Here is a 115,343-nt window from a genome sequence, read left to right on the forward strand (position 1 = left end):
TGGTTGACCTTAGCAACCTTTATTCCACCAGTATTATTTTCGTTATTCTATCCAAATGGATTTATCGGCGCGTTAGGTTATGCAGGTTTACTCTTTGCCTTCTATGGTATGTTATTACCAATCGGTTTAGCTTGGAAAGCACGTCAGCAAGATCCAAATTTAGCTTATCGAGTGATTGGGGGGAATGCTTGCACTCGTGATTGCATTAATTGCTGGTATTATCATTATGATTATTCCATTCTTTATTCAGTTAGGATATTTACCACAAGTTGCTGGCTAACATATAAAATACAAGCGGTTAGAAATTGTGAGAAATTTGCAGATTCTAACCGCTTTTTTATATAAGAATACTTTGAGAATTTTTTCGTCAGGAAGAAAAGATGGATATTGCAATAAAATCACGGCTTATTGAATTTAATACGAAACAACGTCACGCTTTTTCTCAAGGTGATGTTTTTGAGCTGATTTATCAGCGTAGTGATTTTTACGATGAATTATTATTAACCCTATGGCAATCTTTTGGCTTTGATAGACGTACGGATATGGCATTGATTGCCGTGGGCGGTTATGGTCGAAGAGAGATGTTTCCGCTGTCTGATGTGGATATATTAGTTCTCACAGAGCAGAGCATTGATGAGAAAAGTACGCAACAGCTTAACGCATTATTTAATATTTTGTGGGATTGTAAATTACAAGTCGGTGCAAGTATTAGAACATTAGAAGAATCCTTAGAGATTGGACGTAAAGAGATTTCTGTTGCAACAAATATTTATGAAGGACGTTTTTTAACTGGTAATAAACAGCTATGGACAGCATTAGTTGAGCAAATATATCAAGCAGATTATTGGCCGATAGAAGCGTTCTTTCTAGCGAAGATAGAGGAAAAGAATGATCGTTATGCGCGTTACCATAACACCAGTTATAACCTTGAACCGGATCTTAAGCATAGCCCGGGCGGATTGCGAGATCTGCATTTGATTTCTTGGATCTTCTTGCGGCAATTTGGGACTTATTCGTTTGAAAGTTTATTGAATAAGGGAATCTTATTTCCTGAAGAGTTTCAAGAGCTGAATAAAGCACAAACGATCTTGTTCCGTATGCGTTTTGCGTTGCATTTACAGCTTAAACGTTATGATAATCGCCTACGTTTCGATCGCCAGCTACAATTAAGTGAATTATTGGGCTATAAAGGAGAAGGCAATCAAGCGGTAGAAGCGATGATGAAGACCTTTTTTCAAGCAACACAAACGATCTCCCAGCTCAGCCAATTATTGTTAAATAGTTTTGAGCAACAGGTATTGAGATCGCAAAATAATTTGGAAAAAAGACCGCTGGATCAATATTTTTATTTGCAAGGATCAGAAATTCATTGCCAAGATCGCAGGTGCTTTATCCATACACCGAGTTCGATCCTTGATTTATTCTATTATTTAACCGTATATCCTGAGGTAAGTGCCAGTGCCACGATGTTAAGGCATTTACGTTTAGCACTATATAAGCTGAATCAGCCTTTAAGTGCATTGCCTGAAGCCAGAGCACGTTTTATTCGATTATTTGAACAGCCGAATGTTGTTAAAAAAGCGATTATTCCAATGCACCAATTAGGCGTATTAACGGCTTATTTACCACAATGGCAAAATATTGTTGGTTTAATGCAATTTGATTTATTTCATATTTATACGGTAGATGAACATACTATCCGAGTGATGCTGAAATTGGAAAGTTTTTTAGATAAACAAACGGCAGAACAGCATCCACTTTGTTGTCAGCATTTTATGCATTGTCAGCATAAACCGTTACTTTATTTAGCGACATTGTTTCACGACATTGCAAAAGGACGAGAAGATGATCACGCAGAAGTCGGTGCATTGGATATGGAACAATTTGCATTGCAGCATAATTTTGACGCGGATCAGATAGCTAAAATGGTTTGGTTAGTACGTGAACATTTAACGATGTCAATTACGGCACAAAGACGGGATATCCACGACCCATTTGTAATAAAAGCCTTTGCAGAAAAAGTAGAAAATCAAACCGCTTTAGCCGATTTAATGTGTTTAACGATTGCTGATATTTGTGCGACGAATGAAACACTTTGGAATGATTGGAAGCGGTCGCTTTTTGCCCAACTTTTCCAATTTACCAGTCAACAATTGGTTAAAACGCTCGATTATCAAAAAGAAGCAGAGATGAATAGATTACAAGCGTTAGAGTTAATTAAATTTACGTTAAAACCGGATGAACGGATAACGTTACAAACATTTTGGCAATCGTGCCCAAGTAGCTATTTCCTACGTCATAAACCAAAGCAATTAGTTTGGCACGCTTTATCTTATCTTAAGCGACAAACAATGCCGTTAGTGCTAGTCAGCAATGAATATGCACGAGGTGCGACTGAAATTTTTGTATATTGTGAAGATCAGCCTCAACTATTTTTACGTATTGCCCAAATACTCAGTCAAAAGAAAATCAGTATTCATGATGCACAGATTATTACAAGCCAAAATGGTTTGGTTTTAGATAGCTTTATTGTCACGGAATTGAATGGAAATCCGTTAGATTCAATGCGTTGCGAGCAAGTTAGGCAATCACTTGAAGTAGTATTAACGACAAAAGATGCGAAAATTCATAAACCAATGCGTAAGCCGGTAAAACATCAATCTTTTAAACGTCAAACAAATGTGAGATTTTTAGCCAATTCTCAACAAAATCAGACCGCTTTTGAACTATTTACACTGGATAGAGAGGGATTATTAGCACAAATCAGTGATGTGCTAAATCAGTTGGATTTAAATTTAATCAACGCCAAAATCACTACGATTGGTGAAAGAGTCGAAGATTTTTTTGTTGTTACGACACGACAAAATCAGGCATTAGATGATAATACTCAAAAAGCATTGAAATCAGCGTTAGTAGAGGAACTGGCAGACTCCTAATGAGAATAAAAAAGGGCTTTATAGCCCTTTTACATTAAACATCAAGATTGTGTTTTTAGTAAACCTGATGAACCTTCCGAATAATCACGGGGCTGATCGTCACTCACGTTTTTCGCATTATCAGTTAGTTGTGGTTGTTTAAAAAACTCAACTTGTTTAGCTTCCGGAACAAGCATTTCCGAACCTTTTGCCAAATGCGTATACAGCTTTTTATAGTCTTCTGCTAATGTGGAAAGCAATGCGGCAGATTGCTCAAAATGTTGTTCAAGTTGCTGTTTTTGAGCTTCAACTTGTTCTTTGGTCGCTTTAAGTTCCGTTTCAAGTTGAATATGTTGTTTTACGTTGCCTTTTAAAGCACGAACAACCGCACATCCAACGATAATACCGACAAAAAAAGCCGCACAAATCGCAAACCATACATTAGGTGTCCATTGTTCCATCTTAGAATCCTCTAGGTTATAAAGATAACTATTTTTTATCACGTTACATTAGGTATGAGAAGACTTTCAAAGGGTTAATTTTTAAAAATTTGAGCCTCCCGACAAATTTTATATTTTATGCAAAAAAATTTAGCTTTTTAGGGAAAAAATCTGTATAATCCTCGCACCCTGTTTTGTTTGGACTTTCCCGCCGAACAAGTTTGGTCAGATTTTGACTCGAAGGGGTCGGATTCTACCGTCATATAGGTAATTCGCTTATTTATAATAAGTGAATTGGGTTATAACTAAAAATATTGGTATTTAATTAATGAAAACTTTTGTAGCAAAACCAGAAACAGTAAAACGTGACTGGTACGTAGTAGATGCGACAGGTAAAACTTTAGGTCGTTTAGCTACTGAATTAGCACGCCGTTTACGCGGTAAACATAAAGCTGAATATACTCCACACGTAGATACAGGTGATTACATCATCGTTATCAACGCAGAGAAAGTAGCAGTAACTGGCAAAAAAGAAACTGACAAAATCTACTACTGGCACACTGGCTACGTAGGTGGCATCAAAGATGCAACTTTCAAAGAAATGATTGCACGTCGTCCAGAAGCAGTGATCGAGATCGCAGTTAAAGGTATGTTACCAAAAGGTCCTTTAGGCCGTGAAATGTTCCGTAAATTAAAAGTTTACGCAGGTAACGAACACAACCACGCCGCACAACAACCACAAGTTTTAGACATCTAATCACGGAGCATCGAAAATGACAGCAAAAAATCAAAACTACGGCACAGGTCGCCGCAAAAGCTCTTCAGCTCGTGTATTTATCAAACCGGGCAGTGGTAACATTACCATCAACCAACGTTCTTTAGACGTTTACTTCGGTCGTGAAACTTCACGCATGGTAGTTCGTCAACCATTAGAATTAGTTGAGTTATTAGATAAATTAGATTTATACATCACTGTTAAAGGTGGTGGTATTTCTGGTCAAGCAGGTGCGATCCGTCACGGTATCACACGTGCATTAATGGAATACGACGAAACTTTACGCCCTGCATTACGTGCGACTGGCTTCGTTACTCGTGACGCACGTCGCGTTGAACGTAAAAAAGTGGGTTTACACAAAGCACGTCGTCGTCCACAATACTCAAAACGTTAATTTCGAGTATTACCGATATACGAAAGTATTATCAGCAGAAGGCAGGATTATTCCTGCCTTTTCTGTTTTTATCGCCTGACAAGTGCTAAAATAAGTCAGATTTTTAACCAAGGATTTTTTATGTTAGCCATTATTTCTCCTGCCAAAACATTAGATTTTGAAACCCCCGCACCTAATTTCTCATTTGCAAATTCTCAACCGATATTAACCGCTTATAGTCAACAACTGATTGATATCTGTAAACAGTTTTCACCGGCAGAACTAGGTTCTTTAATGTCGATCAGCGATAAACTTGCTAGTCTGAATGTAGCCCGTTTTGCAGAATGGCAACTGGAACATAACGAACAAAATGCTAAAGCGGCCTTATTTGCGTTTAAAGGTGATGTTTATACCGGACTGGATGCAGAAACGCTTACTCAGGCGCAAGTAGAATATGCACAGATGCATTTACGTATACTGTCCGGCTTATACGGTTTACTAAAACCGCTTGATTTAATGCGACCGTATCGCTTAGAAATGGGAACGAAATTAGTTAATCCGAAAGGCAAAGATCTTTATGCGTTTTGGGACGATATTATTACTCAACATTTACAGGCGACGATTGATGAACAAGGCGATAACATCTTAGTGAACCTTGCTTCGGACGAATATTATGGTGCAGTAAAAGCAAAACAGTTACAAGCGACCGTTATTAAACCGGCATTCTTAGATGAAAAGAACGGCAAGTTTAAGCAAATCAGTTTCTATGCGAAAAAAGCGCGCGGTATGATGGTACGTTTTATTTTAGAAAATCAACCGACTAACGTGGATCAGTTAAAAGCCTTTAATTACGGTGGCTATTGGTTTGATGAAGAGGCATCTAGCGCAACGGAACTCGTCTTTAAACGTGAGGAGCAGGCATAATGCGTTGGCTTTTTCTTGCAGGATTTTCATTATTTTTGACCGCTTGTAGCCTCACCCAAAAGCAATTTGAGTTACCGGAAAAAGTGGATTTCCAAGGTAAATCTTATGTGAAGGTAACGGATAATCGTATTGATGAAATGCGACAGTTGCTTTATTTACTGGCTGATGGAAAGCAAGATCCTGAACATTGGAATAATGGGATTTTATTTTTCTTAGATCAAAATTCTCAAGGGAAAACTTTGCAACAGCGAGTAGTGCTTCGCCAGGCGGCATTTGCGCAACAAAATAATACGCAATCTAAAGTCCGTATTGAGAATCAAGAGTTGCGTAGCGAAGTAATCTATCCGCCAACTGAGCGTTTTAATGATGTTTTACTTGAAGTTTCTCGAGGGCGAGATTTGCAATGTGGTTACGGGCAAATTCAATATTCGGATAAGCGACCTGTTTCTGTGAAAAAATGGCAAAATCCGACTGCTTATCAGGCTTCATTAGTCCAATTGGCACAACAACTGGCAACAATGCCATGGTTGATTATGTGCAAATAAATATAGTGGTATACATACTAGGGGAAGTGTATGGAGCAACAATATATTAAATTGGTAAAAAGAGCGGCAAATCTTGCAATTATTGTAGCTTGTTTACTGATTTTAATTAAGGCGGTTGCGTGGTGGAAAACCGGCTCTATTTCGATTTTAGCGGCGGTGACGGATTCAGTTGTCGATTTATTAGCATCGATTACTAATATTATCGTGTTGCGTTTTGCCTTACTGCCGGCAGATGAAAAGCATACTTTCGGACATGGGAAAGCAGAATCACTCGCGCAATCGCACAAAGTGCTTTTATTGGCGGGTCAGCAGTTTTCTTAGTGTTACAAGGTGTTCATAAACTCACCTATCCGAATTTTATTGAAGGATCTGAACTTGGGGTTATTGTCAGTATAATTTCTATCATCGTAACAGGTGGTTTAGTATGGTATCAAAAGAGAGTTGTAGCCCTAACTAAAAGTCCTGCGATTGCAACTGACTCCCTACATTATCAAACCGATTTATTTATGAATGGGGCCATTTTAGTAGCGATGTTGCTGAATTTATATGGTTTTGTATATGCAGATGCACTTTTTGCGATAGGCATTGCACTTTATATCGGTATTAATGCGTTTAAAATGTTTTGGGATGCAGTACAAGTATTATTAGATCGTGCATTACCTCAAGAAGAAATTGATCAAATTATTGAGCTAGCTACCAAACACGAACAGATTATTGGTTTTCATGACTTATTAACCCGTCAAGTTGGTGCGGTACGCTTTATTCAACTCCATTTAGAATTAGCTGATAATCTAACGCTATTAGAGGCTCACGATATTACGGATTCACTGGAGCGGAAAATTCTTGATGTGTTTCCTCATTCAGAAATTATTATTCATCAAGAGCCGACTTCAATTGTTCAGCAAGAGCTTAAATTAGGACAAGTAAAAGATTATGTACCAAGTTATCGCTAATTTTAGTTATCAAAATTTTGAAAGCGATCCTGTCACGCTTATTAATCAAATTGTTAATCAATGGCGTTTTAACGGACAGATTATCGGGCGAGAATTTGCGGTAACTTATCACCAAAATCCGCAAGCACACTTCCAAGTACGAGTATCAACTCCGGAGCAAACCAGTTTAATGCCGGAATGGAATAGTGAGGAAGTCAATGAGGCATTATTACAGGCAGAAGAAAGTGGCGTAGAATTTGAATCGTTTGAAATTGTCGGCAGAGATTATCAAGCGGAACAAACTAGCGAACTTGAACAGCAATCATTCCAAATTCTTTATACTACTCATTTAGACAGTTGCTCGCCGGTTTATGGCGGCGAGGATTTTTGTGCGATTCCGCTCTATCAGGCTACAAAACAGCAAGCAACAGCTTGGTGAACAGCTGATTAAATGGCAAGAAAATTGGCAATCTTGCGATCAGTTGCAAATGAATGGCGGAGTGCTAGAGCAACGGGCTTTAGCACAAATTAGTGAGGTCAATAGCGAACTTTCACAAATGGGAATAACCTTATGTCGTCAACTTGAAACGCTAAGTGGTGTGCCGACTTTCTATTATTTATATCGTTTAGGTAATGATTTAACTGCAGAACATCAGCGTAAGTGTCCTAAGTGTCAAGGAGAATGGAAATTAGCACATCCGTTGCATCAAGTGTTCCACTTTAAGTGCGACAAATGTCGTTTAATCTCTAATTTAAGCTGGGAAGTACAATAATATAACTTTCTGATCTATAAAATGAGAAAGTTGAATTGAAAATATGAGGTGAGGATTATATCCTCGCCTTCATTTTTTATTGTTTGGAGATTCGGATGATTATCCTTAATTTAGCTGTATTTACAGCATTACTTTTCCTACTATTTTTACTGTATAAGAACACGCAAAAATTAGGACAAACTGTTTTTGTCGGCTTATTACTTGGGGTAGTAAGCGGTGCAATTTTGCAAAATTTTTACCAAAAAGCTGAAATTGATGCGAGCTTAGAATGGATAAATTTAGTTGGTAATGGTTATGTACGCTTGTTGCAAATGATCGTAATGCCATTAGTATTTATTTCAATTTTATCGGCGATTACTCGTCTAAAACAAGCAGGATCATTGGGTAAAATCAGTTTTAGTGTGTTATCGGTTTTATTGGTTACTACAGCGATTGGTACGCAATCGGTATTGCAATGGTCTATTTATTTGATTTATCGGCGGAAGGATTGGTTGCTGGTGAGGAGAGAATTGGCGGCACAAGGCAAAGTCGCTGGGCGAGTAGAGCAAGTGTCAAACTTATCTGTCCCGGCAATGCTAGTGTCCTTCATTCCGAAAAACCCGTTCTTAGAATTAACCGGTGCAAACCCGACCTCAATTATTAGCACGGTAATTTTTTCTGCATTTTTAGGCATAGCAACATTAAGCCTTGCCAAAGAAGATGAAGCGTTAGGCGAACGTATTGCAACTGGTGTAGATACGTTAAATAAATTAGTGATGCGTTTAGTCCGCTTTGTGATTCGTTTAACCCCTTACGGCGTATTTGCTTTAATGCTGAAAATGGCGGCGACATCAAAATGGGAAGATATTGTGAATCTAGGTAGCTTTATCGTTGCTTCCTACTTAGCAATCGGCTTAATGTTTTTAGTGCATGGTATTTTGCTTTTCGTGGCAAAAGTGAATCCGTTTGATTATTATAAAAAAGTGTTACCAACACTCAGTTTTGCTTTTACTTCTCGTTCAAGTGCGGCGACTTTACCGTTAAATATCGAAACGCAAACCGATAAATTAGGTAATCAGAATGTTATCGCGAATTTCTCAGCGACTTTTGGTGCAACCATTGGGCAAAACGGCTGTGCGGGGATTTATCCGGCAATGTTAGCGGTAATGGTCGCACCAACGGTAGGTATTGATCCATTTAGTATTAGCTACGTTGTCACGTTAATTCTAGTGGTAGCAATTTCTTCATTCGGAATCGCAGGCGTTGGCGGCGGTGCGACCTTTGCGGCAATCGTGGTGCTTTCCACCTTAAATTTACCGATTGAATTAGTCGGCTTATTGATTTCGGTTGAACCGCTAATTGATATGGGACGTACCGCATTAAACGTAAACGGTTCAATGGTGGCAGGTACATTAAGCAATAAGTGGCTTAACCGAGCATAACAAGCGGTGTTTTTGGGCAAAAATTTTACGAAATTTGACCGCTTATTATCGAAAATAGAAAAGGGGCGTAAGCCCCTTTGTCTTTTCAAACAGTTTGAAGTGCTTTTAGAATTTGTTCAATTTCATTCCAGACTTGTTTTACCGGAATCGTTGAATTTCGCTCAAAGTAATATTGCATCGTCTTTAAAATTATCGTGGCGACTAACTCACCTTGATAATCTAAATTGTGATGGGGGAGTTTAGCTTGCTGGGTAGCAATATAATTGTTTTTTATCATCAAAAACATATCGTCCCACAGATGATGGCGTTTTGTTTTGATTTTCCATAACATCAAAATTACTTCTCGTTTTTGATAGAATTGAGGCAAAATGTCATCAATAAATTTATTCAAATCAAGAGTCTGCTTTCTTTTATCAATTAAATTGGCGTATTCAGCTTTAAATTCGTTAATCATTACACCTGCCAAATCGCTTTTACCTGAATAATATTTATAAAAGGTATTTCTATTAACTAATGCTCGCTCAAGAATTTCTTGTATTGCAATGTTTTCAAAGGGTTTTTCTTTCAATAATTCCATAAAAGCGGTGCGAATAACTTTATGTGTTTTTTGCACTCGCAAATCTTGTTTTTCAGATGACATAACAATTTTTCTCTAAATTATCCAGTTATTAGTACATTTCTAAAAATTTGTATGCTTATTATAGCGGTTTTACTCTGTTTTGACTGTATTTATCGGCAGAACAATCACTTAAAATAGTTTTATCTTTATTCAGCAATATTTTAAGAGAGAAATAAAATATGACACAAAAACAATACACTAATTTAAATATCGGAAGGTGGTTATTGATAGGAATAATGTTCGTCCTAACGGCGTACTTGTTATTTGCCCCCGAAATGTTGGCTCCGCTCGGTCCACTTTTTGCAATATTGATCGCAGTATTTGCTTTTTGGCATGGTTATCAAAGATTTGGTGCTAAAAATATGATTATTTTCTTCTTAATCACTTGGATCATTAGTCATTTCTTTGAATCATTGAGTGTTTCTACCGGATTTCCTTTCGGGCATTATCATTATAAAGCTCTACCTGGCCCAAGAATTGCTAATGTGCCATTGATTATTATGCCAGCCTATTTTGCAATGGGTTATACGTCCTACATTTTAGGACAAGTGCTAACTGGTCAATATGGCAAGAAACTACAAGATATCCATATTTTTATTACACCATTTGTGGCAACATTCATTATGGTAATGTGGGACGTTCTAATGGATCCTTTGGCGACAACGATTAACCAATCTTGGGTTTGGAGAGATAGCGGTGCTTATTTTGGCGTACCCCTTTCTAATTTTGTAGGTTGGTTTTTTGTGGTTTATCTGTTTATGCAATTATTCTTACTCTATCTTGCAAAATACGATAAAATGCCCCCAAAAAACTATGACAATGCTTTTTGGCTAGAAGCAGTAGCGGTTTACGCTATTAAAGGTTTATCTTTTATTATTCCAGCCTTTGTGTTGAAGAGTAATGTTGAAATGAATGGTTCGATTGCTTTAATTTCTGTTTTTACTATGATGTTTGTTGCTTTGCTTTCAGTAATTAACATCTTTACTATGCAAGTTCGTACCTCATAATGAAAAGATGCCGTCTGAATTTCAGTCGGCATCTTTATTATAGTTCGGTTTTATGTATAGGCTATGTATATGGAATTACAGATCTTAAGTAGTGAAAAAATCCTTGCTATAAATCTGGTTCCTTACTAGGTAATTAAAAACCGTACGTTTTACGTATGGTATATATAGATTACTATTCCACCCAACTAATCACATCTTCAGCTGGTTTGCGGTATTTTTTTGTAATCGGTTTCGCACGATAACCGAAGGTCACCATGCAAGAAACACCGTATTCGTTAGCGTCAAATAAACCTTCTTTCGCTAAGATTTCGTTTACCGCATCATAGTTAAAGCCTTCAATCGGACAAGAGTCAATGCCAATCATTGCCGCACCGGTCATCATATTGCCAAGCGCAATATACGTCTGTTTTGAACACCAATCGAATAAGGTGCGTTCACTTTCTAATACTTTAATATCATCGGTTTGAAATGATTTATAACGGGCAATAGTGGCATCCATTTGTTCCGGTGTTAAGCCACGTTTAGATAAGCCTTGACGGAAGAAATCCGAATCATAACGTGCATTTTTCTTGGCAAGAATGACAACTAAATGGCTCATTTCGTTCATCGGGTGTTTAATCCCCCAAGAAACCGGTGCAATTTTTTCACGGATAGTCGCATTTTGTAGCACAATAAATTTCCAAGGCTCGGAACCGACCGAACTTGGCGATAATCTACCAAGTTCTAAAATATATTCCATGTCCTCACGGCTGATTTTCTTAGCCGGATCATAAGTGCGGCAAGCTGAACGGAAGCTGAATGCGTCTAAAACATCTTGTTTGCTAATATGTGACATAATTTCCTCGTATTGTATGTAAGAAATGCGGTGATAATACGCTTTTCTTGTAAGTTAAGCCAATGATTCCTTATAACAAATAGTGAAACTTGATTTTTGTAAAAGAACGCCAAAAACAGACTGCTGATTTTAAGTGAGTTATTCAAATAGAATATTTTTATGAAACCTTAAAAATCAACACTTTAGCTTAACTTTACATTTACTTTCTTTAGGCAAAGTATTATTATCACCATAATTTTTCAGCAATATATTAAGAGGATAGGTAATGCAACACCTAAAAGAATTAACAGAAAAAGCAAGAAGTGCTTTAGATGCCTTGGATCAAGGTTTAGATGCGTTAGAAGAGTTCCGTGTCGAATATTTCGGTAAAAAAGGCCATTTTACGGCGTTAATGCAAGAATTACGCAATGTTTCAGCGGAAGAGCGTCCGGCAATCGGTGCCAAAATCAATGAAGCGAAGCAAACGATTCTTGATATTCTAAATGCAAAAAAAGAAGCATGGGAACAAGAAGCATTAAATGCAAAATTAGCGGCAGAAAGTATTGACGTATCATTACCGGGTCGTAAAACCGAATTAGGTGGTTTACACCCAGTCTCAATTACGATTGAACGTGTCGTAAAATTCTTCTCTGAATTAGGTTTTACCGTAGCGAGCGGTCCGGAAATCGAAACGGATTACTATAACTTTGATGCGTTAAATATTCCGGCTCACCACCCGGCACGCGCGGATCACGATACGTTCTGGTTTGATGCGCAACGTTTATTACGTACACAAACATCAGGCGTACAAATTCGTACCATGGAAAATATGCATCGCCAATCCGTATCGTGGCACCAGGTCGTGTATATCGTAATGACTACGACCAAACACACACACCGATGTTCCACCAAATCGAATTGCTTTATGTGGACAAAAAAGCCAACTTTACCGAGTTAAAAGGTTTGATTCACGATTTCCTAAAAGCGTTTTTCGAAGAAGATTTACAAGTGCGTTTCCGTCCGTCATTCTTCCCATTCACAGAGCCTTCGGCTGAAGTGGACGTAATGCGTCAAAACGGTAAATGGTTAGAAGTGTTAGGTCGCGGTATGGTGCATCCTAACGTATTACGCAACGTAGGTATCGATCCGGAAGAATATAGTGGTTTTGCGGTAGGTATGGGAGTTGAGCGTTTAACGATGTTACGATACAACGTAACGGATTTACGTTCGTTCTTTGAAAATGACTTACGTTTCTTAAAACAATTTAAGTAATAGGGTAGGGACGCAATGCTTTGCGTCCGAATGTTAAATTTGCCGTAGTATAAGCGGTAGAATTTCCCAAGAATTTTACAAAATAGGACAGAAATAAATGAAATTTAATGAATCTTGGTTGCGTGAGTGGGTAAATCCTGCAGTATCGACAGAGCAATTATGCGACCAAATTACCATGTTAGGTTTAGAAGTCGATGATGTTGAGCCGGTTGCTGGTGCATTTAGCGGTGTCGTTGTGGGTGAAGTGGTTGAATGTGCTCAACACCCGGATGCGGATAAATTACGTGTAACTAAAGTGAATGTAGGCGGTGATCGCTTATTAGATATCGTATGCGGTGCACCAAACTGCCGTCAGGGCTTAAAAGTGGCATGTGCAACGGAAGGCGCTGTATTACCGGGCGATTTTAAAATTAAGAAAACCAAATTACGCGGTCAGCCGTCTGAAGGTATGCTTTGTTCATATTCTGAATTAGGCATCAAAGAAGATCATAGCGGTATTATCGAATTACCGGCGGATGCGCCAATTGGTAAAGATTTCCGTGAATATTTAGATTTAAATGATGTGGCAATCGAGATCAGCTTAACGCCAAACCGTGCAGACTGTTTAAGCATTGCCGGTATCGCACGTGAAGTGGGTGTAATTAACCGAGCGGAAGTAAAAGCACCGGTGATTTCAGCCGTACCTGCAACGATTGCGGACAAAGTTGCTGTAGAATTACAAGCACCGGAAGCTTGCCCGCGTTACCTTGCTCGTGTTGTGAAAAATGTAAACGTAAAAGCGGCTTCACCATTGTGGCTACAAGAGAAATTACGCCGTTGTGGTATTCGTTCAATCGACCCGATTGTCGATATTACTAACTTAAGCCTGTTAGAACTTGGTCAACCGATGCACGCTTTTGATGCGTCTAAAATTGATGGTGCTATCCAAGTCCGTATGGCAAAAGAGGGTGAAGAATTAGTTTTATTAGACGGTACAACCGCAAAATTACAACCAAATACTTTAGTGATTGCTGATAGCAAAGGTGCATTAGCGATGGCAGGTATCTTTGGTGGTGAAGCAAGCGGCGTAAATGAAAATACGACTGACGTAGTATTAGAATCTGCATTCTTTGCACCATTAGCGATTACCGGTCGCGCACGTCAATATGGCTTACACACTGATGCATCACACCGTTTCGAACGTGGTGTTGACCCGCAATTAGCACGTGATGCGATGGAGCGTGCAACCGCATTATTACTTGAAATTTGTGGCGGTGAAGCGGGTGAAATTGTTGAAGCAGTAAGCGAACAGCACTTACCGAAACGTAATACGGTTACCTTACGTCGTAGCAAATTAGATGCAGTTATCGGTCACCACATTGAAGATGAAATTGTAACGGATATTTTAACTCGCTTAGGTTTAAACGTAACCTTTGCAAATGATAGTTGGACAGCGGTAGCACCAAGCTGGCGTTTCGATATTGAGATCGAGGAAGATCTTATCGAAGAGGTTGCACGTATCTACGGTTATAACAGTATTCCGAATAATTCTCCACTTGCACATTTAACGATGAAAGGTACACCGGAGAAATTATTAGAAGCTAGTCGTATTCGTACTGCATTAGTGGATAGCGATTATCAAGAAGTGGTGACATATAGCTTCGTTGATCCGAAAAAACAATCATTATTGCATCCGAATCAAGAAGCGTTAATTCTACCTAACCCGATTTCAAGCGAAATGTCAGCAATGCGTTTATCGCTTTTAACCGGTTTATTAGATACCATCGTTTACAACCAAAGTCGCCAGCAAACACGTGTTCGTATTTTTGAAGGCGGTTTACGCTTTGTTCCGGATGCAACGGCTGAATCTGGCGTGCGTCAAGAGTTCGTATTCGGTGCGGCAATTGTCGGTGATAAACGCCCGGTACATTGGGAAAGTAAAGGCGAAGTGGTAGATTTCTTCGACTTAAAAGGCGATATGGAACGAGTATTATCGTTAACCTCGGCACGTCATGATTTACAATTTGTGGCAAAACAGTTCCCTGCATTACACCCGGGACAATCTGCGGCAATTATGTTAGATGGCAAAGAAATCGGTTTTATTGGTTCGGTTCACCCATCTATCGTGCAAAAACTCGGTATCAAAGGTAAACCTGTTGTATTTGAGATTCTAGGTGATGCAATTGCAAATCGCCCGGTTCCAACGGCAAAAGAGATTTCTAAATTCCCTGCGAATAACCGTGATATTGCAGTTGTGGTTGATGAAAACGTGGCGACTGGTGATGTATTGGCGGCTTGTCGCAATGCCGGCGGTGCAAAATTAGTTGCGGTAAACTTATTTGATGTGTACCGTGGTGCAAATTTAGAAGCTGGTAAGAAAAGTTTAGCAATTAGCTTAACGGTTCAAGATACTGAAAAAACGCTTGAAGAAGAGGAAATCTCAGCGGTTACTCAAGCCGTATTAGCGGAATTAGCACAACGTTTCCAAGCATATCTAAGAGATTAGCGTTAAGGACTATTTATGGCACTCACTAAAATTGAACTTGCTGAAAGCCTTGTTGAAAATTGTGGCTTTGATAAACGAATTGCAAAACTATTTGTAGAACAGTTTTTCGAGGAAATTAGAAGCTCGCTTGAACGGGGCGAAGAGGTTAAATTATCCGGTTTCGGTAATTTCTCATTACGTGAAAAAAATGCACGTCCGGGAAGAAATCCTAAAACGGGTGAAACGGTTGCGGTAACTGCTCGCCGAGTTGTTGTTTTTAAACCCGGTCAGAAGCTCAGAGATCGAGTAGAAAACGTAAAAGTGAAGGCATAAACATTCAACATTCCATAGGTCGACTGACTTGTGGAATGTTTTTTATAGGTAAAATATGACTAAATTGAATAAAAAGTGTTTATCATTGTTTGCAGTTGCATCTTTTGCGATGATTTTAACCGCTTGTTCTAGTAATGATGACTATAGTACGGGTCCGATTAAGGCAAAATCAGGCATTTTTAGAACGCATCACAGTAGCTTATCTGACCCGATTATGGCGATCAGTAGTTTAAGTGAACATCAATATGAATGGAAAGGTACTCGTTATCGCTTAGGTGGTAATAGTAAGGCTGGAATTGATTGTTCTGGTTTTATGCAAGTCACTTTCCGTGATTTATTCGGGATTGAGTTGCCAAGAACGACTTCAGAGCAAGCTAAAGAAGGAACGAGAATCGATCGTGATGAGATTCAAACCGGTGATCTTGTGTTTTTTAAAACGGGTCGTGGTCCTAATGGCAAGCACGTAGGCGTTTATGTAAAAAATGGACAATTCTTACATGCATCGACAAAGGGCGGTGTAATCTATTCGGATATGAATTCGCCTTATTGGTCTAAAACATTTTGGCAAGCTCGCCGTTTATAACTAAAAATATGATATAGATCACATATTTTTGAAAAAGACACGTACTTTACAAAATAAAACTTGAAAAGTTTAAAAAGTTGACATACTCTATACAAACTTAATAACAAGTGTTGTGTTCAGCAACCGATTTCATAAATTTGCTTTCCGAGTAGCCCCTAGTTGAGGGGCTTTTTTTATGACGTTTTTGAGCCAAGATTTTGTTTACAAGCGGTCTAATTTTTGACTTATTTTAGCATTTGGGATTAAGTCCTCTATGAGAGCTTAATGTTATTCGGTAAAGTAATGTAATAAAGGCTCGGGATTTTGAATATAAGGAGATAAATCTTTCTTATACGGATGACCTATATATGGAATCTGCCCGAGTAATGGTGCGTCAATTTTCTGACCTAACAACTCAATAAGTTCCGCATAATGACGTAATCCGGGATTGACTCGGTTTGCAATCCAGCCGATTAATTTTACGCCTAGTTTTTGGATTGCTTGAACGGTCAACATAGTGTGATTTACACAGCCTTCTTTAATACCCACCACAAGCACAACAGGCATTTCATTATATTTTACCCAATCGGCAAAACTTAAATCTTTATTGATAGGCGTGAGCCAACCGTGTGTACCTTCTACGATGACATTACGGTAAGTTTGTTGTAAACGAGTTAAATCATTATTCAACTTATCTTCTTGAATATGATGAACCGCATCTAATGCCGCAAAGACCGGTGTACTGGAGTGAATAAATGTATAACTATTGATATCGCGATATTTGATTGGTATCGAACAACTATCAAGGATTGTTAATACGTCAGGATTATCTTCACTCGCATAATCTACTTGATTTTGACCGCTAGGCAGAGAATCATCGCCACCACAGGCAATTGGTTTATATCCTACAGCTGGGATATTATGTAAAGTTAAAGTTTGTAAAATGGCACGGGTGACGGTTGTTTTCCCTACATTGGTATCCGTGCCTGTAATAAATAATGAAGGCATATTCTGTTTCTCTAACAAAAAAGTTACAAAACTGCCTCTATATTAACGAAATTTTTAAGGTTGAATGATGTTCTTGATCAAATTACCTTCATAAATCCCTTGTTTTATTGCAGAACAGGCGATCAATGGGCTATTCCATTCGAATTGGCTGGTTACAAGATCAATCTGTAAATGACTTAATAAGAGATCTTTTTGCAATCTTGTCTGAATTTGTTCAAACAGTTTATGTTTAATTCGTAGTAGTGGAGAATTAAGCATAATTTTTTCTGTAGAGAAAATATTAATGAGGTTCATTAAGACATACGCCAAATTATTACTAATATGCGATAATATTTTTAATGCTTCAGAGTTTTCTTGTTCAACCTGTTCACAAAGCCAGTCAATTTTATCCTTTTGAGTATGGCACTGATTCGGCAAATATTTGTCGACCAAACGCGTGATTGCGGTAAATGTAATTTGATTTTTTAGTTGATAGCGTTGAATTTCGTCTTTTTCTGATGTTGTTTCATTACTTAATGGTCCAAAATTAGGCATAAGCATTTTATCTACATTCATTTTAGACTGCTGATGAAGTAATGACCCTCTAAGTAATACGCTTAAATTAACAGAGTCGTCCAGTTGTAGAAAAATGACATTATCATTATTAATTAGACTACCTAACGTTGATTCGGTAAATAGCCATAATTGGAAATGTTCATTAAGTAAAATAGGTTGTTCAAATTGCTGTTTCAGAGCCTCAACAATAGTGCAGTCTAACTCGGTTTGTCCTAATTGAGTAATATGGGTTTTAGTTTGATCAATTTTTCCTACTACGCTTACCGAAACTGCCAGTATACGATGTTGATCTAACGGAGAATGCCAAAAGAAATCTTTTAAGCAGAGCAGGGTATATTCGGATAAATCGGTATAGTGTTGCTCAGTTAAAGGATATGCTTTAGATTGAATAGCTTTGCCATTTAATTCACAAAGTGAAATTTCGATTCTTTCAGGTGAAATCGTAAAACATAATAATTGCCAAAAAAAGTTAGAAACCGCTAAACCTACAGCAGGACGACCTCTTGAACTGCTATTTTGAACAGAACGTTCCAAAATGAATTTGTTATCGATGAGGGATTTTGTGAGGTTTGTGATAGAAGCTGGTGCGAGTCCCGAAAGTTTTGCCAAATCTGTACGGGAAATAAGCTCAAATTGTTCCACAAGACGATAAATTGTACCAAGGTGTAGGGTCTTATTATCTGAAATCATAGTATAATCCTTATAATAAAGAAAAGGTCAACAGTCCCTATAAATAAAATAGTAGGTATTCTCACCGCCTGATATTGGTGAGAAAGTTTTACATTAAACACTCCATACGATAATTATTTTGCTTCAATATTGGGGAATCACAACTACTTTATGTTAATTATGTGAGTTAGCTCACAGAATTACTTTAGTATCTGAAGAAATTAGCGGAAAAGAGGATAAAAATGAACCAAGTTATTCACTATCACTGGATTGATTCAAATGAACAGCTATTGGAAGTTTGTGAAAAAGCGACTAAGAAAACAGCTGTTGCATTGGATACCGAATTTATTCGCACCCGTTCATATTATCCTAAATTAGGGTTGATTCAATTATTTGACGGAGAGCAAGTCAGTTTGATCGATCCGAACACGATCTCAGATTTTGATCCTTTCATAAAATTATTAGCAAATCAGCAGGTTGTAAAAGTATTGCACGCTTGTAGCGAAGATCTCGAAGTCTTTCAACACAGATTCAAGCAATTGCCAACACCACTCGTTGATACGCAAATTATGGCTGGGTTTGCTGGATTAGGCGTATCAATAGGCTTCGCCAAATTAGTTTCGCATTATCTTAATATTGAACTAGATAAAGGTGCTTCGAGAACAGATTGGTTGGCAAGACCTTTAACACCGGAACAATTACAATATCTTTGCGGCGGATGTATGGTATTTGTTACCGGCTTTTCGTGATTTAGTGGCGACCTTAGATGCGACCCCGTGGCAAAATGCGGTGGAACAAGAATGTCAGATGCTATTGGATAAACGACTGCGACAAACTGATCCGAATAAGGCATATAAAGAGATTGCAAATGCTTGGCGTTTAACACCACCGCAGTTAGCCATCTTACAAGTGTTGGCGAAATGGCGTATCGAAGAGGCTGAAAAGCGTGATTTGGCATTAAATTTTGTGGTAAAAGAGCAAAATTTATTTGAGATTGCGAAATTACAGCCTAAACATACTTCTCAATTACTTGAGTTTATGCACCCTAATGAAGTAAGGATTCACGGTAAGAAATTATTATTATTGGTAGAGCAAGGCAAGGCGGTATTAGCTGAAAATTATCCGCCTGTGATTGTTCGATTAGTAGATGAAGTTGGTTATAAGCATAAACTTAAAGCAATGCGACAAAAATTAAGTGAAATTCAACCGCCTAATCTTGCTCCGGAATTACTTGCTAGCAAACGACAACTTAATCAATTATTTAGTTGGTTTCAAAAAGGACAGAATAGTGAAAGATTGCCGGAATTATTAATTGGTTGGCGTAGAGAGTTCGGTTTGCAACTGATGAAAGTATTATCGTAAGCGGTCAAAATTTCTGATTATTTGCAAGTGAGATAGACCAATAAGATTAAACATTGTACAATTATGCCATAGAACAAAATACTGGAAAGACTAGAAAATGGAACATAAAAAACTACCTAAAGCTCTCGATGCCATCGATTTAAAAATCTTAAATGAGCTACAACGTAACGGGAAAATCTCTAATATTGAGTTATCTAAGCGAGTTGGATTATCGCCGACACCATGTTTAGAACGTGTGAAACGTTTGGAAAAGCAAAATGTCATTATGGGTTATCGTGCCTTGCTTAACCCGGAATTATTAGAAGCACCATTATTAGTGATTGTGGAAATTACCTTAGTAAGAGGTAAACCGGACGTATTTGAGGAATTTAACCGAGCGGTACAACAACTGGATGAGATTTAAGAGTGCCATTTAGTATCGGGTGATTTTGATTATTTGTTGAAAACACGTGTGGCGGATATGGTCGCCTATCGTAAATTATTAGGCACAACATTGTTACGTTTACCGGGTGTAAACGATACACGTACCTATGTAGTTATGGAAGAAGTCAAACAAACTAACTATCTTTTACTAAAATAAGGAGTTATGGGTGATCGAAAGATTTAAACCACGATTAAAAGGTAAAGAAAATCTGATTAACCTTGCATTTATATTAGTAGGGTTATTCGGATTATATTTGATCGTGGCGTGGGCAAGTTATAGCCCATTAGATAATGCGTGGAGTGTCGGTAGTAGTGTGACTGAACTTGAGGTCTTAAATAAAACCGGTGCGTTCGGTGCTTGGTTTGTTGATTTACTTTACGCATTTCTAGGGAAAGTTGCCTTTATTATCCCCTTTGCATTGCTTGGGGTATCGGCATATACATTGATATTTAGTACAGCAAACGATTGGACATTAAAACGATTTCTTTTACGTATTGCCAGCTTTAGTTTATTCGTTATCGGATTAGCTGGGCTTTCTAGTGTTGTTTTCTCAAATAACGCCTATTATTTATCCGGTGGATTTATTGGTGGCTTATTTCAAACAATTTTAGGGGAAACTCTCGGTCAGTTTGGTGCGTTATTAATTGCAATGCTTTGTATTGCAGTCGGCTTTTATTTCTGTTCAGGTCAGTCTTTATTACCGTTATTCGCACAATTCTATGATTGGATTGTGGCAAAAGATGAGAAGTCTGTGGAGGTAGAAACGACGGAATTGCAAGAAAATAGAGAAAATATACCGCCTGTAAATACAAGTCATTTAGAGCATTCCTCGGTCTTTACGACTCATAATACAATGACAGCAGATGCAGAAGGGTTTACTGATCCATCTAACTTTAGTAAACCGAATATTAGTGGTTTAAGAAGCCATAACGAAAATCAAGATACATCGGAATCGCTTACTAACCCGGCAATGTTTAAAGTAGAGAAGGAATTGGATTTACCTAAAATTAATATTCAGGGACTTGATACGACACCGACATTAGAGCCTCAGTTTGAAGCACCTATCTCAGTGGCTAATGTGGAATTACCTAAGATTCGTTTGCACTCGGAGCAAGCTGAAAGTAAGTTAGAACCGCTGGAGCAAGAGGATACAGAGAAAGAACTTATTTCGGAAACGCTTGAACAAGAAGATGAAGCAACGGTTATGGAATTTCAACCAACTCTTGTTGAAATGCCGGATTTTATCAAAGAAGTTAAACCTACCGTACGTCTTCAACCGATTGAGGAAATCAATCAATTGCACATGGAGCCGGAAAGTGATATTGAAATCGATTCCGATACGGACTATGAAGCAGAATTGGCAAGAGAGTTTGAATTAGCGGAACAAGCTCGTTTGGCAGAAATGGAACGTCGGGCTAAATCACAAGGTTTAGAGCAAACATTTGAACAAATTGTTAATCATCAGCCAGAGTCAAAAGTTGTTCAGGATATTGTCGTACCGAATGTAGTAACAGACACGGTTACGCAAAAAACGGAAACGGTAGCAACACCGAATTATCCAAAAGGCTATGGTGATACATTAATACACCCGTTATTACAACGTAACCACGTGATAGAGAAGCCAACCACGCCGTTACCGACGTTAGATTTATTGGATGAATCACCTCGTCAAACGCAACAAATTACCGAACAGGAAATTGTTGATACTTCTCATCGTTTGGAAAGTGCATTAGCAAACTATGGCGTGAAAGCAACGGTTGAAGATGTATTAGTCGGTCCGGTTGTGACTCGTTATGAAATTAAGCCGGTCGCCGGTGTTAAAGCGACGAAAGTCGTTGGTTTAGCCAGCGATCTTGCTCGTGAATTAATGTTTAAGGCGATTCGTATTACAGAAGTTGTACCGGGTAAGCCTTATATGGGTATCGAAACGCCAAATAAACATCGAGAAACGGTATGGTTACGTGATGTTTTGAATAGTGACGCGTTTCGCAATAGTAAAGCAACCTTGCCAATGGCTCTCGGTAAGGATATTAGTGGTGAACCGATTGTAGTCGATATGGCCAAAATGCCTCATTTACTTGTTGCCGGTCAAACCGGTGGTGGTAAATCAGTGGGTGTTAATACCATGATTTTGAGTTTGTTATTCAAACTTTCTCCGGAACAAGTACGTTTTATTATGATCGACCCGAAAGTGGTTGAGCTTTCTATTTATAATGATATTCCACATTTATTAACGCCGGTTGTCACCGATATGAAAAAAGCGACAAATGCTTTACGTTGGGCGGTAGAAGAAATGGAACGCCGTTATTTATTAGTCAGCCATTTAAGTGTGCGTAATATTGAAGGTTACAATGATAAAATTGACCAAGCAAATGCAATGAATTTCCCTATTCCTGATCCAACTTGGCGTCCGGGCGATTCAATGGATCAACTGCCTCCTGCATTAGAAAAACTAAGCTATATTGTACTGATTGTAGATGAGTTTGCAGATTTAATGATGTCTGCCGGCAAGGAAGTTGAAGAATATATTATGCGTATTGCTCAGAAAGCACGAGCAGTCGGAATCCATTTAATTCTTGCAACACAACGTCCTTCTACGGATGTCATTACTGGGGTGATTAAAGCGAATATTCCAAGCCGTATTGCCTTTACCGTCGCAAGCCAAATTGACTCGCGTACGATTTTAGATGCAGGCGGCGCTGAAGCATTATTAGGTCGTGGCGATATGCTATATTCGGGTGCAGGCAGTCCAGATATTATTCGTGTTCACGGTGCATTTATGAGCGATGAAGACGTACAACGTGTGGCGGATAACTGGCGTGCAAGAGGTAAACCGCAATATTTAGAAAGTATTGTTGCCTCGGTTGAAGACTCGGAAGGTTCGGATCGTATGAGCGGATCGAGCGATTTAGATCCGTTATTTGATGAAATTGTCGAATTTGTAGTTGAAAGCGGAGTCACTTCGATTAGTGGTATCCAACGTCGTTTCTCACTAGGTTTTAACCGTGCGGCACGTATTGTAGACCAAATGGAAGCACAAGGGATTCTTTCGGAACAAGGAAAAAATGGGAAACGTGAAATTTTAGCAAGATAAATAGCGACAATGTAACGTTTTGCTTTAAACAAGCGGTTGAATTTCCTGAAAACTTTACAAGTTTTGGAGGAAATTTAACCGCTTTTTCGCTTTATACGGATGTTATAAATTACTTGTAGGATAGATGGCGATATTCATATAAAATTAATATTGTATTTTTACTCTAGTAAGGAAAATGGAATGCGTTTAGATAATGAAAGAGAAAGCTCGAATGTGGAAGATAGACGTGGGCAGTCAGGTTATGGTCGCCGTGCTTCGGGCGGACGAGCGAAAGGCGGTATTTTAGGGTTTATTATCGTATTAGTCGGAGCCTATTATGGTGTTGATTTAACCGGTTTAATGGGGTATGGCGATTCATCGTCTTATCAGCAACAGCAAACCACACAGGTGAAAACCTCCTCAGAAGAAACCGAATTAAATACAATTGCCCGCAAAGTGTTATATACAACAGAACGTATATGGGGAGATTATTTTAAACAAAATGGTTTAACTTATCGAGAGCCTAAATTAGTGCTGTATCGTGGTGTGACACATACGGCTTGTGGTACGGGACAATCAGCAATGGGCCCGTTTTACTGTCCGGCGGATCAAAAAGTTTATCTGGATTTATCATTTTATGATGATATGAAATCACAACTAAAAGCATCTGGTGATTTTGCGTTTGCTTATGTGATCGCACACGAAGTTGGGCATCACGTGCAAAATTTATTAGGCATTAGTGAACAAACTCAAAAGGCACAACGTAACGCTCGTAATCAGGTCATGCTAATAAAATCTCTGTGAATGTTGAGTTACAAGCCGACTGTTTTGCCGGTGTTTGGGGCTACCAAATTCAGAAAGAAGGAAAATTGGAAGCTGGTGATGTGGAAGAAGCATTTATTGCTTCACAGGCGGTTGGCGATGATCGTCTGCAAAAACAAGCACAAGGTTATGTTGTGCCGGATAGCTTTACTCACGGCTCATCTGCTGAACGTCTAGCTTGGTTCCGTAAAGGCTTACAATCAGGTAATCCTGCGGTTTGTAATACATTTTCAGTGCGTTAATTTTTATAAGTGTGAATCTTTGTACTAGTAAAATAGTTCAAAAATCATTTGACTTCATTTTATAATTCCATTACTTTAGATTCAATTAACTACATAAAATAATAAGAGAGCACACAATGTCTTACAAAAATGATGATTTACGTATTACCAATATCGAACAACTTTTACCGCCGGTTGCATTATTAGAACGTTTTCCTGCAAGTGAAGTAGCGGCTGAAACTGTGGAAAAAGCTCGTCAAGCGATTCATAAAATTATTCACGGGGCAGATGATCGCCTGTTAGTTGTGATTGGACCTTGTTCTATTCATGATCCTAAAGCGGCATTAGAATATGCACAACGTATCAAAGCCCTTCGAGCTAATCCCCAAATTAACCAAAATCTTGAAGTTGTGATGCGAGTATATTTTGAAAAACCGCGTACTACGGTTGGTTGGAAAGGTTTAATCAATGATCCGTATTTAAACGAAACTTATGCGTTAAATGACGGTTTGCGTATCGCCCGTAAAGTCTTATCGGATATTAATGATTTAACTGTACCAGCGACCAGTGAGTTTTTAGATATGATCACGCCGCAATATATGGCAGACTTTATGAGTTGGGGAGCGATTGGAGCAAGAACGACCGAATCGCAAGTACATCGTGAATTGGCTTCCGGTTTATCTTGTGCGGTGGGTTTTAAAAATGCAACGAACGGTGGTGTAAAAATTGCATTGGATGCGATTGGTGCGGCAGAAGCGCCACACCATTTCTTATCCGTAACGAAATTTGGCCATTCTGCGATTGTTTCGACCGCCGGTAATCCGGATTGCCATATTATTTTACGTGGTGGAGATAATGGTACGAATTATGATGCGGAATCTGTAGCGAAAGTTTGTGCAGATATTGAGAAATCCGGTCGCCGTCCGCACGTGATGATCGATTTTAGTCACGCAAATAGTCAAAAACAATTTAAACGCCAAATGGATGTGTGTGCTGATGTATGCCAACAAATTGCGAATGGATCAGAATTTATTTCAGGCGTAATGATTGAAAGTCATTTAGTTGAAGGTCGTCAAGATTTAGGCGATGGTAATTTAGCTAATTTAGTATATGGTCAGAGCGTTACGGATGCGTGTATTGGCTGGGAAGATAGTGAAAAAGCGTTATTCGCCTTAGCCGATGCCGTTGAACAACGCCGTGCTAAACGTGCATAATCACTAAATAAGCAATATCAGAAACACGGAAATAATAGGCTTTGCAAATGTTTTGTAAAATAGACCGCTTATTTCCGTGTTTTCTCTCGTTTTAAGGTAATAAACTAATGAATAAAACAATTCTTGCTATTGATACGGCGACTGAGGCTTGTTCCGTAGCATTATTACATAATGGGGAAATGACTTCGTTAGATGAATTAAGCCCGAGAACACATACGCAAAGAATTTTGCCAATGATTGATGAGTTATTAACCAAAGCAGATATTTCGCTTAAACAAGTCGATAAATTGGCATTTGGGAGAGGTCCGGGTAGTTTTACCGGCGTACGTGTCGGTATCGGTGTCGCTCAAGGATTAGCAATGGGGGCTGAGTTACCTGTTGTACCTATTTCAAATTTAGTTGCAATGGCACAGGCGACTTATCGGGAAATAGGGGCAGATAAAGTTGTTGCACTCATTGATGCTCGTATGAATGAGGTTTATTTCGCTCAATATGAAAAAGCTGAAACAGGTTGGAAAATGGTTGTTACAGAACAAGTTTGTTCACCTGAAAAGGCGATTGCTCAAATACAATTAGCAGAAGGATTAGTTGTGGTGGGGACCGGCTGGCAGGCATATCCACAGTTTGCAGAAGCTGATTTAGCAATTTTCGTGACCGATATTCATCTCCCTTCGGCTAAATATATGTTGGAGCTTGCACAAGAAACAACGCAAACCTTCTCAGCTTTAGAGATTGAGCCGGTCTATTTGCGTAATGAAGTGACTTGGGAAAAATTGCCTCATAAACGCTAATAAAATAAGCGGTTAAATTTGCAGGAAATTTTGCAAATTTAACCGCTTATCACTTATATACGACCTAACTTTTGTTTATAGTGGTAGCGACATACTGAAAGATATTTATCATTTCCGCCAATCTGAATTTGATCACCATCCGATACTGCTTCACCGTTTTCATTCATTCGAATAACGAAATTGGCCTTCTTACCGCAATCACAGATTGTTTTGAGTTCTTGCAACTCATCAGCCCAAGCCAATAGATATTGGCTACCTTCAAAAAGTTCTGCTTGGAAATCGGTACGCAAACCATAGCAGAGTACCGGCACTCTGAGTTTATCCACGACATCAGTTAATTGATAAACTTGCTCTCTCGTTAGAAATTGGGCTTCATCAATTAAGATACAATGCAATTTTTGCTGTTGATAAGCTAATGCTATCTCCTCAAACAAATTTGTATTCGGTTGGAATAATTGTGCTTCTTGCGAAATACCGATGCGTGAACTGACTTTACCTATGCCATAGCGGTCATCAATCGTCGCCGTATAGACTAAGGTATTCATACCTCGCTCTTGATAATTATAAGAGGATTGGAGCAGAGTGGTTGATTTCCCTGCATTCATTGAAGAGTAATAAAAGTAGAGTTTTGCCATAATCTTACACAAATAAAAAACGGCTAATACGCATTAGCCGTTCTGCAAAGAAGGAAAGTTATACGTTGTCGATTTGACCTAAAAGTGAACGTAAACGGTCTTGGAAACTTTGTTGTTCAGACTTTAATTGTTCGTATTCTTGGCGTAATGTTTCTTTTTCTTGTGCTACAGTATTATTTTTTTCTTTTAATTCTTCAACTTCTAATTGAAGTAATTGAATAGTTTCTACTGCTTGTTTAATTTTTTCTTCAAGTTGGTCAAGAACTGATAATGACATAATGGAATTTCCTCTTAAAAATAAATAAGTAAAGTGTAAGAATTATAACTCAGTTAGGCATTGATTTCATTGAAAAGTTCACGCATTTTGGCATTTTTCTTCATTTGGCGATTTTTTAGTAACGAAACCGATTGCGAGCTGATAAAATGTAAATAATTTTAGTCATTATAAGGAAGATAAGATGAAACGTGCTATCTCTTTTGAGTTTTCTCGAGTTACGGAAGCGTACGCTTTAGTCGCCTATGATTGGATTGGGCGAGGCGATAAAAATGCGGCGGACGATGCGGCGGTAAAGGCAATGCGTTTAGTATTGAATAAAATGGAGATCCGCGGAGAAATCGTGATTGGCGAGGGGGAAATTGACGAAGCTCCTATGCTGTATATTGGGGAAAAAGTTGGGCGTTCTGATCCACAAGATATAGAAGTAGCGATTGCGGTTGACCCGATTGACGGTACTCGTATGACGGCAATGGGGCAGTCCGGTGCATTAGCGGTATTGGCGGCAGGCAGTAAAGACAGCTTTTTACAAGCTCCGGATATGTATATGGAAAAACTGGTTGTAGATAGTGAGGCGAAAGGTATGATTGATCTCACTTTACCGCTTGAACAAAATATTCGCCGTGTTGCTTCTAAAAAGGGTAAATTATTAACACAAATGACAGTTGCAATTTTAGCGAAACCACGTCACGATGACATTATTAAAACAGTACAGAAATTAGGAGTAAAAGTGATGGCAATTCCTGACGGCGATGTGGCAACCGCCGTGCAATGCTGTCTGCCTGATAGTGACTTGGATTTAGTTTATGGGATTGGTGGTGCACCGGAAGGTGTTGTAGCGGCAGCTGCATGGTACGTGCTTTAGGTGGCGATATGCAAGGACGTTTAATTCCACGCAATCAGGTCAAAGGAAATTCGCCGGAAAATCTTTCCGTCGCTGAAAAAGAAATCTCTCGTTGTACAGAAATGAATGTGCCAGTTAATAAAGTATTGAAGCTGGAAGATTTGGTACATGATGATCATGTGTTATTTGTCGCAACTGGTATTACTACTGGCGATTTATTAAAAGGTGTACAACGTAAGGGCAGTATGATGTTTACTGAAACATTGTTAATTCGTGGTCGCTCCCGTACGATTCGTAAATTAGCCTCTTATCACGATATTTCTCGTTTATCAGAAGATTAATCATAAAAAAGTCGTATCATTTCTGATACGACTTTTCATTTATGAGCTGATTAAGCAGGATTATCGATATCAATAAATTCCACATCCAAGCCATATTCTTGTGCGAGCCATTCACCTAATGCTTTTACCCCATCTCGTTCCGTTGCGTGATGTCCGCAAGCATAGTAATAAATGCCTTGCTCTCGAGCCGAGTGGGTGGTCTGTTCCGAAATTTCGCCGGAAATAAACGCATCACAACCTTTGCTTGCCGCTAAGTCAATATAACCCTGTCCGCCACCGGTACAGATCCCAATTTTTCGAATTAATTTATGCGGATAGTCAACAATAAATTCATCACATAAAATGGGTTTACGGTTAAGCACTTGTTCAATACGATTCGCTAAATCTTTAGCCGAAATCGGGGTCTCCAGTTCTCCATAAACCGGTATAGAGTTTGGTTTATCCTCTAACCCTTGTAAATTAATCACGCCTAATTTTGCCGCAAGTTGGGCGTTATTGCCTAATTCAGGATGGATATCGAGTGGTAGATGATAGCCGAACAGATTAATATCATTGACCAGTAATTGTTTAATGCGTTTACCTTTCATACCTCGGATACAAGGTGATTCGCTTTTCCAAAAATAACCGTGATGTACCAAAATCGCATCCGCTTTCTTTTCAATCGCTTGTTCAATCAGTGGTAGAGAGGCAGTTACACCGGTTACAATCCGTTGAATCTGCGATTTTCCTTCCACTTGTAAGCCGTTTGGTGCGTAATCATTAATCGCTTTGCTATTTAATTTTTGATCGATAATGTGTTCAAGTTCGAGATTAGATAGTCTCATTTTTTATTCCTTTTGTAAGCCAAAACAAGCGGTGAAATACTCTAAAATTTTGCAAATTTATCGATAAATTTAGCCGCTTATCGAGAAAGAATTTATTCTTGTGCCAATGCGGTAATCGGATTGAGCTTGGAAGCATTTTTGGCTGGCATATAACCGAATACGATCCCAATTAGCGTGGAGCAGAATACCGCTAATACTACGGATTCAGGCGAGAGAATCATCTTAAAATTAGTGCCTAGCGTATTAAATGAGAAAATAATCGCTATAGCGAGCAGAATACCAATCACACCACCTAATAAGCAAATTAAGATCGCTTCAATTAAGAATTGTTGCAAAATATTGCCTTGTTTAGCACCGATTGCCATACGAACACCGATTTCTTTGGTTCGTTCCGTTACCGATACTAACATAATATTCATAACCCCGATGCCACCGACAATCAGTGAAATCATAGCAATAGAGGAAATTAATAATTTCATGGTATTGGTGGTGCTAGTAATCGTTTGTTTAATCGTGTCACTATTCATTACAAAGAAATCTTTCTTACCGTGTTTGGCGGTAAGTAACTCATTAATGCTTTTTTCTGCTGTTTGGCTCTCGACATTGTCTTTTACTTTTACGGTTAAGGAATCAATAAATTTCTCACCGGAAATTCGTTGCATTAACGTTGTGTAAGGCATCCAGATTTTTAAACTAGTTTGATTCATATTATTCGACTCTTGTGCCAAACCAATAATTCTCAGTGGTTTTTTACCGACTAAAATCACTTTTCCTTCTACCGGATCTGTTAAACCGAGATCTTTTTTAGTATTTGCATCAATGACGACAACTTGTGACGATAATTTGACTTCATCAGCATCAAAAAAACGTCCTGAAACCATTTTTAAACCTTTCACATTGATAAACTGTTCGCCAACCCCATTAACTGAAGCGGTAACATCCATATTTCCATAAATCAGCGTGCTACTAAAACTGCTAGATGGTGTCGTACTATCAACAAATTGTTGCTTGTTAAGCATAGTCGCATCGCTGATTGTCAAATTTTTCGTTAAATTTGCCCGCCTGTCGCCAAAACCAGTACCATTCATAATGGTCATCGTATTTGTGCCTAAGCTATTAATATTCGAGAGAATTTGTTGTTGCGAGCCTTGACCGAGTGCCACGACGGAAATTACTGATGTAATCCCGATAACGATACCTAACATTGTGAGTAAAGCACGTAATTTATGAGCCATAATTGCATTAGTTGCCATTTTGAAAGACTCGATTAATTGGTCAAAGAAACGAGGAGATTTATGTTCTCGTTTAGTGAGTTTCAATTCTTCAGAATAAGGTTGTTGACGTTGATCCCGAATAATAGCACCGTCTTTAATTTCGATCACACGACTGGCGGTAGTCGCGATATTAGGATCGTGTGTCACCATAATGATCGTGTGACCTTCTTTATGCAGATCTTGCAAGATCTCCAATACGGTTTCACCGCTTTTTGAATCTAAAGCACCGGTCGGTTCATCGGCTAAAATAATTTCACCACCATTCATTAATGCTCGTGCAATACTGACTCGCTGTTGTTGTCCTCCAGAGAGTTGGTTTGGTTTATTCGTGGTTTTATCGGATAAGCCTAATTTCTCAAGTAATTGATTCGCTCTAGCTCTGCGAGATGAACTATCCATACCGGCATAAATTGCCGGTAATGCAACATTTTCGTTGGCGGTTAAAGCGGAGAGCAGATTATAACGTTGGAAAATAAAGCCAAATTTACGTTGGCGTAAATCAGATAATTCATCGGCGGTCATATTTAATGTTTCTTTGCCATCAATGCGACATACACCGGAACTGGCGGTATCCAAACAACCGATAATGTTCATTAATGTTGATTTACCTGAGCCAGAAGCCCCAATAATTGCAACAAAATCGCCTTGCTCAATAGAAACATTAATATCTTTTAAAATATGAGCTTTATTTTCACCCGAACCGAAATATTTATTTAGTTTTTCAATTTCAATAAGTTTCATTTATTTAAATAATTCCAAGCCAATATATGAATACTAGACCCATCACGTCGTGATAGGTTCGCTATTTTTGTATAACTAGACAACGATTAAAAGCGGTCTTTTTTTGCAAGATTATTTACAAAAAAGACCGCTTATATCGGGTTATTATTCAATCCAAAGCGGTAGTTTGATTTCAATTCTCAAACCGCCTAACTGGCTCTTCATTGCTTGTACATGACCTTTATGCTGTTGCACTGCATTTGCTACAATCGCAAGCCCAAGTCCCGTGCCACCGGTTTGTCTAGCCCTCGCTTCATCAACCCGATAAAACGGACGAAAGATCTGTTGATATTCGGTTTCAGGAATACCTTCGCCATCATCATCTATCGCCAGGATTAATTCGGTATTATCAATATAAATGAGTACTTTAATACTTTTACTCGCATATTTTTGAGCATTGCGGATTACATTTTCCAATGCACTGGCAAGAATATTCGGATTACCATTGATAAAGAATCTCTCTGGGTTAGCGATACGCTGACTAATAAATAAATCTAAGTTATTTTGTTCCGCCTCAAATTTTGCATCCTCTAAAATGTCATCCCAAATTTTGTTCACGGAGAAGATCTCTCGAGTCATATGCTGATTAACCTGTTGGCGAGAAAGCATCAGGAGATCGTGTACCATGGTATCAAGTTTAATCACTTGGTTTTCAATTCTTGCTAATTCCGGCGATTCTCCATTACGGCGACGAATCAATGCGGTAGCTAAATGTAAACGAGCTAGTGGCGTTTTCAGCTCATGTGAAATATCTGATAACAATCGCTGTTGGTGTAATGTTAAATCTTGCAGAGAAGTAATCATCTGATTAAAACTTTTACCTACTTCACGTAATTCATTGATTCCTTCCGTTTCGAGTGCTGGATTTATCGCAAAATTACCGGTTGCTACCGCATTGGCAGATAGGCGTAAGGCTTTTACCGGTTGGGAAATTTTCCATGATAGCCAAAGTAGAATAGGAATACTGACGCCTAACACGATTAGTAACATCAGCCATGGCGAGTCAAAAATACGGTTAAAAAATTCCTCTTGCGGATCAACGACTTGAGCAAAGTATTGATAATATTCTCGCTTATTGGATTTTACTAAAAAAGGGCCATAAATTTCCAAATTTCCAAAGCGACGTTGTAACGGCTCTTCAGGACTATCTGCTCGATATAAGAATACTTGGAAAGATTTTATTTGGTGTTGATTTACCCCGACAAAGATACCAGTTTTTCTATCTAGTAAAATGACATCGAATCCATTTTGGGTTGCAACGGATAGTTCTCTCTCAAAAATCTCATCCAAGTTATATTGCAATTCAGTGCTATGACTCTCTTGTTTAAAAAATTCTTTCTCATTCGTTTCAATCGGTAAAAATGAACGGGCATCAAAATTAGGAATAGCCAATGTAATTGCAAGCATAATTGCAAAAACTAATCCGAAATAGGCAAATAATTGGTACGCTAAATAGTGGCGTACGGCTCTTATTTTTTTGAAGATATTTTTAATATGTTTAGCCATTTTTGCTTAAATTTAAAAGAAAATCCCTCGAAAATTCGAGGGATTAAATGAGAGTATTTATTTTTCTGTTACAAGTAAATAACCTCGACCACGTAGCGTTTTAAACCATGGAAGATTATCATTACGTTCAGGTAGTTTTTTACGCAAATTAGATATGTGCATATCAATCGCACGGTCGTAAGGTGTTAGCCGTTTACCCAAAATTTCTAAACTGAGTAATTCACGAGAAAGAATTTGACCGGGATTACGCATTAACATCTGTAATAATGCAAATTCCGTACCAGTTAAGTCTAAGTCACGACCTTCGAAAATAGCTTGTTGACGACCCGGATGTAACTCAACGCCGCCAAATGATAGTTGCTTGCTGTTTTCTTCTAAAGATTGATTAGATGACATAATAATATCGGAGTGAGATAAACCGATAGGCACAGTTCGACGTAAAATCGCTTTAATACGAGCAACTAGCTCACGATCATTAAACGGTTTTGGTAAATAGTCGTCTGCACCTAATTCTAATCCAAGTACACGGTCAATTTCATCGTCTCTAGCACTCAACATTAATACTGGAGTTGAATGTCTTTGACGTAATTGTTTTAGTGTTTCAATACCGTTTAATACAGGCATCATAACATCTAACAGAATCAGATCATAATTTTGTAACTCTAATTCTGTGAGAGCATCTTGACCGTTATGAACGCAGTGAATATCAAAACCTTCTAGCGAAAGTAATTCCGCTAGTAATTCTGTCAGTTCAATATCATCATCAACGAGTAAAATTTTAGGCATAACTAATTCCCATGTTTCTTTAATTATATTTCTTACTTGTAATTAAATTTACAACTTTATCAAGGTTTGTCAATTCATTATAGTGATTTTATTTGATCCCAAATAAAATCAAGTTCTTGTAGAGAGCAGTCTTGTATAGATTTATCCGATTTTTTAACCACCTTTTCCACCTTCCTGAAACGTTGTTCGAATTTGATATTCGCATTACGTAAACTGGTTTCCGCATCCATTTTATAGTGACGACATAAATTTACTGTGGCAAACAGAAAATCGCCCAATTCTTCCTCTAACTTATCCGCATTTTGAGGATATTGCATCATCTCATCTTTAACTTCTTGTAATTCTTCTTCCACTTTAGCTAGTACATCTTGAGGATTATCCCAATCAAAACCAACTTTTGCGCGCGTTTTTGTAACTTATTGGCCCGCGTTAATGCCGGTAAAGCAAAAGGTATATCGTCTAAAATAGATTCGTGCTGCTGACGTTTAGCTTCGGTCGCTTTCTGAGTTTCCCAATTCTTAAGTGCTTCTTCACTATTTGCGGAGATTTATCGCCAAAAACGTGAGGATGTCTGTAAATCAATTTGTCATGAATGTCGCTTAGTACGTCATCAAATGTAAAAGTTCCTTCCTCTTTTGCTAATTGGCTAAGAAATACCACCTGAAGTAATAAATCGCCTAATTCTTCGCGTAATGCGGCACGGTCTTTTGTATGAATCGCTTCTGCAACTTCGTAAGTTTCCTCAAGTAAACAGGGTAACATTGAATCAAAGTTTTGCTTAATATCCCAAGGACAGCCTGTTTCAGGATGTCTTAATTGTGCTACCACATCAAGTAATTGTTCGATAGAGGTCATTTTATTTCTCCCAATAAACTATTATAAAAAGTAAACGCGATATTATTGTGTTAGGTTATACGCTAGATCAACTAAAAATTCACCATTCCAAAATAAATCTTGTTACAATAAAGCCATATGAAATTAATACGAGAAATATATGGCGGCGGAAAAACTTACTAAAAAGCGATTAATTCAAATTGTTCTTATGTTAATTATTTTAATTGGTGCTTTTCTTTATCGTACATATACATATAGCTGATATTTCAGCTGATCAGAGCAGATTATATGATTAAAGCATATCCAAAAGATTGAAATTATGCTTTAATACCGATAATTTTTTGTCAGAATAATAAGGTTAAAAAATGAGCTGGATTGAAAGAATTTTAGGTAGAACCTCTTCATCATCAAGCAGTAGCAAATCCAAAGTGCCAGAAGGTGTTTGGACGAAATGCACGAGTCGCGAACAGGTCCTGTACAGCGAAGAACTTAAACGTAATATGAATGTTTGCCCAAAATGTAATCATCATATGCGTTTTGATGCACGTACTCGTTTATTATCGTTATTAGATCAAGATAGTGCACAAGAGATTGCCGCAGAGTTAGAACCGCAGGACATCTTAAAATTTAAAGATTTGAAAAAATATAAAGATCGTTTAACTGCGCGCAAAAACAGACCGGAGAGAAAGACTCTTTTATTACGATGTGCGGTACATTACATAATATGCCGGTAGTAGTCGCTTCATTTAACTTTGAATTTATGGGCGGTTCAATGGGCTCGGTTGTCGGTGCTAAGTTCGTGCGTGCGACGGAGCGTGCATTAGCGGAAAATATTCCGTTTATCTGTTTCTCCGCATCTGGCGGTGCTCGTATGCAAGAAGCATTATTCTCTTTAATGCAGATGGCGAAAACGAGTGCGATCTTAGCGAAAATGCGTGAAAAAGGTGTGCCGTTTATTTCTGTTTTAACAGATCCGACACTAGGCGGTGTTTCAGCAAGTTTAGCAATGTTAGGTGATATCAATATCGCAGAACCTAAAGCGTTAATCGGTTTCGCAGGCCCACGAGTTATTGAACAAACTGTGCGTGAAAAATTACCAGAAGGCTTCCAACGTGCAGAGTTCTTATTAGAACACGGTGCAATTGATATGATTGTACAACGTAAAGATATGCGTGATACGCTTGCTCGTTTATGTGCAAAAATGACCAATAAACCAACGCCGTTTAAAACAGCGGAACTTATTGTTGAAGAAGCGTAATTTTATTTAGCATGACTAAGCCACGTTATACGTGGCTTTCTTTTTTGGAAAAGATATAATGAATACTTTAATTGTTCCAACTATTAATGATAGCCTCGCCACATGGTTGGATTACTTAGAAAAATCGCATTTTAAGCCGATTGATATGGGCTTAGAACGTATTAAAAGCGTAGCGGAAGCGCTCGAATTACTTCAGCCGGCACCTTATGTTATCACCGTTGCCGGTACTAACGGGAAAGGGTCAACTTGTCGTTTATTGGAAGTAGCCTTGCTTAAAGCCGGTTATCGAGTCGGTGTCTATTCATCTCCTCACCTAATTCGTTATAACGAACGAGTGAGAATTCAAGGCGAATTACTCAATGACGAAGCCCATGTGCAATCATTTGCAAAAATCCAACAAAAAAAGACCGCTTCTTTAACCTATTTTGAGTTTAGTACGCTTTCGGCACTGCGGCTTTTTAAAGAGGCAAATTTAGATATTGTCATTTTAGAAGTTGGGCTTGGCGGACGTTTAGATGCAACCAATATTGTTGATCCGCATTTAGCGATAATTACTTCAATCGATATCGATCACGTGGATTTTCTCGGCGATAACCGAGAAGATATCGGGCGAGAGAAAGCAGGCATTTTCCGTGAAAATATACCGGTAATTATCGGTGAACCGGATTGCCCGAGAAGCATTTTACAGCAAGCGAAAGCACTTAATTGCCAAGTGGTTAGACGCAATGTGAATTGGAAATATTCTGTAGAAAATAACCGCTTTCACTGGCAATCGGAATTTATTGATTGGCAAGATTTACCGATGCCGCAAATTCCGATTCCGAATGCCGGTACCGCTTTAGCCGCGTTGGCTCAACTTCCGTTTGAAATAAATGAACAAGTAGTTAGAGCCGCATTGCAAGAAGCACAAATGACAGCCCGTTTCCAAACGTTAACCGAAAAAGATTTTGCAAACTTTTCCGGAAAACAACCGCTTGCTCAAGTGATTATTGATGTCGGACATAATCCGCATGCGGCAAAATATTTGGCAGGGCGATTAAGTTCGCTGAAACAGGCTAACCAAAAGATTTATGCCGTATTTAGTGCATTAGTTGATAAAGACTTAAGCGGAATCGTAGAGCCATTGGCAAATGTTATTGACGAATGGTACTGTGCCGGCTTAGACGGATACCGAGGACAGTCAGGTGAAGAAGTCTATCAAAAACTTGCAAAAGTTTTACCAAATTCGACCGCTTGTTATTACCAAACGGTTTCCGAAGCGACCGAATCATTATTCGCCAAAGCGAGCAAAACCGATATTATCCTGATTTTCGGCTCATTCCACACCGTGAGCGATTTTTTAGTTTGGGTTGGGGAGTGATTTGTTGTTTTGTTAATCAAACAAAAACAAATTTGAAAAAAGTGCTTGCATTGGTTTTGGAAATCTCTATAATGAGCCACATCAGACGCGGGGTGGAGCGACTTGGTAGCTCGTCGGGCTCATAACCCGAAGGTCGTTGGTTCAAATCCGGCCCCCGCAACCAGTTTTAAGGCTCACAGTTTTGATTAAAGCTGTGAGTTTTGTTTTATATATAGCCTTTGCTAATTTTCGATAACGAACATAATTCGCAAAATTTTGTATAAAACAAACCGCTTAAAGCCCCACGGTTTTCCGTCTGGGGTTTTTTTGTGGCTGGTACATAATAATCGTATCAAAAGGGCTGGTTAAGGCTCTTTTTTTATATCTGTCATTTAGGAGGCTTCCTTGGCAACTTTAGAACAAAAATTAGAAGAACTCGTTTCTGACACCATTGAATCAATGGGCTGTGAATTAGTCGGTATTGAGTGTCAACGAGCAGGGCGTTTTTTAACAGTACGTTTATATATTGATAAAGAAGGCGGCGTAACCATTGATGATTGTAGTGATGTGAGCCGTCAAGTGAGTGCAATTTTAGATGTTGAAGATCCGATTGCGGATAAATATAACTTAGAAGTTTCATCTCCGGGCTTAGATCGTCCGTTGTTTACGCTTGCACATTACCAACGTTTTATCGGACAAGAAGTTGTGATTCACTTACGTATTCCAATGTTCGACCGCCGTAAATGGCAAGGTAAATTAGAGAGTGTAGAAGGCGATTTAATTACGCTGACAGTAGATAATGAGGCTCGTCAATTCGCATTCGGTAATATTCAAAAAGCAAACTTAGTTCCAGTTTTTAATTTCTAAAAGGTTAACCTAGAAAATGAGTAAAGAAATTTTATTAGCCGCTGAAGCGGTATCTAACGAGAAGTTATTGCCAAAAGAAGCTATCTTTGAAGCACTTGAAACAGCATTAGCCATTTCGACTAAAAAGAAAAAAGAAATGGATATCGATGTGCGTGTGGTAATTGACCGCAAAACCGGCGATTTCCAAACTTTCCGTCGTTGGATTGTGGTTGAACAAGTACACAATATGACACGTGAGATCAGCTTAGAAGCGAGCACAATACGAAAATCCTAGCGTGCAATTAGGCGATATCGTTGAAGATGAAGTAGATTCAATTCCATTCGACCGTATTACGATGCAGACTGCACGCCAAGTGATCAGCACAAAAATTCGTGAAGCGGAGCGTAACAAAGTTATCGACCAATTCCGTTCACAATTAAATACCATCATCACTGCAACTGTTAAGAAAGTAAACCGTGATCAAATTATTTTAGATTTAGGTAACCAAGCGGAAGCGGTAATCGTGCGTGAAGATATGCTTCCACGTGAAAACTTCCGTCCGGGTGACCGTGTACGTGGCGTATTATATGCGATTAAACCGGAGTCAAAAGGTCCGCAACTTTTCGTAACACGTGCAAAACCGATTATGTTAGAAGAGTTATTTAAACTTGAAGTACCGGAAATCGGCGAAGATGTCATCGAAATTAAAGGTGCATCGCGTGATCCGGGCTCTCGTGCAAAAATTGCAGTGAAATCACACGATAAACGTATCGATCCGGTAGGTGCTTGCGTTGGTATGCGTGGTGCGCGTGTTCAAGCAATTAGTAGCGAATTAGGCGGTGAGCGTGTAGATATCGTGCTTTGGGACGATAATCCGGCACAATTCGTCATTAACGCAATGGCTCCGGCAGATGTAAGTTCTATCGTGGTTGATGAAGATAAACATGCAATGGATATTGCGGTTGAAAGCAAAAACCTTGCGCAAGCAATTGGTCGTAACGGTCAAAACGTACGTTTAGCGACACAATTAACCGGTTGGACATTAAACGTAATGACTACCGAAGACTTAGATAAGAAGCATCAAGCGGAAGATAATAAAGTTATCGATTTATTCGTAACTTCATTAGAAATCGACCAAGAATTTGCACAAATCTTAGTAGATGAAGGTTTCTCTAGCCTAGAAGAACTTGCATTCATTCCAGTAAGCGAATTAACTTCTATCGATGGTCTTGAAGATGAAGATTTAGTAGAAGAGCTACAAACTCGTGCGAAAAATGCGATTACCGCAAAAGCATTAGCGGAAGAAGAAGCATTAAAACAAGCGCATATTGAAGATCGTTTATTAAACTTAGAAGGTTTAGATCGTCATATCGCATTTAAACTGGCTGAAAAAGGTATCACAACGCTTGAAGAATTAGCAGAACAAGCTACGGATGACCTTTCGGATATTGAAGAATTATCAGCAGACAAAGCAAGCGAATTAATTATGGTCGCTCGTCAAATTTGCTGGTTTAGCTAATCGTTGTAAGGAGATAAAACAATGAGTGATAACGAAATTAAAAACGAAGCACCTAAGAAATTGAGCTTACAACGTCGTACAAAAACAACCGTTGCTGATGGTAAAGTCCAAGTGGAAGTGCGTAAGTCACGTAAAATTGATACGGAAGCGGTTAAAAAAGCACAAGAAGAGGCGACTTTAAAAGCAAAACAGGAAGCGGAAGCAAAAGCTCTAGCAGAGAAAGAAGTCGCGGAAAAAGCAATGCCGAAGCAAAAGCTAAGGCGGAAGCAGAAGCGACTAAAAAAGCAGAAGAAGCAAAAGTAGAAGCGGCTAAAAAGGTTGCGCCGGCAGTTCCTGTTATGCCTAACAGTAAACCGAAAGCGACTACACCGAAAGTAGAACAACCGAAACAAGAGAAAGCACTTGATCCGGAAAAAGAAGCGAAGAAAAAAGAAGAAGCTGAACTCCGCCGTAAACAAGAAGAGTTAGCGCGTCAAAAAGCGGAAATGGAAGCGAAACGTGCGGCGGAAAATGCGCGTCGTTTAGCGGAAATTGCACGTGAAGAAGCGGCTGAAAGTGGTGAAGAATTTGAAGATGATCGTTTTACTTCAACCTATGCGCGTGAAGCAGATCGTGATAATGATCGTCGTAGCGAAGCAAATCGCGGTCGTGGTAAAGGCGGTGTAAATAAAGCGAAAAAAGGCGATCGTGAAGACAAAAACGAGCGTAGCGCAGACCGTCGTAACCAAAAAGATGTGAAAGGCAAAGGTAAAAACGCGAAGAAAGGTTCTGCATTACAACAAGCCTTTACTAAACCTGTTCAAGTAAATAAAGCGGATATTGTGCTTGGTGAAACCATTACGGTTGCTGAACTGGCTAATAAAATGGCGGTAAAAGCAACCGAAATCATCAAAACGATGATGAAAATGGGTGAAATGGTAACGATTAACCAAGTTATCGACCAAGAAACTGCTCAACTTGTTGCGGAAGAAATGGGACATAAAGTTATTTTACGTAACGAAAATGAACTTGAAGATGCGGTAATGGAAGATCGTGACGTGGATGCGGAAAAAGTAACACGTGCGCCGGTAGTAACTATCATGGGTCACGTTGACCACGGTAAAACCTCATTACTTGACTATATCCGTAAAGCGAAAGTGGCGGCAGGTGAAGCAGGTGGTATTACTCAGCATATCGGTGCTTATCACGTTGAAACGGAAGACGGTAAAATGATCACCTTCTTAGATACACCGGGACACGCCGCATTTACTTCTATGCGTGCACGTGGTGCGAAAGCAACAGATATCGTTGTTCTTGTTGTAGCAACAGATGATGGTGTAATGCCACAAACTATCGAAGCAATTCAGCACGCGAAAGCAACTGGTGCGCCGATTGTCGTTGCGGTAAACAAAATTGATAAACCGGAAGCAAATCCTGATCGTGTAGAGCAAGAATTACTTCAACACGAAGTGATTTCAGAGAAATTCGGTGGTGATGTTCAGTTCGTACCTGTATCAGCGAAAAAAGGTTTAGGTATTGACGAGTTACTAGAAGCGATTCTTCTTCAATCTGAAGTATTAGAACTTACTGCAGTTAAAGAAGGTATGGCAAGCGGTGTCGTAATCGAATCTTATCTTGATAAAGGCCGTGGCCCAGTAGCGACAATCCTTGTGCAATCAGGTACATTAAACAAAGGCGATATCGTACTTTGTGGCTTTGAATATGGTCGTGTGCGTGCGATGCGTGACGAAAACGGTAAAGAAGTGGACTCTGCTGGCCCATCAATTCCAGTTGAGGTTTTAGGTCTTTCAGGTGTACCGGCGACCGGTGATGAAGCAACTGTGGTACGTGATGAGAAAAAAGCACGTGAAGTAGCATTATTCCGTCAAGGTAAATTCCGTGAAGTGAAACTTGCTCGTCAGCAAAAAGCGAAACTTGAAAATATGTTTAGCAATATGACCGCTGGTGATGTTGCAGAGCTTAATGTGATTGTTAAAGCGGACGTACAAGGCTCGGTAGAAGCCATTTGCCAAGCATTAGCAGAGCTTTCAACAGACGAAGTAAAAGTGAAAGTAGTAGGTTCTGGTGTAGGTGGTATCACTGAAACGGATGCAACCTTAGCGGTACGCTTCAAATGCGATTATGGTTGGTTTCAACGTACGTGCGGACGCATCGGCTCGTCGTGTCATTGAAGCAGAAAATATTGACTTACGTTACTACTCAATCATCTACGAATTGCTCAACGAAATCAAAGCGGCAATGAGCGGTATGTTACAACCTGAGTTCAAACAAGAAATCATCGGTTTAGCAGAAGTACGTGATGTATTCCGTCATCCGAAATTCGGTGCAATCGCTGGTTGTATGGTAACTGAAGGTGTAGTGAAACGTAACAATCCAATCCGTGTATTACGTGACAATGTAGTAATCTTCGAAGGTGAGTTAGAATCTCTTCGCCGCTTCAAAGACGACGTTTCAGAAGTACGTAACGGTATGGAATGTGGTATCGGCGTTAAAAACTATAATGATGTAAAAGTTGGCGACCAAATCGAGGTATTCGAAGTGGTTGAAGTGAAACGTAGCATCTAATTTCATTTTATGATTGAAAGCGGTCAGATTTCTGCATAAATTTGCAAGAATTTAGTGGAAACTGACCGCTTGTTTTTGGCTGAACGTCGCTAATAACCACAAATTAGGGTATAATCCTAACAAAATTTTGAGGCGCTTTTGTGGTGCCTCGTTTGCATTTTGGAGAAAATATGAGCAGAGAATTTAAACGTAGTGATCGTGTAGCGCAAGAGCTACAAAAAGAGATCGCTTTGATTTTACAACGTGAGGTTAAAGATCCTCGTATCGGCATGGTGACGGTATCTGATGTGGAAGTAAGCCGTGATTTAGCTTATGCAAAAATCTTTGTCACTTTCTTATTCGATAATGATCAAAGCGTGATTGAGCAAGGTATGAAAGGCTTAGAAAAAGCAAGCCCGTATATTCGCTCATTAGTCGGTAAAGCAATGCGTTTACGTATCGTGCCTGAGCTTCGTTTTATTTACGATCAATCGTTGGTAGAAGGGATGCGTATGTCTAACCTTGTATCGAATGTGATTAAAAACGATGAAGCTAAACATAAAGAGGACGAATAGGTGTCAAGACCTCGTAAAAAAGGCCGTGATGTTCACGGCGTATTTTTATTAGATAAGCCGCAAGGAATGTCATCAAACGATATCTTGCAAAAGGTAAAACGCTTATTTCAGGCAAATAAGGCAGGGCATACCGGTGCATTAGATCCGCTTGCGACCGGAATGTTACCGATTTGTTTGGGGGAAGCGACTAAGTTTTCGCAATTTTTACTTGATTCGGATAAACGTTATCAAGTTACTGCCAAATTAGGCGAACGTACTGATACGTCTGATGCTGAAGGACAAGTGGTTGAAACTCGTGCAGTGAATGTTGGTGAAGCAGAAATTATTGCGGCATTAGAGCAATTTCGTGGCGATATTTTACAAGTTCCAACCATGTTCTCCGCCTTAAAACATAACGGTAAACCGCTTTATGAATATGCTCGTCAAGGTATTACAGTAGAACGAGAAGCACGTCCGATTACAATTTTTGAGCTAGATTTTATTGAGTATTCCGCACCTTATCTGACGTTAGAAGTACATTGTTCAAAAGGCACTTATATCCGTACTTTGGTGGATGATTTGGGTGAAGCTTTAGGCTGTGGTGCACATGTCACGGTTTTACGCCGCTTAGCGGTGGCAAATTATCCAATTGATGCAATGATGAGCTATGAAGATTTGCAAAATTTAAGTGAAAATCAACCGCTTGAAGTGTTGGATCAACATCTTTTACCTTTAGATACTGCTGTAGAAAGCCTACCCAAAATAAATCTCACCGCAGAGCAAACTAAAGCGGTCGGTTTTGGTCAAAGAGTGAGGTTTGAAAATATAAATCAAATTTATGGACAAGTTCGTCTATTTTCAAATAATTCGCAATTCCTTGGTGTCGCTGATATTACAGCCGATAATGTAATTCGCCCAAGTAGAATGGTTAATCTTTAGTTTTAAGCGACTTTTTATTCGCTATATATTTATCTTATGAAATTAAAATTTTTAGCAATTCCAGTCACTATGATGGCTCTAGCTCTTTCCGGATGTTCTAATAAAAGTAGTAGTTACGCAGAACTTCCTATAGACGCTAAATATACTAAATCTCGTACTGTGCATAATTTTAATGATTATGTACATTTCTTGAAGCAAAAAGTCGCTGGTGCAGGCGTATCGGATAAAGTTTTAAATAGCCAGAAATTCATCCAATATAATGCACGTGCAGTACAGTTAGATCAGGCTCAAGCGACGCAAGCGTGATCCAAATACACCGCCTCCACCACCTAATCCAAATGGTGTTACTAATTATTTAAGTAAAGTGCTGACGCAAAATAAGGTCAATCTAGCCAGTGAATATTGGTATGAATTTAACGGAGCATTAAATAATGCGAGTAAAAAATATGGTGTGCAAAAGGAATATATCTTAGCCTTATGGGGTATGGAGAGTAGTTTCGGGCGTTATCAAGGTGATTTTGATGTGTTATCCGTATTAGCAACATTAGCTTTTGATGGTCGCCGTGAAAAGCTCTTTACCCAAGAATTTGTTAATGCAATGAAGATGCTTGATGACGGTACAATTAATCGTTATGAATTGTTAGGCTCTTGGGCAGGTGCAATGGGGCAGACCCAATTTATGCCAACGGCATATTTGAGTTATGCCGCTGATGGTAATGGCGATGGTAAAAAAGATATTTGGAATACGGAAGCAGATGCGTTTGCCTCCATTGCATCTTATCTTTCTACAGTCGGTTGGGATGATGAAGTTCCTTGGGGCGTTGAAGTAAAATTATCTAGCCCAATTGATATATCATTCTCAGGCATTGAAGCGAATAAAGCTAAAACGTTAGGCGAATGGCAATCGTGGGGAGTATATTTGGCATTTCCAACTTCACAAGAAACAGCAAAACTAAGTGCCTTAAACGGTAAAAAATTATGGTTAGTGCGTCCGGATAAAGAAGTGGGGAGAGCATTTTTAGTATCAAATAACTTCCGTACCTTAATGGATTGGAATAAATCAAATAATTTTGGTGTAAGCATTGGTAAATTTGCTGATCGCATTTTGGCAAGTGTGGGGCAGTAGTTTTACCTTTGTAAAGAAGCGGTAATTTTTATCTAATAAATTGCAATTTATACTAAAATCAGTAAGCTATCAGTACCAAACATAAGTTTGGGATTTTTAATAAGGAAAGTAATATGTACTTTGAAATTTATAAAGATGCTAAAGGTGAATTCCGTTGGCGTTTAAAATCCGGTAACCATCAAACCATTGCAACCGGTGGTGAAGGATATGCAACAAAACAAAGTCGCCAAAAAGGTATTGATGCAGTGAAAAAAATTACCGCTGAAACTGAAGTTAAAGACTTAACTAAAGAAGAAGCATAGTTGAAAAGCCCTGAAGAAGATTCAGGGCTTTTTTACAAAAAAATTTACTGAATTTTACCGCTTTTATAGCTATAAAAAATGCCCTCAAATGAGGGCATTTTGCATTTAGGCATTAAGCTTGTGTTGCCTGAATTGCAGTCAATGCGATGGTGTATACGATATCATCCACTAACGCACCACGAGAAAGGTCGTTAACTGGTTTACGCATACCTTGAAGCATTGGGCCGATAGACACTAAATCTGCAGAACGTTGTACTGCTTTATATGTCGTATTACCGGTATTTAAGTCAGGGAATACGAATACGGTTGCTTTACCTGCTACTGGAGAATTAGGTGCTTTAGAACGAGCCACATCTTCCATTACCGCGCATCATATTGTAACGGACCATCGATAATTAAATCTGGGCGTTTTTCTTGTGCGATACGAGTTGCTTCTTTCACTTTCTCTACATCTGCACCAGAACCTGATGTACCGGTTGAATAAGAAATCATTGCAACACGTGGGTCAATACCAAATGCTTTCGCTGATTCTGCAGATTGAATTGCAATTTCAGCTAATTGTTCTGCAGTCGGATCTGGGTTTACCGCACAGTCACCGTACACAAGCACTTGATCCGGTAATAACATAAAGAAGATTGAAGAAACAATTGAGCTACCCGGAGCAGTTTTGATGATTTGCATCGGTGGGCGAATCGTATTTGCTGTGGTATGTACCGCACCAGATACTAAACCGTCAACCTCACCTGCTTCTAACATCATTGTACCAAGTACCACAGTATCCGTTAATTGCTCACGAGCAACCACTTCTGTCATACCTTTGTTTTTACGTAACTCAACTAAACGAGCAACGTAGTTTTCACGTACTTCTTCAGGGTTGATAATTGTGATACCTTTACCTAATACCACACCTTGTGATTCCGCTACACGTTGAACATCAGTAGGATTTGCTAAAAGTACACATTCTGCAATACCGCGTTCCGCACATAATGCTGCCGCTTTAACAGTACGAGGTTCATCACCTTCAGGTAACACGATGCGTTTTCTCGCTTGACGTGCATATTCAGTTAATTGATAACGGAATGTTGCTGGAGATAGACGACGTGCACGCGTTGTCGCTTTAGAAATTTCATCAATGAAACCATGGTTAAATTGACTTGCAACGTATTCTTTAATTGATGCAATACGTTCTTTATCATCCGCAGGAACCTCTAAGCTGAAACTTTGTAAGCTAAGTGCAGTTTGCCATGTATTACCTTCTACACGGAATACCGGCACACCAGATTCAAATGCTTGTTGGCAAAGTTTAGCAATCGGTGTTTCGATTTTATAGCCACCAGTTAATAAGATTGCACCAATCTCAACGCCGTTCATTACCGCTAAAGAAGCGACCACTAAAACTTCCGGACGATCCGCAGAAGTTACTAATAAGCTACCTGCTTTGAAATGATCAACCATATGCGGAAGACTACGAGCACAGAATGTTACACCACGAATACGACGAGTTTGGATTTCGCCTTCGTTAATAATTGCGGCGTGTAAGTGTTTCGCTAAATCGATCGCACGAGTTGCAATTAAATCGGATTTCCACTCAACGCAAGCAAGTAATTTGATTGGGCTTTTCGTAAATAATGCTTCCACTTCCGCCGCATTTTGTGTGCTGTGTTGGAATGAATCGAAAATTTCCGTTAAGTCCGGACGAGTACGGCCAGATTCATCAACCGGTGCATTAAATTTGTTGATGATCACACCTAACAAGTTAGGATTGTGACGACCACCGAATTCTGATGCAGTTGCTTCAATACGTTCTTTTAATTGTGCCGGTTTATCTGAACCCGGTGCGACAACTAAGATGATTTCTGCATCTAACGCTTGAGCAATATCATAGTTTACGCTGTTTGCGTATGAGTTTTTACGTGTTGGAATTAGACCTTCAACAACGATAACTTCATTATTTTTTGATAATTGTTGGTGACGCTCAACTACTTTTTCTAATAAAACATCACTTTGGTTTTGACCAATTAACGCTTCCGCTTCGCTTAGCATAAATGGTTCGCCCACTTCTGTGGTTTGTGCGCCTTTAATGATAGAAGTAGAGCGGTCTAAAGTATCTTCACCGGTAATCGGTTGTGCGATAGGTTTTAAAAAGCCAACTTTTGTGCCTTTTTGCTCTAATGCATGAACTAAACCAAGGCTAACACTTGTTAAACCTACACCGGTTGTAGTTGGGATAAGAATAATTGTTCTAGACATATTTAATTCCGTTTATGTGAAATAGTAAAAGGGCAGAAGATCTGCCCTTGGAAATTATAATGCTAATTTAGCTGTATCTTGTGCAATCACTAATTCTTCGTTTGTAGGGATGACTACCGCTTTGAATGTTGAGTCATCTGCAGTAATAGTGCCTGATTTACCGAAACGTGCGGCTAAGTTACGTTCTGCATCTAATTTAACACCGAATAATTTTAAGTGATTTAATGCTAATTCTCGAACGTGACCCGAGTTTTCACCGATACCTCCTGTGAATGCAATAGCGTCTAAGTGAGAATCACCTAAGATTGCCATATATGCACCGATATATTTTGCTAAACGGTAGCTATATACGTCTAATGCACGTTTTGCTTCAGGTTTTGATGCATCGTCATAGTTATCTTCTGCATAACGACAGTCGCTAGTTACTTCTGTTAAGCCTAAAAGACCTGATTTTTTCACTAACGTATCTTCGATTTGCTCCATTGACATACCTAAGTTTTTGTATAGGTAGAAAATGATTGCAGGGTCGATGTCACCTGAACGAGTACCCATCACTAAACCTTCTAATGGTGTTAAGCCCATTGAAGTATCAATACATTTACCGTTACGAACAACAGATACAGAACCACCGTTACCTAAGTGACAAATAATTGCATTTGTTTGATCTACTGGTTTACCTGCTAATTCAGCAACTTGTGATGTGATGAATAAGTGGCTAGTACCGTGTGCACCATAACGACGGATACCATGCTCTTTATATAAGTTATATGGAAGTGCATAGAGGAATGCTTCTTCCGGCATAGTTTGATGGAAAGCCGTATCGAATACTGCAACATTTTTCTCTTTTAATTCAGGGAAAATACGGAATGCTTCTTGAATACCGATTAAGTGGGCCGGGTTGTGAAGTGGTGCGAATTGAATTGCGTTTTCGATGCCTTTAACTACATCGTCATTGATAACTACAGATGAGGTGAACTGTTCACCACCGTGAACGATACGATGACCGATAGCGCCAATGCTTGATTTTAATTCTTCGGATAATAATTGATTTGCGATGAATGTTAATGCTTCGCTATGTCTTGCTCCCGCACCTAAATCTGCATTGCCTTTTTCGCCGTTTAATTTCCATTTGATACGTGCGTCTTCTAAATTGAATGCTTCTGCTAAACCAGATAATTTTTCGTCACCCGTTTTAGGATCTAAGATGGCAAATTTTAGCGAAGAGCTACCACAGTTAAGGATAAGGATTAAGTTTTTAGACATGTCAAACACCTTTTTTCTTTTGTTCATGAAAGGATTGATAAACTGACACACAAAAATATGTGTACGTCTTTATAAGAATACACTTTTCGGCACATAAAATAAATTCCTATTCCAAAAAATCCTGAAAAACAGCTGAAAATTTAACACATCCCATCATTTCCAGTACAATTTACTGAGTTATCAAATTTATAATGTGGTGTTGTTCACTAAATTGGTAAAAAGAGCTAGAGAATAAGCGGTTATTTTCTTACAATAATTTGCAATATGAAATTTAACAGATTTCTTAATTTAACTTTAGACAAGAGGAGAGTGCTATGTTAAACAGACGACGTTTTATTCAACTTGGTGCAAGTGCGATGCTTGTGCTAGGAACGAATAAATTTGCTTTTGCAAAAGGTGCTAATCAAGCGGATTTACGTATTATTGCAACCACTGATGTCCACGGTTTCCTAACAGATTTCGATTATTATAAAGATGCTCCGACTGAGAAATTCGGTTTTACTCGTGCGACAAGCTTAATCGAACAAGCTCGTAAAGAAGTGAAAAATAGCGTGCTAGTGGATAATGGTGACTTGATCCAAGGTAACCCGATTGCCGATTATCAGGCGACGGTGGGTTCAAAAGAAGGCAAAGCCGATCCGGCAATGAAAGCCCAAAATGCAATGAAATATGATGTCGGTACTATCGGTAATCACGAGTTTAATTATGGTTTAACTTATTTAGGTAATGTCCTTAAACAATCTAACCACCCTATCATCAATGCCAATATCGTGAAACCGGGTACTGATGAGCCTTTCTTCCAACCTTATTTTATTCAAGAAAAAACCATTGTTGATGCCAACGGTAAATCACAAACCTTAAAAATCGGTTATATCGGTTTTGTTCCGCCGCAAGTAATGGTGTGGGATAAAGCAAATTTAGAAGGTAAAGTAGAAGCACGTGATATTGTGAAAACGGCTGAAAAATATGTACCGATTGTGAAAGCAAAAGGAGCAGATGTGATTATTGCATTAGCACATACAGGGCCATCTGACGAACCGTATAAAGAAGGTGCAGAAAACTGCGCGTTCTATCTTGCTGATGTTAAAGGTATTGATGCGGTTATTTTTGGTCACTCACACCGTTTATTCCCGAATAAAGAATTTGCACAATCGCCAAATGCTGATATTGCAAAAGGCACAATGAAGGGTGTTCCGGAAAGTATGGCAGGTTATTGGGCTAATAATATTAGTGTTATTGACCTCAGTTTAGCAGAACAAAACGGTAAATGGGCTGTGGTAGATGGTAAAGCGGCACTTCGTCCGATTTATAACGCCGAGACGAAAAAAGCAACGGTTGAGAATCATCCAGAGATTGCAAGCATTACTTAAAGAAACTCACGAAGCAACTCGTAAATTTGTGTCGCAACCTATCGGTAAAGCAACTGATAATATGTATAGCTACTTAGCATTAGTGCAAGATGACCCGACAATTCAGATTGTAAACCAAGCACAAAAAGCTTATGTGGAAAACGTCGTAGTTAAAGGCTTACCAGAACTCGCAGGCTTACCGGTATTAAGTGCTGGTGCACCATTTAAAGCTGGCGGTCGTAAAAATGATCCGACCGGCTTTACCGAAGTGGATAAAGGTCAATTAACTTTCCGTAATGCGGCGGATTTATATCTCTATCCAAATACTTTAGTGGTCGTAAAAGCGACAGGAGCAGAGTTAAAAGAGTGGTTAGAATGTAGTGCAGGAATGTTTAAACAAATTGACCCGGCTAGCACACAACCTCAAAGTTTATTAGATTGGACGGGGTTCCGTACTTATAACTTTGACGTAATCGATGGTGTAGAGTACCAATTTGATATTACTCAGCCGGCACGTTACGATGGCGAATGTAAATTAATCAATGAAAATTCACACCGTGTGGTGAATTTAACCTTCAAAGGAAAACCGGTTGATCCTAAACAAGAGTTCTTGATTGCAACTAACAACTATCGTGCATATGGTGGTAAATTCCCGGGTACCGGCGATAGCCATATTGTGTTTGTCGCACCGGATGAAAACCGTCAAGTTCTTTCTAATTACATCTCGGCAGAAAGTAAAGCTAACGGTCATGTTGTACCGACAGCAGATAAAAACTGGCGTATTGCACCGATTAATGCTCAAGCGAAGTTAGATGTTCGTTTTGAAACTTCTCCAACCGAAAAAGCAGAGCATTTATTAAAGAAAAAGCACAATACCCAATGACTTTAGTCGGCACAGACGAAATTGGTTTTGCGGTATATCAAGTTGATTTAACGAAATAATTTGCGTTATTTTTAATTACCACGGAATACTCGGATTACACTGATGTTTTATCTAATCTATCTGAGTATTCCATGGTTTTATCGTTGCATATTAATATTCGCTCTAATTTGATCAAAACTAATCTGTTTCACTAATTTACCGTTCTCAAAAATCAGTTCTAATAGATCATCAGAAAAATCATCTGTAGTGGTTAACCCATCAATATAATGATCGAAAGCAATTACTTTTACTCGACCTTTTTGTGATTTTTTTAATCCGTCATCTGTTTTAGGATTTTTAAAAATGGCTTTTTCTGTACCATTGATTGTAATTGAAGTGGCTTTTACAGCAAAACCTAGCGTATCTCGCGTATTACGCTGATAAGTTTGCGCCCCGACACCAAATACAATATTACTTGAAGCAAAACCTTTTTGCTCAAGTCCTTCCAATACGGCCAACATCTTATCGTAAGTTACGCCATCGCCGTAAATTGCCCCAATATGTGAGTCTAAAACTTTATAACCTTTGGTATTAATTGTGCCACCGAAGATATCCCATAAACATTCAATTAAACCTTTACGTTCATATTCATTACAAGCGGTCGAATTTCCGCAAAGAATTGCAAAAAAATCACCGCTATCAGGGCGTATAACCACTTTAGCATAAGTAGGGCGAGCCATAATTTCATCTTTTAGCAATGGCAGGTTAACGCTAATGTTATGCCAAAAATCGGTCGTATCTGCTACTATGGATAACATACTATCCGGAAATTTCTGCATTAAATAGCGGAAAGTAGGTAGCTCATCCACACCATGCGCACTCATAACCGAATGTTCAGAAGCGGGTATAGAAGTGCCAATTAAGTTCTGTGAACCATAATAACTGCTGATAAATGAAATCGCTGGGATAGTGTCCGTACCCAGAAAACTGGTTAAATGACCGGCACCGGACATCTCAGCGGATTCTAACGAACTCATTCCACGCATTGAAAAGTCATGCGATTGAAACGGAATATGTTCATGGTTATCACAGGTTTTCTCTGCAAATTTAGTCAGAGCAGAGCGATAAGCAAACGCAATTGAAGCGGACGTCATTGGTTGCCATAAACAGACATTAATGAGTGTTTCTAAATAGTTGGTTAACCAAAAGAAATCCGGATGCGTATTTTCAATCGTCATTACCGGCACTTTAATCGCAACGGATTTACCTTCCGGAATCGCTTTGATACGAACAGGTAAATAGCCTAATTGATGTAATTGAGCAATGTGTTTACCGGAATCCTTGAACTGTAGTGTTTGAGCAATAAATTGCGAATATTCTGATACAACTTCAGATGTCGGACGATTAAAAAAATTATCGTTAAAATAATGAATTAAATACTTAGTAAGAAATGCTTGAAACCCGAATGACACAACTCGGTTCAAATAAGGGGCTTGCTTATTACTACGAGGAGTAAAAGTGCTATAAATAATTTGTGTATTTTCTGGATATTGGATTCGATGTGACGTTTTGTAAAAGTCGCATAATAAGGACGGAATTGCACTCGATCTTTGATATTTGTTTAATAAACTACACATAATACTACCTTAATCTATTTTAAACTAAAATAAAGTCTACCATATGCAACAAGTAAATAATAAGGATTTATTTCATTTCTATAACCATATGTACAGATAACAACAAATTTGTAATATATATTAACCAATATGCATTTGGTGATCTTATATGTAACTCGCATATAGAGTTAATATTAACTAGTATAAAAAGTCGCAAATTTCTGTACAAATTTGACCGCTTATAGATAGTATTAAAATTAAACAGAATAGCACCAGATATACTATCAAAGTCACAATTATTTTACATTCGCATAATGTAGATTATGTTAAATAGAAAGTTGTTTATATATTTAGGAATATTAGCTTGTGCTACTTTCTTTATTCAACCACAGAACACACGGAATACACAGAAAGCTTATATACAATATCCTTTAGATTATTGCTAAAACTATATAGTGTATTGGAAACATACCTTCTTTCTTTCCGTGTACTCTGTGTATTCCGTGGTTAATATGTCATAAAAAAACAAAACCCCAATAGTTTTTACCATTGGGGCTTTTAGCTATTAACTTAAGCTATTGGCAACAAATTACCAGTAAACACGCATACCCACACCGATAGCTTTGTCTTTTGCTTTACCAACATAGTTACCTTGAACATCATATGCTTTAGTCTGAACATATTTACCTTCAACATAAGCTACAACTTGTTTATGTAATTTATAATCCGTACCTAATAAGAAACCATGAGATTTAGCTTTGTTGATATTTGTAAAATAATCACTTACTTTATCTGAAGTTTGATCATTATCAGCTTCTACACGCTCATATAAGTAGTTACCGTAGATACGTGATTTAGGTGTTACTTGGTATTGGAAACCCGGTGCTACGTAGAAACCTTTAACACGTTCTGTACCATCTTTCTCATATTTGTAACCAAAGTCACCCACTAATTTTAAGTCTGCGATAGTGTAACCTACTGCAAATTCATAACCATCTTGATAATGTTTATGGCTTGCTCCTGTAACATAGTTTGCACGACCCACACCACCTTCTAAGTTTAAGGTATGACCATTCGCTAACTGAGTTTCATAGACAGCACCGAAACCGTATGCATTTTTAAGTTCGTTTACTAATACTTCACCTGTCTGCATCACGTTTTTCAGCGAAGTTATAGTTTGCACCAAGTTGTAAACCTTCGATACCTTTATAATCGTAACGAATTACAGAGTTACCTGATGTTGCGATATAACTAGGCACAATACCATAGTACATATCGTCTGTTTGACCGTAATCATCAGCGATTGTTAATTGACGACCGAATGTTACGTCACCATATTGTTTGCTACCTAAACCGATGTAAGCACGTTTTGCGTATAAATCACCGAAATTATCTGTGCCGGTATCTTTAAAACGAATTTCTAAACGACCTAACGCATAGAAATCATTACCTAAATCATGATTTACACGTACACCAAAACGTGAACTTGCATTTTTTAGGTTAGTATGTGAATTTTTCTTAGCTGTACGATGACCAGCCGGATCTTGTGTTTTGTTACTTTCTTGAGCAACAATTAAACGTAAAGAACCGTCAACTTGTACTTTAGTACCTTCTGCGTCATATACGGTTACCGCTGAAGCTGATGCCGCGAATGCTGTTACTGCTAATGCAACTAGAGTTTTTTTCATAATGTTCACCTTAATTTTTAATTTTAAGTTTATTTAAAACTACTCTCGATAAGGTGTAAGAGTAATTTTCCAAAACTGACATTTACTGTATGAAAGTTTAAGTAAATGTAGATTGCGAACGCATAATGGCAAAATCACCTATTTATGTCAATAGGGGCTTATTGTTATAGTAGTCAAGTGAATAAACCATTTAAAAACAACGAGTTACTAAAAAACGCAGAGGATTTTCTCTAAATTAGCCATTAAAAAGGAGAAAAAATTCATTTTTGGCATTTATGTAACTCATTGAATTTTAATGATATTTTGTTTCGTTATTGATATTTGTTAAATTTGCAAAAAGTTCATTTTTTTTGTGATAGTTGTCACATTTTTAAAAAAATCTTAATTTTCAGTTGTTTTTTTGAACGAAAACAAAAGATTACAATCTAAATAAAATCGTTTTATAATAGTAAAAAATACAAAAAATCGTTATGAAATACCAAGAATTCTTCCACATTATTCAGCAAAAGTTACAACATTTTGCTGATCTTAAAGATAAAAAAATTACAATTACAGAGAATCTTTTCTCTAAAAACACACAAACAATTTCACGTTTTATTATTGAAATTGAACATACTGCTCTCTTGCTTTCACAACAAACATCCAAAGAATATGCCGATGTTTATGCCTCGAAACTATTTAAACAGTTTGAGGCTTTAGATAAAGCTATTCGATCTTTGAAACAGATTGAGTTTGTTGCTAAAAAACATTTTCTCTCTTCATTTTCTTTCCCAAAAAATATTCATTCACTTCCAGAAAATAGAAGGTTAACTGAATATCGTAAAGCACTAAGAGCATTAAATGACAAAATTAGCTGGTTAATTGAATGTAGCTATGAAGCAAATGAAGTAGAAAGGCTATATCTTCAACAACAAATATTAGAAACCGAATATAGGAAATCTAAATGTTTGGAAGCGATTGAGGGATTAGAAGAGAAATTATCTTTTATAAAATAAACGAAAAAAGGACGTATCACTACGTCCTTATCTCTATTTTTAAGCTTTAAAGCGTTTTAGCTAATTGCTTAATAAAATCTTTAAATTCGTTGCCAAATTTATTGTGGCGTAAGCTATATTCAGTAAATGCTTGCATATAACCTAATTTATCACCGCAGTCAAAAGTACGACCGGTCATATGGAATGCTTCTACAGTTTCTTGTTCAATTAACATATCAATCGCATCCGTTAATTGGATTTCATCACCTACACCTATTGGTGTTTTTTCAAGTAGGTCCCAAATGTTTGCAGAGAACACGTAGCGACCAACAACAGCTAGATTAGACGGTGCTTCTTCCACACTTGGTTTTTCTACCATTTTCACAATTTTAGCGGTTTCACCTGCCGGAATATCAACACCTGCACAATCTGCAACACCATAGCTACTTACGTCTTCTTTTGGTACCGGTGCAACCATAATTTGGCTGTGTTTCGTTTCATTAAAACGTTTAATCATCGCCGCAAGATTTTCAGTTTTCTGATCTGCGGTAAAGTCCGCTAAAATCACATCAGGAAGCACAACAGCAAACGGCTCATTACCTACTACTGCTCTACCACATAATACCGCATGACCTAAACCTTTTGCTTGACCTTGACGGACGTGCATTAAGGTAACATCTTTTGGCACAATTGAACGTACTTCATCAAGTAATTGACGTTTAACACGTTTTTCAAGCATTGTTTCTAATTCGAAAGAAGTATCAAAATGGTTTTCAATCGCATTCTTTGAAGAATGGGTAACTAATACGATTTCTTTAATACCGGCAACAACACATTCATTCACGATATATTGAATTAATGGCTTATCTGCAATCGTTAACATTTCCTTTGGAATTGCTTTCGTCGCAGGTAACATACGAGTACCAAGACCCGCTACTGGAATAATAACTTTCATTGATAATCCTTACTTAATGATAAAAATAATATGACTTTCATCATATCTAATAAAACCGCCTACAAAGTAAGCGGTTACATTTAAACTGAATTTTACCGGCTACTGACGAAGCAACGCAAGAATTTCATCTGTTTTTTCTTGCATTAGTTGTCTATTACCACGTGTTTCTAAATTTAGACGTACAACAGGCTCAGTATTTGAACTACGTAAATTAAAACGCCAGTTCTCAAACTCAACGCTGATACCATCTAATGTTTCAACTTTACCGTCTTTATAAGCTTCTTTTACACGTTCAATCGCCGCTTTCGCATCAGTTAATTTGCTGTTAATTTCGCCCGGTGATGGGAATTTATCTAAACGAGCTCCCACTAATTCACTAAGTGATTTACCTGTTGTACAGAGTAACTCTAAGGTTAATAGCCAAGGGATCATACCACTATCGCAATAGAAGAAGTCACGGAAATAGTGGTGAGCTGACATTTCACCGCCGTAAATCGCATCTACTGCACGCATTTTTTCTTTAATAAATGAGTGACCTGATTTTGACATTACCGCTTCACCACCGGCTTCTGCTACTAATTCTTCGGTATTCCAAATTAAGCGAGGGTCATAAATGATTTTCGCCCCTTTATTTTTAGCTAAGAATGCTTGCGATAATAAACCGACAACGTAATAACCCTCAATAAACCCACCTTTTTCATCGAAGAAGAAACAGCGGTCAAAGTCACCGTCAAAGGCAATGCCGGCATCAGCATTATGTGCTAACACAGCTTTGATGGAATCTTCACGGTTTTCGTGCAAAAGTGGGTTAGGAATACCATTAGGGAAATTACCATCTGGGTTGTTATGTACTTTAACAAACTCAACCGGAACATTATTCGCTTTAAATTGTGCTTCAATCGCATCAATAATATGCCCTGTTTGCACCATTACCGGAATTAATGACAAGTTTTTTCGGAGTAAGTTTAGAAATATCAATATAAGAGAGCAAATGTTCTACATATTCTCCCTGTACGCTTTTTTGTGTATAAGTACCACGTTGTGTTACTGCCGGGAAATTATTCTCTTCCGCTAAACGTTGAATATCGGCTAAACCGGTATCTGCACTAATTGGGCGAGAACCCTCACGTACTAATTTCATACCGTTGTAATCCATCGGGTTATGGCTTGCCGTTACTTGGATACCACCGTCCGTACCGAGGAATGAGGTGGCGAAATAAACTTCTTCCGTACCGGTAAGTCCTAAATCAATAACATTTACACCAGAATCCAATAAACCGTTAGTGACTGCACTTTTTAATTCATTACTGGTTAAACGCACATCGCCGCCGACAACAATGCTTTTTGGTTTTAGAAATTGTCCGAATGCACGCCCAATGCGATATGCAATATCTGTATTTAATTCAGTGCCTAATTGACCACGAATATCATAGGCTTTAAAACAAGTGAGTTTACTCATAGATTAGTCCTTAACTATATGGTAGATAAATAATTATTCCTGTTTTGCAACAGCAGTATCTTCGGCCAATGCTTTAATACGTTGGTAAATTTCTTCACGATGGACAGAAATTTCTTTAGGTGCTTTGACCCCTAATTTAACTTGATTTCCTCTTACGCTGAGTACGGTAATTTCAACATTATCGCCTATTAGTAAACTTTCCCCGATTTTACGAGTGAGTATAAGCATATTAACCTCCCGAGCTAAAAGTGCCATATCAAATTTAAATAACACTTTTATGGTGAGGCCAATCATTGACCTCACAATTTATCCATTATTAAAGTTTTGCTTGAATCCATTCATTCGCAAATTTAAGTGCTGTTTCTAAGTTTTGTGGCTCGGAACCTCCCGCCATTGCCATATCCGGGCGACCGCCACCTTTACCACCAACTTGTTGTGCCAGAACGCCTACAAGTTCTCCGGCATTAACTTTAGCTGTCAAATCTTTAGTCACGCCGACAATGAGGTTTACTTTATCATCTGCGACTGTACCGAATACGACTACTGCACTTTCGAGTTGGTTTTTCAAATCATCAACCATTGTGCGTAACGCTTTGGTTTCAACGCCTTCAAGACGTTGAATAACGACATTTACACCATTAATGTTTTGTGCTTGTTTCGCAATTTCAGAACCAGCTTGGGCGACCATTTTTGCTTTGAATTGTTCGAGTTCTTTCTCTACTTTTTTATGTTTTTCTTGCGACTGTTGAATTTTTTCAACTAAATTGGTGCTATCTGCTTTTAATAATTCGGCAGACTGGTGCATAACTTGCTGTTGTGATTGTAACCAGTTAATCGCATTTTCAGCCGTTACCGCTTCAACACGACGCACGCCTGCGACAACCGCACCCTCTGAGATTAATTTGAATAAACCAATCTCGCCTGTGTGCTGAACGTGTGTACCACCACATAATTCAATCGAAAATTCTGTCATACCAACTACACGAACCACATCGCCGTATTTTTCGCCGAATAATGCCATTGCACCTTTTTTCTTCGCCGATTCAATATCCATTGATTCAATAGTTACTTGAATATTTTCACGAATCTTACGGTTTACAATTCGTTCAATCTGTTCTAATTGTGCTTTTGTGATAGCCTCCGGTTGGGAGAAGTCAAAACGTAAAACATTTTCAGAAACTAATGAACCTTTTTGTGCTACATGTTCGCCTAATACTTCACGTAATGCAGAATGTAGTAAGTGCGTTGCACTGTGATTTGCGGTAATCGCTTGACGACGAGTTGCATCAACTGATGCAGTCACTTTATCGCCAATAGATAAATTACCTGAAGTTAATTGACCGATATGACCAAATACTTGACCGTATTTTTGGGTGTCATTTACGTTGAAATTGCAAATTTCACTTGAAATTAGACCGCTATCCCCTACTTGTCCACCCATTTCCGCATAGAATGGTGTTTGATCAAGGATAATCACCGCAGATTCGCCTGATTGAATCGTATCAACCGCTTTACCGTTGCTAAATAAACCAACTACGTTTGATTGTGCTTCTAATTTATCGTAACCAATAAAGTTAGTTTGACCGTCAACTTTAATCACATTGTTATAATCAGTTCCAAAGTTACTGCTTGCTTTAGCACGCTCACGCTGTGCGGTCATTTCCGCCTCAAAGCCTGCTTCGTCAATGGTGATATTACGTTCACGACACACATCGCCGGTTAAATCGAGTGGGAAGCCGTAAGTATCATAAAGTTTAAAGGCAACTTCACCGGAAAGCGTATTATTTTCAACTTTAGTTAACGCATCTTCCAATAGTGCTAAACCACGTTCGAGCGTACGAGCAAACTGCTCTTCTTCCGCTTTTAACGTTTTTTGAATATGTGCTTGTTTCTGAGTTAAAATTTCGCCAGCATGACCCATTACGGTTGCCAATGTCGGGACTAATTTATAGAAGAATGCTTCTTTTGCACCTAAAAGGTTGCCATGACGTACTGCACGACGAATAATACGGCGTAACACATAACCACGACCTTCATTTGAAGGCACAACACCATCAGCAATTATATATGAACATGCACGAATATGGTCTGCCACAACACGTAAGGATTTATTATCTAAATCGCTAACATTCAATAAGCCTGCAACTTCTTTAATTAAAGTTTGGAAAATGTCTGTTTCGTAGTTTGAGTTTACGTGTTGCATTACTGCCGTCATACGCTCTAAACCCATACCCGTATCTACTGATGGTTTCGGTAATTTTTCCATTGTGCCGTCTGCTTGACGGTTAAATTGCATGAATACGATATTCCATACTTCGATATAACGGTCACCGTCTTCTTCCGGACTACCCGGTAAGCCACCCCAGAATGTATCACCGTGGTCATAAAAGATTTCAGTACAAGGACCGCACGGACCGGTATCGCCCATTGCCCAGAAGTTATCCGAAGCATAAGGTGCACCTTTATTATCGCCAATACGAATAATATGATCGGTCGGCACGCCTACAATTTTGTTCCAAATGTCATAGGCTTCATCATCTGTTTCATAAACAGTAACGTATAATTTTTCTTTAGGAAGTCCAAGCCATTGCGGAGAGGTTAAGTATTCCCAGCCAAATTGAATCGCATCTTGTTTGAAATAGTCACCGAAACTGAAGTTACCCATCATTTCAAAGAAAGTATGGTGGCGAGCGGTATAACCTACGTTTTCTAGGTCATTATGTTTACCGCCGGCACGTACACAGCGTTGTGCTGTCGTTGCTCTTGTGTATGGGCGTTTTTCTAAGCCAAGGAATACATCTTTAAATTGGTTCATTCCGGCATTAGTGAATAATAAGGTAGGGTCATTTTCAGGTACTAATGAGCTACTTGGTACAACGGTATGTCCTTTACTGTGGAAGAAATCCAAGAAAGATTGTCTGATTTCTGAAGTCGTTTTCATTTAAATAACACTCTAAAAATTAAAATAAAATGGTTGGTTATATATGTGTAGCTATTCTACACGTTTTTCATTCCTTTGCTAATTGACAACCGTGTTTTTACCCAAAAACTTTTTATATTTACTATAATTTATTAAAAAATAACCGCTTGAAAGTTTATACAACCTTCAAGCGGTTATTGAGAAGTCCAAATTTTATGGATGTAAAAATATGTCTTTTACAACTTATTCATCAGCAAGTGGAACAACTAACATATCAACTGTAACATTATTCATCACCTGTCTGGTTGATGACATAAATTTACTCCAGAAATCTTGATGATGACCGGTAATGAGTAAATCAATTTTATGTTTATCTACCGCTTCTTCTAATACTTGGCTAAAATCACCTGTACCATTTAGACGTTCTGACACCGGATAATTCACTTTAGCAGATAATTCATCCAATGCTTTGGTTGTTTCTTCAATGACGCTATCTTGTACGGAAGACATATTGATATCAATTAAGCCGGTATAAAGATCAGAAAAATTCACATCTACGTGGATAAGAGAAAGTTTTGCACCGCATTTTTCCGCTAATTCTGCACCTTTACGAAGTAAAACGAGGCTTTCTTCAGAGAGATCAACCGCAACTAAAATATGTTTGTACATAATAGACTCCTTATTTGTCTGTCTAACTGTTATCCTTGTTATAAATACTAGCATATTCTTTCCAATTAAAGTTTGAGCTAGATCTCATTTTTGAAAAAATATTTTAACGGTTGAAGTTTTATTTAATTTGGAGCATATGAGTTGCCGATTGAAAATAACTTTTTAAGGTTAAATAAATAGATTCTCGTCTTTATTCTCTCAAAAAATGATGTTAAAATTTGCGTGAAATCAAATTTTACCTATTAAAAGACGGTAGTTCTTATGAAAATTGTATCGGACGTGAAACAAACAGGACGTACAGCTTGTACTATCCATTGTCAAAATTGCAGTATTAGTCAACTTTGTTTGCCTTTTACTTTAAGTGAACATGAATTAACTCAGCTGGATAATATTATCGAACGTAAAAAACCGGTTCAAAAATCGCAAATTATTTTCCAATCTGGTGATGAACTCCGTTCTATCTATGCGATTCGTTCAGGTACAATTAAAAGTTATACGATTAGTGAAAGTGGTGAAGAACAGATTACAGCTTTCCACTTACCAGGCGACTTAGTTGGCTTTGACGCCATTACTAATATGAAACACGTGGGTTTTGCTCAAGCACTTGAAACCTCAATGATATGCGAAATTCCATTTGATATTCTTGATGATCTTGCAGGTAAAATGCCTAAAATTCGTCATCAAATTATGCGTTTGATGAGCAATGAAATTAAAAGTGATCAAGAAATGATTCTGTTACTCTCCAAAATGAGTGCAGAAGAAAAACTGGTCGCTTTTTTACATAATTTATCACAACGTTATGCAGAACGTGGTTTCTCAGCTCGTGAGTTTCGTTTAACCATGACTCGTGGCGATATCGGTAACTATTTAGGCTTAACGATTGAAACAATCAGTCGTTTATTAGGTCGTTTCCAAAAAAGCGGAATGATTACGGTACAAGGTAAATATATTACTATCAATCGTATGGATGAATTAACTGATATGGCTGGTGTAACTCGTTCACAAATTCCAGTTGTTCAAACAGCATAGTCTATTCAAACAAAAGCCACAATTTAATTGATTGTGGCTTTTTCGTATTCTCAATTCAGTAAATTATTCTGAAAATTTGACCGCTTACTTAACCAGTTTTAAGTGGCCAGCTTTTTTCTTTGTCGTCTTAGGTTTCTCTTCAACTGTTTGAATCGATTCGCTTCTTTCAAGGTAAGCCTGTTCACTATAATACGCTTCATCTTGAAACATTACCCCATCACCGGTTTCTTGTGCATAAATCGCTTCTGTTGCACCAAAAGGAATATAAAGATTCCTTAACATCCCTTGGAATCTTGCACTAAAACTAATATAGTCATCATTTACCACATATTGTCCGATTGAGCGAGGTGCAATGTTTAAAATAATCTTACCATCACGCACATACTCAACTGGCACATCAACATCAGGATACTCGGCATTTACCAATAAATACGGTGTATTGTCATTATCAATAATCCAATTATAGTAAGCGTGATATAGATATGGTCGTAATGGCTTCATTAGTCTTTTTCATCCATTAAATGTTTTGGTGCAACACCACCGATTGATTGAACAAAACTATCACGTTGGAAAACGCGAGTCATATATGTTTTAATTGCTTTGTCGCCGGCTCCGGTAAATTCAACACCTAAACTGTGCATTTTCCATAATAGCGGAGCAACATAGCAATCGACTAGACTAAATTCTTCACTCATAAAATAAGGCGTTGCCGCAAATACCGGACCGAGTGCTAACATTTCATCACGTAATTGAAGTAAAGCTTTTTTTGCTTCTTTGGACTCAGGATCTTTGTTGACAATATCAATCAACGAGTACCAATCCTGCTCAATGCGGTGCATGGTTAAACGACATTTGCCACGTAGCACTGGATATACTGGCATTAACGGCGGATGAGGGAAACGCTCATCTAAATACTCCATAATGATACGGGAATTGAATAACACTAGCTCACGATCCACCAATGTAGGTACATTACCATACGGATTGACTTCCATTAAATCTTCAGAAATCGTATCAGGGCTAATATTTTCGATTTCATAAGGAACGCCCTTTTCTGCCAACACAATACGTGCTTGATGGCTATAAATATCATTTTTATCTGAAAAAAGGGTCATTACTGAACGTTTATTCGCACTGCTCGTCATATATATTCTGTCTCCGATTCTGATTGCAAATACATAAATTTGAAAAAATGGTCGTGTATCATAACATATTTCCTGATACGGTTGATAGCTATAAATGTGGCTTTACCGATAATTATTCACTTTGTTTAGATGAGTTTCTGTGGAACAGAATTTCATAGGCAATCGTTTGCCTATCGTGTTATACTTCGAATATTTCCTCCATTCATTCTTAAAGGAACAACTATGTCACAAAAACCTGAAATTGCGATTGTTATGGGTTCAAAAAGCGACTGGGCAACGATGTCCGAAGCCACACAAATCTTAGATCAATTTAATCTTGCTTATCACGTTGAAGTGGTTTCAGCACACCGTACGCCGGACAAACTTTTCTCGTTTGCAGAAAGTGCTAAACAAAACGGTTATAAAGTGATTATTGCAGGTGCAGGCGGTGCGGCACATTTACCGGGTATGATTGCGGCAAAAACGATTGTGCCAGTGTTAGGCGTGCCGGTAAAAAGTTCAATGCTAAGTGGCGTAGATAGTTTATACTCTATCGTTCAAATGCCAAAAGGCATTCCGGTTGGTACACTTGCGATTGGCCCTGCCGGTGCGACGAATGCTGGTTTGTTAGTCGCACAAATTTTAGTCGCGTTTAATCCTGAATTAGCGAAAAAATTACACGCATTCCGCAATGAACAAACGCAATCGGTATTAGATAATCCAGATCCACGTAATTAATCTATTTTTCATGACAAAGAAACTTTTAATCCTACATACAGGCGGTACGATTTCCATGAGTGAAGGCGAAGACGGTAAGGTTTCGCCTTCTGAGAAAAATCCGCTACTTGCCGCGTTAGAACGTTTAAACCACCCTGCTCAACTCAGTCAAGAATCTGTACTGAATGTGCCTTCACCACATATTACTTTACAGCACTGGTTACTATTAAAAACACGTATTGAAAAAGCGGTCAATGAAGAACACTATGATGGTATCGTAATTACCCACGGTACGGATACATTAGAAGAAACTGCCTATTTTCTTGATTTATCGCTTAATGTAAATGTGCCGGTTGCGATTACCGGTGCCATGCGTTCAAGCAACGAATTAGGTTCGGACGGCTTAATCAACTTACAAAGTGCGATTTTGGTTGCTCTTTGTCCGGAAAGCCAAGGCAAAGGCGTATTAGTGGTCATGAATGATGAGATTCATAATGCTAAATTTGTGACTAAAACGCATACCACTAATGTAGCGACCTTCCAAACCCCAACATTCGGTCCTTGCGGATTAATTGCGAAAAACCGTGTGCTATATTTCCAACAGTTAACCGAATATGAACGCTTCCCGATACAAGCAATTACTCGTACGAATGTACAACTGGTGAAAGCCTATGCTGGTATGGACAGCTTCTTACTCGAGCAATTAGCTCACCACGGTTGTGACGGTGTCGTGATTGAAGCGCTCGGCGCAGGTAATTTGCCGCCAAGCTGTTTAGCCGGTTTAGATGCGTTATTACGTGCTGATATTCCTGTTGTATTAGTTTCACGTGCGTTTAACGGTGTCACTCAAGATGTGTACGACTATTTAGGCGGCGGTAAACAGCTTAAACAACAAAACGTCATTTTCACTACCGGTTTAAGCGGTCAAAAAGCACGTATCAAATTGTTAGTCTTATTAAACCAAAACTTGCGTAAACCGCTCGCCGAATATTTTTAATCCTTGATAAAACAAAGAAAGTTTGAGGTTTCCGAACCGTACAAGCGGTCAAATTTACCCCAAAATTGCCAATCGGAGCCTCAAACTTTCCGCAAACGGAATCATAAAAAATGCAAAAAAGTGCTATTTATCCTCCAATTTATGTGCTTGGCAACGGTCAGCTCGGCAGAATGTTACGCTATGCCGGCGCACCACTTGATATTGAAGTAAAACCGCTTGCGTTTGATGCTCCGGTTTTCGATCTTGAACAAAACAGTATCATTACCGCAGAAATCGAGCGTTGGGCAGAAACGCCACTCACACAATTACTCGGCAATCATAAAAATTTTGTCAATTTAAACGTATTCGGCACAACGGCGGATCGTTTCACCCAAAAATCACTGTTAGACAAACTTCAGCTTTCCACTTCGCCATGGCAATTATTGGAATCTGCCGAGCAATGGCAAAGCGTATTCAGCAATGTCGGTGAAAAAGTAGTGGTAAAACGCCGTACCGGCGGCTATGACGGCAGAGGTCAATGGATTGTGACGCAAGACAGCATTGACCAAATCACGCCGGATCTTTTCGGTGAAGTGATTGCAGAAAAATTTATTCCGTTTGATGGCGAAATATCAATTGTCGGCGCCCGTTTCCGTGACGGCTCTACCCGTTTCTATCCGATTAGTCATAACTTGCAACAAAACGGTATCTTACGTTACTCCGTTTGTGATGTGAATTTACCGAATCAGCAAACTTACCAAGTTCAAGCGGAACAAATGCTTGGCACGATTATGCAAGACTTAGACTATATTGGCGTAATGGCAATGGAATGTTTTGTGGTAGGCGAGAAATTATTAATTAATGAACTCGCTCCGCGTGTACATAACAGCGGACACTGGACGCAATTAGGTCGCTCAATCAGCCAGTTTGAATTGCATTTACGTGCATTGCTTGACTTGCCGACACCGCAACTCAAACAAATTGCCCCTAGCGTGATGGTCAATCTGATTGGTATCGAACACAATAATGCGTGGCTGGAAGTGCCGTTCTCACAATTACATTGGTACGGCAAAGAGGTTCGTGCCGGACGTAAAGTCGGACATATTAATTTATGTCATCCAGAACAAGCTCAGTTGATTCAATTACTCGAACAGCTTCGTCCGCATTTAACTGATGATTTCCATTCGGGGTTAGATTGGGCAATTAATAAACTCAAATAAGTACAAGCGGTCTGTTTCCTTCTGAAATTTGTAAAAAATTTTGAAAAACAGACCGCTTTTCTATTGCTAAAATAGCTAATGGACTGTATAAATATTTCTAATTTCAAACACAACTTTATAGAGGAACCATATGTCAATGTTCAACCATATTCAGGTCGCTCCGGCAGATCCAATCTTAGGTCTAGGTGAAGCGTTTAAAGCGGAACAACGTGAGGGGAAAATCAATCTTGGTATCGGTGTTTATATGAATGCGGAAGGTAAAACGCCTATCGTAAAAGCGGTTAAAAAAGCCGAAGCGTTATTGTTAGAACAAGAAACGAATAAAAACTACCTCACGATTGACGGTGTACAAGCATTTAATGCTTATACACAAGAACTTTTATTTGGTAAAGGAGCGGAAATTATCGCGTCAGGTCGTGCAAAAACCGCACAAAGTTTAGGCGGTACGGGGGCATTACGTATTGCGGCGGAATTTATCAAACGCCAAACTTCTGCAAAAAATATTTGGATTTCCAATCCAACTTGGCCAAATCATAATGCGATTGCCGAAGCGGTTGGTTTAAATGTGAAAGGCTATCGTTATTACAATAAAGATACGCACGGTTTAGACTGGGATAATTTACTTGCCGATTTAAGCCAAGCGGAAGCCGGCGATGTGGTGTTATTACACGGTTGCTGTCATAACCCGACTGGTATCGATCCAACCCCTGAACAATGGGACGCATTAGCGAAACTTTCTGCGGAAAAAGGCTGGTTACCGTTATTTGACTTCGCTTACCAAGGCTTTGGTAACGGTTTAGACCAAGACGCATATGGCTTACGTGCGTTTGTGAAAAACCACAAAGAATTATTAATCGCAAGCTCATATTCAAAAAACTTCGGTTTATATAATGAACGTGTTGGTGCATTCACATTAGTGGCAGAAAATGCCGAAGTAGCTAATAAAGCATTCACGCAAATTAAATCGATTATTCGTGTGCTTTACTCTAACCCGGCATCACACGGTGCAAGCACAGTTGCTCGTGTATTAGGTGATGAAGCGTTACGTGCAGAATGGGTAGCTGAATTAGATGAAATGCGTGATCGCATTAAAGATATGCGTAATCGTATGGTGCAATTATTAAAAGAGAAAGGCGCAAAACAAGATTTCGATTTCATTGCACAACAAAATGGTATGTTCTCATTTAGCGGTTTAACCCCAGAGCAAGTGGATCGCTTACGTGAAGATTTCGCTATCTATGCTGTGCGTTCAGGTCGTATCAATGTTGCAGGTATCACCGACCAAAACATTGATGCCCTTTGCGAAGCGATTGTAAAAGTGCTTTAATCACTATTTTGTAAAACCACGGACTACACTGAATACACGGAAAATTTATTCTGTGAACGCTATATAGTTCGTGGTTATTTTTATGTATAGCTTTTAGGTAATAAAAAACCACAGTTCTCACGTCATACGAAAAATTTCTGTGTATTCCGTGCGTTCTGTGGTTATTTACTTTTCCTATCTACTGAACATTCATAATTGCTTCAATATCAGCAATTTCTTTCGGGCAACTGCTTGTCAGATTTTTATTACCATATTCGGTAATCAATAAATTATCCTCAATACGCACACCAATGCCTTTGTATTGCTCCGGCACATCCGCATCACTTGAAATGTATAAACCCGGCTCAAGGGTTAGCACCATACCGATTTCAAGCGGACGATCTTTTTCCGTACCATAATTACCCACATCGTGAACATCTAGCCCCAACCAATGCCCCAAACCGTGCATATAAAATTGACGATAGGCTTTCTCAGCAATTAACTGCTCCACTTCACCTTTTAAAATACCTAAGCGAACCAAACCTTCGGTTAGCACTTGTACTGCTTTTTCATTGGCAATTTTGATCGAACTTTGCGGAACAAGCCATTTAGCCGCTTCTTTCATTGCGTCCAACACGAGCTGATAAATCTCTCGCTGAGGTTCGGAAAACTTACCGTTAATCGGGAAAGTACGGGTAATATCACCGGCATAGTGAGCAAACTCTGCCCCAGCATCAATCAGCAATAAATCGCCGTCTTTTAATACCTGATCATTTTCATTGTAGTGCAAAATGCAGGCATTTTCACCGCTTGCTACAATCGAATTATAGGCAGGAAATCTCGCCCCAAAGCGAGTAAATTCGTGCTGAATTTCGCCCTCAATTTCCAATTCATAACGATTTGGACGAGTTTGTTTCATCGCACGAATATGTGCCAAACCCGAAATATGACAGGCTTGCTGAATTAAAGCGATTTCCGCTGTCGATTTAATCAAACGCATTTCTGACAACATCGGTCGCCAGTCAATCACGTCAGCAAACTGCTCCGCCACCACGCTATCGCCCCATTCCTGTAAACCTTTGGCATAGTAACAAGCGGTCAAATTTTGCGTTTTTTCTGCAAAAACACGAGAAATATCCTCAATATCAAACGCCAAATCCACGTTCAAGGTTTCAGGGGCTTCTTCAATCCCCAAACGGCGACCGTTCCACGTTTCCATTAGCGGATCTTTTTTACGCACAAAAATCACGCTCTCATTTTTGCCGTCTTTTTTAATCAGCAACAACGCCGATTTCGGCTCGGCAAAACCGGTCAAATACCAGAAATAACTATCCGGACGGAATAAATAATCGCAATCACTATTACGGCGTTTCTCGGTTTCAGTAAACACCACCAACGCAGAATTATCTTGCATTTGCTCAAACACACGATTTCTACGCTCAACAAATTCTTCTCTCGGCAATTCAGCTAAATAGGCAAGATCCATACTATTCTCCTCTTCAAATGTTTATTTATTCTAACATAACATCGTAAATTAAACTGACTTTGAAGGATAAATTCCCCTCTCTCTGCTTGTTTCGCTACACGCTTCAGCAAGCTGTCTCTCTCCCGCAAGGGGCGAGAGTGTAATGTGCTACAACATTTTCTAGCACAATCCACCCAAATCTAAATCAGAAAAAGGGGAAACTGTAAACTTAAATATACCAAACAGGCAAAGCAACTAAATCTTCTGCCAACCACAAGCGTTGTGGATATTGGTTAATAATTACACCTGTGCCAATTTTAATTTCTGATTCAGGCAAATTGTCTTTCAAAATCCCAAAGGCTTTAACCATTTTTTTATCTGGACTTGCCGATGTTTTGATTTCCACCGGGTATAAAGTGCGGTCATATTCAATCAGTAAATCGATTTCTTTTTGGTTAGTATCCCGATAAAAATAAATCGGCGGCTCTATCCCTTTGTTGTAGAACGATTTAATGATTTCGCTCACGACAAAAGTTTCAAAGAATTGACCGCTTTTAGCCCCTTTTGAAATAGTTTCGGGCGTGAGCCATTTGGTTAGCCACGCCATTAAGCCCGTATCCAACATATATACTTTTGGGGTTTTAATCGCTCGTTTTAGATGATTATTGCTGTACGGCTTGAGCAAATAAATAATGCCCGATGTTTCCAAAATCGCCGTCCAACGCTTGATGGTATCAACCGACACGCCCACTTCTTGTGCCACATTGCTGTAATTTAGCAACTCGCCACTACGAGCGGCAATCGCTACCATAAAACGAGTGAAATCCGTGATACTACTCACATTCGTAAGCGAGCGAACATCTCGTTCAATATAGGTGGAAACGTAGGAGGCATAGTAAATGTCCCAGTTCGTTTCCTGCTCATACAAACGAGGCATATAGCCTTGATGAATAATTTTCCAAATATTTTCAACCGATTGAGCAGACTTTTTCTCGGGCGGAAAGGTAATCTTGGTTAGGAATAAAAGGTAACGAAAAATCGAGCTGTTGAATTTCTCGCAACGAGAAACCTTGTAATTTCAACACCGCCACTCGTCCAGCTAGGCTTTCCGTTACATTTTGCATTAAGTGAAAGGCTTGCAAACCTGAAAGCAAATACAATCCTGACATTTTTTGCTTATCAATCGCTAATTTCAAACTGGAAAATAACTCCGGTGCATATTGCACTTCATCCAAAATCAGCTTACCCGAATAGTTAAGCATAAACAGGCTAGGATCGTTTTTTGCCATTGACAGCACCATCGGATCATCAAAGGTCACATAGTGATAATCTTCACTAATATACTGTAGCGACGTGGATTTCCCCACTTGTCTTGGCCCTGTTACCAAAACCGCAGGAAATTGTTTGATTAAAGCCTCAATCAACGGCTTCATTTGGCGAGTATATAAATTCATAGGAAAATTCAGTTTAATTCAAGATAATGTCGTAAATTAAACTAAAAAATATGATACAAGTAAAGAAAAAATTAGTTTAATTTAAGATGCAATCGTAAATTAAACTAATTTTTTGGGTGCTGAGCTAAGGCAGAAATTACTTCCACCAATTTTCTAATACGAGATTAGGGATAAGTTGAAAGGCTTTATCACTAGAAACAAGAACACATTCTGTTGCTAGGGCATGAGCTCCAATCATTTGATCTTGAACGCCCATGATTTTGCCTTCTCGTTCCATCTCTGCTCGCGACTGACCATAAACTTCCGCCACTTGATAATCCCAATCCATCACCGTAATCGCAGATAAAAAAGTATTTAAAAATGCAGTAAGTTTCTGATTATTACGTTTTTTTACGCCATAAAACAACTCTGCGACCGTGACCGATGAAATACAAATCAATTCCGGATTAAGTTGTTGTAGTTTCTTAACCACAGTAGGCTCTTGCCTAAAGAAATAACTCACCGTATTAGTATCTAGCATATACATTTAAAATCCCTCGAACGGATCTCGAGTTGCCATTTCTTGCTTGCGTTCTTGTTCCGATAAAAACTGTTCATCACATTCAAGCATTGGTAATAACTCAAAGACTTTCTGCCAATTTTGCTGATTGCGAGAACGTGTCGAAAGCGTAATATCGCCGTTTGCTTCTTTAAACACATAAACTTGCTTCGCATTAAACTCAAATTCAACCGGTAATCGTACGGCTTGATTACGTCCGTTTCTAAATAAACGTGCGACCTTTTCCATTTTATTACTCCTTTGATGAGACTTGGCATATGCTTTAATATATGACTATACGATACCAATGTCAAAGCAAGCGGTCAAATTCGCTTGATTTTTTACAATTTGCAAAGTTTTCAAGAAATTTAACCGATGTTTACTAAATCTCCAACAACACCGCCTTTAACTGCCCAATTTTATCCCTTACCGCGCTGGCTTTTTCAAACTCGAGATCTTTGGCAAAATCTCGCATTTGTTGTTCTAGCTGTTTGAATTCTTTTTCCAGCTCTTTGCGGGATTTTGGTTTGTAGGAATTTGTAGATTTTTCTTCAATTTTGACCGCTTGTTTGCCACGTTTCGGCTTGTCGGTTTGTCCGATGTCGAGCAATTCGCCTACTTTTTTGTTGAGCGCTTGCGGGGTAATACCGTGCTCTTCATTGTATTTTTGTTGTTTTTCTCGGCGGCGTTCGGTTTCAGTGATCGCTTTTTGCATTGAGTTGGTAATGCGGTCGCCGTAGAGAATCGCTTTGCCGTTAAGATTACGAGCGGCACGTCCGATAGTCTGAATTAATGAACGCTCGGAACGTAGAAAACCCTCTTTATCTGCATCTAAAATTGCCACGAGCGACACCTCTGGCATATCCAAGCCCTCACGCAACAAGTTGATTCCCACCAACACATCGAACATTCCCATTCGCAAGTCGTGGATAATTTCCACCCGCTCGACCGTATCAATATCGCTATGCAAATAACGCACACGCACGCCGTGTTCATCAAGGTAATCGGTTAAATCTTCCGCCATTTTTTTGGTTAGCGTAGTAATTAGTACACGTTCATCTACCGCCACTCGTTTGTGAATTTCGGACAGTACATCATCAACCTGCGTCGCAACCGGACGAACTTCGATGATCGGGTCTAATAATCCCGTTGGACGAACCACCTGATCCACTACATCGCCATTCGATTTTTCTAGCTCGTAGTTACCCGGTGTTGCCGATACATAAATCGTCTGCGGCGCAAGACGTTCAAATTCTTCAAAGCGTAATGGGCGGTTATCTAGTGCAGACGGCAAGCGGAATCCGTATTGCACCAGCGTTTCTTTTTCTTGCTCGGTCGCCTCGATACATACCGCCGATTTGCGGTACGGTAACGTGGCTTTCATCAATAATCAGCAAACCGTCCGCCGGCATATAATCGAACAAAGTCGGAGGCGGTTCACCCTCTTTTCTGCCTGACAGATAGCGTGAATAGTTTTCAATACCCGAGCAATAGCCCAGCTCATTCATCATTTCAATATCGAATTGCGTACGCTGGGTAATGCGTTGTTCTTCCAGCAATTTATTTTCCTTGATGAAATACTCACGGCGTTCTACCAACTCTTGTTTGATTTCTTCAATCGCATTCAAAATGCGTTCACGAGGGGTAACGTAGTGGGTTTTCGGATAAATGGTATAGCGAGGTACTTTGCCCAAACTATGTCCGGTAAGCGGATCAAATAACGAGAGACTTTCGATTTCATCGTCAAATAATTCGACACGTAACGCAATTTCATCCGATTCAGCCGGGAAAATATCAATCACTTCGCCACGCACACGGAAAGTCGAACGCTGGAATGCTTGATCGTTACGGGTATATTGCAATTCGGCAAGACGAGCGAGGATCTCTCGTTGATCGATAATCGCTCCCACTTGCAAATGCAACATCATTTGCATATAAGCGTCCACATCCCCCAAACCATAAATCGCAGAAACAGAAGCAACTACAATGGTGTCTCGACGTTCAAGGAATGATTTGGTTGCCGAGAGTCGCATTTGTTCGATTTGTTCGTTAATCGACGCGTCTTTTTCGATAAAGGTATCGCTACTCGGCACATAGGCTTCCGGTTGGTAATAATCATAGTAAGACACGAAGTATTCCACTGCATTTTCAGGGAAGAAGGCTTTCATCTCCGCATACAGCTGGGCGGCAAGCGTTTTATTCGGCGCAAGCAACATCGCAGGGCGATTGAGTTGAGCGATCACATTCGCAATGGTAAAGGTTTTACCCGAACCGGTTACCCCAAGTAACGTTTGATGCGCCAATCCGTCATTTAACCCTTCGGTCAATTTAGCAATCGCTGATGGCTGATCGCCAGAGGGTTTAAATGGGCTGTGTAAAATAAAAGGTTTGCCTTGCTTGCTCATATAACATCCTATCCGAGAAAATTTATCGTTATTTTAACATAAGCAAGCGGTGAATTTTTTAAGAAAATTTGCAAATAAAAATGTGAATTAGATCACAAAATTACCAGCATTAATTTGATAATGATTATTAATAAGAATATAGTTGCAACACTATATTTAGCTAAAAGGACATTTTTATGCAGTTAACAAAATTAGCGACTTTGCTTTCGGGTTTACTACTCACGACCCAATCTTTTGCTTTAGATTTAACGAAAGAAACCGAAGCATATAAGCAATTTGTGGTTGAACAGATTGATCAATTAGTGACGGATACGGAAAAGTTTGTTGATTATTTAAACCAGAGCGATGTGCAAAAAGCAAAGCAAATTTACCCGCTTGCACGAATGTATTTTGAACGTTCAGAACCGATTGCCGAAAGTTTTGGTGATTTAGATCCTCGCATTGATGCGCGTCTTGCTGATTTAACCGAAGAAGGTAAAACGGAAAAAGATTGGTCAGGTTTCCATAAAATCGAAAAAGTCTTATGGGAAAAAAATACGACCAAAGGTACAAAAGCTATTGCGGAACAGTTACTGAAAGACGTTAAAGAATTACGTGCGAAAATTCCGACGGCGGAAGTTACGCCTGAATTAATGATCACCGGTGCAGTCGATTTATTAAATGAGGTGTCCACTACTAAAGTAACCGGCGAAGAGGAAATTTTCTCTAAAACCGACCTTTACGATTTTAAAGCCAACATTGAAGGGGCAGAAAAAATCTATGAAATCTTTAAACCGCAATTAGACAAAACAGATGCGAAACTTTCGGCGGAAATTTCTGCTCGCTTTGTCGCGGTTAATACTTTACTGGCAAAACACAATAAAGCGAAAAACGGTTATGATTACGTAGCTTATAACACGCTGTCAAAAGCGGATGTGAAAGCACTAGCCGAAGCGGTAAACCAACTGGGCGAACCATTAGCCCAATTAGGCGTGCTATTAGAGAAATAAGGTAGGAATAAATTATGGCAGACACACATTCTCGCCGTGATTTTCTAAAAAATACCGCATTGGTAGGAGCTGGCTTATTGTCGTCCGCTCCTACTTTTGCTTTAGAATCACGACAACTTAGCTCACACGCACAGAATCAATATCCTTTTTACGGTCAACATCAAGCCGGTATCGTCACCCCTGCACAAAAACATATCTATTTCCTTGTCTTAGATTTAGATACGACCGATATTGCAAAAGTGAAAGCGATTTTTCAAACTTGGACAAGTTATAGCCGTAATTTGACACAAGGTAAAAATGTAAGCCCCTATAGCAATAATGCCTATGTTCCGCCTGCGGATACCGGTGAAGCGGATAGCTTAGATCCGCTACATCTCACACTCACTTTCGGCATAAGTGCCGCTTTCTTTAAAAAGTTAGGTATTGAAAAACATAAGCCGACTGAATTACAAGATTTACCGCACTTTCCTCGTGATCAATTGCAAGCCGAATTTAGTGGTGGCGATATATGTATTCAAGCCTGTGCCGATGATCCTCAAGTTGCATTCCATGCGGTGCGTAATTTAGTGCGTGCGGCTCGTGGTGAAGTCAAAATGAAATGGTCGCAGATGGGCTTTAACTCGTTTTTAAATAATGAAACGCCGCGTAACTTATTTGCATTTAAAGACGGTACGGCAAATACCGAGAGTTTAAAAGATCAGGATAATGTAGTCTGGGTACAAAACGGTTGGCTAAAAGGCGGCTCTTATTTAGCGGTTCGGCGTATCAAAATGTTCTTAGAAACCTGGGATCGCACGCATTTAAAATCACAGGAAGAAACCTTCGGCCGTTATCGCGATTCTGGCGCGCTCTCGGCTATAAACACGAATTTGAAAAATTCGATCTGGCGAAAAAAGACGATAAAGGTAATCCTATCATACCGGAAATTTCACATACGCACCTTGCCCATAAAACGGGGGTAAAAATGCTCAGACGTTCATTCTCTTACGCCAGCGGTATTGATGATAAAGGGCAATTTGACTCGGGCTTACTGTTTATTTCGTTCCAACAAAGCCCCGAGCAATTTATCAAAGTACAAAACGCTTTGGGTAATATCGACAAAATGAACGAATATATTACCCATATCGGTAGCGGCTTATTTGCCTGCTTTGCCGGTGTAAAAGATGAAAACGACTATCTTGGCAAAGCCTTGTTTGATTTACTCTAAGGAAAATAGTAAATGACATTTAAAAAATTAATCATCATTCCTCTGCTCTTTGCTAGTTCAATCACATTAGCGAAAGTAGACGTTAGCCCGTTATTCGTACAGCTTTCTGAAGCAATGGCAGAACTTAAAAAAGGTAAAATTACAAAATCTCAGCAAAATTTGACCGCTTTACAGCAAGCATTTAATCAGTTTCAAGTAGATTCGGAAGTGAGCAAAAACGTAGCGAACGCTTTAAACCAAGCGATTAAAACTACGGATGTAGACAACTTGGAAAATGTTGCTAAGCATCTATATCGTTTTGAAAAAGCACAAAACCCGGTGGACTATGCGGCTAAACAGCAAACTTTCGTTAAACAAATGGTCCCGCTTTATCAAAATTTGCGACTTGCGGTACAAACCCAAAAGATTAAGCAGATTAGAATGGCGGCAAGCCATTTCGGTAAGAATTGGGCAAAATATGAAAAACCGATACGTGAGATGAGTTTAACTCACTATGGTAAATTTGAACGTTCACTCGGATTAATGCGGATTGCGATTACCGCTGAAAAACCGGATATGGCTAAGATTGAACGGCGAGTAGCTGAATTAGGCAAAGTAATGGCTGAGTTTAGCCAATTTAAAGTGCAATAATTCAGATAAAGCAAAGGGCGTTTAACACGCCCTTTTCCCTTAAAACAAATCCCAAATCGGTTTGCAATCTGCCGGCAGTGTTAGACCTCTGCCAAGCTCAATCCAACCGGTCGGGTAATGGAAATCCGAACCGACCGAAGCATATAAATCAAACTCTTTTGCCCAACGAGCGATCAGTTGGCGTTGATCCGGTGTTTGCCCGCGACCAGCAACTTCAATACCGTCACCGCCGGCTAATTTAAAGTCAGCGATTAAGCGGCGAATCCAACGTCCGGTTAATTTATAACGCAACGGATGAGCAATACAAATCACACCGCCGGCTTGATGGGTGACTTCAATCGCTTCTTCTAAACTGCACCACATTGGCTTAACGTAAGCCAGCTTACCGCCACCGAGATATCTTTTAAAAGCGTGTTCGATATTTCGCACATGACCGTTTTCGTGTAAAAAACGGCCGTAATGTGCACGGGTAACTTCTCCGCTTGCTAACGCTTTTGCCCCTTCGTAAGCATTTGGAATACCGGCCTTTGCAAGTTTCTCGCCGATTTCGACCGCTCTTTGCTCACGTAATAACGCCTGCTTATCTAACAATGCAACCAATGCAGGATGCGTATCATCGACATTTAATGCGGCAAGATGGATACTTTTACCTTCCCAAACGATAGAAATCTCTACGCCGGCAATCAAGCGAATCGGCTGGCCCTGTGCCGCTTGCTTCGCTTCTTGAATCCCTGCCACGGTATCGTGATCGGTTAAGGCAAGCATTTCGATTTGTTGCTCTAACGCACGCTGAACCAGTTCGGCCGGGCTAAGCATACCGTCCGATGCGGTACTGTGTGAATGTAAATCATATTTCATGCGTTAAAGTAATCCTGCTTGAATAAAAAATTGTCGATATGCTTCGATTTTCTTGGCTAAACTCAATGGATAAGCCCGAGAAGTAGAAGGCAAACGGTAAAGAAAAAGTTCCCTATCAGCACAGTATGGATAGGGAATCCATTCATTCGTTTTCGGTGCTTTTATTTTTTCATTTAATAAACCGAGTAACGTATCTGTTGCCAAACCACCGGTGGTAAAAATCCATTTTACATGGGGTAAGGTTGTTAATAATTGAGGCATATCTACCGGATCAACGATTTTTAAATCCTTATCCGATGCATTGCCTTTTAAGCGAATTGCCGTTTGTGCCGAGGAACACAACGCAATGCCCTTTTCTCGTAAAAACGCTTCGATTTTTTGAGGGTCAAAACGTTTCTCATCACCAACACGGAAATAGTCGGTATCATCATAGAAAACCGCTCCCATAATACGCCACATATCATTTTGAAAATTTGGGTAATGAAATTCCATACAGCGTTTTTCGCCTGTTGGCGGAAAAGTCCCCATCATCACTACAGTAGCAGATTCTGGTAAAACCGGTTGAAACGGGTGATGTTCTAAAGGTTGTTGCATAGCCGTTCTCTCCAACTTATTTGATCAGTGCTTTGAGCATTGCTAATTTTGCCGCTTTGTCCACACCTTGTTCCGCCACTTGATTTAAGGCTGAAACCAGTTGTTCATCACTCTGTGCATTACCGGTATGTTTAACCATTTGAAATTCAGCAATTTGAGCAAGATAAGCAGTCAAATCTTCCAATAATTTTACCTTTTCTGGATTATCGTGATGAATTTGGAATAAGTTATCAATCGCTTCGGCAAATTGTGCCGATTTGGCATCTATCTGCTGATGACAATATTTCTGCCATTTGATTTGCTCGGCTCGGCTCAATGTTTCAGGATAATGTCTAGCTCGATAATGGAATAACAAAGCTTCTACTCGTTCATCGGCAAACTGTAAGCCGTGATGTGCCAATTCTTGCGGCGGTAATGTGCGTAAAATCGCCATATTATTTTTATCCGCCGGTGAGAAGAAACCGTCATATAGCGTGGTTTCCACATTCGCAGAAGGCTCAAAACTCCGTTCTTCCATAAAAATTTCGGTCACTTTTTCACGCACTAAACTTTTATTCGCTTTCAGTAATTTGAGATTTTCCAAGCAACGCTCACGATCAATGCCTAAGCGAGCCGCATTTTCAGGCAACAACACTTTTGCCGGCGCAATAATCGGACAGCGGTTGATATGTACGCCTTTTAATGGCACGGGTGCAACATTTTCCGCCAATTCTTCTTTTTTAGTGTATAGACGGGTACGTAATTCTTCCGCTGAATCCGTCAGTAAGGCACTAACATCACCCGAGAGATCACAGCATAACACTTGATTTTGATTGGTCGGATGCCATGCAATCGGTGCGATCCATGCGGCATTACCTCGTGCATTACCGAACATACCGGAAACATGTACTAATGGGGTCATTTCACCGGTATCAATCATTTTCTCAATTTCTTTCTTACCACGATTTTCAAAGAAAAATTGGAAAAGTTTCGGCTGTTTTTGCTTAATCAATTTTGCCATCGCAATCGTGGCATAAACGTCCGCCATTGCATCGTGTGCATTTTCGTGGGCAATGCCGTTTACTTTGGTCAAATTCTCTAATTTGAAATTTGGTACACCGTTTTCATCTGTTACCCATTTTATTCCGTCCGGGCGCAGGGCGTAACAAGCTCGAACAAGATCCAATAGATCCCAGCGCGAATTGCCGTTTTTCCAGCTATATTCATACGGGTCAAAGAAATTACGGAAAAAAGTATAACGGGTCATTTCATCGTCATAACGAATATTGTTATAGCCTAAAATGCAAGTGTTAGGTTGGCTAAATTCAGCGTGAATACGCACAGCAAATTCCGGTTCTGGAACACCCTCATTGTTACATTGTTGCGGAGTAATCCCGGTTACCATCACCGCTTCGGGCGAGGGTAAATAATCCGGTGTTTGCTTACAATAAAACATCACCGGATCACCGATGATGTTAAAATCACTATCAGTACGAATACCAGCAAATTGCGCCGGACGATCTAACGCCGGACTCACACCGAAACTTTCATAATCATAAAAGAAAAAAGTAAGATTTTTATTCATTGATCGCTTCAAATTTAGGAAAATTAGCTACATTGTAACATAGCTAAGCGGTTACATTTGTAGGAAATTTTACAAATTAAGGGAATTACAGGCATAAAAAAACCCGGCATCAAAATCAATACGATGCCGGGGGAGGTCTTACCTAAGGAAATGAAAAAAACTACTTGAATTCTGTCAGTTAGCGTTATCTCAGACTCAGCCATTTTGAAAAAGTTCAGAATATTTTTAATTTTTTTAGTTTTTATTTATATTCCCTTGTTTTAATAACGTTTTCTCACGCTTCTCATCTTCTTGTACTCTATGTCTAAAACGCCCTGCGGCAAGATGGTAAAACGGTTTTGGACAAAAATAACGAGAAACAATGGATGAAATTAAACTTGCAATCAGTACCCAAAAAAGAACCGGTTGGTCGCCCGTCATTTCCATTACTACAACACTTGCACTCACAGGTGATTGCGTTGCACCGGCAAGAAAAGCCGCCATACATAACAATACCAATAACCTTTGATCGACTAAACCACCGCTAAAAAACCATATCTCGCTCCCAATGCCTGCTCCGATAGTGAGTGATGGGGTAAATATACCGCCGGCAATACCAGTCCAATAAGTTGTTACTGTTGCAAAAAGTTTTGCAATTCCGACCGCTTGCGGTGTTATTTCTTCCCCTTCTAATGCCCTTGCCACAATATCATAGCCTGTTCCGTAGGTTTGACCTTGCGTATAATGTCCTAATCCGGCTAGCACAATGCCTAAGATAAATGCGATATAAATAGGATGACGACGAATCCAACCTCGAATTTTAGGTGGAGAAACACCAGCAACGCCTTTTGCTAATAAACGGGCAAATATACCGCCTAATACGCCACAGATAACACCGCACAACGCAACCCATAAGATCATTTTAGGGACAGAAGATGCGCCTTGATACTGGGGAAAATAAGGATTATTTCCTTCAATCGCAATTAAAATAAACCCTGAGGCTAAAACACCAAGAACAACTCGTCTGCCCCAACGTAATAATACGCCTCGTCCTAATTCCTCAATAGCAAAAATCACACCGGCAAGCGGTGCGTTAAAGGTCGCCGCCAGCCCACCGCCAGCACCAGTCGCCATGAGCTCGTTTGCACTTAAACCTTTAAAAGCATACCCATGTTTATGGCAAAAATTACCCCATGCCAACATTACCGCCGCACCGACTTGTACAGAGGGACCTTCACGTCCAACTGATGCACCGCACACCATCGCTAAGAAAGTCAGCGGAATTTTCCATAATGTTTGCCCAAATGTCACCAACTTACTTTTTATTTCACCATGCGGTAAACTCATAGAAGCAATCACTTGGGGGATACCACTTCCTGCTACATAAGGCGTAAACTTTGCAGTAAACCAAGCAAGAAAAGCCATACCAAACGGCATCACAATCCAAACCGCTAACGGATATGCGGCAGTCCATTGAGCATTTAAATGCAAACCAAACTCGGCTAACTTAGCAAAACCTAGAGAAAAGAAAGCGACTAAAGTCGCACCAATAAACAAACACGTAAATTCAACACTTTTTCGAGATATTTTACGCGTTTGATGAATTTTTCTATGCAAAAAACGGCGTAATTTTACAGAGAGGGAATTAGGGTAAGTAAACATAGCTCAAGATATATAAAAAATTTTTGTTAAGGATAAAGATTCATTAAGGATTTGCAATATTTTTTCCCTTCATTTTTTCCTCAAGTCAAAACAAATATTATAATCCAACGTAAATATCCAAAAAAATCGACAATTTCCTTTATTTCCTTACTTATTCTTGTAAAATACCGAACGATCATTTTCTATAAAAACTCACAATAAAGATTGAGGTATTCAATGTCTAAATTTCCAACAGTTTCGGAGATCCTATCCGGTAAAATTGCGGTAGGCGAAGAAGTTGCGGTACGTGGCTGGGTACGTACTCATGCCGCGATTCAAAAGCAGGTTTATCATTTTTAGCCGTTTATGACGGTTCTTGTTTTGATCCGATCCAAGCGATCATTAATAACGATTTAGCAAATTATAACGATGAAGTTTTACGTCTAACCGCGGGCTGTTCCGTTATCGTAACCGGTAAAGTGGTTGAATCTCCAGCAGAAGGTCAAGCGGTTGAATTACACGCTACTCACGTAGAAGTAGTGGGTTGGGTTGAAGATCCAGATACTTATCCGATGGCGACAAAACGCCACTCAATCGAATATTTACGTGAAGTGGCTCACTTACGTCCTCGTACTAACTTAATCGGTGCGGTAGCTCGTGTTCGCCACTGCTTAGCACAAGCGATTCATCGTTTCTTTAACGAACAAGGTTTCTACTGGGTTGCAACTCCGCTTATTACAGCATCGGATACAGAAGGTGCGGGCGAAATGTTCCGTGTTTCAACATTAGATTTAGAAAACTTACCGCGTACTGATGAAGGCAAAGTTGATTTCAGCCAAGACTTCTTCGGTAAAGAGTCTTTCTTAACCGTATCAGGTCAGTTAAACGGTGAAACTTACGCTTGTGCATTAAGCAAAGTTTATACGTTCGGCCCAACATTCCGTGCAGAAAACTCAAATACTACTCGCCACTTAGCGGAATTCTGGATGGTTGAACCTGAATTTGCATTCGCAACCTTAGCGGACAATGCAAAATTAGCGGAAGATATGCTGAAATATGTGTTTAAAGCAGTGCTTGAAGAGCGTAAAGACGATATGCAATTCTTCGCAAAACACATTGATAAAGATGTTATTACTCGCTTAGAAAACTTTATCGCTTCGCCATTTGCGCAAGTTGATTATACCGATGCGATTGAAATCTTATTAAAATCAGGTAAAGAATTTGAGTTCCCTGTTTCTTGGGGTATCGATCTTTCTTCTGAACACGAACGTTTCTTAGCGGAAGAATATTTCAAATCACCGGTAGTTGTGAAAAACTATCCGAAAGACATTAAAGCATTCTATATGCGTTTAAACGATGATGGTAAAACTGTGGCGGCAATGGACGTATTAGCGCCGGGAATCGGTGAGATTATCGGTGGTTCACAACGTGAAGAACGTTTAGATGTATTAGACGCTCGTATGGTTGAAATGGGCTTAAATCCGGAAGATTATTGGTGGTATCGCGATTTACGTAAATACGGTACAGTGCCACACTCTGGCTTCGGTTTAGGTTTTGAACGTTTAATTGTTTATGTAACTGGCTTACAAAACATTCGTGAAGTGATTCCATTCCCACGTGCTCCACGTAATGCGAATTTCTAAAAGAATCAAAATTTGATGTAAGGCTCTATAATGACTTTATAGAGCCTTTTTATTTTGTCTATTACACCTATTAAACCAAATAAAATACAAAAGGTTAATTCCAAAAACTCAGAATTAACCCTTTGATTCATATATTTTTTTAAAAATAGTGATTAACTTATAAGTTGTAATTCACGACATTAAAAAACTGCTTTTCGTTACCTGTTCCAGCATAACCACTTTTTTGCCAAAAGGCTTTTTCCATCCATTTAGCAAACTGGTCTTTATTAGGGAAAGTCATTTCTCCAAAATTAGGATCAAAGAATACAACTTTATCTCCATTAACAGCAACTGATACCGTATGAGAACCTCCTTTTAAATTAATCGATATTTTCTTAATACCGGTTGTGTCACTTCCCGTATCAATGATAGCTTTAACTAAAGTCTCAATATTTTGACCGGATACTGAACCAGACACTTCATCTTTACGACTAAACTCGCCCACTTTTTTCTGTTTAGCTACAACACCTTTTTCTGCAAGCCATTCTTCAGTCAATTTAAATTGTTGTGTTGCAGTGCCTGCATTAATAAATTCGGTTTGTAACTTTTTAATAGAATCTAATGTTTCTTTATTGAGTTTTTTCTCCTTTCCAGAATCATAAAGATCGTTCCATAGCGATTGATCTTCTTGTACTTTTTTAGCAATCCAATGGGCACAAGTCGATTCACATACCCCATTTTGGGTTTCCATATGTTTGATAATTTCCTTATATACTTTTCCCTTCGATTGAGCAAAAGTAAAACTTACTTCTCCACCAAATTCTTTTGCAGAATCACGTACCTCTTTAATCTTATGTCCGACTTTTAGAGGCTGAAACGTATCTTTTACTTTGTTGAGTAATGAACGAGGTTGTTCAACTAATTCCCGTTTATTCACTCGATCACTTACCGGCGTTGCTCGATTCTCATTTGGGCGAGGTGGTAATTCCGGAGCAACCTCTTCTTGCACAATCGGTTTTATTCTCGGGTCACCTAATTTTTGAGCCGCTTTATCTGATCGTTCTTCCGCTTTTGCCTTTGCTTCAGCAGATTTATCAATCTTGGCATAAATTGGTTCTACTTGCGTATTCTCTGTATACTCCAAGCTCGTTTTGCTAAACGTAGGAATCTCAGCAGAATCACTTTGTGTCACTTTGTGTTTACTAGTTTCATCCAACGGTTTACTCGTTTCCGATTCTAAATAAGATTTAGTCGGCAATGTTTTTCGGCTCAGTTCTTTTAAGAACTCTGTTACCACCTCACTACTGCTTGCGGTTTTAGACTCTGGCGTTGTTTGCGGAATAATTTGCGTTTCAAATTTTTCATTAAATTTAGTAAATGCAGGATATCCTGCATCTAACAACAATTTATTCACAATCACTCGAGCCATTCTGCCATTACCCTCAGCAAATGGATGATACGCAATTAAACGTTGATAGACTAAACCAGCTAAGACACTCGGCTCAATATTATCCTGTTTAGCTCGATTAATAAAACCGACTGTTTCGGCCAGTTGGAGCTTGGCGGCTTCCGGACTTGAGAATACGGCATTCTCTTTCGTTAAAGATTCTTTTTTATACAGCGTTCTATTTTCTCCCTCATCAGGACGTAAGCCATGATTGAGTTTCTCAATCATTTCAACCGTAAGTTCTTTATTTTGGCTATTCTTTAAGAATTCTCCGATAGCTTCACCAATATCATCTTTTAACTTCGGATTACCTTGGATTGTTTTAGAGGTTTCAGCTAAAGCATCCGTGATACGACTGGTTTGTTCAGAAATATCTTCTATAACCTTACCTTTTGGTAACTGCTTAACTAGGCTCTGAATTTCTGTAAACTCTTCAACTTTTGGTCGGAAAGTTAACGTGTCATTGATACGTTTTTCAACTTTCTTTGCCCCATCGGTTAAAATAACATCAAAATCAGGCGAGTTAGTCATTTGTTTTACAACCGCATCAGGAATTGACTTTTTAGTCGCTTCTCTCGCTTCATTTAAGAAATTCTCGTTTTTTAATACTTTGGTATCGAAGTCCTCATTACGTTTATGTTCTAAAGCTAATAACCCTTTGAGATTTAGATTATCTTCCAAACCGTCATAGTTAGGTTTAGTTAAATCAGCCTCCACTTTCTGTATCGGTTTTTCTACTTTTTTCTCTTTTGTCGCTTTATTGCCAATCAAAATATGTTTCATTTTTTGGAAAAATGACGGTTTCTCAGTTTGACTCGCAGTATTTACACTATTCTGTACGGCAATATCAGATACAATGCGATTGTTATTGTTATTGTTATTGTTATTGTTGGCATTATCTCCTATTAAATAGTTACGAGGTGGTAATTCCGGAGCCGGTTCTTCCTGAACAATCGGTTTTATTCTCGGATCGCCTAGTTTCTCTGCGGCTTTATCACTTCGCTCATTCGCTTTAGCCATCGCATCCGGGGATTTATCTACTTTCGCATAAATCGGTTCTACGCCGTCATTCTCTGGTTCCGTTTTCACTTTCGGTGCGGTTGTCACAAAAGCAGAAATATCTTCATAATCGCTATCCGCTTTAACTGACGGTTGTACACTACGAGGAGCAATTTCCGCATAATCATTATCTGCCGATTTTGCTACTGATTGTGTGCTTTTCTGTACCGTAGATATGTCTGCATACACCACTTCATCTGTTGGTGTTGAACGTTTTTTTCTGGATACAACATTACGAAGTGGTAATTCCGGAGCCGGATCTTCCTGAACAACCGGCTTTATTCTTGGGTCACCTAATTTCTCTGCGGCTTTATCACTTCGCTCATTCGCTCTAGCCATCGCATCCGGAGACTTATCCACTTTCGTATAAATCGGTTCTACACTGTCATTAGCTCGTTCCATTTTCGCTTTCGGTGCAGTTGGCACAAAGGCAGAAATATCCTCATAATCACTATCTGCTTTAACTGACGGTTGCACACTACGAGGAGCAATTTCCGCATAGTCACTATCAGCCGATTTTGCTACTGATTGTGTACCTTTCTGTACCGTAGATACATCTGCATACACCACTTCATCTGTTGGTGTTGAACGTTTTGTTCTGGATACAACATTACGAGGTGGTAATTCCGGAGCCGGCTCTTCTTGAACAATCGGTTTTATTCTCGGATCACCTAATTTCTTCGCCGCTTCATCGCCTTTAGAATTCGCCTTCGCTATCGCATCCGGGGATTTATCCACTTTCGCATAAATCGGTTCTACACCGTCATTAGCTTGTTCCGTTTTCACTTTCGGTGCAGTTGTCACAAAAGCAGAAATATCTTCATAATCGCTATCCGCTTTAACTGACGGTTGCACACTACGAGGAGCAATTTCCGCATAGTCACTATCAGTTGATTTGGTCGCCGATTGTGTAGCTTTCTGTACCGTAGATACGTCTGCATACACTACCTCATCTGTTGGTGTTGAAAGTTTTGGAACCGAATTACTCGATGGAATATCTGCACTAGATCGGTTATCAAATTTATTTTTGATTTTATCTTTCAATCTGTTACCTGATTCGACAATATCCATCACTTCAAAATTAAACTGAGTGCTTGCATAAGTATCATCACGGATAACCTCTTTTGCTTGCGAGCGATCATTTTTTACTTTACCTTCAACTGTATCGGTTTTGATACCTGATAAAGTTGAATGTTGTACCGCATCATAATGACGTTGTTCTGCTCGTCCACCATTTAGATTAAGTTGGGCTATACCGGTTTCACTAATACCAAATGCACCACCGAAACTGCCACCATCTTTATGGTGAGAGTCTTTTAGCTCTTTTGAGCTTACTTTTCCTTTAACAGTAAACTCTTCCGTATTTCCTTTATTTTCAATATACGCCCCGGTAAGGTTCAGATCATTAATTTCCCCTGTAATTTTATTGGCAGAAATACCCGCTTGTTTGTTAACTGTTTTACTCTCTTCATTTTCTACCGTAATACCTAAGCCAACACTACCATTAGGTTTAACTGTTAATGAAGTAGATACGCCAACACCGGCGGAAGCACTATAATTAATGCCTTTTTCTTTACGAGAATAAGTATCCTGTTTAGACTCAACATTTGTTTTGCCTTGTACATTTAGATGCAACTTATCAACATCAATATTCGAGCTTGAAAGGTTAAAGTCTTTGCCTGTTGCTACACTCAAACTTTTACCTTTTAATAAGCTGTTTTGATGCTTTTGAGATTCGGTTTCAGCAATAGAAAAACCACCAGATATACCACCGGATACCCCAACCGTACAGCCTTGAGCCATTACACCACAACCAGCTGAAACACCTCGAGTACCTTTAGCTGTAACAGAAATTGCAGTTTCAGAAGTATCTGTTACGCCTGAATTTACATTTACGTTCTCTTTAGCTTTTAGAGAAAGTTGGCTATCTTCTGTTGTTTCAACATTATTGAGTTCAATATCTCCCTCTCTCGCAACGAGATTTGTTTTACCGCCTAAGGTTGTTCTAGTTTCAGATGTTTGTGTAGACTCTTTTACATCTAAGCCAAATTCAACTTTTTGCTTCGCTGAACCACCAACCAGATCGCCGGTAACAAGATTTGCCGCATCACTTAATTGTTGTAATGTTTGCGGTTCCGTCTTGTTTTATACCTTTTTGCGAATCTCTAATCTGTCTAACCGAATTACTTACCGCATCAGCGATAGCTGAATGACCTTCAGTTTCAATGCCGAAGCCAACTTTTACTTTTGATGAATAAGTTTCTTTTTCATCTTTTTCTTTCGTTGAGGCAACTCGTTTTGCTGACAAGGTAAAACCTTTTTTCTGATCTTCAATTTCATTCGCTTTATGTTTATCAAAGAAAGAACGATCTTTGGTTTCTAATTCTTTAGCAATTTGCTCATCATTTAAAATATTAAACGTTAGAGTCTCTTTATTCTCTGGTTGTGAAGCGGTCGTTTTTTCTGTCGCTTCTGCAATATGTGCATTTCCTTCTTGTGCTAAATCGGATGATTTATCAGACTTACGTTCTGTATCTAACACTGAGACATCTTTATTGATATCAATACCACCAATATCCGCTTTATTTAATACGTAAAGTTCTCCGCTTTTTGCAGTTAACTCACTATTTTTATGGGTTAATGTGGTTTCTTTATCCGTTTTCCAGTTTAGCGTTAGCATTGAGCCTGCAGAAACACCAGCAGTATTCGATTTACCCTGATGTACCTGTTTACCTTCTTCTGAAACAGTCACCCCTACTGTTGAACCACCACCGCTCGCTGTTGCTGAAACCTCGCCGCCCAAACTGAACGAATTGACTTCACGTGCTAAAATATCTTTACCCGCTTTGGTATTGAAATCACCTTTTACGACTCCAGTAGTACGATTCGTTAATAATTTACTCCCGGTTTGATTTACATCTCCATGTAACGATAAATGAAGATGATCAAATTCTGCTTCAGTACCTACCGATTTTACTTGCGAAACATCTGTTGTTGTATGACCTCCTGGTAAATGAATGGCTCCAAGTTCATAACGATATTCTTGATACTCACGAGAACGGTTTGTTTCATAAGTATCTTTTAAATTCAAATCTTTTGCTTTAACCTGTCCCGTTTTAGCTTTCACCTCACTGGCAGTAAGATCAACCGAACTATCAGTATCTGTTTCTAAATGAAGATGTCCATCCGAATTAATTTTAGATTTCCGAACTTTTGTATTACCTTTTTCATCAATATAAGCTGTTCCGCTACTTTCTATCCCTTTTTTACCATACAATCGAGCTTCATTTTTACTAAGAATATCGCCTCGATTTTTAATTTTATGCTCAGCTTTTAAATTTACATCATCACCCGCAATTGTTGCACTATTCCGGATATTTTTCGCTTTTGCATTAATTTCTCTCGCTCTAATGACCGCATTGCCGACACCTCTGAATTTTTCTGCATCATCAAGCGTTTGTTGTGCAAAATACACTTGAGGAACAAAAACTTCTTTGCCGTTTACATTCGTTTTTACATACCAAATAATATCTTCTTTAAGTTTTTTCTGCTGTTCTTCCGTTAACGCTTGACCTAACGTTAATTTTAGATCTTTAGCTTCAAAGTAGGCGTTATCCATTAATTTTTTAACTAATTGAATATTATTAAGGTCATATTTTAGTGATAAATGATTATCGACTTTCTTCTCAATAGTTCGGGTAATTAATTGATGCTCAAAATAATTATCGCCAACCGTTTCAACCTTTTTTAATTCCTGATTACGAGGGGCAATTTTATTAAAGAAGTATTTACCGCCAATATAATCATCTTGGTTAATATAATGTAATCTTGTTCGATAGAGTGCTTCTGTTTCTACTTTAGGTAAATCGTTCTTTTCGGGAATTGTCTGTTTTCTATTCAATGCCTCCGTCTTACGGCGAGCATCCTCCAACGCTTTTTCGTATGCTAAACGTTGTTTTTCTTCATCAGCTTTGCGTTGTTCTTCCTCTTTTCTCTCCGCTTCCAGTTTTTTTAGTTTTTCTTTTTGCTGTTTTTCTTCATTTTCTAAACGTTTCAATTCTTGACGTTTTTTCTCCTCGGCTTGTTTACGTTGTTTTTCTTGTTTTTCACGTTCCACTCTAGCTTGTACGTCTTTTTCTTCTTGTTCTCTTTGTAAACGAAGGATCTTTTCTGTCAGTGCTTTTTCTTTTTGTTCAAGTTGTTTTTTTCGTTTTTCTTCCGCTTGTTGTCTTTGTGCTTGTAATGCTTCTAATCTTTTTTGCTCCTCTTTGAGTTTTTTCTCTCTATCTTTACGTTCGTTTTCTATACGTTGTTTTTCTTTCTCTCTTGCCTGCCTTGCTTGTTCTGCTTGTTTACGTTTTTCTTGTTCTATACGTTTTTTCTCCTTAGCTAACTGCTTAAGTTTTTGTTCGGCTTCCGCTTTTTCTTTTTGTTGACGAACTCGCTTTTCTTGCTCTTTTCTTATTTTTTCCTTTTCCTGTCTTAATCGCTCCTGTGCTTGTTTCTTACGTTCAGCTTCGCGTTGTTGCTTTTCTTCTTCTGTTTCTTCCAATAACTTACGATCTTCTTTCTTGCTTAAAACACGATCTTTACTTTCAGTTTTTTCACGATATGCCGATTTATCAATAAATAGGTACGGTTGAGAGAGTAATTCGGCTAAAGCAGATAAATCTATCCCATTACTATTTTGCTGAATCGTGTCCGTATAAGATTCAAAATAAGCTTCAGGTACTAAGATAGAATGTTTGCCAACTCTAAATTCATCAGTCGGTTTTGCAGTATCACCAACCTCAGAATATGCGCCATTTTGGAATGAACTTGAACTACTTTCATTACTACCGATAATTTTATCGGCAAAAACTTTTGCCTTCTGATCAGGGTAGAAATGTACCTTTACAGCATTTTGTTTAAACTGTTCCCAGCGAGTCTTTAATTTTTTGAAATGCTCAGGATCACCACTATTGGTAAACGTAATGCTTCCATTGCTATCCCAACCTGCACCAAAAACAGCAGATAAACCTTTCTGTAAAGTCGGTGCCGGAATATTTTTTAAAGCATTTAGCACTTCCAATTTATCCGCATAATAAAGTGGTGTACGGATATATTCCGAGTCATTAAACACATAATCTACTAACGTACCTAAATCTTCAAATTCGTAAATAGCAGTTTGATCTAATGGGGTAGCTAAGAAACGTAACTTAGGCTGAAATCGAACTGTCACTTTATTTTTATTTGCAAATAATGCTTTATACAGATCGACCTGAATACTCTCCATATTGTTAGTAAAAACATTGGCATCATACTTCAAATCACCTTTTACATTGAGAATACCGTTATTAATAATAGAAGATTTGCTTTTATCCTTTGAAGTAAACTCTAATCCGCCTTCAGAGATAATTCTTCCCATATTTTTCACTTTGAGATCAGAAGATATGATTAACTCATTAAAAAATCCTTCAACAAATATTTCATCATAACGGAGATCATATGACGCATAATGTGTATCCGAAAGTTCAAAAATAGCACTACCGACTTTTCCCTCAATATCCGCCTTATTTTCTAACTTTAAGGTATTAACATAAATTTTGCCTTTTGAATAAATTTCCCCTAAATTCAGCACTCTATTTTTAGCATCTAAATATGTCGTCCCTTCAGAATGTAAAGTAGAATTAATGCTGTTTAATACTTCTCCTTGTTGAGAAACTAAACGTAAAATCGCTTTAGCCCCTAATAATCCATTATTAGTAATATCTTTTTTACTATTGATGCTTAATTCCTTGGCACTTGTTAACAATCCGTGATTGGAAAATTTTCCCTTCGCATTTACGGTCACTTTTGCTTGTTGCTGAATTTCGTCTTTCTCAGAAATTTCTGCATCATAAGCATTGATCGTTAAATGTTCTTGGGTTTCTGGTAAGGCGAATCCCTGGCTAACATAATTACTATTATTTGCAAAGGTTAGAATTGTATCTTTATTACTTTTTATTGTTCCGTGATTAATATAACCGTTTGATTCAACACCTTTTTTACCCTGTACGGTAATCTCCAATAAATTTTCCGCTAGAATCTCACCGCCTTGGTTATTGGTTAATTCCTTTGTTTTCAATTTATTGCTACGAGCAAGTAAACTGCCGTCATTAACAATTTTTTCCTTCGCCTCGACGGCTAAATTAGTCGCAATCAGCGTAGCATCCTTTTTGATTAAAGCTTTTTTAGTTTTAATACTTGTCTTTTTAGCGACAATGTTTGACGATTCGTGTAAAGTGACATTTTCAGTTAGATTTAGTGCGACAGTTTCATTTGCTCGCACCGTTCCTTTCTTTGTAATATCAAGGTTCTTACCTATCACAGCAACTTTATTACTATGTATTTCATTTACAGTAATATCGCCTGTTTGAGTAACAATTTTAATATCCTTTTCAGAAAGAATTGCTCCTTGATGATTTACCCCTGCACCTGTGTCTGTCGTAATTAATTGAATATTTTTACCATACATTGCACCAGCGACCTCACCTGAAATGGCAATTTCATCTTTTTTAGCTTTTTGGTTTTTTCCAGTCGCTTTATATGTTTTTAAATTATAATTAGCACTGCCTGCAACTAATGTGATGTTGGCCGGCGTTTTATGTACGGTATCTTTTTCGTCTAAACCTATTGAACCTTCTTGTTTAATGGTTTTGGCTACGACATCGAAATAGCTGAGTCCATTAGTTGCCACACCATCTTTTCCGATAATCACCGTTCCTTTATTTACAGATAAGTTACGTTTCCCTTTTGCTATCACATCACTGGTTGAAACAACAAAGCGATCAGAATTAAATGTTTTTACGCCATTTAAGGTGACACCGTTCGGGTTCACGATAATCAAGTCTGCTTTTTCACCGAAGACCTCTAAACCACCTTGGATTGTACTCATATCCTTACCGGTTACCTGATTTAAGATAGCTTTAGTCGCATCTTCTTTGAAATATCGGTTTTTGTCCAATTCACCTACAATCGTTGATTTATCTTTATGTAACGAGTTATTAAATACTGCACTGTTTGGTATATTCAGTTTTTCAAAACGGTTATCCGAAATACCATCCGAATCTGGTTTAGCAATATCAATAACCAGAATATTGCCTTGTCCATTCTTTGAGGCTCTCTCTTCAACGAAAACCTGACCCTTTGATGATTTATCAACGATAACATTGTCATTGGCTAATGACGGAGCAGAAACGGCTAATAATACAAACGAAATATTTTTCCAACGGAAAAGATTAAATGTTTGAATCGGGTTTAATGTAGTATGGACGCACTCAGCAAGAGCATTAAGTCGATATGTACTATTTTCCGACTGCTGTTTTGAAATTTTATTTGATGAAGAAGAACTGTTGCCTATCGCTGATTTAATATTCACCGACCGGCACGAGGCAAGCTCTCACTTTACTAAAAATGAGTTTATAACATTTTTTATTCATAATTTTCTCCTTAAATAAATATAAGTTTGATGATAAAAAACGGCTTTTAAGAAGCCTTATAATTAGAATTTAAAAAGTAATCGAACCGTTCACATAATACACAGGAGCCTTTCTATTAACTTGTGTATCCAATGATTTGAGTGGTTTTGCATAAGTTAACGATAATGAAATTTTCTGAATTTGTGCTTTTATACCTCCTGCAACACCAGCTAACGTATTATTGGTTTTAGGTAATTTTTGATAAGCACGCCCAATGTCAAAGCCGATAAAAGGCGAGATTTGCGATACATAGCTTTTTTGCGGATAAAACGGCATAGTGATGGTTTGTGATAAATATGCACCTTTATCTCCCGATAGCACACTTCCTTTAAATCCACGTACGGTATATTCATCCCCGAGAGAAAATTGATTATCTGAATACAAGCTGTCAAGGCTATATTGCATACCGATTCGCATTTGATAATTGGCATTTCTATTTAATATTGCAAACGGCTTATGCCAGTTAACCGAGCTGGAAATCAGTCTCAATGTTTTTTCACTTTTATGGTTATAAGCTAATTTATTTGCACTAAACCAATTTAAACCGTTTGAGAAGGAAATATCGCTATATAATTTGCCGTTCCAAAGCTGGCTGATATAAGATAAACCAACGGTTAATTTGTTATGATGTAAATTATTCACTTTGCGATTAGCGACATTATTTTCTTTTTTCTTAAACTCTAATTCGCTATATAAAGAAAAAATCACATCTTTATTACGAGTTAATATTTTCGACAGCTTAATATTTGCCGTTTTGGTTTTACCAGAAGAGGGATATGCATAAATACCTTTGATTTCTTTCTCATAATCCGACTGTGAAATCCTTGTTTCTAAAGTGTAATAAGCAAAAGGTTGAACATAACCTAACGAAAAATTATGCTGATTATTTTTATTATGCTGTTTATATAAGCGATAACCTGTATTGAATGACCAAGTATCATTAGTTCCTAATAAATCGCTCCAGACTAAATTCGCTGTCACTTGGTTACGTCCATTCGCATTATTTTCCGTACCAGAGTTATTAAAGCCCAATGTGAATGTCGGTAATAGCGTTCGTTCCGTCAGTATATTCAGATCCGATTTACCATATCCTTCACTAGCAACCACTTTAATATTTGCCGATTTATTATTAGTACTCAAAATATCGATAAATTGGTCAATATCATAAATATTTAATAATTTATCTTTTACCGTTGGCAATACGCTAATCATTGCCCTATCTTTAAACTTTGAGGGACTTTCGCCGTTAACTTTAATTTCATTCACATACCCCCAATGCACAATAAAAGCTAAATTACCGTCACGAATTTCACCGTTTTTAAGACCGATAGCACTTGTTGAGTAACCTTTTCCATATAGCACAGAGGTAAGTTCTTTCACTAAATTCAACACGATTTCAGATGTTAATGCTTTACCTTGATAGCGTTTAAAAATAGGAGTGAAATCTAAATCAACCTTTTCCTTGCCTATATCTACATAAATGGATTTTATGATTTGATCGGATGTGCTAGGGGATTGCGGTTCAGAGAAAGGCATCTCCTTTTGAGTGTCATCTAGAAATTTCTCCGCTTTTTGTAAATTCTGTTGTGCCTCATTAATGGCTTTCTCATGTTTTAAACGTTGTATTTCTTGGTTGAGCGGATCATTTAATTTGGCATAAGATAATGATGAACTTAGGCATAACACCCATAAAAATGTCTTGTCGTATTTATTAAACATAGCTTCTCCATTGCTATAAAAGTTAAGACGAACAGACACAAAGACTATCACCAAATACAAATCTTACAAAAAATTACATTGTTTTATAAATAAAATTAAATGGGGAGTGAATGATTGAGAGGCAATCCAACATTGATTGTTCAGACATAAAAAAGCGATATAAGCAAATGACTCATATCGCACATTAAGAAATTATACAATTAAAGTTTTATTTGGTTCTTTAGCAATTTCCCTTGCTAATTTCGGCACTAAATAGCCGGATGTGATCTGTTGCAATTCTTGATAAATTTTGACCGCTTGTCTATCTTCAATAAAGAAATGACTTGCTCCTTCTACTCTATCGAGCAAATGTAAATAATACGGCAATACACCACTATCAAATAATTTATCACTTAATGCTTTCAGTATTTGTGCATTATCATTAACCCCTTTGAGTAAAACGGATTGATTGAGTAACACAACATTTGCTTGGCGTAATTGGTTAAGTTTATCAGCTAAGACTTCATCTACTTCATTAGGATGATTGATATGTGTGACCATCACGACTTTTAAACGAGATTTTGATAATCGGTCACATAATTGTTGTGTGACACGGCTTGGAATCACCACCGGTAAACGGGTATGAATCCGTAAGGTTTTAAGATGCGGAATTTGTTCCAAAGCGGAAATCAACCAATCTAATTCGTTATCTTTTGCCATTAACGGATCACCGCCGGAGAAAATCACTTCTTCTAATTCCGTATGTGCCGCAATATAGTCCAATCCTTGTCGCCAAACCGCTTTACCGCTTTTTACTTCATCATAAGGAAAATGACGGCGGAAGCAGTAACGGCAATTAATTGCACAGCTATTTTTAATCATAAATAGCAGACGGTTATGATACTTATGCAAAATATTTGGTGCAGGGCTGTGCTGTTCCTCTAACGGATCTTTCACAAAGCCTTCCATCTGTAAAAACTCCTCAGTTGCCGACATTGCCTGCAAAAAAAGCGGGTCATTTTTATTACCTTTTTGCATTTTTTCGGCAAATGGGCGAGGCACACGTAATGCAAATAATTTACGTGCTGTTATTGCCGTTTCAAATTCCTGCGGATTCAGCTCAAGATATTCTAATAAAGCAATAGGATCATTAAAGGCCTGAGCCAGTTCGATAAGCCATTGGGGTTTGGAAGATTCAATTTGGACTGATTGCATAATTCTTAGAGGCTTACTGCTCTCGATCTGAAATTTTATAAAAAACAAAAAGGGCGTACGCAGTACGCCCCTACAATTATTTAATTTTAAGGTGCTAAATTACACGCTAGTGGTGAACCGTTTGGATTAACCATCACGATAGGTGAAGATTGACCACCTTGTGCCGCTAAATATTGCACGCCCGCAATACAATAACGGCGATAACCGTCTGTTTTTTCCACTAAGAACGGATCAACTTGCCCACCAATGCTCTTAAATGTTGCTACCGTAGCTAGTGCGGTATTTGCAACATTTTGTGTATTTTGAACCGCTTGTGGTTGAGCTGTTGCCGCTGGTTGCGATTGAGTTTGTGCTTGTGCTTCGGTCGGTGCAAGCATTTCACTTAACACATAACCTGCCGCCGCACCGGTTGCGAAACTCGCTAAACGGTTTCCGCCATTCGCTTGTGGCTGTTGATTTGGAATCGCACGATTTTGTGTATTATCAAATGTTGCGTCTTTTTGCGTATTTGATTGGATAGATTGCGTTTTTTGTGCCGCAATCGGTTTACCCGTTACCGAACGAGATGAACCGCCACGCTTTGCTTCCGCAACGGTTGCGATAGATAAGGCGATGATTGCAGAAAGAGTAATAACTTTTTTCATTGAGTTTCCCTTAATTAAATAAGATTTTTGAAGTATAGCGTAAAAACTTTTAGAGATCTTTCGCTAATTGCTGTATTATATGGGTCTTTTTGACAAATCCAATAGCGGATTTCTAAATTTTGTTAATTTCTTGTTAATTATTGAGGAAACAATGGCTAGCTACAGCACTAATGACTTCAAACCGGGTTTAAAATTCATCCAAGATGGTGAACCTTGTGTAATCGTTGAGAACGAATTTGTTAAACCGGGTAAAGGCCAAGCATTTACCCGTACTAAAATCCGTAAATTAATCTCTGGTAAAGTATTAGAGATCAACTTCAAATCAGGTACTTCTGTTGAAGCGACGGACGTTGTAGATTACAACTACACTTACTCATACAAAGATGAAGATTTCTGGTACTTTATGCACCCGGAAACATTCGAACAAATCTCTGTAGATGAAAAAGCACTAGGCGACAACGACAAATGGTTAGTTGACCAAGCTGAATGTATCATCACATTATGGAACGGCTCTGCAATTTCTGTAACTCCACCAAACTTCGTTGAATTAGAAGTAGTTGAAACCGATCCGGGCTTAAAAGGTGATACAGCAGGTACCGGCGGTAAACCGGCAACATTAAGCACAGGTGCAGTTGTTCGTGTACCATTATTCGTACAAATCGGCGAAGTAATCCGTGTTGATACTCGTTCTGGCGAATACGTTTCACGTGTGAAATAATCTGATTTTATAAGAATTTAAGCGGTCGAATTTCTTGCAAATATTGCAAACAATTCGACCGCTTTTTATCTTGTAAATATTAGAAAAATAACTAAATGTTCACTTCATTTTTCCAAGAAAATATCAATCTATCTCCTATATAAAAATTTCTCTCTGCGTATAAAAATCCATAACTTTTTTCGTTATCTTTTAACCTATTAGCTAAAATTCCTAAACGCTTGCGAAGTTTTCTAACGTTTTCTGGCGAAATCGCATAAAAGTAACGTTCATTTTCTTCTTTCATTACAAAGTTAATACTTCTAACTCGACCAACATCAGGAAATGTAGATTGCTCTAAGTGCTGTAACACTAAGTCAATCTCTGTTGGATTAGTTATTGCTCTGCTCTCTGCTTTTTTTATTTCTTCTTCATCACGAATAGCTTTGGGCGATTTTCCATATTGATTATCTCCTACTGACCCTTTAGCAAAAACAAAATACAACCAAGCAAAAGGAATAATAACTGTCCAAGCCCAATAGGGATTTTTATCCATATCTTTTAAGCGACCTGCTGTAAGGTATATTCTGATTCCTAAATGAATAATAAGAATTACATATAAAGATTCAATTCGATTCTGATACTCTTCCCAATTATCATAATATGAATACTTAGCACTATAGATTATAAAGCCACTAAATAAAATAAAACTACAATATGCCAATACTGAATATCCTAAATAATTTAGCCTTGATCTACGCATTACCTCCTCCTACTAACTTACCCTCTGGAGTCAACCACATTCCATCGGACAAGTACACGTTATCTAAACCATTACCACCGATAGCATCATAAATCTCTAACATATCTTCTTCTGCAAAATATTCTTTCATTTTATGTATGGTTAGATCTTTATATCTAAACCAATCTTCAAGTGCATAACCTGCATCTACCACTTCTTGCAACGTACTAAACCCCATCTTTTCACATAATGACTCCAAGTTATGAATCCAAATTTTGTCATCTTTTATAAAGTACGAATTGTTATAAGCAAATTCATCAAATTTCTCCTCATAACCTGCCAATATTGCTTTTTCGCAACTTTCCTCATAATTCCACTTTCCTGCCATAGTAAATTCTCCGAAATGTTTTTAGCAATACTTATTGTTCTTTATCTGTCAAGATAAAGAACATAGAGTGTACACTCTAAAAATTGTCCATTTTTTATACTTCAAATAACTGATACAACTATTGGCTTTTATTAGAAATTTGTAAAATTCTGATAAAATCTAACCGCTTGAGATAAGCTATTAAACCGTGTAAAATTTGGAGTTATTTTTATAAAACAGAGAACAATTATGACAGAAGAAATTTTAGAAAATGCGCCGGAAACCCGTGCGAATTTTATTACCCATATTATTGATGAAGATTTAAAAAGCGGTAAACACAATAATGTTTACACTCGTTTCCCACCTGAGCCGAACGGCTATTTACATATCGGTCACGCAAAATCTATCTGCTTAAACTTCGGTATTGCCCAAGAATATAAAGGCTTATGTAACCTTCGTTTTGATGATACGAATCCGGTAAAAGAAGACGTTGAATACGTTGATTCAATCAAACAAGACGTAGAATGGTTAGGCTTTAAATGGGAAGGCGAACCTCGCTATGCGTCTGACTATTTTGATCAACTTTACGGCTATGCGATTGAGTTAATCAATAAAGGTTTGGCTTATGTTGATGAACTTTCGCCGGATGAAATGCGTGAATATCGTGGTACGTTAACTGAGCCGGGCAAAAACAGCCCGTACCGTGACCGTAGCGTGGAAGAAAACTTAGCGTTATTTGAAAAAATGAAAAACGGTGAGTTTGAAGAAGGTAAAGCGTGTTTACGTGCCAAAATTGATATGGCATCACCGTTTATCGTAATGCGTGACCCGGTCATCTATCGTGTCAAATTTGCTCACCATCACCAAACCGGTAATAAATGGTGTATCTATCCGATGTACGATTTTACACACTGTATTTCGGATGCGATTGAACGCATTACTCACTCGTTATGTACGCTTGAATTCCAAGATAACCGCCGTTTATACGATTGGGTACTTGAAAATATTTCTATTGAGCGTCCATTACCGCACCAATATGAATTTTCTCGTTTAAATTTAGAAGGCACACTCACTTCTAAACGTAAATTATTGAAATTAGTCACAGATGGCACGGTGGACGGTTGGAATGACCCACGTATGCCGACAATTTCAGGTTTACGTCGTCGTGGTTATACACCGGCATCATTACGTGAATTTTGTCGCCGTATCGGTGTGACAAAACAAGATAACGTGGTGGAATACTCTGCACTTGAAGCTTGTATTCGTGAAGATTTAAACGAAAACGCACCACGTGCAATGGCAGTAATCAATCCTATTCGTGTTGTGATTGAAAACTTTGGTGATAAAGAAATCTTAAAAGCACCGAATCACCCGAACCGTCCGGAATTAGGCGAGCGTGATTTACCGTTTACGCGTGAACTTTATATCGATGAAGCAGACTTCCGTGAAGAAGCAAATAAACAATACAAACGTTTAGTATTGGGTAAAGAAGTGCGCTTACGTAATGCTTATGTAATTAAAGCTGAGCGTGTAGAAAAAGACGAAAACGGTAAAATCACTACCATTTTCTGTACTTACGATCCGGAAACTTTAGGTAAAAATCCTGCTGACGGTCGCAAAGTGAAAGGGGTAATTCACTGGGTATCCGCGGAAGATAACAAACCGGCTGAATTCCGTATTTACAACCGTTTATTCACGGTAGCAAACCCAGGTGCTGAAGACGATATTAATGCGGTATTAAACCCAGAATCATTGGTAATCAAACACGGTTTCGTAGAACAAAGCCTAGTTAATGCAAAAGCGGAACAAGGCTACCAATTCGAACGTGAAGGCTATTACTGTTTAGACAGTAAAGACGGTTCGGCTGAAAACTTAGTATTTAACTTAACTGTAAGTTTAAAAGAAGGTTTTACCGCTTAATTTTTTGATGATAGCGGTCAGAAATGACCGCTTTTTTACACTATTCGAGGCAATATGAAAAAAGTGATTTTGTTAGTGGCAAGTATTTTAGTGATCAGTGCTTGTTCGCAATCTAAAAATGTGTATTTTAACGGTGCGGAAGGTTCAAACTCTGGTATCAAGTACGAATCAACCACTAAAGAGTTTTCATTAAACTAGATTTAAATAAAAACGGTCATTACGACCGTTTTTTTATGCTTTTTTACTATGTAAATGATTGCCGTCTTGTCGAGCTAAACGAGCGATATTAAGTGCTAATATTAGCCCGAAAATTGCAGAGGTGAGAAATGTGTAACTAAATGCTTGTGTTAGTAATACATCCGTTTCGCCGATATTTGCACGATACATACCGAGAATTACCGCAGAAACGGCTATGCCTATGCCGATGCCAACCTGTTGGACGACACTCATCATTGTTGAACCCGCACTAGCGTATTGATCGCTTAAATCACACACCGTCAATGTATTTACTGCAGTAAACATAAATGACATACAAGTCCCAAACCATATGACCAATAAAATAAAGAGCCATAAAGGCGATTGAGCATTAAGTACGGACATACTAATAATCGCTAATGTCATTAATAACGCATTAACAAGTAAGGTATTCCGGTAGCCTAGTTTTTCTAATACTCTGCTAATAAACGATTTTGCTAAAACGGAGCTTAAAGCTAAAGGTGCCATTAACCAACCAACAATGTCCGCACTGTAGCCAAAAGCCACTTGTAACATTAACGGTAATAGAAAAGGTATGCCTGAGCCACTTAAACGAATTAACATATTCGATGCAATACCGATACGGAACGTACGGATTTTAAACATCGCTAAAGGTAAGAGAGGTTCTTCTGCTCGGTAAGCATACCAACAATATCCGCAAATCAGTATAAAACCCACAGCTAAAATCGGTGTGGCTTTGGCTAAATTACCAATATCTTCAGCGATAAATTCTAAGCCTAAAGTAAGCCCGACTAATCCTGTCGCAAATAAGAAAAAGCCTCTCCAATCCAATTTACGTGGCGGTTGTGTGAGATTCGGCATAAATCGACCAGCAATCATTATACCGATTAAGCCAATCGGAATATTAATCAGAAATATCCAATGCCATGAAGTATAAGTTACTAACCAACCACCCAAAATCGGACCAAGTATCGGTCCAGTCAACCCAGCCATTGCCATTAAGTTCCACGTGGCAACCAGTTGTGTTTTCGGTACGCTACGAATAATAGTAAGCCGAGCAACCGGCATCATTAACGCACCGCCAACACCTTGTATGATACGAGCTAAAACTAAGCTATTTAACGACCAAGATATAGCACAAGCAATAGATCCCAAGACAAATAACAAAATCGCACCGCGAAAAACTCGCAATGTACCGAATTTATCCGCTAACCAACCACTTAACGGAATTAAAGCGACAACAGTCAACGCATAACTGATAATTGCCATTTGCATATCTAACGGGGATTCTTTTAGGCTATTGGAAATAGCCGGTAAGGCAGTATTCAGAATGGTCGCATCTAATGCCTGCATAAATAAAGCTAATGCGGCAATCCATGCTAATCCTTTATGTGAAACATCTCCCATATAAGCCTCATAGATCAGCGGTTAAATTCTGAGATCACTTTACAAGTTTTTCCCAGTATTTAACCGCTTATTTTTCAATTAATATTTTCTTTGCCATTCCTCTTTATAAAACATTACCGGTTTCTCTACTTTTTGTAAGAGCTGTTGATAATAATCATAGGCTACAACATTTTGTACATAACCTCGCGTTTCATAAAACGGAATAGAGGCAACAAATTCATCTAAAGCAAGTTTACCGTTTGCTCTGACAAGCCAACGATCTACCCTGCTTGCCCCAGCATTATAAGCCGCAATTAAAAAACGGTTATTCGGATATTTCGCATTAAGCTCCGCCAAATGTGTTGTACCCAGCATAATATTATTAAACGGTTGTAATAAATCTTGCTCGTTACGATAAGGCAGTTGATTATCCTGTGCCGTTTTTTGTGCAGTAGTCGGTAACATTTGCATCAATCCGAGTGCGTTTGCGTGCGATCTGGCTTGGAAATCCCAGGCACTTTCTTGACGAGCAATAGCCATCGCAAAGGTTTTACTTATCGGTTTTCCTTGCAGATTTAGATCAAACCAATCGGAATAAGCATTCGGTAAACGCAATGATAAATAATCAAACGCTTTTGCCTGAATTGTACCTTCTACTGATAGGTCATACCAATTTTGTTGTTTAGCATAAGCGGTAACTGCTAATTTTTCATCAGTAGAAAGCCCATCTAATAACTCAATCCAAGCCGTTTTCGCTTGTGCAAAACGTTGTAAATCCCGAAATTCCTTAATGCGATCAAATTGGGGCTGTAAACGATCCGTAACATCTGATTCTAAGATCAATCCTTGTGTCGGCACATATTGCGCCCGAGTAACTGAGCCGCTAACATCGGATAAAACCCACGTTCTTTCGCAAGCACTAATAGCAATGCGTCACGCTTCTTAGTCTCTTTCTCTGCTTTCGCCATCCAATAACGCCATTCCGGTTTATGCTTAGCATCATTCGATAATAAGCCTAGCCATTCATCTAAGGGAGTCTGTTGCAGAATGGCTAAACGGATACGACGTTCGGTGAGATTATCTGTTTGTAATTGCTGAATCTGTTGATCTCGCCACGTATGAAAATCTGTATTTTCATTATCAAAAAGCCGATTTAAGAAAGTGACTTTCCACGTTTTTTGTTCATCCGCAGACAAGCCTAATTTATCCGCCCACATCTGATAAGGGGTAAAATCCGGATTCTCGATATTCTCAGCAATGGTTTTCATAAATTGCGGAAATGCTTGATTGGCAATCGCTCTGCTTTGCTCATCTCCAGTCGCTTGTTCAATAAATGCCGGTAACGTTTGTGGCTGTTTCGCTAACTGTTCTACCGCGACTAACCAATTCTTAAATTCAATTGGTTGATTTTCAGCGATTGCTAATAAGTTACTTAATTCGGATTTTGCATTTTTCTCAAATAAATGGACCGCTTTTAAACGAATTTTCTCTGCGGTTATCCCAAATTTAGCTTTCCAATAGGTTTCTAAATCGCTACATTCCGCCGGTAAAGCGGTTGTTTTTAACCATAATTTTTCAAACTGTGTTAATAAATCCGAAATCAGAAACTCGTTTCTTACAATTTGGTCCTGTGATTGATCAGATTGTAATTTTTCCGATAATAATTGGAATTGCGAGGCTAAGACTCGGCATTGATTATCGCCAAGCGGTGTCACTTTTTCACTATAGGTTAATACATCAGCCCATTTCTGTTGAGCATATAATTGTGAAAAAGGTAACTGTTCAAACTGCTTTTGGTAAGGAGAATTAGGATATAAAGCCAAGAAAGATTTAATATCTTCATCAGTAACTTGCTGGCTCTCGATTTTAGCTTTCAAAAATGCCCAATCTATATCGCCTTTAAGCGGATAGCCATCTAACGATTGAAGCAATGCTTTCACTAATCGCTGAGTTTCCGCTGACAATTGTTTATCCGTAATTGCCGCTTTAAGTAAGTTATCCGCAATTAAAAATGTTTCTCGCCGCTTTGTTCTTTGTTCTGCCTGTTTCTGCCATTCTGATTGCTGTTCGGCAAGCCATTGTGCTTTTAATGCTGTTACTTCACTTTCGGTAAATGTTTTAGCAACAGGCTTCTCTGTCGCCCAAGCGGCTGAACTTAATACGAGCAATGCAAATAACGTTTTTTTCCAAATCATAAATTTTCCTGTCCTACTTAACATCGTAGATTTTTAGAAAAAGAAAACCGCTTGAAGTTCATTTAAGCCTTACAAGCGGTCAAATCTTAATAAAAAATTACAACTATTCGTCCATTACAACTTTGCCGATAAAATCAAGATTGCGATATTTTTGTGCATAGTCGATACCATAACCAACCACAAATTCATCCGGAATAGCAAAACCTGCCCATTCAACTGGCACGTCCACTTCACGACGTGAAGGTTTATCAAGTAAAGTACAAATAGCTACCGAACGAGGATCACGTAATTTCAAAATATCACGCACTTTGCTTAACGTGAATCCAGTATCAATAATATCTTCAACGATGAGTACATCTTTACCGTGAATCTCACCATCAAGATCTTTTAAGATCTTCACATCACGGTTAGATTCCGTACCCGAACCATAACTAGAGGCAGTGATAAAATCCACTTCAACCGGCACATCAATTAAACGTACTAAATCCGCCATAAACATAAATGAACCACGCAAAAGCCCAACAACAACTAAATTTTCACAATGTTCGTGAGCATAATGATGATTAATTTCTTGAGCAAGTTCTGCAATACGAGATTGCACTTCTTCATTAGAAATAAGCGTTTCTACGTGATGTTTTTTCATAAGGTTTAAATTCCAGTAAATAAAATTGGCTTAATGATAATGACAATCAATAAGAAAATCAAAAGAAATTTGGCATAACACCATAATGTTATGCCAATTTACTTATTTTAATTGTTCGAATGCCTGACGAAGATCCGCTTTTAGGTCTTCAACGTGTTCAAGACCGACAGAGAAACGCGACAAGTTATTAGTAATACCACGAGCAATACGCTCCGCTTCCGGAATATCCATATGCGTTTGGGTCGACGGGTAAGTGATAAAACTTTCCGTACCGCCTAAACTTTCTGCAAAGGTAATCAAATTGATCGCCTTTAAGAATTTCGGCACCCACTCTTCTTTTTGTAAACGGAACGAAAGCATACCGCTCTTACCTGAATAAAGTACGCTATCAATCTCAGGCTGTTCGCTTAAGAATTTCGCTAATTCGGTGGCATTCGACTGGTGGCGTTCCATACGTAACGCGAGCGTTTTTAAGCCACGCACTGCAAGGTAAGAATCAAATGGTGAAAGCACTGCGCCTGCACAGTTTTGGAAGTAGAATAAACGTTCCGAAAGATTTTGACCGTTTACTTTAGTCGCCTCTGAATCTTTCGCTACAATCAAACCGGCTAACACATCGTTATGACCAGAAAGGTATTTCGTTGCACTATGAATTACAATATCCGCACCGTGTTCAATCGGACGGAATAAAATCGGAGTTAAGAAAGTATTATCCACAATTAACATTAAGTTATGTTTTTTCGCAATTTTAGAAATGGCATCAACATCACACTCTTCCATTAATGGATTTGACGGTGTTTCGACAAAAATCGCTTTAGTGTTTGGGGTAATAGTCGCTTCAATCGCCGCCAAATCTGCAGTATTTACATAAACCGGTTTTACTGTATTGTGGTGTTTATGACTGAAATCGAATAAACGGTAAGAACCGCCATATACATCGCTTGAAATAATCCATTCATCCGGTGCTTTGAAAAGCGACATCACTAACTGAATTGCCGCCATCCCAGATGCCATTGCAAAGCCTGCATCACCGCCTTCTAAATCTGCAATACCTTGCTCTAACACAGCACGAGTCGGGTTTTTTGTACGAGTATAATCCCAACCGGTCGATTCGCCTAAACCATCACGGCCATAAGCGGTTGATAAAATAATCGGTGTTGCTACCGCACCTGTACGAGGATCAGTACGGTTACCTAATTGTACCAATGTCGTTTCAATATTGTTGTATTTGGTCATTTTTCATTCCTTTCATTATTTATTTTAAACGCACTCAGTGCGTCCCTACATTCAATCCAAACTATAAATTATTCAGATCCAAAACATCCGTCATATCAAACAGACCGTTTTCTTTTGTATTCAACCATTTAGCGACTCGCACTGCACCGTTGGCGAAAGTCATACGACTTGAGGCTTTGTGGGCAATCTCAACACGCTCACCTTCATCGGCAAACCATACCGAGTGTTCACCGACCACATCACCGGCACGAATGGTGGCAAAGCCAATTTCATCACGTTTGCGTTCACCGGTAATACCTTCACGGGCAAAAACACCATGTGTCTTAAGATTACGTCCAAGCGTTTTGGCGATATGTTCGCCCATTGATAATGCTGTGCCGGACGGTGCGTCCACTTTATGACGATGGTGAGCTTCAATCACTTCGATATCGCAATAATCGCCCATCACTTTTGCCGCTTTTTCTAATAACTTGAATACGAGGTTCACACCGACACTATAGTTAGAAGCAAACACAATCGAAATTTGCTCTGTCGCCGCTTGAATCGCTTGTTTACCTGCATCATCAAAGCCCGTTGTGCCGATCACCATTTTTTTGCCGTTCGCCACACAAAATTTAATATGTTCGAGCGTACCTTCCGGACGGGTAAAATCAATTAATACGTCAAAATTGGTATTTTGGCTTAACTCATCACTAATTTTTACCCCTGTTGTACCGATGCCAGCCACTTCACCTGCATCCGCACCAACTAAACTTGAGCCTTTACGCTCAAATGCCGCACCTAATTCCACGCCTTCCGCATTTTGTACCGCAGTAATCAAGTTGCGTCCCATACGACCGCCGGCACCGACGATTCCGATTTTTAATGTCATTGTCTCTTCCTCTATAATGTCTTTTTCTTGTTAAAATAAGCGGTCTGATTTTGCCATAATTTTACAAATTTTTGTGAAAATTTTACCGCTTATTTATATTGATTTTACTTATTGTGGTTTACGTCCCATGACCGCAATATGTACGGTAATTTCTTCTCTATCGTGATAAAGATGTTTTGCTTGGATTTTAAACCAAAAACCTTGTTTTTCGAGTTCTTCTTCAAGATAGGCTAAACATAATTGCACTTCTTGATAACGTTTTTTCATCGGTAATTTTAAGTTAAAAATCGTTTCTCGACACCAACCGTTAATTAACCATTTACCGATTAATTTGCTGATCCGCATCGGTTGTTCCACCATATCGCACACCAGCCAGTCGATAGTTTTACGTTTAGGTGGTTGGAATTTAAAACCGTCTTCAGGACAATGCTCAATACGTCCGGTTTCGTGTAGGCTTGCCGCCATTTTGCCGTGATCGACTGCATATACGAATACGCCACGTTTAACTAGTTGATAGGTCCAACCGCCCGGGCAAGCTCCTAAATCTACACCAGTCATTTCATCGGTAAACCGTTTTTTCTCTTCCGCTTCTGGAATAAAAGTAAGAATCGCTTCTTCTAATTTTAAGGTCGAACGACTTGGGGCTTCCGCAGGGAATTTCAAACGGGGAATCCCCATAAAAAACGGCGACTTATTGTCGTTATAAGCATAACCGACATAACAACAGCCCGGACGGATGAATAAAATATGTAAGCTGATACTGCCCTTTGCACGCTCAGACTTAGTTAGCCAGCCTTGCTTTTTCAGGCTATTACGCAATGGTACGGTAAATTTACGGCAAAAGGTCAGTAATTCTTTTGCTTCGTTGGTATCAGGCGTTTCAACAAAAATATCCGAACTGTGACGAGGATTTAACGCTTGGTATTGCTCTAAAATCGGTGAAATACGATCTTCTGCCGGCAAGTCTTGTAACATATCGCCGACCACAATCATTTGACGAGCAAAAATCAGCTGTTCAAATTTTAATTCTCTGGCTAAGCGATCCGCATCGCCGGCTTGATAACATTCAAAAATGATATAACCGCTATTTTCTTTTAAATTCACAAAGCCAAACACACCAAGTTGTGCCGCTTTATCGGTAATCTCACCGGCAGTCTCTTTCTCAAAGCCTGCTCGGCAATATAATGCAAGTTTATTCATAGGTTTTCTGATTGGTGAAAAATGTGGTTAGTATAGCGTTTTACAGACTATTTTGATAGGAAAAACAAGTTATTGATTAAAAACACAATATGGACATAATAACAGGCGTTATTTTTGCAGTGATGTGAAAACAATAGGTGGCAGGGAGAATGTAAAAATCCCTGCGGGAACAGGGATTTTGCGTTTGACCTGCTTTTGATTAACTCATTAGACAGGAACTATAAAATGCAATTTAAACTAACCTGTAACGAGGGTAAATTGCAATTGTCAATCAAAATTGATGTCGGAATCATTCTAGCGTTGATTGCGTTGACAAGTCAATATCTGACACCATAAAACAAAAACAACGTTTTCCGCTTATGCTAACCGATTAGGCGGTTTTTTTAGTGCGTAAACTCACAAAAATTAACACAGCCCAACCAATCATAAAAAATATGCCACCAAGCGGTGTACTCCATACAAATAATCGTTGCCCCAATAATGCTAAAGCGTACAAGCTACCGCTAAATAACAAAATACCCAATATCCAACTGCCACCAATAATGTTTAAGGCTTTTGCTCTGCAAGCGGGTGGATTTTGTGTGGAATTTGCTAATTGGAACAAACCTAAAGCTAATAAAGCTAAGGTGTGAAACATTTGGTATTGAAGACCGGTATCAATCCAATCTAATGCTTTTGCCTCTAATATTTTAGCTAGTCCATGAGAAGCAAAAGCACCGAACGCAATACAGAAAAAGCCGCTAATTGCCGCCAATAAAACAAATTTATTTTTCATCATTTCTCCTTAAAAAATAATGCTAAATATAGCATAAAATTTATTACACATTTAGCCATCTTTTGTTATGATTTTGTTAATTTTTAACAAGGAGGCTGATTATGTCTGCACATTTATTGATCCCACAACTAATTGAAATCGTTGGTTCTCAATACATTATTACTGATGTCGCTAAAAGTGAGGCGTATCGGAGCGGTTATCGTTTCGGTACGGGAAAAGCCCTTGCTGTGGTGCGTCCTGCAACATTATTAGAATATTGGCGAGTTTTAAAAGCCTGTGTACGTCACGATGTTATTGTGATTAACCAAGTCGCCAATACTGGCTTGACGGGTGGCTCAACCCCGAACGGCAATGATTACGACCGAGAAATTGTCATTATCAATACGATGAGAATGGACGGTATCCAGTTGATTAATAATGCGGAACAAGTAGTCTGTTTACCGGGTTCAACACTCAATGAATTAGAAATTAAATTAAAACCGCACGGACGTGAACCTCACTCGGTTATTGGTTCATCTTGTATCGGTGCTTCGGTTATCGGCGGCGTTTGTAATAACTCCGGCGGTGCTTTAGTACAGCGTGGTCCGGCTTATACCGAAATGGCTTTATTTGCTCAACTAAATGAACAAGGCGAACTGGAACTTAAAAATCACTTAGGCATTGATTTAGGCGAAACACCGGAAGAAATTTTAGAAAACCTACAAAACAATCGTTATCAACGCAAAGATATTCAACAAAACTGCGGTAAAGGTCACGATCATACTTATTGTGATCACGTTCGTAAAATTGATGAAGATTCTCCTGCCCGTTTTAATGCCGATCCGAATCGCCACTATGAAGCCTCCGGTAGTGCCGGTAAATTAGCCGTATTTGCTGTGCGTTTAGATACATTCCCATTAGAAAAACAAACCGCTGTATTCTATATCGGCACAAATCACACTTCTACCCTAAATGATTTACGCCGTCATATGCTTGCTAACTTTAAGCAATTACCAATTTCCGGCGAATATATTCATCGTGATGCGTTTGATATCGTCGCTCGCTATGGTAAAGATACATTCTGGGTCATTAAAAAATTCGGCACACATTGGTTACCGAAATTATTTGCCTTAAAAGCCAATGCCGACCGTATTGCGAAAAAATTTTCGTTCTTACCTCACCATTTAAGCGATAAATTTATGCAGGCGTTATCTAAACGTCTACCAGAACATTTACCACAAAGTTTATGGCAATATCGTGAAAAATATGAGCATCATTTAATTCTGAAAATGGGTGGAACCGGTGTTGCCGAAGCTCGTGAATATTTGAAACAATATTTTTCTGAGCATGAGAAAGGCGGTTATTTCGAATGTAATGCGGTAGAAACACAAGCGGCAATGTTACACCGTTTTGCGGTAGCCTCCGCGCAATTCGTTACCGTGCAACGCACGAAAACGAAGTGGAAGATATTGTTGCGTTAGATATTGCATTACGCCGTAATGATCAAGATTGGTTTGAGGTCTTACCGCCTGAAATCGATCAAAAAATCCTACATAAACTCTATTATGGGCATTTTATGTGCCACGTGTTCCATCAAGATTATATTGTGAAAAAAGGTGTGGATTGCGTTGCATTAGAACACGAAATGTTAGACTTATTGGATAAACGAGGAGCGCAATATCCAGCAGAACATAATGTTGGACATTTATATGAAGCAAAACCAACACTACGCAAATTCTATAAAGATTTAGATCCAACCAATAGTTTTAATGTCGGTATTGGGCAAACCTCTAAGAAAAAATACTGGAAATAGCACACTTCAAGCGGTCTATTACCGTTTTTTCTTTACAAGTAAATTTGAAAAAATAACCGCTTGTCCATTCAGTTAAAACATAAAGAAAAACGCACTAAAGCCTTTCACTTTAGTGCGTTTTATTTTTACCAGTTTAAAATACTATGCTTGAGTATATTTCGGTTCTTTAAATACGGTGACTTCCGGTGCAACGCCAGTAAATTTCTCTACTTGTACCGTTGCGGTATTCGGTGAGTTACCTTGTGCTAATTTTGATGTACCTTCATCACGAGTCAACACATTCGGGTTACCGTTTTTACAAAGCGGTTGTTCTGATTTACCGAGATCCATCGGATCATACCAAGCCCCTTCATGTAATGCGATCGTGCCTTTAATAATACCATCTGTTACCACCGCACCGGCTAACACTTGACCACGTTTGTTGAAAATACGCACGATGTCACCGTTTGCAATACCACGAGTCGCATCTTCGGTATGAATTAATACCGGCTCACGATCATTTACTGCATAAAGTTTACGTAATGAGCTATAAGCTAATTGACTATGTAAACGATATTTTGAGTGTGGGGTGACTAAGGCAAGCGGTGCTTCTGCAGTTGCATTACCGGCGAACTCTTCGTGTTCCATCCAAGTTGGGTGACCTTTACAATCATCGTAATTCATTTTCGCCACTACATCAGAGAAAATTTCAATTTTGCCTGATGGTGTACCTAATGGATTGAGTAACGGATCGTTACGGAATTCTTCATAACGTACCCATTTTTTCGCTTTTTCAGTCGCTTTAAAGGTAATCGGCTTGTTATCCGCCCAGAACTGTTCAAATTTAGGCATTAATACACGGTTTTTACGTGCCGCATCAAATGCAGTTTGATAGAAACCTTTTAACCAATCCATTTCTGATTTACCTTCGGTAAATTCTTGTTCTTTACCTGCACGTTTTGAAAGCTCTGCGAAAATATCGTAATCGTTTTTCGCTTCAAATTGTGGCGGAACAACTTGTTTCATAGGGAAAATATTCATCATTGAATAATCGCCCGACATGGTTAAGTCATTACGTTCATAACTTGTAGTTGCCGGTAAAACAATATCCGCCATACGTGCGGTTGGTGTCCAGTGACATTCAGTAACAAATACGCTGTCCGGTTTTTGCCACGCTTTCACTAAGGTATTGGTGTCTTGGTGATGGGTAAACGGGTTACCGCCTGACCACCAAATCACTTTAATATCCGGGTAAGTCACTTTCGTGCCGTTATAGTCAATTGTTTTACCCGGATTTAATAACGCATCGGAAATGCGAGCAAGCGGGAAAGAGAATTTAGAAGTTTCATCCAACCAAGTTTTTGCGCCCGCTTCCGTAGACGGATTTGCAGAAATTGATCCTAAAATACCACCGGTTGCAGTCGGCGCACCACCGTTTGAATAGTGGTAGCTAAAACCAAAACCGCCACCCGGTAAACCGATTTGACCTAACATTGCGGCTAATGTCACTAACATCCAATGACCTTGCTCACCATGGCGTTGACGTTGAATACCCCAACCTGCCATTAACATCGTACGTTTACTTTGTAACTCTAATGCCAGTTTTTTGATGGTTTCTGCCGGTACGCCACAGATTTTACTTGCCCATTGTGCATCTTTCGGCTGTTTATCTTCCGTACCTAATAGGTATTTCTCAAATTGTTCGTAGCCTTTAGTGTATTTTTTGAGGAATTCTTTATCGTGTTTATCCTCGGCAACTAAAGTATGTGCCATACCTAGCATTAATGCCACATCAGAACCTGTATGAACCGGAATCCACTCTGCACCTAAATATTCGCAACTTTCGCTTCTTACCGGGTCAATACAGATAATACGTTTGCCGCTTTCTTTGAATTTCTTGAAGTATTCCAAACCTTGTTGATCGGTTGAAGTCCAAGCAAGACGTAACGTATTTAATGGATTTGCAGACCAAAGAACAATAGTATCTGTATTTTCTAATACAACGTCCCAGCTGGTTTGCTGTTCATATACTTCGATCGTACCTAATACGTGCGGCATAATCACTTGTGCCGCACCGGTTGAATAGTCACCTTTCACGCCGACAAAACCGCCGGTAATGTTTAGATAACGCTGTAATAACGTACGTGCTTGCATGTAATGAACCTGAGCTATACCAACCGTAAGAACCACCGAAAATTGCGCTTGGGCCATGTGCGTCACGCACACGTTTCATTTCGTTTGCAACTAATTCAAACGCTTTATCCCAAGAAACACGTACCCACTCATCACGACCACGTAAAGTCGTATCTTTATTACCTTCTAAGTAACCTTTACGTACCATCGGATATTTAACTCGAGTTTCACCGTGCACTTGATCAGGCACAACCGTTTGTAGTTCATTCTCGATTGACGAAGGCATCGCCGGGCCGGATTTAACCACTTTACCGTTTTCAACGACAACACCTAATGCCCCCCAGTGTGCCGCTGTCATCACGGTTTGCATTTCTGCCGCCGCTTCCGTTGAAATTAAGGCATTTACACCACCGCCCGCCAAAGATGTCCCAGCAAGACCGAGAGAAGTGTTTTTAATAAAACCACGGCGACTTGCATTAATTTTTTCTTGAGTTTTCATCTGCATAACCCTCTGAAAGTTAAGTTAAATTGACACCTTTCTAAACACGAGGGGATAGCGCATTTCTTTACTATCCGGTGTGGTAAGCGGTCTGATTTTGCAAAAATTTTGTGAATTTTGACCGCTTGTCACAGGCTTGTATCCCTTATCAGCGACTTAGGCATACAAGCTCGGTATCCTGTAAGTTAAATAAAATTAGTGTGAACTACCCGCAACATCTTTTGCGTTACGTTGTAGATAGATAGTAACCGCACGCACATCATCTGCGGTCATTGAAGTACGGTCTTTCATTGAATTTACAACACCAATCCATTGGTTTGCCGTATAATGTTCTGCACCAATCGGTGCATGGCAACCGCTACAATGGGTTTGATTCAAATTATCGCCAAAATAGTTAAGTGCTTGAATATCGGCTGTTAACGCTGTTTTTGGTAATGACACTTCAGCGCTCACTTCTTTCCAGTCTGAATTGGTTACATCGTCATGTACAGTCTGATGAACGGTTAATTTATCTTTCGCTTCATCTGCCACTAAGCCCACCATAATACGTTGACCTAGCCCCATATAAATGATGCTTTCCGCCCCCACTTGTCGCCAACCTTTAATTGCACCTGACACTTTATCACCGGATTCTTTCCATTGTGACAACTCCGCAAACGGTAATAAACGAATTTCTCCGCCTTGTGCCACCTGTGCCGGCTCCATCGCTAAGTTATATAATGTTTTGTCACCCGCACTAAATTGTCCGGCGTGTTTGGTTAATTCACCTAATGCCGCACTGTTATCTACTTGCATTTCCGGCATAAAGTGTGCAATACCTTTATGGCAATCAATACAGGTTTGATTGGTCTCTTGCGCTAACTTATGCATTTTTTGCGCTGCTTCTTTTTGTTCACTGATGATCATCGCATCAAAGCTATGGCGACTACGGCAAGTTGCCGAGTCGGTTTCTTTCATTTCTGCCCAAACACGTTGTGCCATGTCTAAACGATGTTTTTCATAGGCTTCTTGGTCTGGTAATTTATTGGTTACAAAGGTATGCCATACGTCCTTCAAGGCAACAAATTTCGCTTTCACATAATGCAGACCGTCTTGTGGCACATGGCAATCGGAACATTCGGCACGAATCCCTTTACGGTTAGAAAAATGCACACTACCTTCCCATTCTGCTTGAGGATGGCTCATCGAGTGACAACTGACACAAAACTCCGTAGAGCTAGTCGCCTTCATCACAGATTGAACACCAAATAGTGCCGCAAAGACCTAACACAACACATACCACTCCGCTTACGAGTGATAACTTAAATTTAGACATTTTGCCCCCACACTCAAATCAATAATAAAATAAAAAAATACTCATTTAGAAGTAGAAAGAAGATTATCATACCTCAGAATGATTAATTTGCTTCAAATCAAACTTTGTCAAGTTTGTATGCAAATTCAGCGATATCCACTTTATACTTCTTTCTAACTATTGCGAAAAACCTCTCCGACCTCTACAATGAGGCTATATTTATCAATAGACTCCGAGCTTGTTAACCTAACTTCTTAAACGATTTTCAAATTTCTCATCAAATTTGACCGCTTTATGATAAGAATATGGTTGCAATGCCTGTAATTAGCGTCGCTAATTCAAGGGAATTTCAAGAAATTGTTGTTCCTCTCGTGTTTAGAAAGGTGTCCAATGCAATCCATTCCAATTAAAAACGTTGGTGCGGATAATGTTTCTCAGCTTATTGATCGTTTTGAACGACAATATGTGTATTTACGTTTATCTGTGACCGATGTCTGCAATTTTCGCTGTAATTATTGTCTGCCGGACGGCTATAAACCGCCTTTCCATAAGCAGAAATTTTTGAGCGTATCCGAAATTCAGCGTGTTGTACGTACCTTTGCCGATCTCGGTACGGAAAAAGTGCGTATTACCGGTGGTGAACCGACTTTACGTAAAGATTTTTTAGAAATTGCTCATACCATTTCACAAACGAACGGCATTAAAAAAGTGGCATTAACCACCAATGGTTACCGTATGGAACGTGATATTGATTTATGGCAACAAGCCGGTATTACCGATATTAACGTCAGCGTAGATAGCCTAGATACACGCCAATTCCAGTTAATCACCGGTGAAAACAAGTTACAATCGATCCTCAAAGGTATTGATAGAGCATTTGAAATCGGCTACCGCAAAATCAAAGTAAATGCGGTATTAATGAAGCAATATACGGCTCCAGAATTGGATAAATTCCTCGCTTGGATTAAAGATAAACCGATTCAAATGCGTTTTATCGAGCTAATGGAAACCGGCGAAATGGACAGTTTTTTCAAAGCACAACATTTATCCGGTCAATCAGTAATGCAACGTTTATTACAAGAAGGCTGGCAATTACAGCCAAAAGCATTATCGGACGGTCCAGCAAAAGTGCTTTCGCACCCTGATTACCAAGGCGAAATCGGCTTAATTATGCCGTATGAGAAAAACTTCTGTGCCAGTTGCAACCGTCTGCGTGTTTCAGCACTCGGTAAATTGCACCTATGCTTATTCGGCGAGGAAGGCATCGATTTGCGAGATTTACTCTCGGAAGATACTCAACAAGCACAGCTGGAAGCACGTTTAAAAGCCGCATTACAAGGCAAACGGGAGCATCACTATTTGCATATCGGCGATAGTGGCGTTCGGAATAATCTCGCCTCAATCGGCGGCTAGTTTCTCTGTTACTTTTCTTTGCGTTGCCAAAGAAAAGTAACCAAAAGAAAGGCAACCCTACTTCACCGCTGTTCTTCACTTAGTTGAAATTTGCTTAACAGAACATTTTAGATTCGCCTACGGCTCAAGAAAAATGTTCCTACAAATTGCAACACGCTCAGGCGGTTCAGAAGGGAACCCAAGCGGTTATTTTTGTTAAGTTCTTTGCAAAAAAATTTTCGATAAAGCAAAGAAAGTGACAGAAAAAGCAATGAATCAATGTTATTAAT

The 115,343-nt window shown here is 38.8% G+C and carries 71 protein-coding genes, 1 tRNA gene, 25 pseudogenes and 2 riboswitches (1 of these 99 running past the window's edge); of the genes and pseudogenes, 48 read left to right on the forward strand and 49 right to left on the reverse strand.

The genetic code is table 11. From position 1 onward, the window contains the following. Window positions 1-280 (forward strand): annotated as a pseudogene (locus tag NYR89_RS03320) (aromatic amino acid transport family protein) (it extends 939 nt beyond the left edge of the window). A gap of 100 nt (window positions 281-380) precedes the next feature. Continuing rightward, the gene (gene glnD / locus NYR89_RS03325) at window positions 381-2,936 is read left to right on the forward strand and encodes a bifunctional uridylyltransferase/uridylyl-removing protein GlnD (protein WP_279446327.1); all 2,556 of its coding nucleotides are present in this window, start codon (window positions 381-383) and stop codon (window positions 2,934-2,936) included. Between the two features lie 41 nt (window positions 2,937-2,977). On the opposite strand, the gene NYR89_RS03330 is transcribed toward glnD, so the two are convergent. Continuing rightward, window positions 2,978-3,376: a Z-ring associated ZapG family protein gene (locus NYR89_RS03330; RefSeq protein WP_279446328.1), complete on the reverse strand. Its 399-nt coding sequence runs from the start codon at window positions 3,374-3,376 to the stop codon at window positions 2,978-2,980. 307 nt (window positions 3,377-3,683) lie between these two features. Here NYR89_RS03330 and rplM point away from each other — a divergent pair, with 307 nt between their 5' ends. The 7 genes and pseudogenes from rplM to NYR89_RS03365 all read left to right on the forward strand — a co-directional run bounded on the left by rplM (window position 3,684) and on the right by NYR89_RS03365 (window position 9,098). Then, a complete protein-coding gene (gene rplM, locus NYR89_RS03335) occupies window positions 3,684-4,112 on the forward strand; it encodes a 50S ribosomal protein L13 (protein ID WP_005596850.1) in 429 nt (142 codons plus the stop codon). Between the two features lie 16 nt (window positions 4,113-4,128). Then, window positions 4,129-4,524 carry a 30S ribosomal protein S9 gene (gene rpsI / locus NYR89_RS03340; protein WP_279446329.1) on the forward strand — a complete coding sequence of 132 codons (396 nt, stop codon included), beginning with the start codon at window positions 4,129-4,131 and terminating at the stop codon, window positions 4,522-4,524. Between the two features lie 120 nt (window positions 4,525-4,644). Continuing rightward, entirely contained in the window at window positions 4,645-5,427 is a 783-nt protein-coding gene (yaaA, locus tag NYR89_RS03345) for a peroxide stress protein YaaA (protein ID WP_279446330.1), read from the forward strand. Then, window positions 5,427-5,972, forward strand: a complete 546-nt coding sequence (locus NYR89_RS03350) for an ABC transporter ATPase (protein ID WP_279446331.1) — start codon at window positions 5,427-5,429, stop codon at window positions 5,970-5,972. The genes yaaA and NYR89_RS03350 overlap by 1 nt, the downstream gene beginning before the upstream one ends. A 30-nt stretch (window positions 5,973-6,002) precedes the next feature. Further along, window positions 6,003-6,925 (forward strand): annotated as a pseudogene (locus NYR89_RS03355) (cation diffusion facilitator family transporter). Continuing rightward, window positions 6,906-7,677 (forward strand): annotated as a pseudogene (locus NYR89_RS03360) (Zn-ribbon-containing protein). Before NYR89_RS03355 ends, NYR89_RS03360 begins: the two co-directional pseudogenes overlap by 20 nt. Before the next feature lie 95 nt (window positions 7,678-7,772). Then, window positions 7,773-9,098 (forward strand): L-cystine transporter, encoded by a 1,326-nt coding sequence (locus NYR89_RS03365; protein ID WP_279446333.1) that lies wholly within the window; start codon window positions 7,773-7,775, stop codon window positions 9,096-9,098. Window positions 9,099-9,183: 85 nt separating this feature from the next. On the opposite strand, the gene NYR89_RS03370 is transcribed toward NYR89_RS03365, so the two are convergent. Further along, window positions 9,184-9,738, reverse strand: coding sequence for a TetR/AcrR family transcriptional regulator (locus NYR89_RS03370; RefSeq protein ID WP_279446336.1), 555 nt, complete (start codon window positions 9,736-9,738; stop codon window positions 9,184-9,186). A gap of 158 nt (window positions 9,739-9,896) precedes the next feature. Here NYR89_RS03370 and NYR89_RS03375 point away from each other — a divergent pair, with 158 nt between their 5' ends. Further along, complete coding sequence (locus NYR89_RS03375; RefSeq protein WP_279446338.1) at window positions 9,897-10,724, forward strand: carotenoid biosynthesis protein; 828 nt, start codon at window positions 9,897-9,899, stop codon at window positions 10,722-10,724. Window positions 10,725-10,896: 172 nt separating this feature from the next. Here NYR89_RS03375 and NYR89_RS03380 read toward each other — a convergent pair whose 3' ends face one another. Continuing rightward, window positions 10,897-11,559 (reverse strand): NAD(P)H-dependent oxidoreductase, encoded by a 663-nt coding sequence (locus NYR89_RS03380; protein ID WP_279446341.1) that lies wholly within the window; start codon window positions 11,557-11,559, stop codon window positions 10,897-10,899. 265 nt (window positions 11,560-11,824) lie between these two features. Here NYR89_RS03380 and pheS point away from each other — a divergent pair. From pheS to NYR89_RS03400, 4 genes and pseudogenes are all read left to right on the forward strand, one after another. Further along, window positions 11,825-12,810 (forward strand): annotated as a pseudogene (gene pheS, locus NYR89_RS03385) (phenylalanine--tRNA ligase subunit alpha). Between the two features lie 97 nt (window positions 12,811-12,907). Beyond that, entirely contained in the window at window positions 12,908-15,295 is a 2,388-nt protein-coding gene (gene pheT, locus NYR89_RS03390) for a phenylalanine--tRNA ligase subunit beta (protein ID WP_279446343.1), read from the forward strand. Window positions 15,296-15,310: 15 nt separating this feature from the next. Then, window positions 15,311-15,607 carry an integration host factor subunit alpha gene (locus NYR89_RS03395; protein WP_279446346.1) on the forward strand — a complete coding sequence of 99 codons (297 nt, stop codon included), beginning with the start codon at window positions 15,311-15,313 and terminating at the stop codon, window positions 15,605-15,607. Between the two features lie 55 nt (window positions 15,608-15,662). Further along, complete coding sequence (locus NYR89_RS03400; RefSeq protein WP_279446347.1) at window positions 15,663-16,190, forward strand: NlpC/P60 family protein; 528 nt, start codon at window positions 15,663-15,665, stop codon at window positions 16,188-16,190. A gap of 267 nt (window positions 16,191-16,457) precedes the next feature. Here NYR89_RS03400 and bioD read toward each other — a convergent pair whose 3' ends face one another. After that, a complete protein-coding gene (bioD, locus tag NYR89_RS03405) occupies window positions 16,458-17,177 on the reverse strand; it encodes a dethiobiotin synthase (RefSeq protein ID WP_279446349.1) in 720 nt (239 codons plus the stop codon). 54 nt (window positions 17,178-17,231) lie between these two features. Next, window positions 17,232-18,422: an ROK family protein gene (locus NYR89_RS03410; RefSeq protein ID WP_279446351.1), complete on the reverse strand. Its 1,191-nt coding sequence runs from the start codon at window positions 18,420-18,422 to the stop codon at window positions 17,232-17,234. A 221-nt stretch (window positions 18,423-18,643) separates the two neighbouring features. Here NYR89_RS03410 and rnd point away from each other — a divergent pair. The 6 genes and pseudogenes from rnd to tsaB all read left to right on the forward strand — a co-directional run bounded on the left by rnd (window position 18,644) and on the right by tsaB (window position 26,308). Continuing rightward, window positions 18,644-19,763, forward strand: a pseudogene (gene rnd / locus NYR89_RS03415) (ribonuclease D). Between the two features lie 97 nt (window positions 19,764-19,860). Beyond that, window positions 19,861-20,343, forward strand: a pseudogene (lrp, locus tag NYR89_RS03420) (leucine-responsive transcriptional regulator Lrp). A 10-nt stretch (window positions 20,344-20,353) separates the two neighbouring features. After that, window positions 20,354-23,281 (forward strand): DNA translocase FtsK, encoded by a 2,928-nt coding sequence (locus NYR89_RS03425; RefSeq protein ID WP_279446352.1) that lies wholly within the window; start codon window positions 20,354-20,356, stop codon window positions 23,279-23,281. Between the two features lie 180 nt (window positions 23,282-23,461). Beyond that, window positions 23,462-24,324, forward strand: a pseudogene (ypfJ, locus tag NYR89_RS03430) (KPN_02809 family neutral zinc metallopeptidase). A gap of 116 nt (window positions 24,325-24,440) precedes the next feature. Continuing rightward, window positions 24,441-25,517 carry a 3-deoxy-7-phosphoheptulonate synthase AroG gene (gene aroG, locus NYR89_RS03435; RefSeq protein ID WP_279446354.1) on the forward strand — a complete coding sequence of 359 codons (1,077 nt, stop codon included), beginning with the start codon at window positions 24,441-24,443 and terminating at the stop codon, window positions 25,515-25,517. 107 nt (window positions 25,518-25,624) lie between these two features. Further along, the gene (tsaB, locus tag NYR89_RS03440; RefSeq protein WP_279446355.1) at window positions 25,625-26,308 is read left to right on the forward strand and encodes a tRNA (adenosine(37)-N6)-threonylcarbamoyltransferase complex dimerization subunit type 1 TsaB; all 684 of its coding nucleotides are present in this window, start codon (window positions 25,625-25,627) and stop codon (window positions 26,306-26,308) included. 53 nt (window positions 26,309-26,361) lie between these two features. On the opposite strand, the gene NYR89_RS03445 is transcribed toward tsaB, so the two are convergent. Beyond that, complete coding sequence (locus NYR89_RS03445) at window positions 26,362-26,943, reverse strand: thymidine kinase (protein ID WP_279446356.1); 582 nt, start codon at window positions 26,941-26,943, stop codon at window positions 26,362-26,364. A gap of 58 nt (window positions 26,944-27,001) precedes the next feature. Then, complete coding sequence (gene zapB / locus NYR89_RS03450; protein ID WP_279446357.1) at window positions 27,002-27,220, reverse strand: cell division protein ZapB; 219 nt, start codon at window positions 27,218-27,220, stop codon at window positions 27,002-27,004. A 181-nt stretch (window positions 27,221-27,401) separates the two neighbouring features. Here zapB and glpX point away from each other — a divergent pair. After that, window positions 27,402-28,402: pseudogene (gene glpX, locus NYR89_RS03455) on the forward strand (class II fructose-bisphosphatase). Window positions 28,403-28,452: 50 nt separating this feature from the next. Here the strand turns inward: glpX and NYR89_RS03460 are convergent. The 5 genes and pseudogenes from NYR89_RS03460 to mazG form a co-directional block, all read right to left on the reverse strand. Next, complete coding sequence (locus tag NYR89_RS03460; RefSeq protein WP_279446358.1) at window positions 28,453-29,226, reverse strand: Nif3-like dinuclear metal center hexameric protein; 774 nt, start codon at window positions 29,224-29,226, stop codon at window positions 28,453-28,455. Between the two features lie 92 nt (window positions 29,227-29,318). Further along, the gene (locus tag NYR89_RS03465) at window positions 29,319-31,241 is read right to left on the reverse strand and encodes a MacB family efflux pump subunit (RefSeq protein WP_279446359.1); all 1,923 of its coding nucleotides are present in this window, start codon (window positions 31,239-31,241) and stop codon (window positions 29,319-29,321) included. A 144-nt stretch (window positions 31,242-31,385) separates the two neighbouring features. Then, window positions 31,386-32,786 carry an envelope stress sensor histidine kinase CpxA gene (gene cpxA / locus NYR89_RS03470; protein ID WP_279446360.1) on the reverse strand — a complete coding sequence of 467 codons (1,401 nt, stop codon included), beginning with the start codon at window positions 32,784-32,786 and terminating at the stop codon, window positions 31,386-31,388. A gap of 57 nt (window positions 32,787-32,843) precedes the next feature. After that, complete coding sequence (locus NYR89_RS03475) at window positions 32,844-33,572, reverse strand: response regulator (protein WP_279446361.1); 729 nt, start codon at window positions 33,570-33,572, stop codon at window positions 32,844-32,846. Between the two features lie 77 nt (window positions 33,573-33,649). Further along, window positions 33,650-34,427, reverse strand: a pseudogene (gene mazG / locus NYR89_RS03480) (nucleoside triphosphate pyrophosphohydrolase). 344 nt (window positions 34,428-34,771) lie between these two features. On the opposite strand from mazG, the pseudogene accD reads away from it, so the two are divergent. From accD to NYR89_RS03530, 11 genes and pseudogenes are all read left to right on the forward strand, one after another. Next, window positions 34,772-35,664: pseudogene (gene accD / locus NYR89_RS03485) on the forward strand (acetyl-CoA carboxylase, carboxyltransferase subunit beta). A gap of 55 nt (window positions 35,665-35,719) precedes the next feature. Beyond that, entirely contained in the window at window positions 35,720-37,024 is a 1,305-nt protein-coding gene (folC, locus tag NYR89_RS03490; RefSeq protein WP_279446635.1) for a bifunctional tetrahydrofolate synthase/dihydrofolate synthase, read from the forward strand. An 86-nt stretch (window positions 37,025-37,110) separates the two neighbouring features. Continuing rightward, a tRNA-Met gene (locus NYR89_RS03495) sits at window positions 37,111-37,187 on the forward strand. A 221-nt stretch (window positions 37,188-37,408) separates the two neighbouring features. Beyond that, entirely contained in the window at window positions 37,409-37,870 is a 462-nt protein-coding gene (gene rimP / locus NYR89_RS03500; protein ID WP_039196865.1) for a ribosome maturation factor RimP, read from the forward strand. A gap of 16 nt (window positions 37,871-37,886) precedes the next feature. Beyond that, a pseudogene (gene nusA, locus NYR89_RS03505) lies at window positions 37,887-39,369 on the forward strand (transcription termination factor NusA). 21 nt (window positions 39,370-39,390) lie between these two features. Beyond that, a complete protein-coding gene (locus tag NYR89_RS10950; RefSeq protein ID WP_423848364.1) occupies window positions 39,391-39,672 on the forward strand; it encodes a hypothetical protein in 282 nt (93 codons plus the stop codon). 92 nt (window positions 39,673-39,764) lie between these two features. Then, a pseudogene (gene infB / locus NYR89_RS03510) lies at window positions 39,765-41,934 on the forward strand (translation initiation factor IF-2); the annotation flags it as partial. 170 nt (window positions 41,935-42,104) lie between these two features. Beyond that, on the forward strand, window positions 42,105-42,488 hold the full coding sequence (gene rbfA, locus NYR89_RS03515) for a 30S ribosome-binding factor RbfA (protein WP_279446362.1): 384 nt from the start codon (window positions 42,105-42,107) through the stop codon (window positions 42,486-42,488). Next, the gene (truB, locus tag NYR89_RS03520; protein WP_279446363.1) at window positions 42,489-43,406 is read left to right on the forward strand and encodes a tRNA pseudouridine(55) synthase TruB; all 918 of its coding nucleotides are present in this window, start codon (window positions 42,489-42,491) and stop codon (window positions 43,404-43,406) included. Window positions 43,407-43,442: 36 nt separating this feature from the next. After that, window positions 43,443-44,532 (forward strand): annotated as a pseudogene (locus tag NYR89_RS03525) (lytic murein transglycosylase). A gap of 113 nt (window positions 44,533-44,645) precedes the next feature. Beyond that, entirely contained in the window at window positions 44,646-44,834 is a 189-nt protein-coding gene (locus tag NYR89_RS03530) for a YegP family protein (RefSeq protein WP_279446364.1), read from the forward strand. 112 nt (window positions 44,835-44,946) lie between these two features. Here NYR89_RS03530 and pta read toward each other — a convergent pair. Further along, window positions 44,947-47,084 (reverse strand): annotated as a pseudogene (gene pta, locus NYR89_RS03535) (phosphate acetyltransferase). A 54-nt stretch (window positions 47,085-47,138) separates the two neighbouring features. Further along, complete coding sequence (locus NYR89_RS03540) at window positions 47,139-48,347, reverse strand: acetate kinase (RefSeq protein WP_279446365.1); 1,209 nt, start codon at window positions 48,345-48,347, stop codon at window positions 47,139-47,141. Window positions 48,348-48,661: 314 nt separating this feature from the next. On the opposite strand from NYR89_RS03540, the pseudogene cpdB reads away from it, so the two are divergent. Next, window positions 48,662-50,638 (forward strand): annotated as a pseudogene (cpdB, locus tag NYR89_RS03545) (2',3'-cyclic-nucleotide 2'-phosphodiesterase). A gap of 78 nt (window positions 50,639-50,716) precedes the next feature. On the opposite strand, the gene NYR89_RS03550 reads toward cpdB, so the two are convergent. Together NYR89_RS03550 and NYR89_RS03555 are read right to left on the reverse strand one after the other, a co-directional pair. Next, entirely contained in the window at window positions 50,717-52,195 is a 1,479-nt protein-coding gene (locus NYR89_RS03550; RefSeq protein WP_279446366.1) for a nicotinate phosphoribosyltransferase, read from the reverse strand. Window positions 52,196-52,763: 568 nt separating this feature from the next. After that, window positions 52,764-53,862, reverse strand: a pseudogene (locus NYR89_RS03555) (porin). A gap of 470 nt (window positions 53,863-54,332) precedes the next feature. Here NYR89_RS03555 and priC point away from each other — a divergent pair. Beyond that, on the forward strand, window positions 54,333-54,857 hold the full coding sequence (gene priC / locus NYR89_RS03560) for a primosomal replication protein PriC (protein ID WP_279446367.1): 525 nt from the start codon (window positions 54,333-54,335) through the stop codon (window positions 54,855-54,857). 46 nt (window positions 54,858-54,903) lie between these two features. Here priC and galU read toward each other — a convergent pair whose 3' ends face one another. The 5 genes and pseudogenes from galU to NYR89_RS03585 all read right to left on the reverse strand — a co-directional run bounded on the left by galU (window position 54,904) and on the right by NYR89_RS03585 (window position 60,839). Continuing rightward, window positions 54,904-55,791 carry a UTP--glucose-1-phosphate uridylyltransferase GalU gene (galU, locus tag NYR89_RS03565; RefSeq protein WP_279446368.1) on the reverse strand — a complete coding sequence of 296 codons (888 nt, stop codon included), beginning with the start codon at window positions 55,789-55,791 and terminating at the stop codon, window positions 54,904-54,906. A gap of 99 nt (window positions 55,792-55,890) precedes the next feature. Next, a pseudogene (locus NYR89_RS03570) lies at window positions 55,891-57,250 on the reverse strand (phosphohexomutase domain-containing protein). Window positions 57,251-57,283: 33 nt separating this feature from the next. Then, window positions 57,284-57,478, reverse strand: coding sequence for a carbon storage regulator CsrA (gene csrA / locus NYR89_RS03575; RefSeq protein ID WP_279446369.1), 195 nt, complete (start codon window positions 57,476-57,478; stop codon window positions 57,284-57,286). Between the two features lie 88 nt (window positions 57,479-57,566). Continuing rightward, window positions 57,567-60,191 carry an alanine--tRNA ligase gene (gene alaS, locus NYR89_RS03580; RefSeq protein ID WP_279446370.1) on the reverse strand — a complete coding sequence of 875 codons (2,625 nt, stop codon included), beginning with the start codon at window positions 60,189-60,191 and terminating at the stop codon, window positions 57,567-57,569. A gap of 222 nt (window positions 60,192-60,413) precedes the next feature. Continuing rightward, window positions 60,414-60,839 carry a universal stress protein gene (locus NYR89_RS03585; protein WP_279446371.1) on the reverse strand — a complete coding sequence of 142 codons (426 nt, stop codon included), beginning with the start codon at window positions 60,837-60,839 and terminating at the stop codon, window positions 60,414-60,416. Between the two features lie 261 nt (window positions 60,840-61,100). Here NYR89_RS03585 and NYR89_RS03590 point away from each other — a divergent pair, with 261 nt between their 5' ends. After that, complete coding sequence (locus NYR89_RS03590; RefSeq protein ID WP_279446372.1) at window positions 61,101-61,868, forward strand: FNR family transcription factor; 768 nt, start codon at window positions 61,101-61,103, stop codon at window positions 61,866-61,868. A gap of 84 nt (window positions 61,869-61,952) precedes the next feature. Here NYR89_RS03590 and NYR89_RS03595 read toward each other — a convergent pair whose 3' ends face one another. Further along, a complete protein-coding gene (locus NYR89_RS03595; protein ID WP_279446373.1) occupies window positions 61,953-62,369 on the reverse strand; it encodes a ClpXP protease specificity-enhancing factor in 417 nt (138 codons plus the stop codon). Continuing rightward, window positions 62,369-63,013 carry a stringent starvation protein SspA gene (gene sspA / locus NYR89_RS03600; RefSeq protein WP_279446374.1) on the reverse strand — a complete coding sequence of 215 codons (645 nt, stop codon included), beginning with the start codon at window positions 63,011-63,013 and terminating at the stop codon, window positions 62,369-62,371. The genes NYR89_RS03595 and sspA overlap by 1 nt, the downstream gene beginning before the upstream one ends. A 222-nt stretch (window positions 63,014-63,235) precedes the next feature. On the opposite strand from sspA, the gene purE reads away from it, so the two are divergent. The 4 genes from purE to NYR89_RS03620 all read left to right on the forward strand — a co-directional run bounded on the left by purE (window position 63,236) and on the right by NYR89_RS03620 (window position 67,232). Continuing rightward, window positions 63,236-63,730, forward strand: a complete 495-nt coding sequence (gene purE / locus NYR89_RS03605; RefSeq protein ID WP_279446375.1) for a 5-(carboxyamino)imidazole ribonucleotide mutase — start codon at window positions 63,236-63,238, stop codon at window positions 63,728-63,730. A 10-nt stretch (window positions 63,731-63,740) separates the two neighbouring features. Continuing rightward, the gene (locus NYR89_RS03610; RefSeq protein ID WP_279446376.1) at window positions 63,741-64,706 is read left to right on the forward strand and encodes an asparaginase; all 966 of its coding nucleotides are present in this window, start codon (window positions 63,741-63,743) and stop codon (window positions 64,704-64,706) included. Between the two features lie 110 nt (window positions 64,707-64,816). Next, a complete protein-coding gene (gene purK / locus NYR89_RS03615; RefSeq protein ID WP_279446377.1) occupies window positions 64,817-65,905 on the forward strand; it encodes a 5-(carboxyamino)imidazole ribonucleotide synthase in 1,089 nt (362 codons plus the stop codon). A gap of 130 nt (window positions 65,906-66,035) precedes the next feature. Then, window positions 66,036-67,232, forward strand: a complete 1,197-nt coding sequence (locus tag NYR89_RS03620) for an amino acid aminotransferase (protein ID WP_279446378.1) — start codon at window positions 66,036-66,038, stop codon at window positions 67,230-67,232. Between the two features lie 178 nt (window positions 67,233-67,410). Here the strand turns inward: NYR89_RS03620 and pepP are convergent, their stop codons facing one another. From pepP to uvrB, 5 genes and pseudogenes are all read right to left on the reverse strand, one after another. Beyond that, complete coding sequence (gene pepP / locus NYR89_RS03625; RefSeq protein WP_279446380.1) at window positions 67,411-68,697, reverse strand: Xaa-Pro aminopeptidase; 1,287 nt, start codon at window positions 68,695-68,697, stop codon at window positions 67,411-67,413. A gap of 208 nt (window positions 68,698-68,905) precedes the next feature. After that, a pseudogene (locus NYR89_RS03630) lies at window positions 68,906-70,130 on the reverse strand (ATP-binding protein). 136 nt (window positions 70,131-70,266) lie between these two features. Continuing rightward, window positions 70,267-70,656 (reverse strand): type II toxin-antitoxin system VapC family toxin, encoded by a 390-nt coding sequence (locus NYR89_RS03635; RefSeq protein WP_279446381.1) that lies wholly within the window; start codon window positions 70,654-70,656, stop codon window positions 70,267-70,269. After that, window positions 70,657-70,917 (reverse strand): antitoxin, encoded by a 261-nt coding sequence (locus NYR89_RS03640; protein ID WP_005604117.1) that lies wholly within the window; start codon window positions 70,915-70,917, stop codon window positions 70,657-70,659. It abuts the gene before it with no gap. 133 nt (window positions 70,918-71,050) lie between these two features. Beyond that, a pseudogene (gene uvrB / locus NYR89_RS03645) lies at window positions 71,051-73,073 on the reverse strand (excinuclease ABC subunit UvrB). A 176-nt stretch (window positions 73,074-73,249) separates the two neighbouring features. On the opposite strand from uvrB, the gene efeO reads away from it, so the two are divergent. The 3 genes and pseudogenes from efeO (at window position 73,250) to NYR89_RS03660 (ending at window position 75,899) form a co-directional block, all read left to right on the forward strand. Continuing rightward, entirely contained in the window at window positions 73,250-74,062 is an 813-nt protein-coding gene (gene efeO, locus NYR89_RS03650) for an iron uptake system protein EfeO (protein ID WP_279446383.1), read from the forward strand. Window positions 74,063-74,076: 14 nt separating this feature from the next. After that, window positions 74,077-75,269: pseudogene (gene efeB / locus NYR89_RS03655) on the forward strand (iron uptake transporter deferrochelatase/peroxidase subunit). A 12-nt stretch (window positions 75,270-75,281) separates the two neighbouring features. After that, entirely contained in the window at window positions 75,282-75,899 is a 618-nt protein-coding gene (locus NYR89_RS03660; RefSeq protein ID WP_279446384.1) for a Fe2+/Pb2+ permease, read from the forward strand. A 39-nt stretch (window positions 75,900-75,938) separates the two neighbouring features. On the opposite strand, the gene NYR89_RS03665 is transcribed toward NYR89_RS03660, so the two are convergent. The 4 genes from NYR89_RS03665 to NYR89_RS03680 all read right to left on the reverse strand — a co-directional run bounded on the left by NYR89_RS03665 (window position 75,939) and on the right by NYR89_RS03680 (window position 80,556). After that, window positions 75,939-76,757 (reverse strand): PHP domain-containing protein, encoded by an 819-nt coding sequence (locus NYR89_RS03665; RefSeq protein ID WP_279446385.1) that lies wholly within the window; start codon window positions 76,755-76,757, stop codon window positions 75,939-75,941. Between the two features lie 3 nt (window positions 76,758-76,760). Further along, complete coding sequence (locus NYR89_RS03670) at window positions 76,761-77,351, reverse strand: DNA glycosylase (RefSeq protein ID WP_279446386.1); 591 nt, start codon at window positions 77,349-77,351, stop codon at window positions 76,761-76,763. Window positions 77,352-77,367: 16 nt separating this feature from the next. Next, on the reverse strand, window positions 77,368-78,915 hold the full coding sequence (gene sbcB / locus NYR89_RS03675) for an exodeoxyribonuclease I (protein WP_279446387.1): 1,548 nt from the start codon (window positions 78,913-78,915) through the stop codon (window positions 77,368-77,370). Between the two features lie 234 nt (window positions 78,916-79,149). Further along, a complete protein-coding gene (locus tag NYR89_RS03680) occupies window positions 79,150-80,556 on the reverse strand; it encodes a chloride channel protein (RefSeq protein WP_279446388.1) in 1,407 nt (468 codons plus the stop codon). 216 nt (window positions 80,557-80,772) lie between these two features. Between NYR89_RS03680 and asnS the strand changes: the two are divergent. Beyond that, window positions 80,773-82,178: pseudogene (asnS, locus tag NYR89_RS03685) on the forward strand (asparagine--tRNA ligase). Window positions 82,179-82,335: 157 nt separating this feature from the next. Here asnS and NYR89_RS03690 read toward each other — a convergent pair. The 6 genes from NYR89_RS03690 to NYR89_RS03710 form a co-directional block, all read right to left on the reverse strand. After that, window positions 82,336-86,745, reverse strand: coding sequence for a YopT-type cysteine protease domain-containing protein (locus tag NYR89_RS03690; protein ID WP_279446636.1), 4,410 nt, complete (start codon window positions 86,743-86,745; stop codon window positions 82,336-82,338). Window positions 86,746-86,770: 25 nt separating this feature from the next. Continuing rightward, a complete protein-coding gene (locus tag NYR89_RS03695; protein ID WP_279446389.1) occupies window positions 86,771-92,062 on the reverse strand; it encodes a two-partner secretion domain-containing protein in 5,292 nt (1,763 codons plus the stop codon). Continuing rightward, window positions 92,052-92,123 carry an ESPR-type extended signal peptide-containing protein gene (locus NYR89_RS10955; RefSeq protein WP_423848452.1) on the reverse strand — a complete coding sequence of 24 codons (72 nt, stop codon included), beginning with the start codon at window positions 92,121-92,123 and terminating at the stop codon, window positions 92,052-92,054. Before NYR89_RS10955 ends, NYR89_RS03695 begins: the two co-directional genes overlap by 11 nt. A gap of 69 nt (window positions 92,124-92,192) precedes the next feature. Beyond that, window positions 92,193-93,881, reverse strand: coding sequence for a ShlB/FhaC/HecB family hemolysin secretion/activation protein (locus tag NYR89_RS03700; RefSeq protein ID WP_279446390.1), 1,689 nt, complete (start codon window positions 93,879-93,881; stop codon window positions 92,193-92,195). Between the two features lie 192 nt (window positions 93,882-94,073). Beyond that, entirely contained in the window at window positions 94,074-95,075 is a 1,002-nt protein-coding gene (gene epmB / locus NYR89_RS03705) for an EF-P beta-lysylation protein EpmB (RefSeq protein WP_279446391.1), read from the reverse strand. 86 nt (window positions 95,076-95,161) lie between these two features. Then, entirely contained in the window at window positions 95,162-95,719 is a 558-nt protein-coding gene (locus tag NYR89_RS03710; protein WP_279446392.1) for a hypothetical protein, read from the reverse strand. Window positions 95,720-95,870: 151 nt separating this feature from the next. On the opposite strand from NYR89_RS03710, the gene efp reads away from it, so the two are divergent. Then, window positions 95,871-96,437: an elongation factor P gene (gene efp, locus NYR89_RS03715; RefSeq protein ID WP_279446393.1), complete on the forward strand. Its 567-nt coding sequence runs from the start codon at window positions 95,871-95,873 to the stop codon at window positions 96,435-96,437. Window positions 96,438-96,528: 91 nt separating this feature from the next. Here efp and NYR89_RS03720 read toward each other — a convergent pair whose 3' ends face one another. Further along, window positions 96,529-97,176, reverse strand: a complete 648-nt coding sequence (locus NYR89_RS03720) for a DUF805 domain-containing protein (RefSeq protein ID WP_279446394.1) — start codon at window positions 97,174-97,176, stop codon at window positions 96,529-96,531. After that, complete coding sequence (locus tag NYR89_RS03725; protein WP_278227009.1) at window positions 97,169-97,543, reverse strand: hypothetical protein; 375 nt, start codon at window positions 97,541-97,543, stop codon at window positions 97,169-97,171. Before NYR89_RS03725 ends, NYR89_RS03720 begins: the two co-directional genes overlap by 8 nt. A gap of 228 nt (window positions 97,544-97,771) precedes the next feature. Between NYR89_RS03725 and glnS the strand changes: the two genes are divergently transcribed. Then, the gene (glnS, locus tag NYR89_RS03730) at window positions 97,772-99,442 is read left to right on the forward strand and encodes a glutamine--tRNA ligase (protein ID WP_279446396.1); all 1,671 of its coding nucleotides are present in this window, start codon (window positions 97,772-97,774) and stop codon (window positions 99,440-99,442) included. Between the two features lie 54 nt (window positions 99,443-99,496). After that, window positions 99,497-99,640: a hypothetical protein gene (locus NYR89_RS03735; RefSeq protein WP_279446397.1), complete on the forward strand. Its 144-nt coding sequence runs from the start codon at window positions 99,497-99,499 to the stop codon at window positions 99,638-99,640. 33 nt (window positions 99,641-99,673) lie between these two features. Here the strand turns inward: NYR89_RS03735 and NYR89_RS03740 are convergent, their stop codons facing one another. From NYR89_RS03740 to NYR89_RS03770, 7 genes and pseudogenes are all read right to left on the reverse strand, one after another. Further along, window positions 99,674-101,065: a DHA2 family efflux MFS transporter permease subunit gene (locus NYR89_RS03740; protein ID WP_279446398.1), complete on the reverse strand. Its 1,392-nt coding sequence runs from the start codon at window positions 101,063-101,065 to the stop codon at window positions 99,674-99,676. A gap of 78 nt (window positions 101,066-101,143) precedes the next feature. Further along, a pseudogene (locus NYR89_RS03745) lies at window positions 101,144-103,239 on the reverse strand (transglycosylase SLT domain-containing protein). A 103-nt stretch (window positions 103,240-103,342) separates the two neighbouring features. Then, a complete protein-coding gene (gene hpt / locus NYR89_RS03750) occupies window positions 103,343-103,882 on the reverse strand; it encodes a hypoxanthine phosphoribosyltransferase (protein WP_279446399.1) in 540 nt (179 codons plus the stop codon). A 102-nt stretch (window positions 103,883-103,984) separates the two neighbouring features. After that, window positions 103,985-105,118 (reverse strand): methionine biosynthesis PLP-dependent protein, encoded by a 1,134-nt coding sequence (locus tag NYR89_RS03755; RefSeq protein ID WP_279446401.1) that lies wholly within the window; start codon window positions 105,116-105,118, stop codon window positions 103,985-103,987. A gap of 61 nt (window positions 105,119-105,179) precedes the next feature. Beyond that, entirely contained in the window at window positions 105,180-105,989 is an 810-nt protein-coding gene (dapB, locus tag NYR89_RS03760) for a 4-hydroxy-tetrahydrodipicolinate reductase (RefSeq protein ID WP_279446402.1), read from the reverse strand. Between the two features lie 108 nt (window positions 105,990-106,097). After that, a complete protein-coding gene (gene rlmM / locus NYR89_RS03765) occupies window positions 106,098-107,189 on the reverse strand; it encodes a 23S rRNA (cytidine(2498)-2'-O)-methyltransferase RlmM (protein ID WP_279446403.1) in 1,092 nt (363 codons plus the stop codon). Window positions 107,190-107,559: 370 nt separating this feature from the next. Beyond that, window positions 107,560-107,964: a DUF423 domain-containing protein gene (locus tag NYR89_RS03770; protein WP_279446404.1), complete on the reverse strand. Its 405-nt coding sequence runs from the start codon at window positions 107,962-107,964 to the stop codon at window positions 107,560-107,562. 101 nt (window positions 107,965-108,065) lie between these two features. Here NYR89_RS03770 and dld point away from each other — a divergent pair. Then, a pseudogene (gene dld / locus NYR89_RS03775) lies at window positions 108,066-109,756 on the forward strand (D-lactate dehydrogenase). A gap of 141 nt (window positions 109,757-109,897) precedes the next feature. On the opposite strand, the pseudogene torA reads toward dld, so the two are convergent. Both torA and NYR89_RS03785 read right to left on the reverse strand, forming a co-directional pair. After that, a pseudogene (gene torA, locus NYR89_RS03780) lies at window positions 109,898-112,367 on the reverse strand (trimethylamine-N-oxide reductase TorA). A 17-nt stretch (window positions 112,368-112,384) separates the two neighbouring features. Beyond that, window positions 112,385-112,555, reverse strand: a riboswitch (molybdenum cofactor riboswitch). Between the two features lie 7 nt (window positions 112,556-112,562). Next, a pseudogene (locus NYR89_RS03785) lies at window positions 112,563-113,682 on the reverse strand (NapC/NirT family cytochrome c). Between the two features lie 197 nt (window positions 113,683-113,879). Beyond that, window positions 113,880-114,063, forward strand: a riboswitch (molybdenum cofactor riboswitch). Here NYR89_RS03785 and moaA point away from each other — a divergent pair. Next, entirely contained in the window at window positions 114,052-115,074 is a 1,023-nt protein-coding gene (moaA, locus tag NYR89_RS03790) for a GTP 3',8-cyclase MoaA (protein WP_279446405.1), read from the forward strand. Its footprint overlaps the riboswitch before it by 12 nt. Window positions 115,075-115,343 lie beyond the last annotated feature (269 nt).

The sequence above is a fragment of the Actinobacillus arthritidis genome, assembly GCF_029774155.1.
Lineage (GTDB): Bacteria > Pseudomonadota > Gammaproteobacteria > Enterobacterales > Pasteurellaceae > Actinobacillus > Actinobacillus arthritidis.

Excerpts from the sequence above, each read along its gene's own strand:
- glnD (WP_279446327.1), top strand. The coding sequence starts at position 381 with ATGGATATTGCAATAAAATCACGGCTTATTGAATTTAATACGAAACAA.
- NYR89_RS03330 (WP_279446328.1), bottom strand. The coding sequence starts at position 3,376 with ATGGAACAATGGACACCTAATGTATGGTTTGCGATTTGTGCGGCTTTT.
- rplM (WP_005596850.1), top strand. The coding sequence starts at position 3,684 with ATGAAAACTTTTGTAGCAAAACCAGAAACAGTAAAACGTGACTGGTAC.
- rpsI (WP_279446329.1), top strand. The coding sequence starts at position 4,129 with ATGACAGCAAAAAATCAAAACTACGGCACAGGTCGCCGCAAAAGCTCT.
- yaaA (WP_279446330.1), top strand. The coding sequence starts at position 4,645 with ATGTTAGCCATTATTTCTCCTGCCAAAACATTAGATTTTGAAACCCCC.
- NYR89_RS03350 (WP_279446331.1), top strand. The coding sequence starts at position 5,427 with ATGCGTTGGCTTTTTCTTGCAGGATTTTCATTATTTTTGACCGCTTGT.
- NYR89_RS03365 (WP_279446333.1), top strand. The coding sequence starts at position 7,773 with ATGATTATCCTTAATTTAGCTGTATTTACAGCATTACTTTTCCTACTA.
- NYR89_RS03370 (WP_279446336.1), bottom strand. The coding sequence starts at position 9,738 with ATGTCATCTGAAAAACAAGATTTGCGAGTGCAAAAAACACATAAAGTT.
- NYR89_RS03375 (WP_279446338.1), top strand. The coding sequence starts at position 9,897 with ATGACACAAAAACAATACACTAATTTAAATATCGGAAGGTGGTTATTG.
- NYR89_RS03380 (WP_279446341.1), bottom strand. The coding sequence starts at position 11,559 with ATGTCACATATTAGCAAACAAGATGTTTTAGACGCATTCAGCTTCCGT.
- pheT (WP_279446343.1), top strand. The coding sequence starts at position 12,908 with ATGAAATTTAATGAATCTTGGTTGCGTGAGTGGGTAAATCCTGCAGTA.
- NYR89_RS03395 (WP_279446346.1), top strand. The coding sequence starts at position 15,311 with ATGGCACTCACTAAAATTGAACTTGCTGAAAGCCTTGTTGAAAATTGT.
- NYR89_RS03400 (WP_279446347.1), top strand. The coding sequence starts at position 15,663 with ATGACTAAATTGAATAAAAAGTGTTTATCATTGTTTGCAGTTGCATCT.
- bioD (WP_279446349.1), bottom strand. The coding sequence starts at position 17,177 with ATGCCTTCATTATTTATTACAGGCACGGATACCAATGTAGGGAAAACA.
- NYR89_RS03410 (WP_279446351.1), bottom strand. The coding sequence starts at position 18,422 with ATGATTTCAGATAATAAGACCCTACACCTTGGTACAATTTATCGTCTT.
- aroG (WP_279446354.1), top strand. The coding sequence starts at position 24,441 with ATGTCTTACAAAAATGATGATTTACGTATTACCAATATCGAACAACTT.
- tsaB (WP_279446355.1), top strand. The coding sequence starts at position 25,625 with ATGAATAAAACAATTCTTGCTATTGATACGGCGACTGAGGCTTGTTCC.
- NYR89_RS03445 (WP_279446356.1), bottom strand. The coding sequence starts at position 26,943 with ATGGCAAAACTCTACTTTTATTACTCTTCAATGAATGCAGGGAAATCA.
- zapB (WP_279446357.1), bottom strand. The coding sequence starts at position 27,220 with ATGTCATTATCAGTTCTTGACCAACTTGAAGAAAAAATTAAACAAGCA.
- NYR89_RS03460 (WP_279446358.1), bottom strand. The coding sequence starts at position 29,226 with ATGAGACTATCTAATCTCGAACTTGAACACATTATCGATCAAAAATTA.
- NYR89_RS03465 (WP_279446359.1), bottom strand. The coding sequence starts at position 31,241 with ATGAAACTTATTGAAATTGAAAAACTAAATAAATATTTCGGTTCGGGT.
- cpxA (WP_279446360.1), bottom strand. The coding sequence starts at position 32,786 with ATGGCTAAACATATTAAAAATATCTTCAAAAAAATAAGAGCCGTACGC.
- NYR89_RS03475 (WP_279446361.1), bottom strand. The coding sequence starts at position 33,572 with ATGCCTAAAATTTTACTCGTTGATGATGATATTGAACTGACAGAATTA.
- NYR89_RS10950 (WP_423848364.1), top strand. The coding sequence starts at position 39,391 with ATGAGTGATAACGAAATTAAAAACGAAGCACCTAAGAAATTGAGCTTA.
- rbfA (WP_279446362.1), top strand. The coding sequence starts at position 42,105 with ATGAGCAGAGAATTTAAACGTAGTGATCGTGTAGCGCAAGAGCTACAA.
- NYR89_RS03530 (WP_279446364.1), top strand. The coding sequence starts at position 44,646 with ATGTACTTTGAAATTTATAAAGATGCTAAAGGTGAATTCCGTTGGCGT.
- NYR89_RS03540 (WP_279446365.1), bottom strand. The coding sequence starts at position 48,347 with ATGTCTAAAAACTTAATCCTTATCCTTAACTGTGGTAGCTCTTCGCTA.
- NYR89_RS03550 (WP_279446366.1), bottom strand. The coding sequence starts at position 52,195 with ATGTGTAGTTTATTAAACAAATATCAAAGATCGAGTGCAATTCCGTCC.
- priC (WP_279446367.1), top strand. The coding sequence starts at position 54,333 with ATGAAATACCAAGAATTCTTCCACATTATTCAGCAAAAGTTACAACAT.
- galU (WP_279446368.1), bottom strand. The coding sequence starts at position 55,791 with ATGAAAGTTATTATTCCAGTAGCGGGTCTTGGTACTCGTATGTTACCT.
- csrA (WP_279446369.1), bottom strand. The coding sequence starts at position 57,478 with ATGCTTATACTCACTCGTAAAATCGGGGAAAGTTTACTAATAGGCGAT.
- alaS (WP_279446370.1), bottom strand. The coding sequence starts at position 60,191 with ATGAAAACGACTTCAGAAATCAGACAATCTTTCTTGGATTTCTTCCAC.
- NYR89_RS03585 (WP_279446371.1), bottom strand. The coding sequence starts at position 60,839 with ATGTACAAACATATTTTAGTTGCGGTTGATCTCTCTGAAGAAAGCCTC.
- NYR89_RS03590 (WP_279446372.1), top strand. The coding sequence starts at position 61,101 with ATGAAAATTGTATCGGACGTGAAACAAACAGGACGTACAGCTTGTACT.
- NYR89_RS03595 (WP_279446373.1), bottom strand. The coding sequence starts at position 62,369 with ATGAAGCCATTACGACCATATCTATATCACGCTTACTATAATTGGATT.
- sspA (WP_279446374.1), bottom strand. The coding sequence starts at position 63,013 with ATGACGAGCAGTGCGAATAAACGTTCAGTAATGACCCTTTTTTCAGAT.
- purE (WP_279446375.1), top strand. The coding sequence starts at position 63,236 with ATGTCACAAAAACCTGAAATTGCGATTGTTATGGGTTCAAAAAGCGAC.
- NYR89_RS03610 (WP_279446376.1), top strand. The coding sequence starts at position 63,741 with ATGACAAAGAAACTTTTAATCCTACATACAGGCGGTACGATTTCCATG.
- purK (WP_279446377.1), top strand. The coding sequence starts at position 64,817 with ATGCAAAAAAGTGCTATTTATCCTCCAATTTATGTGCTTGGCAACGGT.
- NYR89_RS03620 (WP_279446378.1), top strand. The coding sequence starts at position 66,036 with ATGTCAATGTTCAACCATATTCAGGTCGCTCCGGCAGATCCAATCTTA.
- pepP (WP_279446380.1), bottom strand. The coding sequence starts at position 68,697 with ATGGATCTTGCCTATTTAGCTGAATTGCCGAGAGAAGAATTTGTTGAG.
- NYR89_RS03635 (WP_279446381.1), bottom strand. The coding sequence starts at position 70,656 with ATGTATATGCTAGATACTAATACGGTGAGTTATTTCTTTAGGCAAGAG.
- NYR89_RS03640 (WP_005604117.1), bottom strand. The coding sequence starts at position 70,917 with ATGGAAAAGGTCGCACGTTTATTTAGAAACGGACGTAATCAAGCCGTA.
- efeO (WP_279446383.1), top strand. The coding sequence starts at position 73,250 with ATGCAGTTAACAAAATTAGCGACTTTGCTTTCGGGTTTACTACTCACG.
- NYR89_RS03660 (WP_279446384.1), top strand. The coding sequence starts at position 75,282 with ATGACATTTAAAAAATTAATCATCATTCCTCTGCTCTTTGCTAGTTCA.
- NYR89_RS03665 (WP_279446385.1), bottom strand. The coding sequence starts at position 76,757 with ATGAAATATGATTTACATTCACACAGTACCGCATCGGACGGTATGCTT.
- NYR89_RS03670 (WP_279446386.1), bottom strand. The coding sequence starts at position 77,351 with ATGCAACAACCTTTAGAACATCACCCGTTTCAACCGGTTTTACCAGAA.
- sbcB (WP_279446387.1), bottom strand. The coding sequence starts at position 78,915 with ATGAATAAAAATCTTACTTTTTTCTTTTATGATTATGAAAGTTTCGGT.
- NYR89_RS03680 (WP_279446388.1), bottom strand. The coding sequence starts at position 80,556 with ATGTTTACTTACCCTAATTCCCTCTCTGTAAAATTACGCCGTTTTTTG.
- NYR89_RS03700 (WP_279446390.1), bottom strand. The coding sequence starts at position 93,881 with ATGTTTAATAAATACGACAAGACATTTTTATGGGTGTTATGCCTAAGT.
- epmB (WP_279446391.1), bottom strand. The coding sequence starts at position 95,075 with ATGCAATCAGTCCAAATTGAATCTTCCAAACCCCAATGGCTTATCGAA.
- NYR89_RS03710 (WP_279446392.1), bottom strand. The coding sequence starts at position 95,719 with ATGAAAAAAGTTATTACTCTTTCTGCAATCATCGCCTTATCTATCGCA.
- efp (WP_279446393.1), top strand. The coding sequence starts at position 95,871 with ATGGCTAGCTACAGCACTAATGACTTCAAACCGGGTTTAAAATTCATC.
- NYR89_RS03720 (WP_279446394.1), bottom strand. The coding sequence starts at position 97,176 with ATGCGTAGATCAAGGCTAAATTATTTAGGATATTCAGTATTGGCATAT.
- NYR89_RS03725 (WP_278227009.1), bottom strand. The coding sequence starts at position 97,543 with ATGGCAGGAAAGTGGAATTATGAGGAAAGTTGCGAAAAAGCAATATTG.
- glnS (WP_279446396.1), top strand. The coding sequence starts at position 97,772 with ATGACAGAAGAAATTTTAGAAAATGCGCCGGAAACCCGTGCGAATTTT.
- NYR89_RS03735 (WP_279446397.1), top strand. The coding sequence starts at position 99,497 with ATGAAAAAAGTGATTTTGTTAGTGGCAAGTATTTTAGTGATCAGTGCT.
- NYR89_RS03740 (WP_279446398.1), bottom strand. The coding sequence starts at position 101,065 with ATGGGAGATGTTTCACATAAAGGATTAGCATGGATTGCCGCATTAGCT.
- hpt (WP_279446399.1), bottom strand. The coding sequence starts at position 103,882 with ATGAAAAAACATCACGTAGAAACGCTTATTTCTAATGAAGAAGTGCAA.
- NYR89_RS03755 (WP_279446401.1), bottom strand. The coding sequence starts at position 105,118 with ATGACCAAATACAACAATATTGAAACGACATTGGTACAATTAGGTAAC.
- dapB (WP_279446402.1), bottom strand. The coding sequence starts at position 105,989 with ATGACATTAAAAATCGGAATCGTCGGTGCCGGCGGTCGTATGGGACGC.
- rlmM (WP_279446403.1), bottom strand. The coding sequence starts at position 107,189 with ATGAATAAACTTGCATTATATTGCCGAGCAGGCTTTGAGAAAGAGACT.
- NYR89_RS03770 (WP_279446404.1), bottom strand. The coding sequence starts at position 107,964 with ATGAAAAATAAATTTGTTTTATTGGCGGCAATTAGCGGCTTTTTCTGT.
- moaA (WP_279446405.1), top strand. The coding sequence starts at position 114,052 with ATGCAATCCATTCCAATTAAAAACGTTGGTGCGGATAATGTTTCTCAG.